Raw genomic sequence first — 87,007 nt, forward strand, 5'->3', positions numbered from 1 at the left:
TAACTAATGCGCCGCAGACCCCTCCTTAACCGATAAATCTTTAAACATATCAAGATGCCTCAATATGTCCTATCCAGTATTAGCTCCAGTTTCCCAGAGTTATCCTCGAGTTAAGGGTAGGTTATCTACGTGTTACTCACCCGTTCGCCACTCTCTATATTGCTATAGAGCGTTCGACTTGCATGTATTAGGCACGCCGCCAGCGTTCATCCTGAGCCAGGATCAAACTCTCCAAAAAATTTTTGTAAAGTTTAATTTAAGCTCTAAAATTAATTAGTTTTTTGTTTCATTGTTCATCATCATTCAGTTTTCAAAGACTCTTTTAAATCGCTTGTTTTTCAAGCGCTTCTTTATTCTAACACTATCAAATTATATTGTCAACTACTTTTTTTACTTTATTTATTTTCGTTAACTTATAAGTTAATATGTTAGATTTTTTTAAGCGTCTTGGTCAGCGACCTCTAATATTCTAACTCATACCATTTTTAATGTCAACACCTTTTTTTACTTTTTAATAAAAAGATGATTTTCATAGAAAACCATCTATTTAAACAGCCTGATGATGTCATTTGATGTGACAAATAACATTAATGCAAGTAATAAAATGAAACTAATATTATTAACCCACATTTCAACTTTAGCAGGAACTTTCTTTTTAGTGATTGCTTCATATCCTAAGAATAAGATGCGCCCACCATCTAAAGCTGGAATTGGTAATAAATTCATTAATCCAATATTTACAGATAAGAAAGCAACTAAACTCCAAAATCCAATACCTAATCCACTTCGACTTGCACTTGAGACGATTGAAAAAATACCAACTGGACCTGATAGATCACCAATGCCAATTCCACTTCTTGGATTAAATAGTAATCCTAATGTTGAAATCATTTGTGTAACTGAATCACCAAATGCTTGAAATGGATATATAAATGTATATCCTAAGTCAAATGCATAGCCTGTATTAAATCCTAACTGGACAATTACTGGTCTTTCACCAATTGCTTCGATTGTACTATTACTAAAAACTTCAAATTCAACTTCAAATTCTTCATTATCTCTTCTTGCAGTTATTTTAATACTTAAATCATTATAGTTTCTAGCAATATTTAATACATCACCCCAAGAATGAACTAATGTACCATTAATACTAATAATTTCATCACCTAAATTTAATCCAGCTGCTTTAGCTTTTTGACCAATGCCACCAATAATGACTTTCCCTACATGTTCATCTTGTTTGCTACTTGCTAATCCAAAGTTTTGAAGAACAATTGTTACATAAGTTGATACAGTAACCTCATTATTATTTCTTAAAATTTTTAATTCAACTTCTTCATCAGCGATTTGTAATAAGGCATTTTGTATATCTTTAGAATCTTTAGTCTCAATACCATCAATTGATAAGATAACATCCCCTGCAAGTAGATCACTGTTAAATGATTCTGCAATTTTATTATCATTTAACGGCTTACCTTGAATAATACCAATTAAGAAAAATATAACAAATGCCATAATAAAGTTCATTAATGGACCAAAAAATAAAACTAAGAATCTTTGCCATATGGTTTTAGATGCAAAACTTGATTCATGTGGTGTAATTTGAATTTCTTTTTTATAGTTATATAAATATCTTGCTGTGCGTTCAACTTGAAATCTTTGTATTGTTCCATCTTCAAGTTTCATTTCAATAAATAAAGGTTTTAAATTTTCACCAAATAAATCAAAATCTAATACTTCACCTGTAAAACTTGTATTCGAGATTGTTCTATCTAAAGTGATTTCTTTAACTAACCCAATTTCATTTAAGTTAATACCAATTTTCGATCCTTTTTTAATATACGCAAAATCACCATTTTCTCCACTCATTGATACATAACCACCAAGTGGAATAACTCTTAATGCATAATATGTGTCCCCTTTTTTCTTTTTAATAATATGTGGACCCATACCAATTGAAAACTCATGTACTAAAATATGTGCTTTTTTCGCAAGTAAAAAATGGCCTAACTCATGAATTGATATAATTGCAGTTAATACTAATAAAAATATAATTATTTCATAAATTAAAGTCATTTCGGATAATACTCCTTTTAAATGTAAGTCATTAATATAAAGATACTTAGGAATAAAATACCAATAAACATAATTGAATCAAAACGGTCTAATATACCGCCATGTCCTGGCATAATATTACCAAAATCTTTAATATGATAGGTGCGTTTAAATTTACTTGCAACCAAGTCACCAATTTGCCCAGCAATTGTTCCAAAGAATGTAATAGGAACAATCACTAAGGCTTGAAGCCATAAGTCTCTGTGTCCAATATCTGTAAAATTATCAAATATTGTAATTAAATAAACCCCCTCTGAATCAGCTGGGTTAAATATGCTTCCTAAAAATCCATTTGGTGTAAAAATATATCCATAAAACATTGCAAACGCTGATGCAATTAATGTTGCAATAACAGATCCTGCAATTGCACCTTCCCAACTTTTTTTAGGAGAAATATTTGGCGCCATCTTATGCTTCCCAAATTTAATACCAAAAATATATGCAAATATATCTGTAACAAATGAAATTAGTGCCACGTAAACAATAAATCGAATACCTAAATAACGTAATAACGTAATTGAAGCAGCACCTAATCCTACATAATAAATAATTGTAAATGCCTTCCCAATGTCAGCACCTGTAAATTCATCAACAAATACCATACAAGCTAATAAAACAAGTGTGACTAATGAAATAACAACAATCGGGTCAATATTTAGTGTAATCAATTGTAATTCATGAGAAATTGTTGGATTAATAGGTTTTAATAATGTTCCTAAATTAATATAAGTTAGCAAGGTTAAGATTAAAATTACAATTTTAATACTTAATTTGATTGGTTTTTCATGTTCATACATAGCTAACATTTCCATTGTTGCAATTACAACCATAGATACTACTAATAATTGAAATATATTAAATACCCAAGGTACGTTAATAATTGTAACTGGTGTTAGTATGAGTGCTAATATTAAAGCAGTAATTACTCTTTGCTTCATTGTTTTAAGCCTCCAAAGCGTCTGTTGCGTTTAGCATAAGATTTCATAGCCTTATTAAATTCTTTTTTTGTAAATTCAGGCCAATGTTTTTTTGTAAAATAGAATTCTGCATAAGCAATTTGCCAAAGTAGAAAATTTGAAATTCTTAATTCACCACTTGTTCTAATAAGTAAATCAACTGGTTCTTTAACCATTAAATTTTTATAAACTTCTTCAACTGTAAATTCTTTAACCGCTTTAAAGGCTGTTAGTAATTCATCATATGACCCATAATCAAAACAGATATTAAGTACCATACCTTGATGATCCTTTGTCACATCTTCGAGTAATCGTATAGCATTTAATAGTTTTTCTGGAATTCTATCTTTTCTACCTTGAATAAGAATTTTGATATCTGATTTTTTAAACTTTTCAATGTTTTCCATAATCATTTGAGCTGGTTTTGTCATTAAATAATCGACTTCTTCTTTAGGACGTTTCCAGTTTTCTGTAGAAAATGCATAAACTGTAAGCATCTTTATACCAACTTGATTGGCATATTGAGCAATTGTAACAAGATTTTGGCCACCTTGATAATGTCCAGCCTGTCTTGGTAGTAATCGTTTTTTGGCCCAACGACCATTACCATCAAGAATTATTGCTACATGTCTGGGTAATTTTTCTTTTTCCACGATAAAATCTCCTCTTGCTACTTATTATAACAAAATTATAAAGAATAAACCCATCCGTATGGTTCTTTTATATCACCATATTGTATACTTTGTAATAAATTATATAATTTGTGTAAAATTACGTAAGAATCAAATTGATACGTATGACCATCATGATAAACTTCTTTAATTGGTGTGATGACAGCTGCTGTACCACATGCACCAAGTTCATCAAATAATTCTAATTCGTTTATCTTAATTGAACGCTTTTTAACCTTTAGATTTAAATAGTCTTTTGCTAAAATTTGAAGGGATTGATTTGTTATCGATGGTAATATAGAGTTAGATTGCGGTGTGATCATTTCATTTCCTTTTATACCAATGATATTAGTCGCACCAGTTTCATCAATTTTTGAATGCGTTTTAGGATCTAAATATAAACAATCATCAAATCCATCTTTAGTAGCTAACTTTTTAGGATATAAACTTGCTGCATAATTCGCACCAACTTTTACATGACCCAATCCATTAGGTGCTGCTCTATCATAACTTGTTGTTGTTAATCTAATTGGTTGAAACCCATCCTTAAAATAACTTCCAACAGGTGTTGCAACAATACCAAATAAAAAAGTTTCACTTGAACGGACACCTAACACACTTTCTGTTCCAATAATAAATGGTCGAATATATAAAGCTCCTTTAGATTCGTATGATGGTACTAAGTCTCTATTAGCATCTACCACTTTTAAAATAGCATCTAAAAAATATGATTTTGTCATTCTTGGTATGAGTAATCGCTCTGATGAAGTCATAAATCTTTCATAGTTTGCATCAGGTCTAAATAAAAGAATTCGATTATCTTTTGAGCGATAAGCCTTTAATCCTTCGAATATTGATTGACCGTATTGAATTGCACTTGATAAAACACTAAGTTCGATTGAGATTGAATTACTTAAAATACCTTCTTGCCAACTTCCATTTTCATATTTTGAATAAAAAACTTTGTTTGTACCGTGATACTTAAATCCTTGAACCATAATAATCACCTCTTTAATTTAGGTCATTATATCATGATTCATAAAAAAACCTGGGTTGTAAACCCAGGTATATAATTTATAGTTCGTCAGTTAAAACTGGATGACCATAAATTGCTATAGTAATAAGATCAACTAAAAATAACCCTACTTTTTCAAAAATAATCCAAACAATACCAAGAATAATTAATCCAGAATTATTTTTTTCAATACCTTTAATAAGTCGATAAATACCCCAAACCATATCTAAAAACGGTAATGCAAAAATAATCTAACCCATAATGGAAGATTATCCATCCATTTGATAAATTCCATAATTTTTCACCCTTATCTAAATTGAAAACCATCATTTGATGGTTTTCTTTTCTTACGCTAAAATGCTAATTCTATTAGTTAAAATGATTGTAATGATATCAATTATCCAAAAGATTGGTATTAATGCAATGATACCAAAAATAATTAACATTGCATCGCCTTTTTCAATACCTTTTATAATTCTATATGCTGGTGAAATAATATATCCAAAGAAAATTTGGAGGATTAATTTCACAAGCATTGTCAATTTATCATACCCTTTTGTCATTCGAATTTTTCTCCTTTTTCTTTATTATAACAAAAAAGAACATCAATGTAAAAATTGATGTCCTTTATCTTATATTGTTAATAATTCGTCTGATTTTTCTTTAGTTAATTCTTCAACTTTTTTAACATATTTATCAGTTAAAACTTGAATATCATCTAAATATCCTTTTTCGATATCTTCAGCTAATCCAAGTTTTTTCATTTGGTCATTAGCATCACGACGAATATTACGAATAGCAACTTTTCCGTTTTCAGAGAATTTTTCAACTTCTTTAACGAGTTGTCTTCTTCTTTCTTCAGTTAATGCAGGTAACATTAAGCGAATACCTACACCATCATTACGTGGTGGTAAGCCTAAGTCTGATGCATTAATTGCTTGTTCAATGTCCTTTAAAATAGATTTATCAAAAGGTTTGATGTAAAGTTGTTGAGCCTCAGGAACTGAAATGCTAGCAACTTGTTTTAATGGTGTTGGAGTTCCATAATATTCAACCACAATTCGATCTAAAAGATTTGGGTTTGCACGACCTGTACGAATAGTTGCAAACTCACGTTGTAAAGATTGAACTGACTTCTCCATCTTTTCTTCAAACTCTAACATTAGCATATCTGCTTGTTCGATCATAATTCACACTCCATTGGTTACAATCGTTCCGATTGCTTCTTTTTTTACTGCTTTAATCATGTTTCCTTCTTTATTCATATCAAATACTAAGATATCAATGTTGTTGTCTTTACATAATGAAGCAGCTGTAGAATCCATGATTTGAAGATTCTTTTCTAAAACTTGTTGATGAGATAATGTGTCATATTTAACAGCATCTTTATAGATGTTTGGATCTTTATCATAAACACCATCTACACCATTTTTAGCCATTAATATTACGTCACAATTTAATTCGGCAGCTCTTAATGCTGCAGTTGTGTCAGTTGAGAAATAAGGAGAACCTGTTCCACCAGCTAAAATAATAACTCTACCTTTTTCAAAGTGTCTTAAAGCTCTTCTACGTATATAAGGTTCTGCAACAGCTGAGGTTGGTAATGCTGACATTACACGTGTGGCAACATTATGTCCTTCTAATGCATCTTGTAATGCTAAAGAGTTCATAATTGTACCAAGCATCCCCATATAGTCTGCTTGAGCTCTATCCATGCCTAGTTCTTCACCAGTTTTACCACGCCAGAGATTTCCAGCACCTACAACAACAGCAACTTCAACACCTAAATCTCTCATTTTTTTAATTTCAAGCGCTATGCCTTTAACGGTTTGTGGATCAATTCCATAAACACCATGACCTTTAAGAGCTTCACCTGAAAGTTTGAGTATAACGCGCTGATACATCACGAATTCCCCCAATTTTGGTTAAATTTTAGCTTGCGCTCTTACTTCTTCTGCGAAATCTACGACTTGTTTTTCGATACCTTCTCCAACTTCTAAACGAACGAAGTTAACGATTTCATTATTATGTTGTTTTAAGTAATCTTGAACTTTTAATGCTGGGTCTTTAACAAAACCTTGTTCTAATAATACGAATTCTTGTAATGTTTTGTTTAAGCGACCATTTATAATACCTTCTAATACTTTTTCAGGTTTGCTTGATAATGCTGGATCTTGAGCAACTTGTTCTTTAATGATACGAGTTTCAGTTTCAATTGTTTCATGGTCAACAGATGCTCTATCTAAGAATCTAGGGTTGAACATACATACATGCATTGCAAGATCTTTAGATACTTCTGCATCTTCTTTCTTAACAATTGTTAAAACTGAAATCTTACCACCCATGTGTTTGTATGAACCAAAGCTTTCGCTTGCATCTTTAGTCACTGATACAACTCTTCTTAAAGTGATTTTTTCACCAATTTTAGCTGTAGCTTGAAGTAATTGTTGTTCAATTGTGTCACCATTTGCATCTTTAATTTGAAGTGCTTCTTCAACTGATTTTGCATCTGATTTAATTAATTGTTGACCGATACTCTTTAATAAGTTTAAGAATAATTCATTTTTAGCAACAAAGTCAGTTTCTGAATTTAGTTCAAATAAAACTGCTTTATTTCCTTCAATAATTACATCTGTTAACCCTTCACTAGCAATTCTATCTGCTTTCTTAGCAGCTTTAGCAATACCTTTTTCTCTTAAGTATTCAATTGCTTTTTCGATGTTTCCATCATTTTCTTCTAGCGCTTTTTTACAATCTAACATACCTGCGCCTGTTCTGTCTCTTAGTTCTTTGACCATTGCAGCAGTAATAACCATATTTAGATACTCTCCTTTACATTTATCAATATCATTATACTATATAAAACGTCTTTTTTTCAAAATAAAGGGATGAAAACATTCATCCCCTTTTTACATTAGCGGCTTAAAGCTTCAATTAATTCTGCTTTTCTCATTGTTGAATAATTAGCAACACCTTTAGCTTTTGCTAATTCTCTTAATTCAGCAACTTTTAATGAACTTAAATCAACTGATTCTTCTTTTTTAGGTTCTTCTACTTTAACTTCTTCAGTCTTAGTTTCAGCTTTCTTTTCTTCTTTAGCTTTTTTAGGCTCTCTAGCTTCTTTTTGTGCTTTAGGGGCTTTCTTTGGTTGTTCTTCTTTTTCATCGATTGAAACTTCTTCATCTTCGAATTTTTCAACAACGCCACCTTGAGCTTCGATAGCTGCATTAGCCATAGCCCATGTAATTAATTTAACAGCACGAATTGCATCATCGTTTGCAGGGATAACATAATCAACCATTTCAGGGTCACAGTTAGTATCAACGATACCTACAACTGTAATACCTAATTTTTTAGCTTCTGCAACTGCGATTTGTTCTGTTTTAGGGTCAACAACGAAAATTGCTTGTGGTAATCTTTGCATATCTTTGATACCACCTAAGAATTTTTCAAGTCTTTCTCTAGTTTTGATTAATTTAGCAACTTCTTTTTTAGGTAATAAATCCCATTTACCTGATTCTTGATCAGCATATAAATCGTGTAATAATTTAATACGTCTTCTAATTGTCTTGAAGTTTGTTAATGTACCACCTAACCATCTGTGATCAACATAGTATTGACCTGAACGGATAGCTTCTTCTTTAACAGCATCTTGTGCTTGTTTTTTAGTACCTACAAATAAAATTTTTCCACCGTCTTTAACGATGTTGTATAAAGCATTGTATGCTTCCTCAATTTTTTGAGCTGTAATCTTCAAGTCGATGATATGAATATCTTTACGAGCTGTGAAGATGTATGGTGCCATTTTTGGATTCCATCTTCTAGTTTGGTGACCGAAATGAACACCTGATTCTAATAATTGTTTCATTGAAACTACTGCCATAATTAAATTCCTCCATTTTTTGTTTTTTTCCTCTGTGCAACTTCACTTTCACCACTAGATAACTAGCACTTGGCAAAAGAAACATTACACATGTGTTTTTTGCAGCCAATTAAATATAACATAAAGTTATATATTTTGCAACAATTATATTAATTTTTACCAGAAATATATGTTTTTACTTCATCAATGTGAATTGCAAAATTATAAAGTTGTAAGTCTGTTTCTTCATCATACATTGGGTATGAATATGCGTTAATTCCAATTAATTCACCATAGATATTAATTAATGCACCGCCTGAGTTACCCGGGTTAATTGGTGCCGTATGCATAATGACATCAGCATCAAATTGATAATCATCCCAGTCGTTTCGTTTAGCGTATGAAACAATACCAAATGTTACGATATCTTCAAACCATACTGGTGAACCAATTGCATATACCATATCACCTTTTTGAATTTTAGAACCATCTGCCATTGGTATAACAGGTAAATCATCGGTTGTTGTAAATTTTAAAATCGCTAAATCTTTTACTGCGGTTTCTGCAACCTTAGTAATACCTGTATAGCTCTTGCGATTTTCACCATCAAATACAGTGATTTTAAAGTTTGAACCTGTTGATCCATACGTTACGTGTTCATTTGTTAATACATAATATGTATTGCCTTCTTTGCGGTAAATAACACCAGATCCACCTGAACCTTCTTCAGAACCAGAAACAATATCAATCATAACTACACTTTTATTTGCTTGTTTTATTAATTCAATTTGTGCTTGATTGACTAAAGAAATAATTTCTTTTGCAGTTAATGATCCAGTATTTCCTAATAAAGATTTTATAAAATCTATATTTTCAGTAAACCACGTTTCTAAATCTTCGCTTGATAAATCTGTATCATTTTTAATCCATTTTGCATATAATGTTAGATTTGTTGCAGCACCTGAATTAAATCCCATTGGATATTTATATTCTTTATCTAAATACCATCCACCAAAAATAAATCCTTCTTTTGTTGGATCTTCTGATGGTAAGAAATATTCAAATGCATTAACTTCTTGTGTAAATAAAAATTCATTTTCAGATACATACGTAATTTGTACTTTTTTTAAATTTGAGTCTTGGCAAGCCACTAAAAATAAACTTAAGCTTGCAAATAATGTTAATAATATCTTTTTCATTTTTTTATCCCCTTAATTGGAACTTCCAAATCCACCTTTTCTTAATTTTTTTGCACTATCATTATCAGTTAAACCATATTTTTGGAAAATACCTTGTGCAATACGTTCACCTTTTTTAATCACTTGCACTTCAGTTCCAAAATTATAAATTGGAATCATTATATGTCCTTCATTCTCAGCATTATTATAATAATCTTTATCAACAACACCTACATTATTTGACATTGTTAATCTTCTTTTAATTCCTAAACTTGATCTTGGATATACAAATAAAGCCTCATCTTCGGGCATATCTGCCTTTAACCCCGTTGGAACTAGCTTTATTTCACCTGGATTAATTGTGATATCTTCAGCAGACGCCAAATCATATCCAGCACTATATTTTGTAGCTCGTTCTGGTATTTTTATATCTTTATCCAAATAACTTTGAATCACTTCAAATTTTCTCATCTTCTAAACCTCTTAATAAATATTTTAATACCGCATTTTCTCTTGGTAAAACAGTTTTCATACCTTTATTTCTTGGTGCTTCTTTGATTGTTTTTTCATTAACTAAAATGGCTTCTTTAATTTCAATCCAAGTTGGTATGACACCGTGTTCATATTCTCGTGATTCTAATTTTTGCTCACCTAATTGGTCAATTTTACATGTGAAATAAAATGATGTTTGATGGTAAACATGATTTGAACCACTCACACCATATCGTTTTTCTTCAACAAACCCAATAGGTGAAATATTATAAACTTTTTTAGCACCTAATTCTTCTTCTAATTCTCTTTTTAGAGCATCTTCTAAAGTTTCATTATCTTTAACACCACCACCTGGAAATGTATAATCTTTAAAAAGCGGTGAATATACCATTAGAACTTTATTACCTTGTTGGATAACCCCTCGAACAGTTACTCTTTTTTTATGTATTTCTTGGTTTTCTAAACCTTCTTCAATAATCATATCACTTATTTTTTTCATGTTGAATCATCCTTGGATGTGTTTTTGAATATTTCTCTTTAACAACTTCACTTGAAACATGTGTATATATTTGAGTTGATTTTAGATGTGCATGCCCTAATAACTCTTGAACAACTCTTAAATCTGCACCATGATTTAAAAGTGTTGTTGCAAAGGCGTGTCTTAACATATGTGGATGAATTTTAAATGTTTCTCCACTTTTTGTAATAATATCATTTAAAATCACTCTTAATCCACGTTCTGTTAAAGGCGTCCCTTTATAATTAATAAATAATTTTTTCTCATTTGTATTCGTGCCTTTTGCTAGTAATGTTGCACGTGTATATGTTAGATAAAATTTTAACTGTTCAACTAAATTTTGATGTAAAGGTACATATCGATCTTTGCCACCTTTACCATGTATTTTTAATTGTTCATTCGATATATATACATCAGATATCGTTAATCCAATTAATTCAGATGCACGTAATCCACAGCTATACAACAAATCTAATATTAAATAATTCCTTACACCTAGTGGTTTTGTGCGATCAATTGATTCAAATAAATAATTAATTTCTTCATCTTGAATCACTTGAGGTAATCGTTTTGGTACTTTCGGTGTTTTTACAAACTGAAAAATATTGATATCTATCAAATTTTTAGATTGTAAATATGAATAAAAGTTTTTTAATGCTGAAATTTTTCTTGCAATTGAAGTTTTTGTAAAGTTTTGGTTATCCAAATATGAAATATAGTTACGTGCTAAACGTTCACGCGTAGCACCTAATAAACTATCTGCTAAACCTTCTGTTTTTAAAAACTGTTCAAATTGCTCAACATCATTTAGATAACTTATGACCGTATCTTCACTATAATTCATTTCAATCATTAAATAATCTTTATATAACACCAAAACATCCATTATAGATTTTCCTTTATATAATTTTGAATCGCTTCAATGGCTCTATCGTGATATATTTTTTTACGTTCTTGTTTTTTAGCTTTAACTTCTTCTAATAGTCCGAAATTTGCATTCATTGGGACAAATTGATGATGATAATGAGATATATATTGACTCATAGCGCCCATCATTGAATGAACTGGTAAAGGTTTAACTGCGTTTGTTTTAATATAGTGATACATGTTAATTGCAGCATTAATACCCGAAGCTGCACTTTCAACGTAACCTTCAACACCTGAGATTTGGCCTGCGAAAAACCAATTTGGTATATTTTTCACTTGAAATGCTTGATTAAGATAATCAGGACTGTTTAAATATGTGTTACGATGTATCACTCCGTATCTTAAAATCTCGGCATTTTCTAATCCCGGAATCATTTGTATAACGCGTTTTTGATCGCCCCATTTTAAACTTGTTTGAAAACCTACAATGTTGTACATTGTTTTATTCAAATCATCTTGACGAAGTTGAACAACAGCATATGGTAATGTACCGTCTGCTTTTTCCAACCCAACCGGTTTTAATGGTCCAAATCTTAATGTTTCATAACCTCTTGCAGCCATCACTTCAACAGGCATACATCCTTCAAACACATTATTTTCAAAATCTTTTGGAACAACTTTTTCAGCAGTCATTAATGCCTCATAAAATCTATCATATTCTTCTTTGTTCATAGGACAGTTAATATATGAAGCTTCACCTTTATCATAGCGACTCTTTAAGTAACATATATCCATGTTAATTGACTCTGCACTAAGTATTGGTGCAACCGCATCAAAAAAATGTAATGATTCACTATGTAATTTATTTCTAATAAATTCACTTAAAGGTTCACTGGCAAGTGGACCTGCAGCAATAATTGTTAATTCATCTTCATTAAGTTCTTTGACTTCTTCACGAATAACTTCAATATTTGGATGATTCATAATTTTTTCTGTTATATAGCCTGAAAAACGGTCTCTATCAACCGCTAAACTGCTCCCTGCCGGAACTTCAGCTTGGATTGCACTTTCCATAACAAGTGAACCAAACATCCTCATCTCTTCTTTTAATAATCCAACAGCATTATATGGATCATTTGATCTTAAAGAATTTGAACATACTAACTCTGCAAATTGTTCTGTAACATGTGCAGGTGTTTTTTTAATTGGTCTCATTTCATATAATTTGACCTTTATACCGCGGTTAGCTAGAAACCATGCTGCCTCACTACCAGCTAAACCGCCTCCAATAATTTTTACCATTCTCTTCACCAGTTTTTATTATACCATGTATAACGAAGCTTCCTGCTAAAATAAAATTCAAAATACTCATGTTATAATGATGGTGTAAAAGGGGGATAGATAAACTTGAAAAAGTTATATTTTGGGGAAATTCTTGGTACATTCGCATTGATATTTATTGGATGTACAGTTGCAGTACTAAGCGGTAATTTATTAACAACCGCATTAGCATTTGGTACTACAGTTGTTGTAATGAGTTATACGATTGGTCATTTATCAGGAAGTCATTTTAATCCTGTAGTTAGTTTAGCAATGGCTGTAAAGAAAAAAATAACATGGAATGAGTTTTTACATTACATCCTTGCTCAATTTGTTGGGGGAATTTTTGGTATATTAGCTGTATATGTCATAACCCATGATCGAAATAGTCTCGGATCTAATCAAGTGAGCGCTTTGAGTTCATCAGAGTCTATCTCAATATTTATTGGTTTATTCACTGAGATTCTTGTAACATTTTTCTTTATTTTTGTAATATTAATGGTTCAAAGTAAACAGGAATTAGAAAAGTTCGCAGGATTAATTATTGGGATTACTTTATCACTTTTAATTTTAGTTGCAGGTCCAGTAACAAATGCTTCTTTAAATCCAATTCGTTCTCTTGCTCCTGCATTAATCGAATTTGGTAAACCTTTAGAACAACTTTGGATATTCATTTTAGGTCCAACAGTTGGAAGCTTACTTGCTGTATTTGTATATAATTTTGTTCCACAAGATGAGTCTTAAATGAAAGAAAAGGTTAACGTGAGTTAACCTTTTTTGTTTTGTATGTTTTAATTGTAAAATCTAAATACATCGGTTCTAATCTTAAATTAATTTGATAAACAATAAATGATAGAATAAACGTATTTACTGGAATTAATCCCACTTTAACTAATGTTGTCCAAAATAAAACTTCTCCTTCAGCAAATCCATAAGCTAAAATTGCAAGAGAATTACTAATTGTTGCAAGTAAATGAGCAATTAATACTGTGACTAACATCATATAGAATGATTTAAAATTTTTGTTGATAATACCTGGCAAAAATCCCCACCATATAGCTGCTATTACAAACAATGGTAAATAGGCATCACCAGCTGCTAATACTGCTAAAAAGTCCGCTGTTATAGCCATTAAAACGCCATAAATTGGTCCTAATAACATGCTACCTATGATTAAAGGCATTGCATAAAAAGGAAGTCCAAATATATTTTTCATATCCGCTGGGACAAATTGCTTAAATAAAACATCAATAACAACCGATAATGCTGTTAATGTTGCTGCAAGTGTTAATCTTCTTATTTGTTTATGCATTTTATCACATCCTTTTTATATTTACTTTGACCAATCAATTGGTTTAACATTGTTTCTGATTAAGTACTCGTTTGCACGACTAAATGGTTTTGAATTAAAAAAATCTACTCTTGCAGAAAATGGTGATGGATGTGAAGATTCTATGACAAAATGTTTTTCATTATTAATCAAATTTTTATAACTTTTAGCATTATTTCCCCAAAGAATGAAACAAATTGGTTGATCTAATTTATCTAAAAATGAAATTACATGTTCTGTAAATATTTCCCATCCAATACCTTTGTGTGAGTTTGGTTTATCTTTAATAACAGTAAGTTGAGTATTTAATAATAAAACCCCTTCTTTTGCCCATGAAGTTAAATTATTATTTGTTCTTATAATATCTAAATCATTTTTTAATTCAATAAAAATGTTTTGAAGTGATGGTGGACGTTTATCAACAAGCACACTAAAAGCTAATCCATGTGCTTCATTTTCGCCATGATATGGATCTTGACCTAAAATGACAACTTTGACATTTTCAATAGGCGTTAATCGAAATGCTTCAAACCATTTATCTTTTGGAGGATACACTGTTTGACTTTGCATATCATAATATATTTTATTCATCATACCTTCAAAGTATGATTGCTTACTTTCTTTTTCAATAAATTGATACCAATTCATTTTTATCATCCTTAAGGTAAAATAAACCAAAGTTTACCAATAATATCATTAATTGTTACGTGATATTCTTCATTATCATTCATCTTAAAATGATCATAAATTCTATCTTCTTTATTTTTTTCAAATTCTCGATGTGGATATGTAATGACATATCCTTCTTCAGTAATATGAGAAAAATGATGTGTAACTATCTTTCTTTGATAAGAACCATTAACATAGATATATGTTTCAAATAATATGACATCACCATCTTTTAATTCATATGGATTTAATACTTTATATGCAACGATAACATCTTCTGTCATAATCATTGGTTCCATTGAACCACTTGCAACCTTATACCAACCAAAACCTAAATATTTAGTTGTTTTTCCTGGCATAGCTAAAGATATAATTATAAATAAACTCAAATATAACACAACGACTGCATATATGGTATTCAGAATGATTTTAAATGTTTTTTTCATATTGTCTCCATTGTTTATAATCTAACTAATAGTTTACCATAAAACATGCACTTAATCGAAAAAAAATACAGGCTTTATAAAAAGCCTGTATCGATTTAATTAAATTCAGCTTACTTAATTAATTTAGCGAATTTTTCCATAGTTCTTACTAATTGTGCAGTATATGACATTTCGTTATCATACCATGACATAACTTTAACGAACTTAGGATTTGTTTTTAAGATTTGAGTTGTATTTGCATCAAAGATTGAACCATAATGTGTTCCGATTACGTCTGCTGAAACAATTGGATCTTCTGTGTATAATAATGTTTCGTTAGCAGCTTTTTTGAATGCAGCATTAACTTCTTCAACAGTAACTTCTTTTTGTAATTCTACTGTTAAGTCGATGATTGAACCTGTAATAGTTGGAACACGTAAAGCTGTACCATCTAATTTTCCTTTTAATTCAGGCAATACTAAACCGATTGCTTTAGCAGCACCAGTTGATGAAGGGATGATTGATGCAGCAGCTGCACGTCCTCTTCTTGAGTAAATACCTTTCTTATGTGGTTGGTCCATTAATGATTGATCGTTTGTGTAAGCATGAACTGTTGTCATGAACCCTTGAACGATACCGAAGTTTTCATGTAATACTTTAGCAACTGGAGCTAAAGCGTTTGTTGTACATGAAGCACCTGAAATGATTGTTTCAGAACCGTCTAAAACATTATCGTTAACATTGAAAACGATAGTCTTAATATCATCACCTGTTGCAGGAGCTGAAATAACTACTTTCTTAGCACCAGCTGTGATGTGAGCTTGAGCTTTTTCAGCTGAAGTGAATAATCCTGTTGATTCTAATACAACATCAACACCAAGTTGTCCCCATGGTAATGTTGCAGGATCTTTTTGAGCATAAATAGTAATTTCTTTACCATCAACTACTAATTTATCTCCGTTGAATGATACATCGTGACCTTTAAAACCACCTTGTGCTGTATCATACTTTAAAAGGTATGCTAATGATTCAGCATCAGTTAAGTCGTTAATTGCCACGATATCAAATGTAGGATTTCCCCACATTAATCTGAATGCGAGTCTTCCGATACGACCAAATCCGTTAATTGCTACTTTAATAGCCATATTTGTTTCCTCCTCGATTATATTTGGTTTTCTTCCATTACTATTTTATCACATCAATTATAAATTGAAAGAGAAAATGTAAGTGTAAACGTTTACGAGACAATTATTGCTCAAACAGTTTGAAATTGTGGTGTTTGTGATATAATCTTTAAAGAGGTATATGATATGAATCATAATGCAATGAATAAGAATATTGAAATTGAATTCAAAACAAGAATCTCCGAAGAAACTTACCACAAATTACTTTCTGATTTTGATTTAGAGAATAATGTTTTCAAGCAAACAAATTATTATTTTGATACTGACAACTTAGATTTAAATCAAAGAAAAACAGTATTAAGAATTCGTTCAAAAGGTCCTCATAGTTTTAAACTTACTTTAAAAAGTCAACATGAACAAGAAGCATATGAGTTTCATGTTTTCCTAACAAAAGATGAAGCAGAACATATGATTAAACATGGTTTTAACACAAAAGATTATTTTGAAGAATTCGATTACTTTGTTACATTTAAAACTTCTTTAGACAATTATCGAGCTAAAACACCTTATGAACGTGGTACATTATTCTTTGATTTATGTGAGTATTGTGGTCAAAGGGACTATGAAATTGAGTATGAAGTAGATCACTATGAAGAGGGATTAAAAGTTTGGTATGAGTTTTTACAAAAAAATCATATTACTCAAACGCCAACACTTAGAAAATCTGAACGTGCACTTATGTGTATTTTAAACAAATAGGCTCTATGCCTATTTTTTTTACAAAAAAATAGTCCATAAGGACTATTCTTCATCTTCTTCTGAAATTTCGCCATCTTCAATGGCTTTAAAATATCGATTTAATGTTTCTTGATAATGCGCAAAATCTTCTTCTGAATTCTCACGCATAATCATTTCTCTTAATTTTTTTGGAATAAACACTCGAATTTCTTCATCGTTATAACCAACTTGCATTCTCTTTGAATCCACAATAATTGGTCTTTTTAATACAGATGGGTTTTGAATAATAAAGTTTTTTAATTCGGAAACAGACATATCTTCAACATCTAATTCTTCTTCTTTGAAGACTTTTGAGCGTGTTGAAATAATGTCATCAAAACCATTTTCTGCATGTTTTAACATTAACTCAATGTCTTCTTCTGTAATACGATGATTGAAAAGATTTTTCTCTTCGTATGGGACTTTATGCTCATCTAGCCATTTTTTAGCTTTACGACATGAAGAACAGCTGGGTGTCGTATAAATTGTGATCATAACATGTCTACCCCCTCTTAAAAAACAATAACCCTTGCGGGATTTATTGTCCATTTTTATTATACCGTTTTGTCAAATGATTTACAATAGAACATTAAAAATTGCATAATTTTGATGTAATGAAAACGTATTCATTTAAAGAATATGGTATGTTTTACCCTTTTTTCTTTTCAATTTACCAATTTGTTGTTATAATAATTACAATTTATAGTAAGAGAGGGATTTAATTATGTCTAAATGGAACTTAAATGTATTTTATGAATCTGATGAGGCATGGGAAAAAGACTTCGAACTATTTAAATCACGCATTGATACTTTTGAAACTTTCAAAGGTAAATTAGGTGATTTTGATACTTTTAAAGCCTACCATGTATTCGATGAAGAGACAACCAACTTACTTTATAAACTCTATCCATATGCAAGTCTTTCTAGTGACTTAAACTTAAAAAACACTGAAAACATGAGTAGAAAACAAAAATTACTTCTTGCATTAAATGAGTTATCAAGTAAAACAAGTTACATCGCACCTGAAATTTTATCACTTGGAGAAGCTAAGGTTTTTGATTTTTTAGAAAAAGATGAACTTTTAAAACCTTATAAATTCCCATATGAAAAATTATTTAGAAATCAATCACACGTTTTATCTGAAGATAAAGAAAAATTATTATCAAATTTTGGTGTCATTCGTTCAATTCCAACAAATCTTTATCAATCATTAGCTGTTATTGATCGTCAAGATGAAAAAGTCACATTATCAGACGGTAAAGAAGTATTAGTTACACAAGCTCAATTTAGAGCTTTACTTGAGGAAGCTAAAACCGCTCAAGATCGTGAATTAATCTTTAAAACTTTATATAAACGTTATGCAGAAAATAAGAGTGCATTTGCTAATACATATAACTTAGTATTACAACAATTAAGTGCTCATTGTAAAAATAGAAATTATGAATCTGCATTAGATGCTGCATTATTTGGAAACAATATTCCAACAAGTGTTTATACAAACTTAATGGAAGTTGCATATGAAAATACAGAACCATTAAAACGTTATATTGAAATCCGCAAAAAAGCTTTAGGTCTAAAAGAATATCATACATATGATCGCTTTATTCCTTTAGCGAAAAGCGATAAAAAATATCCTTATGAAGAAGCTAAACAATTATTCTTAGAATCAATTGCTTCTTTCCCAGAAGAATTTAAGAAAAATCAATATCGTGCAGTTGAAGATGGATTTGTTGATGCATATCCACAAGATGGAAAACGTACAGGAGCATATTCATCAAGTTTTTATGGACATCATCCGTTTATCCTATTAAACCATAACGATACATTAGACTCAGTGTTTACACTTGCTCATGAAGCTGGTCATAGCGCTCATTCAATTTTCTCAGATGAAGCTCAACCAATGGCTATTTCAGATTACACAATTTTCGTAGCTGAAATTGCTTCTACTTTCAATGAACATGCATTACTCGATCATTTAGTTAAAAAAGCTAAGACTAAAGAAGAAAAAATTGTATTATTAACAACTGCAATTGATAACATTCATTCAACCTTCTACCGTCAAACATTATTTGCAACATATGAATATGAAGCAAATAAATTAGTTCAAGAAGGAAAACCAATTAATGATCAAGCATTATCTCAAATCATGATTGATTTATATCAACATTATTATGGTTTAGACATAACCAAAGAACCTGGTAAGCAATATGTATGGGCGTATATTCCACACTTATTCCAAACACCATTTTATGTTTATCAATATGCAACATCATTTAGTGCTTCATTAAAAATTTATGACAACGTTAAGAACAATCAAAAAGATGCCTTCGATAACTACATTAAGATGTTAAAATTAGGTGGTTCAATGTATCCAGTCGATCAAGCTAAAGTGGCTGGAGCCGATTTAACAAATAAGGACACATTCTTAGCTGTTGTTAAACGTATGAATGAATTACTTGATCAATTAGAAGATGTATTAAAGTAATTCCTTGCATAATTTATATGAATCCACTATAATAATGAGTGAAACGTTGATAAGGAAATAGTAACTAAAACTTCTATTAAGAGAGACTTACTGGTTGGTGAAAAGTAAGAATAGAACTTAGTGAATGGGCCCTTTGAGTTTCATAAGTTCATCAAAAGCGCTATAGAGTTTTCTATAGAATTAAGGTGGCACCGCGGATTAATTAAAATTCGTCCTTAACTTTGTTTATCAAAGTTAGGGACTTTTTATTTTCAAGAAAGGATGATTTTATGCGATTAGTTTCAGGAATTAAACCAACAGGGGATTTAACATTAGGTAATTACATTGGTGCAATTAAACAATTTGTAAATCTTCAAAATGAATTAAAGGATGCTGAGTTTTTTATTTTCGTTGCAGATCTACACGCCATAACAACCCCACAAGATAAACAACAATTAAAGAAGCGTGTTCGTGATATTGCAGCGATGTATATCGCATGCGGTCTTGATCCAAATCGTGTAAATCTTTTTATTCAATCTGAGGTTTTAGAACATCCATTATTAGGTTACATTATGGAATCTACTGCTTATATTGGTGAAATGGAACGTATGACACAATATAAAGAGAAAAAACAAAAACAACTCAAAGATGGTGTTCGTACATCGCTTTTAACTTATCCTGCATTAATGGCTGCAGATATCTTACTTTATGATGCAGATATCGTTCCTGTTGGTGATGACCAAGTTCAACACTTAGAACTTACACGTACATTAGCAGAAAGATTTAATTCACTATATGGTGAGACATTTGTTGTTCCAAAAGCTTATACTCCAAAAGTTGGTGCTCGTATTAAATCTTTACAAGAACCCACTAAGAAAATGAGTAAATCTGAAAGCGAGTCTGAAAAAGCTTATATTCTTTTATTAGATAACATCAATCAAATTAAAAATAAGATTCGAAGTGCTGTTACAGATAATGAAGCTAAAATTTATTTTGATGAAAAAAATAAACCAGGTATATCAAATCTATTAACAATTTATGCAAGTTTAACTGATTCATCTATTGAAGATATCGTCAAAAAATATGAAAATGAAACAAGTTATCAAAAATTTAAAGAGGATTTAGCAGAAATTGTTGGATCAACTATTGAAAAAATCCAAACACGTTATTATGAACTCATTAAATCAAATGAACTCGATGAAATTCTTAATCAAGGTCGTGAAAAGGCTCAATTTATTGCAAAAAGAAAAATGACTAAAGTTCTAAATCGTATAGGACTTTTACGTCAAAAATAATATTTCTTCCCTTCTTAAAAGGTACCTATTTGGAGTTAGGTACCTTTTTTTATATAAACAAATAAAAAGCACTTATTTAAAAGTGCTTTAATCAATTTTTAATTCATATGATGAAATTGGATATTGTGTTTCTCCATCAACTTGTAAGTACGAACCTTCACTTAATTCTACTTTAATACGTTTACCATTAAAGATTTTAACATATGGTTTTAAAAAGCGATGCCAACCTATATAAATTGTTGGAAACATGATAAGTAATAACCACTTCGGTATATCTTTTACAACAACTAATTGTAACATTTGATCTTCTCTTTTTTTCTTAGGGGCAATCTTCATGCCGCCACCAAAATAAGATGAATACATCGATGATACGAAATATACTTTATTGTATGTCATTTCGTTTCCATCAATTATGACTTTAACCTTTTGTGGTTTAAATTGGAAAAATGATTTCACAGAATTTTTAAAATAGTTTGATTTATTTTTTAATGCTTTAGATTCATTAACTCGATAAGCTACTAGTCCATCTAAACCAATACCAGCACCATTTAAAACTTTGCGTGTTTCATGTTCTAAAGTTAGAATTGGTAAATTCATTAAATAAGATTTTACATCGACCAACTTTGTTTTGGATTTAATACTTCTTAAAAAGTCATTACCAGATCCTGCTTTATACATGAATATTTGAGGTACAACTTCTTGAATATCAATTGAATTGATGATGCGGTGCATTGTACCATCACCACCGAGAATAATCATCCTGTCAGTTTCTTTATAGTTTGAAAGAAAGGCATGAACGTTTTCGATTTGAAGTAGGTCAACAACCTTTACTTCATGCCCTTTCTTTTCTAATTTTTTCTTTAATTTTTCTGCAACCTTAATGTTTTTTCCTCTGCTTGATAAAGGATTATATAAAAGAATGTCCATAAATTTAATCTTTAAGAATTACTAATGCGTACTTCTTTTTTCCTCTTCTTAATATAATATATTTTTCATACATTATTTTAACATCTTTTAATTGAATTTGTGTATCAGTTACGACTTCTCCATTAACAAAAACAGCATTTGCTTGCATAAATTCACGAACTTCACGGTTACTTGATGCTAATTTTGTCTCTTTTAAGGCATCCATCACTAATGTTTCTTTAGATAATTCAACAGTATCTAAAGTTTTTGAAAGCATTAAATATGCATTTTCACTTAAACTTGAAAAATCTCCATTAAAGAGTGCTTCAGTCACAGCTAAAGCTTCTTTTAACTTTTCTTCACCGTGTACAAAACGTACAACTTCTTCTGCTAAACGTTTTTGACCAATTCGTAATTCTGGTTGAGCTTTTGTCTTATCTAATAAATCAACAATTTCATCTTTTTCAAGCAATGTTAATAATTTTAGATAGTTTTCTAAATCATTATCACTTGTATTTAAGAAATATTGATACATTTCATATGGTGTCGTTAGGTTTTCATCAAGCCATAATGCACCACTTTCGCTCTTACCGAACTTTGTCCCATCTGCTTTTAATAATAATGGACTTGATAAGCCAACGGCATCATGTTCACCAACAACTTTTCTCATAAGTTCTAAACCAGATGTAATATTTCCCCATTGGTCAGAACCACCAAATTGAATTTTTACATTTTCATTTTTATAAAGATGTACCCAGTCCATTGACTGTAAAATCATATATGAGAATTCTGTATAACTAATACCTTCTGCTAAGCGCTTTTGAACTGTATCTTTAGCAATCATATATGATACATTAAAATGCTTCCCATAATCTCTTAAAAATGAAATTAAATCTACTTTTGAAATCCAATCATAGTTATTAACAAATTGTGCATCTGGTAATAATTTTCTAATTTGGTTTTCAATTTTTTGTGCGTTTCTCAATGATTCTTCTAACGTTAATAATTTTCTTTCTTGTGTTTCTTTCGGATCTCCAATTAAACCTGTTGCCCCACCAATAAGTACAACTGGTTTATGTCCATGTTTCTCTAAGTACTTCATGCGCATAATTTGAACTAAGTGTCCAACAGTTAATGATTGACCCGTTGGATCATATCCTACATAAAATTTAATTGAGTTTTCATTTAAGTGATTTTTTGCTAAGTCTTCATTGGAGACATCTTTAATCATGCCTCTCCATAATAATGATTCATATAATGTCATCGTTATCATCCTTTCTTATAATAAAAAATCCTTAAGCTTTACAAAAAGCCTAAGGACGAATAAAAATCCGTGGTACCACCTTAGTTCATAGTAAAATACTATGCACTCATTTATTGTCATTCATCTCCATTGGTGTATTTCGGTTTAACATTAACTTCTGGTTTGCACGAACCACCAGATTTCTATCTTAGTTGTTAATCCCTACTTAAGACAACTTCATCGATGGATTAAATTGATTCTCTCTTGAAAATATGATGTGGAAGAATAATTCTTGTATTTTCAACATCTTTTGATTGCATGAGTTTTGTTAGAAGTCTCATTGAAACCGCACCTATATCATACACGGGAATATCAATAGATGTCAAGCCCGGACGAGATAATGCGGCATATCGTGTGTTTTGGAAACCTGCTACTTTTAAATTTTGAGGTACAACTTTACCATTATTGATTGCAATATTTAAGAAAGATACCGCAATAGAATCTCTGACTGCAATTGCACCATCAACGTTAACATTCGCAAAGAATGTTTCAAAGTGTGGTTTATTAATCGCAGTATCACCACTTGTTCTAAATATTTTAGGTTCTAAACCTGCATCAAGCATTGCTTTGGTATAGCCTTCTTCTTTTTTATCATTTACACTATATCGACGTGCTGTTGATAATAAGTAAATATCTTTACAACCTTGATCAATTAATAATTTTGTAATCTCATATCCAGCTTTGACATAATCAATAGATACTGTGGGAACAATTGGATCTGATGTTGCAACGTTAGCAAAAACAAACGGGATATTGTTATCTGTAAACATTTTTTTAACTAATTCAACATCTCTATCGCTTAATTCATCATTGAGATATAAGACCCCATCAACTTGTTCTGCGACAATATTTTGAAGTGCATCTAATACATCAGCACCTTCTGGAATAGAAAATAATTTAATTGAATAATTATATTTATTAGCAATATCTAAAATACCACTTAACATTTGAGCAACGCTCGCGCGAGTAACATCCGAAATAACAACACCAACTGTTGTTGTTTTTCTTGAAGCGAGCCCTCGAGCGATAACGTTTGGACGGTACCCTAACTCTTTGATAACTTTTAATACACGTTGACGTGTTTCTTCTTTAACTTTTTCTGGTGAGTTTAAAACTCTTGAGACTGTAGCTAAGGATACCCCAGCTGCACCAGCAACATCATAAATTGTTGCATTACTCATAATATCACCCCTTATTTGAGGTTATTATAACATAGTTTGAAAGTGCTTACAATACTAAATGAAAAAATATGAAAATTTTTCATAATTTGAATGCATTTATTAAAAATAAAAAAAGAAAACCAGAAATGAATCTGGTTTTCATCATTAAACGTCTTGACGTTCTTTAATTCTTGATGCTTTTGCTGAAAGGTTACGGATGTAGTTAAGTTTAGCACGACGTACTTGACCTTGACGTGAAACTTCAATTCGATCAATTGTTGGTGCATGTAATGGGAATGTTCTTTCAACACCTACACCATTTGAAATTTTACGAACTGTAAATGTTTCTGAAATTCCGCCACCTTGACGTTTGATAACTAAACCTTCGAATAATTGGATTCTTTGTTTGTTACCTTCAACAATTTTAACGTATACTTTAACAGTATCCCCAGGTCTGAAATCTGGGCGTTCTTGTAAGAATTTAGATGTAATATCAGCAATTAATGCTTGACCTTTTAATTTTGACATAAACGACTCTCCTTATCTTCAACTGTTCATACCTTATAGATAGTGGACCAGTTTGTAATTTATTTGGTTTCTAATTCTTTTTTAATTTGATCTAAAATCTTTTGTTCTTCTTGATTAAGAACCTTTTTTTCTATTAAATCAGGTCTTTTGATATATGTTTTTTTAAGGCTCATGTATAATCGCCATTTACGAATATTTTCATGATGGCCTGATAATAAAACCTCTGGTACACGATACCCTTCATATTCCATAGGTTTGGTATATTGTGGGTACTTTAATAAACCCTGTTGATGTGTATCCTCTATGTAAGATGCCTCATTGATTACACCCGGTAATAATCTTGTAATACTATCAGCAATAATCATTGCGGGTATTTCACCACCAGTTAACACATAATCACCTATGGAAATTTCTTCGTCAATAAAGTGGTGAACTCTTTCATCTATACCTTCATAATGTCCACAAATTAAAATCAAATGCTTGATTTCTCTTGACCATTGTGTAGCAATTTGTTGATTATAAACACGGCCTTGTGGAGATAATAAAACTGTATAAGAATCTTTTGTTCTTAACTTATTAAGGATGTTGTAAAATGGTTGAAATATCATTAACATTCCTGCACCACCACCATACGGTGTGTCATCGATTTTACCACCTTTAAGTGGTGTATAATCTCTTAAATCATGAATATTAATTTCAACTCTTCCATCCTCAATTGCGTGCTTTATCTTGGATGTTGTTAAAAATTCATTGAAGAAGTTTGGAAAAATGGTGATAATATCAATTTTCATTCGATTAACCCCTCAATTGGATCAATATAAATGGCATCATCAACACTTTTTACAAACACCTTCAAAAATGGTATTAAGATGGTTCGATGTTGATTAAGTTTTTTAATTCTTAAGTAATATCCTTGGGGCAAAGCTTCTACGCTTTCAACAACACCGATAAGTGTTCCATCTAACAATTTAACATCAAGCCCAATTAGCTTAGGTAAATGAAATTCGTCTTCATTAAGCTTAGGTTCTTGATCTGTATAAATTTCTTTACCCTTTAAAAACAATACATCGTTGAGTGTATTCAAAGTTTCAAAACTTATAATATAAATTTCTTTTTGCTTTCTTACAGTTTTAATCGTATAAGGTTGATTATCTACATAAACAACTTCTTGCTTCTTGAAGCGATTAAAATCTGTAGAGGATGTGACTTTGAGTTCCCCTTTGATGCCATGTGTATTCATAATTTTACCAATTAAATAAAGCATGATGATCCTTAATATGAGTCAATATCTAAATGTATTTTTTTGCCTTCTTTAGATGCTCCAGCATACATAATGGTACGAATTGCAGATGCAATTTTACCGCCTTTTCCAATGACACGACCAAGATCGTTTTCAGAAACAAGCAATTGAATGTGAACAAGTCCATCTTCATCAGACAATGTTTTTACATGAACATCATCAGGGGTAGTGACTAATGGCGAAACAATTTGTTTGACTAAATTTTCAAAATCTACTGCCATGTTTTTGCCCCCTTTATATCAAATTTTATTATTTGCTTAAAACATTATATTTTTTTAATAAGCTTTTAACAGTGTCTGTTGGAATTGCACCGTTGCCTAACCATTTTTCAACTTTCTCGCTGTTAACATTAACAACACCTTGTAATGGCTCATAAGTTCCTAAGATTTCTAAGAATTTACCATCTCTTGGTGCTTTTGAATCAGCAGCAACAATTCTGTAAAATGGTCTTTTGTGGTTACCGAAACGTTGTAAACGTAATTTTACTGCCATAATGATTTCTCCTTTACTATTTTAAGTCCTCATTTATTGTATCATATTTTTCTTCGGTGTCAAGTATTTTTTCTTGACACTTGACAATATTTGCTTCATCGTTAAAAAATTTAGATGCTTCAACACCAATAAATCCCTTAATATTCTTTAATTCTTTTAATAATAATTTTTCTCCCTTATGTTTATCGTAATATACGATAGAATATCCCATACGTTTTGAAACATAAGCTAAATTTACATCCATTTGTTCTAACTTTTTAGGAACTTCTTTTCCTTTGTATGTCACAATAAATGCCATTCTTTCAATTGTCATAAAAAATCACCCGAGTACATCTGCTTTATCAATCTCTTGATAAGCTCCTTCTTTTAAATTTAACTTTAGATTGCCAATTTGTATGCGTTTAAGATTTAATACTTCATACCCTACAGATTTCATCATCTTTTTAACTTGATGAAATTTTCCTTCATCGATTGTCATTTTAACGATATTTTCATCAAATATTAGATCAAGTGCTTTCGTAAAGTGTATTGAACTATCAGGCAATGTAATTTCAACACCTTCTAAAAGTTTATTTTTATCACTTAATTTAAATGCTTTATCAATAAGTATTTCATATGTTTTTTGAACATGTCGATTTGGACTTACAATTTCATGAATAAATGAACCATCGTTTGTTAAAATCATTAAACCTTCAGCATCATGATCTAATCTTCCTGCTATCTTTAAATCATATCGATTATAAGGTTCTTTAATGAATTTAAATAGCGATGGATGTATTTCATCTTTATGACTTGATAAAAATCCTTTCGGCTTATAAAATGCTAAATATACATGCTCTTTTAGGTATATTTCTTTACCATTAAGAGTTATTTTATCACAGTTTATATCAATCTTATAATCAGCATCAAAAATGGCTTTTCCGTTTACTAAAACAGCACCATTTTTTATCATATTTTTCACATCTTTACGTGATCCATATTTTAAGTTTGATAATACTTTATCTAATCTCATATATTTTTACTTCCATGTTATAATATTTACGAGGTGTTAACTATGATTTTAATGAGACATATCATTAGAGAAGGCCATCCTTCATTAACAAAAGTATCAGAACCAATTCAATTTCCAATGACTAAAGCGGAAATAAATTTAGCACATGATCTTATGGAATATGTCAAAAACTCACAAGATGAAGCGATGGTAAGAAAATATAAATTAAGACCATCTGTTGGATTAGCTGCTGTACAAGTTAATGTATTAAAACGTATGTTTGCAATACATGTCCATGATTTTGATGACAAACTATATTCTTATGTTTTCATTAATCCCGTGATTGTTAAGCATTCAGCTGAAACAACTTATTTACCTGGTGGAGAAGGCTGTTTATCTGTTGATAGAGAAACTAACGGACTTACACCAAGATATTTCCAAATTGAAGTTAAAGGGTTCATCCTTAATTTAGAAACAGATCAAGTTGAACCAATTCACACAACTTTAAAAGGATATCCTGCTATTGTATTCCAACATGAATACGATCATTTAGATGGTATAATGTTTACAACAAAACTTTATCCAACTTTACCAAAAGCATTTCCTTTATTCGAGTTAGAGGAAGAATAATTATACATTAACATTTACTGAAACAATCGGTTTATAACGATATTCAATAATATTTTTAATCTTTTGATGTTCTAATCCTTTACCATAATAATCAAGTAGATGAATTTCTAATTCATCTATTTTTTTATTTTTGGTGATATAATCATTTACCTTTTGAATTGTAAGTTGAATTCTTTGAATAATGCCACCAATTCTTAAATCTTGAATTTCAAATCCAAACACTTTAGACTCATGATGCCATTGAGTTTTAAATGCTTCATAGAATAGATTTATCTTCTTTAATATAAGTTTTAATGTCTTTAAATCTTCTTTAAGTTTATCAATTTGTTGATTTTGATAATGTGTTCTTAGTTTTACACCAATATCAACTTTAAATTGAATTAAATCTACCAAACAATATTGTGTTAAAAATAAACATTTAAATCGTTTCATTTTTGGAGTAATTTTCTTTAAAACATTTGTATGCTTTTCATAAATTAAAGCATATGAATCATCAACGATTGTATCCATTAAACCAAGCAATGGATCATTATATAAAAAGTTTTTATTAAATGAATTTTTATCAAGTGGATTATCATTAACTTGATTAGCTAAATCAATTTTCATAAAATCATCGAAATTGACATCAAATGCCGCTTTAAAGGCTTTTTTAATATCTTCTATGTCGAAGTATCCATATTTAGCCATACCAGTAAATGTTAAAGATGGTAAGATTGAGAATAATGAACTTTCAGCACCATTATCTCCCCAAGCAGTCATGATAACTTCTTTAATGTTTTTATTGATGCATGCTTTTAATTGTGCTACATTTGAAAGCAATGAAAAACGATTATCTGGTGTAAACCCAATCCACTTCCAAAAACCACCTGCAAATATTAATTTTTTATTAAATTGAAGATGTTTATCAATCATTTTCTCATAATGAGATTGGTTTGTATTATAGTAGTCCCAATAAATTAATGAAACACCTTCTGGTATTTTTTGAATAAGTTCTTCTGGTAATGTTAAATCATCATAATATTGTGTTCTCGCCATTCTAAAGAACATATCTGACCACATCATCGGATTAAAGTTATATTGTTTACAAATATCGATAACTTTCTTTAAATGACTCATCATCACACTAAATCGGTCTTTGTAACCGTGTTGATCTAGATATTTTCCACGCCCAAGCATATATGCTTCATCCATACCAATGTTGATGATATCAACTTCAAAAATATCCCTCATGGTTTTAATCATTTTTTCAATGAATACATAAGTTTTTGGTTCATCAACTAACAAAATATCTTGTGTATCAATGATATTTTGATACATTGGATATCGAGTAATACCATTTAAATGTGCCAGTGTTTGAATACAAGGTACAACCTTAATACCAAACATTTTGGCAAACCCTACAATAGACTTTAATTCCTCTTTAGAATATGCTCCTCTTAAATAACCAAAATATGGTTCATCTTCCATTAAAAAGGTATCTTCTGTATAAAGTTGTAATGAATCATAACCAAGTAAAGCCATATCCATGATAAGTTCTTGAATAGTTTCTACCTTATAAACAGCATTTCTTGAACAATCAACCATCAATGTTAAATCATCAATTTTTTTATTTATTTCAATAGAAAAACTTTTTCTTTTTATATGCTCTTTGATAATTCTTAACCCTACAAATAAATCATTGTGTTTAGAATATGTTAAGTAATATTCGTCTTCTTTTTTTTCGATTTTAAAAAAAGTATCTTCTTTTAAATGTAAATGGTTGATAATATCCTGATTTAAATTCAGTCTTTGAATCATCATTTTTAAAGCTAAATTTTCTTGATTGAACATGGATATACCTCTATTTTTTCATAAATTCGATATTTAATAGTTTGAGTTGTTCTTTAATTATATGGATTGTATCAACAATTTCATATTCAATTAAATAGCTATTTAAAATTTTAACTTCATGACGTTTTTTCTTGCTTAGCATTAATTCTAATTTTTTATAATTTTTTGCTTGATACAACATATCCATTAATGAACTATTTAAACATATAATTCCATCAAATTTATTGGTTTTAAATCTCTTGAATAAATCTTTTAATGGAATAAATCCACTTGTTGTAATAAAACGAGGTGCGATAGGATCTTTATCATCAACTATAAAAATACCAATATAATTTCTAAGTATTCTAATATAAGCAATTGCAGCTTCTTCTTTTTGATATAAATATAACGGATCAAAAATAATTTTTAATTTGTCATCATGAATAGTTTCTAAAATGTCTCGATAATCATGTGTTTGATAATTATCTTGTGGACGAATAACTAACGTTACTTTAGATTTTTTAGCTAGTTTTAAATGATTTTTAATTTGTTCTATGATAAGTGTTTTATCGGTCTCATATGATTTTGTTGTAGGTAAATCATAAACTAAAACATTTGTCTTTAGTTTTTTTGCTATTTCCAATACTTTTTGGAATTTTGAATCAAAATCATCAACTTCTGTTTGAACTGATAAATTATAATTTGGTAATAAAGGGTCATATAATACTACATTAAACTGACTTACTTTTTTATAAAACTCATTTAATGTATCTAAGTCTAATTCAAAAAGCGGTTTTTGATTTAATCTTCTAACCGCTATTTTTTCTAGTTTTAATGTTTCAGGTATCTTAAATTGATCTTTGATTTCATTTTCATAGTCAATGAAAGTTGTAATGGTTAATGCCATTTCTTACTCCATTCATACATTAATATACTTCCTGCAATAGATACATTAAGACTTTCTGTACCTTGCATAGGAATATGTACAAAATCATCAACAATTGTTTTCGTCAAATGAGATAATCCTTGTCCCTCATTACCAAGTATTAAGACGATTTTTTCTACAGATTTATTATTCACTTTAGACTCATGAGCGTCTGCACCAAGTAATCGATATCCTTTATTTTTTAAATCAATTAATTTTTCATAAAGAGATGTTCTTATTACATTTAATTTAAAATGTGCTCCTTGAGCTGCTCTAAGTGTTTTATCATTATATAAATCTGCTGTTTTATGACTTAAAATCACTTCATGAAATCCAAATGCTAAAGCGCTTCTTAACAATGCACCCAAGTTATCCGGATTTTGAATATCATCTAATGCAAGAATATAATTGGATGTAATTTCTGGTTGAATTTTTTTACATATCCCCATCACATCAAAAGGGGTTTCAGTAAAATTTAACTCTTTCATTAATTTTTCTGAAATCAAAATACCTTCTTTGTTTGGGTTTGATGTTACAACTTCATCTAAAACGTTTGTTTCTTTAGCCATTTGGATAAACTTATCACCAAAGACTAAGTAAAGACCTTGTTCATCTCTATATTTTTTTTGTTTTAGTTTCATCCAATTTTTGAATCTTAAATTATCTTTTGATTCAATCATATACTTACACCCTATTTTTGACTATTCTTATAATTTTCAATTGCATCCTTCACTTCAAATCCAAAGTCAGCAATTATTAACTCTGTATCTGGTTTTATATAAAGAGTTTCAATGCCCTCTAATGCTTCTTTTAATAATGGTTCAAAATCAAACTTTTGTTCTTCTTCTAAACATTTTTCAAGTTTTGGATGTGTGATAGGATTTTTTGGTACATAAACCGCACAACAATCACTAAAAGGACGTATTGAAATATCAAATGTATCTATTTTTTTAGATATATCGATGATTCTATTTTTATCATCAGTAATTACAGGTCTTAAAATTGGAATATTTGTCACATTTTCAACAACACGAATTGAATCTAATGTCTGGCTTGCTACTTGTCCAACAGATTCACCATTAACGAGTGCTAAAATATTATGACTTAAAGCATAGCGTTCTGCCAATCGATACATCATGCGGCGCATGATTGTAATAATATATGGATCACTTACTTTAGAAAGAATCGTTTCATGAATATGAATGAATGGTACAAGATGTAATTTGATTGTATTCTTCGGCATAAAATGTGCTAATTTTTTAGATATATCAATAACTTTTTGAACAGATTCCAATGGTGTTAATGGTGTTGATTCAAAATGGAATAATTCAACTTCAACCCCTTGTTTCATCATTAAATATGCCGCTACAGGTGAATCAATACCACCAGACAACATAACTAATCCTTTACCATTTAATCCAATTGGAAATCCACCAAGTAAAGGTACTTTACTCATAAAAATATAAGCACCATCATGACGTACTTCAATTTCTAATTTGTATTCTGGATTTTTAACATCTACTGTAAATCCTTGTAATTCGGGTAAAATGATTTTACTTACAGCTTGAGATATTTCTAATGAGGTCATCGGAAATCTTTTATCTGCACGCTTGGTTTCAATTTTCATTGAACCAGGTTTTTTAGATTCGCTTAAAATAACTTCTTTAGCAAGCTTTGCAATTTCATCTATTTGGTTTGTTGTTCGATAAATCATTGAATATGAGTGTAATCCACTGACATAGTTTAATGATTTTATAACTTTATCTCTTTCATCTTTTTCTGTATGAATAATAATACGATCATGTTGAAATTCATATTCAACATTTAAACCTTTTAATTTTTCTTTTAATATACGTCGGACTTGATTGATAAAGGTTGGTTTATTTTTACCTTTTAATACTAAATCTCCAAAACGTAATAAAAACATGTCTTTCATGATATCACCGAGTTTATTATATCATTATAGGCCGAATTCTAAATGAAAATCTTACATAATTTGTTTCTTTTATGAATATACATATATATTTATATATATTTTTAGCTAATTATGTATAATTATATTGACATTTATATATGTTTCATATAAAATAAATAAGCGGTCAAAAGCAGGCTATTTTTTATATTATAAATATCCCTTCATCTTTAGGATGATCTAAGTAGCTTTATCTGCTTTAAAGTGAAAGGATTTCAAGTGGATTATATAGTACAAAAGATGGTGATTTTGCCCCAAAATATTAAAAGGAGGAAAATCAAATGTCACGTTATACAGGACCAACTTGGAAAATTGCTAGACGTTTAGGCTATTCAATTTCAGAAAGTGGTAAAGAATTAAAGAAAAGACCTTATGCACCAGGACAACACGGTCAACGCCGTGCAAAATTATCTGACTACGGTAGCCAATTACAAGAAAAGCAAAAGGTTCGCTTTACTTACGGTGTTTCTGAAAAACAATTAGTTAAAACATTTAAAGAAGCTGGCAAACTTCAAGGTAAACACGGTGAAAACTTCTTAAAGTTACTCGAAGCAAGACTTGATAACATCGTTTATCGTTTAGGTTTCGCAAGTACTCGTGCTCAAGCTAGACAATTAGTTAACCACGGTCATATCTTAGTTGATGGTAAAAAAGTTGATATTCCATCATACAGATTAGTTCCAGGTCAAAAAATTGAATTAAGAGAAAAGAGCAAGAACTTAGTTATCGTTAAAGCTGCTAAAGAAGCTCAATTCGCTCGTGTTGACTATGTATCTGTTGATGAAAATGGTGTTGGCGTATTCGCTAGATATCCAGAAAGAAATGAATTCTTAACAGATATTAACGAACAATTAATCGTTGAATTCTACAACCGTTAATTAAAACAAAAGGACTTTTTGAAATAGTCCTTTTTTTCTTGTCTTAATTATTAGCTACTTATCTAAATTAAGTAAAAATATTGTTTCGTCTTTATTTAATACAAATGTGACATCACTGTTCATTAAGTTTAATGTATCTTTTTTAGTAAAATATGCTTCTGTTTTATAAATTTTATCTTTATATGAAACAACCAATTTATAATATCCACCAAAAGCACTTTCTTTATCTTTAATGTAACCTTTTAATATAGAATTATCTTTTGATATTTCAAAAAATTTTGATTTTTTATTTTTAGTCAGCAAAATCATAATAATTGAAACACCCAATAACACAACGCTTAAAATTATAAGTATTAATCTTAAAATACCAGATAATACAACTAAAGAAATTACACCAATCAATATAAATATACCACCATATAACATCCATAAATTCATGAATTTTTTATATTGTTTTGTTGTAATAGATTGATACATACTAAAATCCCCCTTTTGAGTCGTTCTGTAATATTATCTTAATATAATATTTTAAAAAACAATTACTTTTTGATTATATACATAAAAAAATAGGCTTGTTTTAAGCCTATTTTTATTTAAAATTCTAATGCTGCTTTTGTAAATTCTAAGAAGTTGTTTGGATCTAATGATGCACCACCAATTAATGCACCATCAATATCTGATTGAGCTAATAAACTTCTGATGTTATCAGTTTTAACTGATCCACCATAAAGAATTCTAACAGCTTCTGATACTTCTGCTCCATATAATGCTTTAACTTTTTCACGTACATCTTTGATTGTGTCATTAGCCATTTCAGGAGTTGCAGTTTTACCAGTACCGATAGCCCAAACTGGTTCATATGCAATAATAACTTTAGCTGCATCAGCAGGATGAATATCCTTGAATGCTATTTCTAATTGATGATCTAAAACTGCTTTTGTACGTCCAGATTCACGTTCATCTAATTGTTCACCAATGCAAAGAATTGGTGTAATTTCGTGTTTAATAGCTGCATGTAATTTCTTGTTGACTGTTTCATCTGTTTCGTTAAAATAACTTCTTCTTTCGCTGTGACCAATTAAAACGTATTCTGCACCAGCAGTTTTCACTTGTAATGGTGAATTTTCACCAGTGAATGCACCTTCATCCATGTAATGCATATTTTGAGCACCAATACGGATGTTTTCACCTTCTCTTTTAACTAATAAGTTTAAAAGAATTGAAGGTGCACAAATAATAGATTCTACTTTTGAGCGTGCAGGTACTAATTCATTTACTTGGAAAATAAATGCTAAAGCCTCATCTTTAGTTTTATACATTTTCCAGTTAGCTGCAATAACAGGTATTCTTTTGTTCATGTTAATTACCCTAAAATTGAAGAGATTTCTTTAATTGCTTCTTCAGCATGAGGTCCTGAAGCAACGATTTTTACGTTTTCACCCTTAGGTACAGCTAAGCTCATTAAACCTAAGATTGATTTTAAGTCAACAACTTTGTCTTTATAATGAAGTCTAATATCAACAGCATATTTTGAAGCAGTTTGAACGACTTTAGCAGCTAATGTCGCATGAAGTCCTGCAGTTGAACCAATGATAATTTCTTTTTCCATGTTCTTCTCCTTTACTAAAACATTGGTGGGGTTGAAATCCAAAGTACTCTAGCTACACTATGACCATGATTTAGTAAATAGTGTTCTTTGTTTGCCATATAGTAGAAGGTTTCACCCTTTTTCACAATATATCTTTTTTTATTAAGTACGAGTGTGATTTGTCCTTCAAGGACATAACCAAATTCTTCACCAGGATGTGGATCATCAATTTCAGATTGTCCACCTGGTTTAATTTCTATGATGATTGGTTCCATTTCATATTTTTGTGCATTAGGTACAATCCATGAAATGACTGAACCAATATCATCAAACGCTTTTTCATAAAAGTCATCTTTTGTAAATACGATGTTTGCATCTTCATCTTCTGGTTTAGAGAAAAATTCATGAACTTCAACACCTAATACTTCAAGAATCGCAAATAGCGTTTGAATCGATGGGGATGTTAGGTTATTTTCAAGTTGTGAGATGTAGCCTTTGGTAAGTTCTAAGCGATTCGCTAATTCTTCTTGGGTTAAGTTATTTCCTAACCTTAAAGCTCGAATTTTTTTACCAATGTCTATCATTATTTATCTTGTACGCAAGCAATACCTGGCAATACTTTTCCTTCTAAATATTCAAGTGAAGCTCCGCCACCTGTTGAGATGTGTGAGAATTTATCTTCAAGATTGAATTTAGCAACTGCTGCTGCTGAATCACCACCACCAACGATTGTAACTGCTTTACCTTGAAGGTCAGCTAATGCTAATGCAACTTGTTTAGTACCGTTAGCGAATGCATCCATTTCGAATACACCTTGAGGTCCGTTCCATACAACAGTCTTAGCATCTTTAAGAATTTCTTTGAATCTTTCAACTGTCTTAGGTCCGATATCTAATCCCATTTCATCTTCTGGAATTTCATTGAATTGACGAACGTTAACTTCAGTATTTGCATCAAATGCTTTACCTGTTAATACGTCAAATCCTAATTCAATCTTGCCATTTGCTTTCTCAAGTAATTCTTTAGCTAAATCAACTTTATCCAACTCAACTAATGACTTACCAACTTCATAGCCTAAAGCTTTTAAGAATGTAAATGCCATACCGCCGCCAATTAATACTTTATCAGCAACTTTTAAAAGGTTAGTAATAACTTCTATCTTATCACTTACTTTAGCACCACCTAAAATTGCTACGAAAGGTCTTTCAGGATTTTCTAAAGCACCACCGATGAAGTTAATTTCTTTTTCAAGTAATAAACCTGCAACCGCTTCTTTGATATTGGATGAAATACCAACGTTAGAAGCATGTGCTCTATGTGCTGTACCGAAAGCATCGTTAATGAATACATCCCCTAATGAAGCCCAGTATTTACCTAATTCAGGATCATTACCAGATTCTTTTTTACCTTCTAAGTCTTCGAATCTAGTATTTTCAAACATTAAAACATCCCCAGGTTTTAATGCGTTAATTGCATCTTCTAATTCTTTTCCGCGAGTTTGTCCAACAAAGATAACATCTTTATTGATTAATTCGCCTAATCTTTTAGCAACCGGTCTCATTGAGTTAGTTGCTTTATCAGCTTCAGTCTTAATACGACCTAAATGTGAGAATAAAATTGCTTTCCCACCTGCTTTGATAACATATTCAATTGTTGGTAAAGCCGCAACAATTCTTGTGTCATCAGTAATATTTCCTTCTTTGTCTAGTGGTACGTTAAAGTCAACACGCACTAAGACTTTTTTATCTTTTAATTCGATATCTCTTAATGTTTTTTTCGCCATGTCGAATCTCCTTTTTATGTATAGTTTTTGGTCATTTCCTATTATACCACGAATGATTTTCAGTTTACATATGAATTAATAGTGAAAGTGTATTCATAGTAAACTTTTTTTATATTTATCGATTAAAGATATACTCATAACTAATCTTTCATAGATATTTAGACTTAAATTTACCATGATTACATCATCATTATGAAAATGGATGCATATGCTTTCATTCATTTTTTTGATATATCTAATCTCTTTATAATTGATAAATATTGTCTCATAATCTTTGTAACTTTTATCATAAATAAAAATATAAAAATCATTTATAAAAAAAGGTATTTTATATTTAAGATTCAACATTTTTCTTACACTTTTTATATAACCTTCAAGACTTGATAAATTTTTATGATAAAGTTCTTTAATAATACCTAATGCACTTCTTCCCATTTTTATTTTTCCAGGATAAATATAGCCACCGTCGATTTCATTTTTAATATAATTGATTGTTTTCATACTCTTATTTTATAGTGTTATAATAAATAAGAGAATACAACAAAGAAGGTATTGCATATGTTCCTTAAAAATGAATATTTAGAATCTATTAAAGATAAAAAAATAAAAATTTTATATGAAATAGTTTCAAATCATTTAAATTATGTTAGAAAATTAGATACTGTTGATAGCTTAAATATATATATAAAAGATATTTTAAGTTTCATTAATGGCTATACGCCTAAGGATAAAAAATTTAAACAACTTAGAAAATATTTTTTATATGCACCTTTGAACTTAGATTTTTTATATCAATATACAAAAATAAAAATTGAATATTTAGAAAATCCCAAACTAAGACGTTTAGATGATTTAATGATTTATTTTGAAAAACAATCTTTATTTGGTATGCTACTTTTTATCACAGATCCAAAAGCACAAATCCATTTAGAACCTATCTTATTGCTATCTAAAATTGATAAAATCTATGAAACACTTTTACATTTAAATGAGCTTAAACAAACTAACCAAATCCATTTACCTATCCAATTGATTGAAGATTATGGATTAGAGATTGTATTAGATAAAAATGTTTATTTGATGAATGATCGTTTCTTTGGTGTTTGGAATTTATTTTATATTAAACTTAATCAACTCTTAGAGTCTTTAAAACCAAAAATGATTTTATTTGATGATTTACATCAAGAATTAATATTTAATTATTTATCCATTCGAAAAGATGATCTTAACCATTTTCAAAAGACATTAAAAAAATGATGCATAATGCATCATTTTATTTTTTTATCCTAATGAACCTTCCATTTCAAGTTTAATGAGTTGGTTTAATTCGACTGCATATTCCATTGGTAACTCTTTAGCAAATGGTTCAATGAATCCCATAACAATCATTTCTGTTGCTTCTTCTTCAGTTAAACCACGGCTCATTAAATAGAATAGTTGTTCTTCTGAAATTTTTGAAACTGTTGCTTCATGTTGTAAGAAGACATCACTATTTTTAATCACGTTTGTAGGGATTGTATCTGATGTTGAAATACCGTCAAGTAAAATTGTATCACATTCAATATTTGCTCTTGAACCTTTAGCATTTTTACCAAAGACAACTTTACCACGATAATTGACCTTTCCACCACCACGAGCAATCGACTTAGATACAATGCTTGAAGTTGTATTAGGTGCAACGTGAATCATTCTAGCACCTGCGTCTTGCCATTGATTTTTACCAGCAAATGCAATACTAATTGTTGTACCTTTTGCATGTTCTCCTAATAAAATACATGATGGATATTTCATATTGACATTAGAACCAATGTTACCATCAATCCATTCCATATGTCCGTTTTCATAAACATGTGCACGTTTGGTTACTAAGTTTAAAACATTATTACTCCAGTTTTGAATTGTGGTATAACGACATGTTGCATCCTTTTTAACAATAACTTCAACGATTGCAGCATGTAATGAATCTTTTGAATAAACTGGTGCTGTACATCCTTCAACATAATTCACATACGCACCTTCATCAACAATGATTAATGTTCTTTCAAATTGTCCTGCTTGTTCTGAGTTAATTCTAAAATAACTTTGAAGTGGTTTTGTAACTTTAACACCTTTTGGAACATAAATAAATGATCCACCACTCCATACAGCACTATTTAATGCAGCATATTTGTTGTCATTCATTGGAACGACAGTTCCAAAATACTCTTTAAATAACTCTGGATATTTTTTTAATGCTGTATCTGTGTCACAATAAATAACACCTAATTTTTCTAATTCTTCGCTGTTTGCATGATAAACAACTTCTGATTCAAATTGGCTTGAAACACCTGCTAAATATTTGCGTTCTGCTTCAGGAATACCTAAACGTTCAAAAGTTTTTTTAATTTCAACAGGTACTTCATCCCATGAGTTTGTTGTTCTTTCACTGGATTTAATATAATAAGTGATTTCATCAAAATTAATAAAACTTAAGTCTGGTCCCCATGATGGATTTGGAATGTTCATGAAATTTTCATAAGCCTTAACTCTAAATTCAGTCATCCATGATGGTTCATTTTTAATTTTTGAGATTTCTCTAACAATATTTTCATTAATACCTTTACCTGTATCATAAACAGGTTTTGAAGGTGTGATAAATCCATATTGATACTCACCAACAATCTCATTTACTTTTTTCTTTGTATCATCCATGGGTAATCTCCTTTTTCTTTTCTAGTAAACCTTGTTCATAAGCTTTCCATGCTAATGTTGCGCATTTAACACGTGCAGGAAAATCATGAACGGTTTCATATGCTTTAGCATCCATAACTAATTTTTTATCATCATAAGGTTCTCCCTTAATTAATTCATAAAACTGATGGATTGCCTCTAATCCTTCTTCAATGGTTTTTCCAACAAGTGTAATTGATGCAACACTTGCTGATGAACAGCATATACTACAACCTACACCCTCATGACGTACATCTTTAATCATGCCATCTTCAATGTAAAGTTGTACAACCATTTCATCACCACAAGTTGGGTTATTTAAATGGACTATCAAGTACTGATCATTTTTTACTAATCCACGATATTTAGGATTTTTATAATGATCCATAATTACTTGTCTGTATAAATTCTTTAAGTCCATAGTTTTTCCTTTCAAAAATTCATAAAGAAATTTCTTGTTTCAATTAATGCATGAACCAACTTATCACAATCTTCTTTTGTATTATATATACCAACAGATGCGCGGATTGTTGAATTGACATTTAAATATTTCATTGTCAGTTGGTTACAATGATGTCCAGCACGTACTGCGATACTATGTTGATCTAAGAAACTTGCAACATCATGTGGATGAACACCATCAATATTTAAAGTAACTAATGTTGATGGGTATTTTTTATTATAAATCGTAATACCTTCAACATTTTCTAATTTTTCTAAAATATAATTTCTTAATTCTAATTCATGTTGATAAGATTTTTTTTGTCCAATTTTTTCAATAAACTCAATTGCACCAACTAATCCGATTGCCTCTGCAATAGGTGGTGTTCCTGCTTCAAATTTATATGGCGGACGTTTATATGTATTTTTTGATTCTAAACTAACTTTATCAATCATTTCCCCACCATATTCAGCAGGATTTAATTTTTCTAATAATTCATATTTACCATATAACACACCAATACCATTAGGTCCATACATTTTATGACCTGAAAAAGCTAGGAAATCGACATCTAACTTTTTAACATCGATTTTAACGTGTGCAATACTTTGAGCTGCATCAACAATGATATATGCTCCAACACGATGAGCTAGTTTAGCCATTTCTTTAATTGGTGCCATATAACCTAATACGTTTGATATATGATTTGTTATAACCAATTTTGTTTTGTTTGATAAAACTTTCTTAAAATTAGGTAAGGTAATTAAGCCATCTTCAAGTGGAATAAACTTTACTTTTAAGTTCTTTTTTAGAGCTAATCTAAGCCAAGGTAAAAGGTTTGAATGATGTTCTAATTCAGAAACAATAATTTCATCACCTTCAGAAACTAAATCTTCAATACCATAGCTTAGCATGTTTAATGCATGTGTTGTTGATTTGGTAAAAATGATTTCGCTTTGATCTGCTTTAATAAACTCTGCAACTTTTAATCTTGCATTTTCATAAAGTTCAGTCGATTCATGTGCTAATTGATAGACACCACGATGCACATTTGAACCATTATAAAGTAAATAATCGCTCATTAATTTGACTGATTTTTTATGTTTTAAACTTGATGCTGCAGAATCAAAAAAACTTAACTTAGGATTTTTTTTAAATACTGGAAATTGGCTTTTAATTTTACTTACGTCCATCTTATCAAATTCTTTCGTCTATTATTTTTTCTACGTGTTCTTTAATTAACGCATCATCAATTTCATCTAATACCGGTCTTAAGAAACCATAAATAATGAGTTTTTGAGCTTCAACTTCTGGTAACCCACGACTCATTAAATAATATAAAACTTCTTCTTCAATTTTACCTACAGTTGCAGCATGTCCAGCTGTTACATCAAACTCATCAATAATTAAAATTGGATTAACATCAATTTGAGCTTTATCCGAAGTAATAATACCTCTTAATGTTTGGAATGCACTTGAACCCTTCATGCCTTGATTAATTTCACCAACACCATTGAGTTTAACAATGCCTTCACCTGATGCAATACCAATATTTGTCATATCAGCAAATGTATTCGGTGCATGATGAATCATATGAACATCTAAAACTTGGTTGTTGTTTAAAGCTGAGACAGTAATTGTTCTAACTTTTAAATTTGCACCACGACCGAGTAGATCTAAATGTACTTTAGCCGTTAATTTGTTACTTATAAAGCTTCCGATAAATTCAATATTTGAATCATTATAAGCATTCCCTTTAAAGTTTAATACACCTTCATGTGCAACATCAGCAATAAATAAAAACTTAACGTTTGTATTGTTAAATGTATTCAATACGATGTTGTAGTTAGCCTCTGTTTTAAGAGCATCTTGAATTTCAAATATAATTTTTACAATTGCGTTGTTTTCAACATTAATTGTAAGATTTTCAGTGGATCGATCGATGAGTTTTATGGTTAAAGTATCATCTAATACTGTATTTTTTAAAACTGTAATGGTTGATGCATCAATCTTTACCCCATCAATATTTGAGGTTTTTTGATTAACTACAATTTGATTCATTCTAAACTACCATCTTCAAAATCGATACCTAACTCATCTTTAATCCATTCATAACCATTTTGATCGATTTTCTTAATTAATTCTTCGCCACCTGTTAATACGATACGTCCATCAATCATAATATGAACGTGTGTTGGCTTAATATAATCTAAAATTCTTTGATAGTGTGTAATAAGTATGCAACCAAAATCAGGAGAAACCATATCACTAACGTTTTCTCCGACAATTCTTAATGCATCGATATCTAATCCTGAGTCAATTTCATCTAATATAGCAAATTTAGGTTTTAATGTTTTAAGTTGTAAAATTTCATTACGTTTACGTTCACCACCAGAAAAGCCTTCATTTAAATAGCGATGTGGCAAATCTTCTCTCATTTTTAAATCTTGTGCATTTTTTTCATATTGCATAATAAATTCAATTAAAGGAATTTCTTCACCACGAACTGCACGTAAAGCACTACGCATAAAATCTGAGTTTGTTACACCTGAAACTTCTTGTGGATATTGCATCGCTAAGAATAATCCCGCTCTTGCACGTTCATCGACCTCTAACTCTAATAGGTTTTCATCATCTAACATTGCAGAACCATCAGTTACTTCATACTTAGGATGTCCCATCAATGCAGAAGCCAAAGTTGATTTACCTGTACCATTTGGACCCATAATTGCGTGTACTTCTCCTGATTTAACTACAAGATTCACACCTTTTAAGATCTCTTTATTCTCGATTGATACATGTAAATTCTCAATTTTCAATGTTGACATATATAATCTCCTTCTACAAAAATAATTATTTCCTAATGTATTATAACACTTATTAATATTTAATTCTAAATATTAGGTTTGAAGGCTTAAAAAATGTTATATAAAAGATATTTCATTTCTAAAAAAATAAAAAACCCTTAGAAAAGGGTTTAATTATTCGTTTTGAAAAATAATTGGTCGATTATCAGGATTAAAGTCTTCATTCCAACCTTCTGGAATTTTTTCACCAATAATATAAATTGTTAATTTAGGTGTATTTAAAAAGACTTGAAGTCCCATTCGATTAACTGATTCATAAAGTGTGATTTTTTCTAAATGTTCATTAAGTCCAAATGCAAAATTACCAATATTAAGAACCGTTTTAGGAAGATAAACTTCTTTTAATGCTGATCCACTAAATGCGTAATCGCCAATAACTGTTACTGTATCTTTAAAGTCAAATGCTTTTAATTGACTTGTTCCATAAAAAGCATAATTACCAATTGATTGAAGATTTCCTTCATAATATATGCTTTCTAAACTTGATGCAAATCTAAAAGCGTCATATTCAATTTTTGTAATTTCACCCAAAATATGAACTTCTTTTAAATCTCTCGCTTGATTAAACAATCCTACGTTAATTGATGTAATTAAGCTTGGAATTGTAATAGATTCTAAGTTTTTAACATCTTGGAAAACACGTGCACCAAGATAATTTAATGTTTCTGGTAATTCAATTCCCATTAAGCTTGTATTTTCAAATGCACTTGTTTCTATCGATTCTAATCCTAAAGGTAATTGAATATATTTTAAGTTTGTCATTCCTTTAAAAGCACTATGACCGATTTTTTTAACCTGTTCTGGAATTATAATTTTTTCTATGGATGATGAATTAAAAAGTAAATATGGGCTTATTTCAGTTAAATTTTGTGGCAATTGAATTTCTTTTAACTTAATTAAATTGCGAAATGCACTTTCACCTATCGTATTGATGTCATCATGTAAAGTTAAACTTTCTAAGCTTCTTGAATCAAAAAACGCATTTGCACCAATGGATTTAATATGTTCCGGTATAGTGAATGACACCAAACCCGTTCTCTCAAATGTTTGATTTGGAATATAATCGATATTTTTTGAAAATTTCACACTTTGAAGTTTTGAATTTTCAAAAAATACACCACGACCTAAATAAGTCACGGAATCTGGCATCTCAAAATGTGTTATTGCATGATTTTGACCAAATGCAAATGCTCCAATATATTTCAATGTATTTGGTAATGTAAAATCTTTTAAGTTTCTTGCACCATAAAAAGCATAACTATCAATACCTTCCAAAGTATCTGGTAGATCAATTGATTTTAATGATACGTTATATGCAAAAGTATATTGGGGCAAAACATCTAATTTAGGCAGAATGATTTTTTCTAGTGATTCTGCTTGATAAAATACCCCTTGGCCTAATTTAACATGTTCTGTTAAAATGACTTCTTTTAAATTTTTACTGTAAGAAAACGCATAATCTCCAATATATTCAATATGATCTCCAACAACTACCTTTTCAACACTAGAACTACGAAAGGCATAAGGTGCTATACCTTTAACATTTTTATTATTTAAAACTTTGGGGATTTCAACGTATGATTCGTTACTTCGATAATCAACAATCCATACACCATCTAAATAATCTTCTACACGATATTTTACATCTTCAACTGGAATAAAATATACCATGATGGATGCAAGTGTTAAAAATAACCCTGAAAATACCATTTTTAAATGACTTTTATTTCTGTTAATTATTAAGAATATAATTCCTGCACCAAAGATGAAAAATCCTATGACCATTAACGCATTTAAAGGTAAATATGTCACACCTCTTAAATAAGGAATGACTGCAGATAAGGGTAAAAAGATAAATATCGAACCAAAAAACATCATTAAATTAATTATATTTGCATAACCAATTTTGTACCAATATTTATTAAGTTTAAAGCTTGATGTAATTAAAAGAATTATACCTGCAACAAATAATCCTACCCATGATAAGTTTTTTAAACTTGTGTATATTAATACAATCAAACTAAAAAGGATGGTTGGAACCACCACCTTGAAATCAAGGTGTGTTTCTCTCACCTTAATTTTAGATTGTAAATGTCCTTCTTCCATCCCTTTTTTATAGCATTCTAAAGCTTTTTTATAATCTCGTTTGACACCTATTCCAACTTCATAGATGACACCATTTGAGTAATGAATATTATCGCCATATAAGATTTTTTGATCCATCACGTCACCTCAATTATTTTTTTAATAGAATAAGTGTTATTAACGCAACAATAAATATAATTAGTGTTGTGATCCAACAAACGATAAGATAATACTTTGGAATTTGATTTTGTTTAACCTTTTGTGTGTACGTATAATAATCTTCTTTTGGTCTTTTACCAACGATCATTAACGCAAACGTCTTTGTTCCATGTATTAATGGCGATAAAATATTTAAATTATAAACACTTAACATCCAAGCTAATGCCAACCACAACGCAAATACTAACCATAATGCATCTCCTATTGCCATTAAAGATGTAAAATCGTCTTGCCATGCTAATCCAAAAAAGAATAACATTAAAGAAATTGATGTGCAAACCAATACACTAATCAATACTTTCTTAATAAATCTTTTACGCTTTATTTTTTTAGGATCGATAACCTTTGAATCATCTTTTTTAATTGGGCTTGAATTAACGCTATCATCAATTAAAAAATCTTCTGGTTTCGGTTGTTGATTAATATCTTTCATAGTACCTCGATTATCTTGATGTTAGTTCATAAATTAATTTTGAACCATAGTAATAAAATTTATTTGGATAAACTTTTTTAGGTCTTAAAAAATAAATTTGGTTCGTATCTAACATAATACCACATGTTAAGTGAATTAAAACAAATCCTCCATCAACTAAGTTAATGACTTGATCCATTTCTTCTTTGTTCACTTGATTAAATGATGAATATTTTTTAAATTGTAAGACAATTTGGCGTTTAATTGGCTTTTTTTGAGCAGATACGATTTGTTCGATTGCTGTATCAAGCTCTTCGGAATAAAACTTTGCTTGGTCGTTTTTGGCCATTACAGCAAACACTATCGCTTTACCCTTGGAACGAATGTCTTTTAATTTATCATAAATTTTATAATGAATAATAAAATTATTTGTTTGAAAATTTGAATCAAAGCCCATTTCATTCAAATTCTTAATGAATGTCTTCGTAAATGGTTTAACATTTACAGTCAATGGGCCTTGATTATCTGCTAACATTTTATAATATTTATAATACATTGAATATGTCAATATTTTTGGTCTCATGATTAGTATTGCTACTGTTAAACCAATAATAAGTAACATCATGATAGGAGCAATCACACTAAAATCAACACCTAATAAACGAAATACAAGATATACGATAACTGAAAAAACTACCCCTACTAATAGGAAAAAGAGATTTAAATCTCTCTTTTTCTTATATTTTTTCAGTTGTTCTAAAATAATGTTTAGATTTCTTTCCATATACCGTATAGTGTGATTGGATTTGTTCTACCGAACATTGAGCCGTCTAGAACAAATTCACCTGTTCCATCACTCTTAGTATTCCATCCTAAGAATTCGTATCCTGCAACAGTACCAAATGTAGGGAAGTTATCACCATAGACAACAACGTCTGTATAAGCTATAACTTTAGATTGAGGATTTGGTGCCACAGATATACCATTTGGATGGTTTGATCTAAATTGAACAGTTACTTTAATTAATTCCCAGTGAGCATATAATACTAAATCATCAGTTTGAGTTCTTGGAATAGAAGACATTGCCAAATCACCAGGTTTTGTTCCATCTGTATTTGGATATTTTACAAAATCTGGTTCATATGTATACCAACCTTTAAACTTATAACCAGTTTTCTTAGCTGCAGGTAATACAAATGTATCACCAGGTTTAAATTCTACTGGATAATTTGAGGTAGCCATCTCACCACCATTTAAATGATATTGAATGGTTAAGATGCGATCTTCCCATTTTGCATAAAGAATAATTGATGTATTACCAATAGTATCAGTATCAAAATCCCAAATTTTTTCACCTTTTAAATCTGTTGTCCATCCTAAGAAAGCAAATCCAGGACGAACAGGATCTTTTGGTTTAGGAATTTTTGAACCCGGCTCAATATTAAAAATTGTATCAACACGTTCTGCACCAGTATTTGCAGTAAAGAAATACACATTTACAGTATTATCTACAATTTTCTTATCTTCACATGATGTCATTGTTAATGCAATGATACCAACAAATAAAAGCATTAAGATCTTCTTCATTGTGTACCTCCTTTACTTTTTACTATCTGATTTAACATATCGTTTTTTCATTTCTTCAAACTCTTTATCATTTGCATATACTAAATGATTCGGAGCAATTTCACGAAGACTTGGTTTATCAATACGATAATCATGCATACTTGGATTATAGTGAATTCTTTGTCTACCCTTTTCATAATCTGGGTCTGGTTGAGGAATTGCTGATAATAATGAAATAGTATATGCATGCATTGGATTAGCGAACAATTCTTCACTAGATGCCATTTCAACAATTCGACCATTATACATAACTGCGATACGATCACAGAAGAAACGTACAACAGATAAGTCGTGGGCAATGAAAAGGATTGTTAAACCTAATTGTTCTTTAAGATTTGTTAAAAGGTTTAATACTTGAGCACGAATTGAAACGTCTAATGCTGAAATTGGTTCGTCAGCAATTATAAAGTTTGGTTCCATAATTAATGCTCTTGCAATACCAATTCTTTGACGTTGTCCACCTGAGAATTCGTGTGGATAACGTGTAGCATATTCAGGTGCTAAACCAACTAAGTTTAAAACTTCTTCAACTTTAGCGTTAATTTGCTCATTAGTTAAATTTCCTTGAATAACCAATCCTTCACCAATAATTTCACGTACAGTCATACGTGGGTTTAATGATGAGATTGGGTCTTGGAAAATCATTTGCATCTTTCGTGATGCTTTTAATGTTTCACTTGAATGATTAACGCGTTTTGCTTCTTCAATATGTTGTTTTTCAACTAAAATAGCAGCTTTAGCTTTTTCATTGATTGCTTTAGCCTTTTCTTTAACTATTCTTTTTTCTTCTTCTGATAATTGAGTTTCAACAACGGAAGCTAAATCTTTTTTCAATTGAGCTTTAACAGCTGCAATTTTATCAAAGATTTCTTTTCTTAAGTTTTTATACTTTTCTTTAACACTTTGAATATTTGATTTAACTAAATTCATATCAGGAGCAACAACATTGTTTCTTGCTTCTTGATATTTTTCTTTAACTTTTTGAATTTTTTGTTTTTTATCTAAAGTTAATGCTTGAATCTTAGCTTTTGCATCTTCTTTAGACATAACTTCTGCTGAAGCTTCTATGATTTGATGAGAAAATTCTTTTTTAATTCTTTCAATATCTGCTTCATAATTTGATTTTAGTTCTTGAAGTCTTTCATTAATTACTTCTTTACTTAAAGCAGCACTATCTTTTAAACCTTCAACTTTACGTTCATAATTCACACGTAAAATTTCAAGTTCTTTATTCATTTCTGTTTCTGCTTTATTTAAAGTTGCTTGATGAATTTTTTCAACTTCGATATTGTAGTCATATTCAATTGTTTCAATATCAAGTTTCATTTGATTTTTTAATTCATAAAGTTTTGTTTTATACTCATCTAAAGGAAGATTTGCTTTTGCTAATTCTTCTTTTTCTTTTGGAATTAAGAATGTTAATTCATGACGAATATATTCAATATCTTTTTCTGCTTTTTCTTTTAATTGAAGTTTTTGTAGTTCACTTGCTTTAAGTGATAGAATATCAATCTTAGCTTGTTTTTTGATATTTTTGATATTTTCAATATGATCTGCATAACCTGCAGAAATTGTAATACCATTAAGTTTTACAGAACCTTCAGTTGGGTTATAAAGTTTAATAATTGTACGACCAGTTGTTGTTTTACCACTACCTGATTCACCAACTAAACCAAAAACTTCACGTTTATATACATCAAATGTTACATCATCAACAGCTGGAACAACTAATTTATTTTTACCAACACCAACTTTGAAATACTTCTTTAAGTTTTTGACTTCTAAGACTTTTTCGGAGTAGTCAACAATTTTATTTTTGTCCATTACTTCTTCACTCTCCCTCTTTGTCTTTGTAAAATCTTAACTGCTTCAGGTACTTCAACTTTTGGTGCATCTGGATGTAATAACCAAGTTGCAGCGTAATGTGTATCTGAAACTTTATATAATGGCGGCTCTTGCTCAAAATCAATTGCTAAAGCATATTTGTTTCTTGGAGCAAATGCATCACCTTTAGGTGGATAAATCATATTAGGCGGTGTACCAGGAATAGCATCTAAATGTTTAGAAGATGCTAAGTTTGGCATGGATGATAATAATGCCCATGTATAAGGATGTTTTGGATCATAGAAGATTTCTTCTGATGTTCCAATTTCAACAATTTTACCTGCATACATAACAGCAATTCTATCAGCCATGTTAGCAACAACACCTAAATCGTGTGTAATAAAGATAATTGAAAGATTTCTTTCTTTTTTAAGACGATTAATTAATTCTAAAATTTGTCCTTGAATTGTAACATCAAGTGCAGTTGTTGGTTCATCACAAATTAATATTTCAGCATCGTTAGCTAATGCAATAGCGATAACAATTCTTTGTCTCATCCCACCTGAAAATTGGAAAGGATATTGACTATAACGCTTATCTGCATTTGTAATACCAACTGATTCCATTAATTCGATGGCACGTTTTTTAGCCATTTCTTTAGGCATGCCCATTTTAAAAATTAATGCTTCAGCAATTTGCTTACCAACAGGAATAATTGGATTCAATGAACTCATTGGATCTTGGAAAATCATTGAGATTTTTGATCCACGAATTTCATGGAATAATTCTTCAGGAAGTTGTGTTAGATCACGTCCTTGGTACATGATTGAACCACCTTCATAAATTGAGTTTCCTGCTAATAATCCCATAATGGCACGAGATGTAACACTCTTACCACTACCTGATTCACCAACAATAGCTAGTGTTTCGCCACGATGTAAATCAAATGATACACCACGAATCGCTTGTAAAATACCATATTGAGTTTTAAAAGATACAGCCAAATCTTTGACTTCTAAAATTTTATCAGCCATTATTCTACACCTCTCAATGATGGGTTGAATGCATCACGTAAACCATTACCAAATAGGTTAAATGCAATCATTAAAATAGCGATATAAAGTGATGGGAATAATAATAAGTATGGATAGCTATGCATCGCTGCACGACCTTGTTCAATTAACATACCTACGCTTAATGCATTATCGTAGTTAATAATACCTAAGAATGAGTATGATGCTTCACTGAACACGAATGCAGGAATAGCAAGCGCATATGAAGTAACAATTAATCCCAATGTGTTAGGTAAGATATGTTTAAACATAATACGTGCATCAGATGCGCCTAATGTTCGGGCAGCTAAAACATATTCACGATTCTTGAATCGATAGAATTGCATACGACCTGTACCATATGAACCAATCCAACCTTGTGCAGTAAACGCTAAGACAACAACCCATAATGCTGTTCCATATCGTAATGTTAATAATACAAGTACAGATAAGAACGGAATAGATGAAATAATTTCAACTAAACGGTCAAATAATAAGTCTAACACGCCTCCATAGTAACCAACAATCGCACCGATTGTTAAACCAATCAACGTATTGATAACAACAACAGTTAAAGCCATGAAGATTGAAATTTGAGCACCTTGCCAAATCTCAGTAAATAAATCTAAACCGTCTTTATTTGTACCAAACCAAAAATATGTGTCTTCTGGATTTTGATTTAATGACATTTTAAAACGATTCACTCTTACCTTATATTGATAGAATGGAGCACTTGGATCTTCAGGGTTTGGTAATTCAGTAATACTATAAACATCAATAATATAATTTTTTGCAAGATATTCTTCAAATTGTTTTTGATCAAGTTGTTCTAATACAGAATCTAATGATCCACCACCATCTGATGAGAAATATGTAATAGGCATATATGATTCAACATAATTTGCAAACTTATATGAATCAACAACGACTGTAATTTCTGTAATACCTGCGTATGCTGGATGATCAACATTATCAATTAATTCTTCTGGGAAACCAGAAAGAATAATACCTTTCCCAAATTCAGAATGATACATATGATGTAAGAATCTTTTACCAGCGGTTACTTCTCTTTTACCATCAAAAATACCAATTTTTTCTAAAAAAGGAATTTTTGGTTCTAAATATCTAAAACGACGTGCAGCATTTGGATCTTCATCTGGTAATTTATATGGTTTTAATAAAGGTCCAAAAACAACGAATACCATGATGATACATATGATAATAAACGCAACAAAAGAAGCTTTGTTTTTCTTGAAGCGGTTCCATGAATCGCGATAATATCCAATTTCTTTAGTTTCTAACGGAAGATCTTTTATTAAATCATTCGCGTTATGAACTAATACCAATTTACTTTTATCAATATTCATCATGATATTTTCCCACTCCCAATTCTTACTCTAGGGTCAATGAAGGTGTATGAAATATCGCCAACAATTGAAGATAATAATCCAACAAATTGTCCAAATGCAGTAATTAACATAAGCATTGGATAATCTGGTGGAATTGATTGAAAGGCATCAAGATAAATACGACCTGTACCATCGACTCTAAATAGTTTTTCAGTGATTAAACCACCGTTAATAACACCAATAATACCAATAAAGATACCTGGTAAATAAGGAACTAAAGCATTCTTTAATGCATGACGATATGTCGCTTGACGTTTGGTTAATCCTTTTGAACGCGCCAATAACATATAATCTTGTGTTAATTGTTCAGTTAATTCAGCACGTATTGAACGAGCTAATCCAGGAACACCAACAATCGTTAATACAGTTACTGGCATAATAAATGTTGATAACGCCCACCAGAAATTATTTGAAAAATCGGTGGATGTGGCAACAACATAATCTGGTACCCAATGTAATTTGAAATAAAATACGTATTGAACTATAACGACAACAACAAAGTATGGAATTGAAATAAATATCATAATTCCAACAGATATGACGTTATCTATCCATGTGTTTTTATTTAGGGCTGCCAATACACCCAATCCAATCGCAATCGGAACTGATAAGATATAAGGAATTAAGTTAATTTGAACAGATGCTGGAATTTTAGAGAAATAATATGCACCAACATCTTCTTTCTTATTAATTGAAAATCCAAATGATCCTTCAGTAAAAATATTTTTGACCCATAGACCAAACTGAACAATGATTGGTTCATTCCAACCCTCACGTTCAGCCAAACGTTCATATAGAATTGGGTCATCTAGCGATGGTTTATTATTTGGCATTAATTTGATAAAAACAAAGAATAAGAATACCGTGATAATGAAAGTTATAATCATTAATCCTATTCTTTTTAATAGATATGAAGCCATTAAAACACTCCCTTTTTTGAATAATGAATTCTTGTTGCAAAATTGTTTATATAATATTATACATGAATTTGTATATTATACACTAAGTTTTTTTAAAAAATGAAAATATCGTATTTTTTACACTTTACTTTCATTTTCTAAAAAATCACATTTTACGATATATTTACATAGAGAATGCGCCTGAAATGAGTAACCCCATATCAGGCGCTTTTTTATATCTCTATGTGAACTTGATTCAAATCAAATATTATTTAGATGATTCAAATGCTACTTTATAGCTGTTATATAAACCATCAGCAAACATTGGATCTGATGATAAGTAACGATATCTATTAGCGCCCCATCCAAATGCTGATGAGTAATCCGGCCATAAGATCTTAACGTTATCTGCATATAATGTAGCTGATGAACGTGTTACAGTTGGAATTACTGGAGCATATTGGAAGAATGCCATTTCGAATGCTTCAACAACGTTCCAAACTTCTTGAGTTGCACCTGGGAATGGTTCTTGAGCAGTTGCATCCCATGGTGTGTCGTAAGCATATACTAACATAGCTAATTCATATAAAGTTGTTCTGTAGATACCTTCTGGTTTATCTTCGGTAGCTTGTAATCCTTCATATAACATGATATGACCTTCACGTAAGAGTGAATCATCTTCAGGATTTTCTTCATAGATATATTCTTCGCCTAAACTTACTAAGTAGTCGTATGTTACTGATAAATCTATTTCGATTTCTTCTAATAAGAATTCTTCTACTGATTCACCATCTTTTGCAAATGGCCATTGTAAACCTGCCCATGAAGCTAACATACCACCAAGGTAACCAATACCACCATATTGCCATTGAACACCATATGAAGCACCGAAACCAACTGATTGTAATGCGATATCAAAATCCCATTCTTCAATAGCTAAGTCAGCAGCTTGTGAAGTTGTAGATGCAATATTAATAATTAATTTTTGACCATTAACATTGAATACTGTTTCAAGATTGTTCTTGACCCAACGAGCTAATGATAAGCTGAAATCTGAGTTATCGATTACAAATTTTAATGTAACTGGTCCAGTTAATCCTAAATCATTGTATGCAGCATCAAATAATTGTCTAGCACGGTCTGGTAAGTAACCATCGGTACCTTCAACGATATCAAATGCTTCTAATACGCGTTTGTGGTTAGGAGATTCTGAATAGTATAATGGGTCTTGAATGTATGCTTTAGTATCTAATGGAATTGGTAATAGTGATGGTGTATTTGGAGCATACACTGTATTACCATATTCACGTCTGTTAAATGCAAAGAGTAACGCTTGACGGAATCTTGGATCAGCTGTAATTTCTGGTTTTTCGTAAGCACCTTCAGCTTTAGAAGATGGAGCATAGTTAACTATTAAGTATTGTGGATAACCATCCCAACTTCTATAAACGTTAGGGTTTTCAGCGAATTCTTCATAGTATTCACCTAATAGACCTACACCTGATAATCCACCGTTTCTGTATAATGCCATACGTGCAGCAACGTCTGCAACAACTTCATAAACGATTGATTTATAAGTAATAGTATCTTTTCTTACATAATCATAGTTCTTGTTGAACACTAATCTTTGGTTTTCATCCCAAGATTTAATTACATATGGACCATATGAAACATATGGGTTTCTTGGAGTACCGTATGTTGAGTTAGCACCGTTTGTTAATGATGCAGCATATTTTTCAGGATGAACTAATCTGATGTTACCAAAGCTTACTGCAGATGATTGAGAAATAGCTTCAAATGTTTCAATCATGAATGTATATTTATCAATAACTTTGAAACCAACTGTATCCCATGAAACTGGATTATCAGCAGTTTGTTTGAAGTATTCAGAAGCACCTTTAATTGGAGTACCTTGTTTGTTATCAGCATCTTTATAATATGAGTTAGCACGTAAGTTATTTTGAACTGGGTCTAAATATTGTTTTAATGTGTACTCATAAGTATAAGCATCAATTGGAGTTCCGTCTTCAAAGAATAAATCTTCGCGTAATTGGAAATACCATTTAGTTCTTTGAACTTGGTTAGCACCTGTACGATCGAATTTTCCATCAACAGTGAAGTCATCACCATTTTCATCATATGGATAACGAGCTGCACCAACTAAGATGTAACGATAGTCTAATGCTTCAATTGAGTATTCTTTTGCTTCAATTTTGGAGAAATCTCCTACATAATCAGCAACGCCATCAGCAATCGCTTTATCCCAGTCTACTTCTGTAGTATATAGTGATGTAGCTAGGTTAGAGATCATATCATTTTCATGACTGTATTGATATGTCAATGGGTTTAAGATTAATGAAGTATCAGCTGTTAAGCTTGAATAATAAGTTTCTCCCTTAGAATAGTTGACTGCTTTTGAGTCAAGTGGTTCAAAGTAAGCATATAATGTTTCAGCACCTTTAGAAACATATGGGAATTTAACTGGTTCTGGTTCTAACCAAGTTAAACCTGACTTTCCTCTAAACCAACCAGCAAATCTGTAACCTGGACGAGTTGGAGTTTCTGGTTCAGTTACGATACCACTTGCTGGAGTAGTATATGATACAATTTCAAATGCTTGTTCTTGTGGTTGGCAGGCTACTAAAGCTAAACCAGCGACTAAAACAAAAGCAAGTGCAAATAGTTTTTTAATCATAAGAATTTTCTTCCCTCTCTTTTCTTTATAATTATTTTGTATGCTATTATATCATGTAATTTTTGTTTGTGAACTAAGAAAATGCAATTGAAAACGTTTTCATCATAAAAAGTTTAAAAAAGGGGGTTTTTTTAATAAAAATATATCTAAATTGATTAATTTTTATAATCATTTTTTATATAATTTCATCTATATTTCATATGTTTTCATCATTTTCATTAGTTTTATAACTAAATATAAAATTTAAAAAAGATACATTTTTTAGTCTCATTAATATAATTATTCACGCGCGCGGTAATAAAAAAGCCTTCAAATTATTGAAGGCTTTCGTATCTTAATTAGGGTAATATTCGTTTAAAATATCCATTAATACTTGATTATTGTATAAATTTCCCATTGTTAATTCATAATCTGGTTCGATACCAAATTCACTTGATGCTAAAACGTATGGATTTTCTTCAGTACCATCACCACTTACGATATATGCACGAATGTTATTAGATGACATTGTAAATGCGGTACCGTTTGGTAAAAGAATAGGTGTAATTGAAGATGCTCCACCACCTGTTTTTCTTCCAATGAGTGGTCCTAAATTATTGTCTCTAAACACAATAGCAAGCGAGTTTGCAGCTGAGAATGTTGTAGGTGTTGTAAGTAATGCCCAATTGTACATTGAATAATCATGTTCATGAGTAATCTGAACGTAACTTACTGTTTTTGAATTTGTATCTCTATCAATATGGCTTACTTTAAACGGATCTTTTGTCACAAATCCAACAACACGGTATAACGCACCAACGTTACCACCTGTATTCCAGGTCACATCTAAAATGATATTTTTTAAATCTGGTGCTTCTTTTGTTATTTTTTCTAACATGAATTCCATGTAGACAGCTGAATCACTTTCTAAAACACTTCTCATTGTTTTTCTTAAAACAGGTATGATTTCACCCGCATTATATTTTCTCATATATAAGAATGCAGCATTATAACTAATATCATATTTTACTTGAATGACTAATGTATAATCATTGTCTTCTAAAATATATGATTGTTGACGCGTATTGTATACAAAGCCTAATGATTCTAAGACTTCGATATAATCTTCTTCAAATGTTGAATCAGTGTTCTTAATTAATACTAATGCTTCTTTAGTTGATGTTGAAGATAAATTATAAATAAAATATTTATCATGACCATTAATACTTGGTAAGAAACTTGTATCTAAATCTAGTATATTGTCTAATACTGTCTTATCATATGTAAATTGTTCCACAATATCTTCTGTACTAAATGAATCCAATGATAATACAACAGATGTTTTAGCTAAATCAATAAACCAATAATACGGGCGATTCGCTGAACTCGCATTCCATCCACTTGATGATGCACCCCATTTAGCACCAATAGCATTGTCGGTTGCAACTAATCCCTCGTTATACCACTCAACAAATCTAGGTCCATAACTATTTAATGAGCTATAACTTGGACCTGTGTAACTTGTACGGTTATAAAATCCTGCAAAATTATAAGATGTATGAGGTTCATCTAATTTTTTAACTAAAATATCACCAATTGTTTGATCAACTAAGTTTGCACTCGGTCTTAATAATGCACTCTTATGTTCAAATAGTAAATCATAATATGTATCAACTTCCATAATATCTTTTAGTCCATAGAAATAATCTAATGCAAATGCGAAATAATTAAATGTATGCACTAATAAATCTGATGGAATATCTTTTTGATTTTGACTTGATGTACGAATTAAATTATACGTCTCGGTTCCTGAATCAGGGAATGAATAAATACCATATAATGCATCGTAATTATAGTAAACATTATAATAACTTGATCCTGCAAATAATTGATTGACAATATAATACGGTAATAATACTTTTTCATCGTGGAAAACAATATCCATATTATATGCTCTTAAATCGTACTCTAAATCATGTCCATATTCATAATACTGATTCGGATGATCTACATATTCAATATTTCTTCCATAATTCGTTGCAGTTGAATGAATATATGCCCAATAGAATGCAGGGTCGTTTGTTGTGATTGTATCGTTTTCTGAATCAATTTGTAAAATTAAATGATAAAGTTCATCTTCTTCAGCATCATAGTAGTCATATTGGATTTCTAACACTTTACCATTTAATGTTTCAGTAAATTGATATTTAGGATCAATAAATCCCTCTAAAAGGTCAAAGAAATCTAAAATAGATACATATGGCACTGAACCATTTTCTTCAAAGTATAGTGTTAACTCACCATCTTCAATATTATATTCTGTTGTTAAGTTTTTAAATGGAACCGTTCTTTCAGTTTCAATTTCTACACCTTCAAAATAAAATAGATCTACTTCAAAATAGTATATTTTTTCAACAGGTCCATTTACAAACTTAGCCTCTAATACTACAGTATCTGCATTATCGTTTGTTAAAACCGGTAAAACAACACCTGATGCACTAATATATTTAGAATCATAACTCCATGAAATGTTTGAGTTATTCACTGATCCTTTTGTTGACATGTTTAATTGATATTTATTTACAACAAAATTATTTTTTAGTGCTTCATAATCAGCTTCAATTTTTGAAAGATATAAATCCATATCAATTTCTTTCCATAAAGCATTTAAGGTTAAATTTGAATGGACTTCTAAGTCAAAGTTATAAGCCTCTGATTCATTATCTAAATACCAGTATTCAAAAGTAAAGCCCTCTTTTGTTGGATTTATAGATGGTTTTGTTACTTTGTCTCCAGCTTCTACGATTTGACTATCAATAGGTGTTCCACCATTTGAATTGAATATCACGGTATAAGGTCCTTGATTGTTATCCATACAAGCTGTAACAATCAAAATAGAAACAATAGTAACAATTATTCTCACTATTCTTTTCATATTTTCTCTCCTCTATCTAAAAATTAAATATATCTTACCATAATCAAAAATTGATGTAAATGATTTATGTATTAGAGATTAAGTATCTTTTATTTGACAACTTTTATAAATCATATAAAATAAAAACATAACAATGTTAGGAGGAAGCTATGACTACAAAAGAATTAATCTATCATAATGCGTTAAAACTATTTGCACAATATGGTTATACGAACGTTGGTATGAGAGAGCTTGCTAAAAGTGTTGGTATTAAAGCCTCTTCAATCTATAATCACTATAAGTCTAAAGAAGACATTTTAATGGATATAGCTCAAACTTTAGTAAACCGTATGAAAGAAGAGGTTTATCCATTATTTAAACAAACGCATTTAGAACCTCGCGCTTTCTTCACAAATATTTCTCTTTCAACCAATCATTTTTTTGAAAAAGATGATATTCATGAACTAACCAGTTTACTCATACCGTTAGAATTTCTTTCTGAACCTTTAAAAGAATTATTGCATCAAGAGTTTATCATTAAACCTCGTGCTGCTTATACTTACTATTTTAATGACTTAATGAAAAAAGGAAAAATGAAAGAGACAAACCCCGATCTTGCTGCCAAACTATACCACTCATTCTTTGTATATCACTTCTATGAAAAATATTTATCTAAAGAATCAAAAGGGTTTATGGAAAAATACGAAATTTTATTTAAAGAACATATCGATTTATTCATGACATATTTTAATATTCAATAATAAAAAATGGGACTTAATCTAATAAGTCCCATTTTATTTAATTTAAAAACTTGGGTTTACAACAATATTAAATTTTATTTAGTCCAATATATAGGGTTCACTACAATACACATCCCATTTTTTATATTGATTAACAATTAACTTAAAGTATTAGGTATAAATGATGGATATTCAACAACTTTAAAGTTTGCTAAGTCGTTTGTAGAAGGCATATTTGGTGCTGTAGGATTTAGATCTAAAATAAACCCTAAACGTTCTATATTTACATTAAGTGTCAGTGGATATGTATTATCTTTCTCAAATTGAAAATGTCCACTAATACCAAATAATATACGTGTTATTTTATGATTTACAACTTCAACTCTAAAATCTAAATCAAATGATTTAATTGAATCCTTAATTTTATCAAATAAAGTAAGTATTTCTTGATCAATATCTGATTCAAAACCATCATAGAATTCAATTAGTACTTTTTTCATTTCATCTATACCGTCTCGTATAATTGATGCATCAGCTAAAATTCTAATTGTATATGTGTCATTTGTTTTATATATTTCAATATGTTTACTAATCGTTTCAAACGCTTCAAATAATTCATTTAAATCTAAATCATTTGTATCCGGTAATTCAAAGAATGATAATTGTTCAATTAACTCTTGATAATCACTTTCAGTAAATATTGGTGTTGATACTTTTTCTTGAAGATTATCAAATGAATCTTTTTCATCTAGTAAAACTTCACCATTTTGTTCTAAATTATAATCATATAAACCATTTAATTGATAGTAAGCGTGCGTTTGATGGATTAAGAAAAATGAATTAGAAAAATCAACTGTTATGTTTGTATGGCTACTAATATCATCTTCCATAAATTTTATTGATGCTTTTTGTTCAACACTTAAAAATGCACGTTTTAAATTAGCGTAAACAATCGATGAACTAGCAGAATCACCAAGTTTTCCATATAGTTCTACATCTAAATCTGCATTAAATTTTGCTTGTTGATCCACATTGCTTCTTATGTCTAGTGTAAGATTTTGTTCAGTTGAAACAGCAAAATCAACATTCATTTTGCTAAATAAATTTAGCATTAATGCATTAGAAGATAAATCAGGTGCTTCCAATTTAGATAAAAAGTCAATTTTTTGAGCTAACGTTAACTCCATACGATCATTGTCATTCATATCTGGTAAGACTTTAGGTTTTGTTTCAGTACATGCAACTAAGAGTAATCCTAGAAACATAACGAATACTATTAATATTTTTTTCATATTCTAATAATCCCCTTTTCTTTTTTTATACTTTCATTTTACATGATATTTATAAATTTTTATATTAATTCATTTATAATAGTTATTTTTGTATTAAAAACTCTTCATAAGAGCGTTCTAAAATTTGTTTAAATATATAAATATCTTGAGCTCCAGAAATCGCATATTTTTTATTAAATATGAAAAACGGAACACTTTTGATACCTAATTTTTGAGCCTCATTTAAATCAAATTCAACCAAATTAATATATCTTTTATCTTTTAATATCACTTCTATATCATCAATTGATACATTTATCAGTTTTAACGCATCTTTAATGATATTTATATCTGCAATATTTTGACCTAACCTGAAATATTTATCCATCATGATTTCTAAAAATTCCTTATCTTTATTAAACTGAACTAAATATTTTAGAATAATATGCGGGTTAAATGTTGATACAAATTGAATTTTATCCATATGATATTCTAAACCATCAATTTTTACTCGTTCTTGAACTTGATTAAGCATTGTTTTTGCTTCATTTAAACTCACATTTTTTGATTTCATAAATCCTTCATAACCAATACCGATAGGTTTATCTGTTAAATATGGATTTAATTGGTAACTTTTAAATACAATTTCAATATTCTCTTTATACTTAAATTCATTAAGTGCTTTTTCAAATTTTCTTTTCCCCCAGTAACAAAAAGGACAACTGAAATCACTCCAAATTTCTACTTTCATTGATTCACCTCAAACCCATTATATAAACTAATTTCTTTTACTTCATACAATATGCAAGTTACAAAATACAAAAACTTAAATAAAAAAGGAGCATTTCGCTCCTTAAATTTCTTCAACACCATCCAATTTTGTATTTAAATAAATATGTCCTTCGACTTTATTAATTCGTATTGAATCAAATTGAATTTCAACTTTACTCAAGTCTGAATTGTTTTTAATAATTTTTCGCTCTTGAATAATAGTTCTGTCTTTATATTCAACACCGGCACCGAACTTATACTCATCTTCAATATAATACGTTTCTCCATCTATTTCATATGAAAATATTAGATCAATATCAATATCAAAAATAATCATGACTAAGTTAGAGGGTTCTCCTTCACCATCGTCAATGTTAATATCTAATCTTAATTCATAAGAAATATAATGCCCAAATTCAACTTTTATATCATGAATTGTAAGTTCAATATATTCAAATACATTATATTCAGTTAACTCATAATGATATACTTTTGGAAGTTCTTTATCACAAGCATTTAATATAAGCGAAAACAATCCAATGTATAAGATATAAAATAGTTTTTTCATGAAACACCTCATATATTATATCTTATCATTCTTTAATCTTTTTTGCTAAGTAGCTTATAAAAATATATATAAATACACTTATTAATACCCCACTAAAATCAATGATTACATCAATGAAGTTACCATCTCTACCAGGTATAAAAGTTTGAATGCTTTCGTCAATAAAAGCTACTACAAAACCATAAAGAAGTGTCATATATATCCACATTTTGTTGTGTAACTTATGATAAATTGCACTCCATAAAATACCCAATATAAAAAACTCAGTAAAGTGAGCCAATTTTCTTAATATAAAATGTAAATTATCTGGATTTACATTTATATTTAAATAAGTGAGTATTTTATAAATATTTTGACTCAAAAAACCACTTAATTCACTGGAATTGTTTGATGGTAAAAGCGATTGAGTAAATATAAAAATATTCCATAAAATACCAATGATAAGTAATACGATATATCTTTTTTTCATACAAACACCAATATAAACTATACATATATTATATACTTTTTTCTTCCCTTTTATGAAAGAAAAAACCCTAAGAACACTTAGGGTTTTATAAATTAGTATTCAGGCATCATTGGTGTTTCTTTTTCTTCTTTAATTTCAACGATTGCAGCCTCACTTGTAATAAGTAATGCTGCAATTGATGAAGCGTTTAAGATTGCATTACGAGTAACTCTTGTTGGATCAATAATTCCTGATTCTAAAAGATTTACCCATTTACCTTCTTTAGCATTAAAACCAAAGTTAGGTTGTTGAAGTTTTTGTTGTTCAAGAATTGCTAAACCATCAAAACCAGCATTTTCTGCAATTTGGTAAATTGGTAATAATATAGAATCTAGAACAACACGGATACCTTTATCAATATCTTGATCCGGATCTGTTAATTTGTCTTTTAATTCTTTATAAATTTCAACTAATGCTGCACCACCACCAACAACAATACCTTCTTTAACTGCTGCTTTGGTGGCATTTAATGCATCTTCTAATCTTAATTTCTTTTCTTTTAATTCTGATTCAGTTAATGCACCTACTCGAATAATTGCAACCCCACCAACAAGTTTAGCTAATCTTTCTTCATATTGTTTTTTATCATAATTACTTGTTGAGTTTTCAATTAAGTTTCTTAATTCTTCAATTCGCTTATTGATTTCTTCTTTATTACCTTTTCCACCAATTAATGTTGTTGAATCTTTCTTAACGATTGCTTTTGAAATTAAGCCTAAATCAGTTAATTTCATTTCAGCTAATTTCATGTTTAAATCTTTTGTATAAAGGTTAGCACCAGTTAAAATAGCAATATCCTTTAATAATTCTTTTTGGTTGTCACCAAATCCTGGAGCTTTAGTTGCAACAACATTAAATGTACCTCTTAATTTATTCACGATTAATGTTGAAGTAACTTCATTATCAATTTCGTCAGCGATAATTAATAATGGGCGGTTTGCTTTTACGACTTGTTCTAAGATTGGTAAGATATCTTGAATTGTTGAAATTTTTTGATCTGTAATTAAAACATAAGCATCTTCTAATTCGGCAGTCATGTTTTCTCTATTTGTTACAAAGTATGGTGATACATAACCTTTATCATATTGTAACCCTTCAACAACTTCTAATTCAGTTTCAAAACCTTTAGATTCATCAACTGTAATTACACCATCTTTAGATACTTTTTCCATTGCATCTGCAATAATTTCACCAATAAATTTATCTCCTGATGAAATAGTTGCAACATTAGCGATTTCTTCTTTTGTATTAATAGGGCGAGATTTCTCTAATAATTTATTAGCTACCTCTTTACCAGCTTTTAAAATACCTTCTCTTAATTTCATCGGATTAGCACCGTGATCAACAGCTCTAAATCCTCTTTGAATCATACCTTGTGCAAGAACAGTTGCAGTTGTTGTACCATCACCTGCTTCATCATTTGTACGATTGGCAACTTCATATACTAATTTAGCACCCATATTCTCATATGGATCTTTTAATTCAATTTCACGTGCAATTGTTACACCATCGTTTGTAATAAGTGGTGAACCATATGATTTTTCTAATATAACATTTCTTCCGTTCGGACCAAGTGTGATTTTAACTGTGTCAGCTAATTTATTGACACCGTTTAAAATCTTATCTTTAGCTAAAGAACCATATTTGATCTCTTTCATCGAAAATCACTCCTTCTAATTACTCAATGATAGCTAAAATATGTTCCGCCTTAATAATAAGGTATTCTTCTCCGTCTACTTTTGTTTTAGTTCCGGAATAAGTTTGATAGATGACTTTATCATCTACCTTTAGATCTGTCGCTTTTGGACCAATCGCCTTGACAATACCAATAGATGGTTTATCCTTACTTTCAGTAGTAAGGATGATGCCAGAATCGGTTTTGGTCTCTTCTTTTAAAAATGAAAGAACAACATATTCATTCAATGGTTTAATCATGAATAACACCTCACCTTTTCTATTTTATTTTGGCACTCTTGCCTTTTGAGTGCCATCAATTATTATTATATTCATCTTTTTCACCTTGTCAATACCTATTATTTGAATTGTGTTAAAAATAAAAGGCGCTAAAGTTGCGCCTAATTTATACTTGATTTTTGCAATAATCCCATTTCGCTTACCAATGATACATTATTTATAACTCTTACTAAATTGAATAATTCTTTCGCTTTTTCTATATTTAGTCTAAAAAATTCTCTTTTTTTTGCTTCAGTATTTTTTCTCAAATCGGGATTAATTGTATCAAGAATCATATGTATACTTTTTTCTAATTTTTTTGAATCCTCATGTGTATTAGTTTTTATCACATCTTCCAGTTTAAATGGCAACGGAACCGAAGTATTATATAAATCTTTTAATCTACTATCTATTGAACTAGTTCTTCCAATTTTGACCCATCCAGGGATAGAATCATTTGATAAAAGATAAACAACTTCATCTGTTTCTTTTTTCTTTTCTATTTTCGTCTATATCTTTTGAGACTCTTTATTGATAAGTTCATATTTACCCTTATTTCCTATAAATCTAACTAATCCTTTATCCCTTAAATTCTGAAGAATCTGCCTAATTTTATCCTCAATATGATTGTTTTCAGGATATACTTTTTTAAACTCAGGAACATACTTATAAATATCCGAAAGAGAAAATACCCTATTATTAAATTGTTTTTTAATTAATTCATATACTATATAATTCCAACCTTTTAATTCTATTCCTTTCATACTTTCCCCCTAAAAATAGTATTCTTTAATATAATTAGATCACAAGTAGATCAAACTGTCAAATTATTGCATTCTGACAAAATAAAAAGAGGAATTTCCTCTTTATAGTTTTCTAAATTTCATTTCAATGATTTCATCAATTAAATCATTTTCATTATTTAATAAATATTCATCGTAAATTTCATGAACTATTTTTTCAATTAAATCATTTTTTTGAGTATTTAGTGGTCCAACATTATTTTCATAATACAATATCACCTTATATGTGATAAAAAGATGTGTTAAATATAAATTTTCTTTTTCTAATTCAGTCATTACATTTTTAGTATAGTCAACGATGTTTAGTTTCATAATATGTACACTCCTCATACATATTATACATAAAAGTTCTTCTTTTACTTTTTATTAAAAATATTTTTTAAGATACCATTTTCTAAATCGCTAATGTTATATAAATATTCTATAGAATTATATGCACTCTTAAGATCATTTTTAACGCTTAACCATCCTTTACCGTCTGTAATCCACATGAATTTTGCTTTATTACTTTTATTAATTTCTTGATTTAATAATATATAGCTTTTAGCTGTCTCATTAAGTTTTGAGCCTGAAGCCTTGTAATAATTTGTTTCAATTAAAAATATATGATTCGATGAATCTTTTACCACAAAATCGAAAACTTTATTTCTTATATTTAAAGTTATCCCCCATTGATTAAACACTTTGGTTGGATTTGTTTCTTTTAATATCTCTATTTCTGGGACGCTTTTTAAGAATCCATATACAATATTATTCATTGCGACCCCACTACGATTTTTTCTAGAGTTTGAGTCTAATCCAACTTCAACTCCTGTAACATAATCAACTAAATTTTTAATTCGATGGTCATAAAAAATTTCAATTAATCCAGTTTTTCTTATAAAGGTTAGATAATCAACAGGATTCGTTAAGTTTTCAAAATCATAAAAGACTTTTTTATTTTCTGTAATTTCAAATTTTTTATCTCTTGTTGCAAGCAATATTGGTATAACAGAAATAACATCTGGATTTTTTGTATACATCATTCGAAATGCCTCATCAAAATTAGGGTGACCTAAAAGATGATTTAATATGTTTAAGTTATAATTAATTTCATCAACATTCTTAAATGCTTTTTTAAAATCTACAAAATAGTCATATGTAAGAATACTGTCCTTTAATGTATTTAATAATTTATCAAAATCCTTCATTATTCTAACCCCTTTAATGCTTTATAACGTCTAACAGTTATATCAAGATATGATTTATCAATGTCAATACCAATGTATCTTCTATTTAATTTAGTTGCAGCAATACCTGTTGTACCACTTCCATTAAATGGATCCAGTATTAAATCAGATTCATTAGTTGATGCTAATATAATTCTTTCTAACAACTCAATAGGCTTCTGAGTTGGGTGTTTGCCATATTTTTTCTCATTTTTTTTGGTTAAAGAAAAAGTCCATACATCTTTCATTTGTTTTCCACCGTTAATAGTCTTCATGAGATCATAATTAAACTTATATTTTTTAAAATCTATTTTTTTGGTCCAAATAATTGTTTCTGTCGAATGGGTAAATGCTTTTCTTGCAAGATGTGGGGGTGGATTCTTTTTTTGCCAAGTAATATTGTTAATAATTGAGAAACCCTCTAACTCTAAAGCAACTCCTACAACAAAAATATTATGTAATGTTCCTGATATAAATATCGTACCTTCATCTTTTAAAACTTTCTTAGATGCTTTAATCCATTTTCGGTTGTATTTTATTTTTTCTTCTATAGACATTTTGGTCTCATCCCATGAACCTTTATTAACCGAAACCATTTTTCCACTATGACAAGTAATTCCATTATTTGATAAAAAATATGGTGGATCAGCAAATATCATATCAATCGATTTTTTTAATTGATTTTAATATATCTATTGAATCACCAAAAAATAAATTAAAATCTTGATTACTTTAATATGCTTTATTCATAGTTTCTTATGATTACCTCTTCAACAGGACCACGTTGAGTTGCTTTTGAGTTGATCATACGTTTTGCCAATACAACATCGATTTTATAATCTTTATAAAGTTCTCTTATAAAGTCAGTGTTATGATTGCTTAACATAACATAGACTCCTGTTTTTGAAAGCCTATTAAATACTTCAAAGAGTCTTTTTTGATCTTCCTTACTAAATCCTTGTTTAGAATAACTTGTGAAATTCTTTTGATTTTCATATGTATCATAAGGAGGATCAAAATAAACAAAATCACCTATTTTGGCTTCTTTAACGACTTCTTCAAAGTCGCCGTTGGTAATAACAATGTTTGAATTTGTAAAATATTTATGAATATTCATTAAATTATCAAAATTATATAGTTTAACTTTTTCTTTTGAATTGTCCATAGGAACATTAAAATGTCCTTTTGAATTTACACGATACATACCGTTATAACCTGATTTATTCAAATAAATCATTCGTGCAGCAATATCTACTTTTGATAAATTTTTGAAATGATCAGTTCTATCCAAAATTCTAATTTCTTGAAAGTATGCTTTTGAGTGATTTTTTTCATGTTCATTTAATTTTTCAATGAGTTTTTTAAGTAATTTTTTATCTTTTAAACACTCATATACACAAACAAGTTCATAATTTAAATCATTTATAACTGCATCTTGAGGTTTTAATTGAAACAGTAATGCTCCCCCTCCTACAAATGGTTCAAAATATCGATTATATATTTGGGGTAGTCTTTTTATAATTTCATCTAATAATTAAGTTTTTCCTCCTGCCCACTTCACAACTGGTCTTATCATTGCAACCTCACTTTTATTTTTAAAAAGCGTTCCACAAAGGTACACCTTTAAAGAATGTCGAAAGTCAGGTATAAATATTCTTTTATTTTTGAATGCTTGAATGATATATAAAAAAATGATACGATCAAAGTAATATTTAAATTTGTTTATAAAGTGTACTTTTATAGAATGTTGTCTAAACATTCTTCTTTTTTTGTAAAATAATATTTGCGAAAAAGAGGAGGACCCTATGACTACATATGCATATTTTCGTGTATCATCTAAATCTCAATGTATTGATAGACAATTAGATGAAATTTATAAACTTAATATTCCAGAAAAAAACATTTTCATCGATATGGAAAGTGGAAAAAACTTCAATCGTATCAATTACTTAAGACTAAAAAAGAAACTAAGGAAGGGAGATCTTGTTATTGTAAAAAGTATCGATAGACTTGGACGAAATTATCAGATGATTATTGATGAATGGAGTGAAATTACAAAAGTTATCCAAGCAGATATTAAAGTGTTAGATATGCCATTACTAGATACAAGAGTTCAACCTGATAATCTTGTTGGCAAATTTATTAGTGATATTGTTTTACAGATTTTATCTTTCGTTGCAGAAAATGAAAGAGAAAACATTAGACAACGTCAAGCTGAAGGTATTCGTATAGCGAAAGAAAAAGGCGTCCATCTCGGACGCCCTAAATATGAATTACCAAATGATTTTTTCGTTGTTGCACCTAAAGTACTAACAAAACAAATGCATTATACAGAAGCTTTAAATATTCTAAAAATGAATAAGTCAACATTTTATAAATATTTAAAATCTTATCATAATCAATTACAGTAAGTTCATTAATTCTTTTATATCATTTATTTTATAAGTTGCATTTTGAAATTCTTCTTCATTTCCATAACCATATAAACATGCAACGGTATCAATTTGATTTAAATAACCCGATTCAATGTCATGTATTCTATCACCTATCATTAAAATAGGGGTATCGAATTCATTTTTTATTTTCTTTAATATTTTATGTTTTGGTATGTAATCAAACATCTCTGAAACATAAAATTGATCAAAGTATTTATCTAAATTAAATGCTTTTTTGTGTGCTTCTAAATAATAGATTTTAGAATTAGATAAGTAAATTAATTTATAACCTTTATTTTTTAAATATTCTAAAACTTCTATTGTACCTTCATAAAGTTTTGCTTCTTGGTTAAAAATTGCTTCTTCCATATATTTTCCAACCATACTTGATACCTTAGTAATTACATCATCACTTAATTTTGGTATGAATGATGCCCACATTTCTTTTGGGTTTTGACCTAAAAATTTGCTAACTTCAACTTTGGTCCAATTTCTTTTTGGTTGTAAATTTTCACTAACTAAATAATCGTATGCTTTCAAGAAGGCATTATAGTAAATATACATACTTTCATGAAGCGTACCGTCATAATCAAAAACTATTGTCTTATATTTCATCATCATTCCTTAAACTTTAACATATGTCCCATCTTATCTTTTTTAGTCTTTAAATATTCAACATTTCTTTCGTTATGATTAAGTTGAATTGGTTCTCTTGATGTAATTTCAATACCATATCCGGTTAAACCTGAAAGTTTAAGTGGATTATTGGTCATAAGCTTAATTTTCGTTACACCTAAATCAGATAACATTTGAGCACCGATACCATAATCTCTTAAATCTTCTGGTAAACCTAAGGCTAGGTTTGCTTCTACGGTATCTAAACCTTGGTCTTGAAGGTGATATGCTTTAATCTTATTGATTAAACCAATGCCTCTACCTTCTTGACGTAAATAAACTAAAACACCTTTTCCGGCTTTTTCTATTTTTTCTAATGCTGCTTCTAATTGCTCACCACAATCACATTTCATCGAACCAAATGCATCACCTGTTAAACATTCTGAATGCACTCTAACTAATACTTCATCTCCAGGTTTAATATCACCTTTAACTAATGCAACATGATGCTCACCACTTATTGCATTTTCATATCCAACAATTTTAAAATTACCAAATTTTGTTGGAAGATTCGCTTCAGCAGAACGTTTCATGAAATTTTCACTTTGTTTTCTATGATGTATTAGATTTGAAACTGATATCCATTTTAATACTAGTTCATTTTTAAGTTTTTCTAAATCATTTAATAAATACGGTTCGCCATTTTCTTTTAAAATAAGTGCCGTTAATGCAGCAGGAAATACTTTAGCTATTTTAGCTAAATCAAGAGCCGCTTCTGTTCTACCCGCTCTTTTTAATACACCACCGTCATGTGTCTGAGTTGGAAATAAAAGTCCCGGTTGAACAAATGAGTTTTCTTTTGTTTCTTGATCAACTAAAGCCATTACAGTTTGATACATTCTTAAAATTCGATCACCAAATGTATTTTTTAGTGAAAACGATAATACTTGAGCTGTTTGATAAGCCATTAATGACTGTTCAAATAGAGCATGAATACCCAATTTTTGAAATCTTTCTTTTGGGGCAACAACTTGAATAATACCTTTTGAGTATTGATCTAACATTTTTAATGTTTCGATTGATAATTTTTCTGCAAATACTAATAGGTTACCTGTATTATCTTTATCATAATCATCAACAATGATAATTGGTTTTCCTTCTTTTAAATCTTCTATGACCTCATCGATTGAGTTAAAGAAATTTTGTATCATATAATCCCCCCTTAAATATTTCCTTCTATTAATATATCTTCATCAAAATAATGATATTTTATATTTTTTAATACTTTTGCATCTTTCATTAAGGATACACCCAATCCACCAACTGGTGTTAACGCATCTTTACCACCAATTAGTTTTGGTGAAATAAATGCGTATACTTTATCAACAATATTTTCATCTAATGAACTACCATGTGTAAACGATCCACCTTCAATAAAAACAGAATCAATTTTTTCTTTACCAAGTAATTTCATAAGTTCTTTTAAATTAATTTTATCCATTTGAATTAATCGAACACCGTATTTTATATATTCTTCATTATATCTTTCAGTTACTATCCATGTTGGTTGGAGAGTTGCTGTTGTAACAACATAGGAATCAAATGGTGTTTCTAAATTAGGATCAATAATAATTCGAATAGGATTTTTTATTTTTCTATCTTTCAATCTTACATTTAATTTCGCATCATCATGAATAATTGTTCCAACGCCAACCATAATGGCCATATATTTATTTCTTAATTCATGAACATAATTTCTTGATTTTTCATTTGTAATCCATTTAGAGTCTTTTGTGTGGGTTGCAATTTTACCATCTAAAGTCATGGCATATTTAATTGCTACAAATGGCTCTTTTGTTTGAATATATTTAAAAAATATTTCATTTTGATAGTTAACTTCATCTTCTAGTAAACCATATTCAACTTCAATACCGGCTTCTTCCAATAACTTAACACCTTTAAAAGATACTAACGGGTTTGGATCAATTTTAGCAATGATAACTTTTTTAATTTTCTTTTCAATAATCTTTAATGCACAAGGTGGCGTCTTACCATAATGGCTACAAGGTTCTAATGTAACAAACATGGTAGCAGCTTCAACAGATTCACTTGCATTGTTAAATGCATTCACTTCTGCATGAGGTCCACCATAATGTTCATGATATCCTTCTCCAATAATTTTTCCATCTTTAACAATTAAAGCACCTACTAATGGGTTTGGATTAACAAACCCTTCGCCTAAAGAAGCTAATTCAATAGCTCTTTTCATATATTTAATCTTTTCTTCTTTATTCATCTATATCCCCTAATCAATCGTATCTTATACATTAATTTTAACAAATTAATGTGTTTTCTCACATCTAAGTGCATTAAATAAAAAATGAGTTCTGTATATAATTGATACATAACTCTTAAATATTTATATATTCAAATACACATACTATTCTTTTACCTTCAATATACATTTCATTATGTTTCGGCAAGTCTAATATGCCAATAAGTTTTAATCCTAAATTTTCTAATGTTTTTCTTGAAGGAATATTGTTTGGAGCACATGTTATAAATAGTTTATTTAAGCCGTGTTGTAAGCCTACATTAAAAATAAGTTCACATGATCTTTGAGCATATTTATGACCTCTAAAATCTTCTAAAATTGTATAACCTATATGCCCACCATATAATAATCCCAGTGTATTTCCTATACGTATATCAATATATCCAATTAAAATTTCAGTGTTATGAAGATATATATGATATTTATATGCTGGGACATATAATTTATCTTTAATACCTAAAACTTTTTGATGTACTTTTAAATCGATAACTTGATCTGTTAAAAAGTTAAAATCTAAAAATTTAAAATCTTCTGGATACCAATATATATCTTTGATTCTTAATATGACGATACCTAATTCATCAATTTCTTCTTTTGAATATTCATTTATATCAATTTTAATAGAATTTCTTTCTATATAACTTATTAAATCATCGTAGCAGGTCAAAATAATCTTATTTGTGACTTCACATATAATCTCTTTTGATGAATCGTTAATGTTCGTATATAAAATGTAGTCACCAATTTCAATATATTTACCTTTTCTATTATTAATCCATATATCAAAAGTATTTTTATTTAATTGAATACCATCAAACTTATCATTTGATATGTTTTTTTGATATATCATATCATCCTCAGTAAATTAGTTTATTTTCATTTCTAAAATGATTTCATCTTCATCTTTGATGTTAGTTTCTTTAAAACCTAATGATTTATAAAACTTCATTGCAACCTCATTTGTTTCTACACAGCTTAAAGTAATGATGTCAAACTTGTTTGTTGATTTAATCATATCTAAAACTTGTAAAATAGCTTGTTTACCAAATCCATTTTTTTGATAATTTTTATCAATCATAAAACGCCATATGCTACATTCTTTTTCTGCTTCTTGCCATTCTAACATGATGAATCCTACCGGTGTTTCATCATTCATAATAACAAATGGTCTAGCTTTATCTTGATATAACCAAGCTTCTGCTAATGAATAAACATTGGGTGCAATATAGTTTTCTTGTTCAGGTAATGGTTTTAATCTTAATACTTTATAAAATGTTTTTTCTGTAATTTGTTCTAAACGTATCATTAAAACACCTCAATATTTTATATCTTTTAAATATATTAAATCATATTTTAAAGAAGATTGATACTAAAGAAAAAGTCATTCTGTGATAAGAATGACTTTTAAAAACATATGAATTAATTTTATTCTATAGGTATCCAACGAGCATAAAGTGTAATATTGTTCGCTGGCATGATTGTGAAAACATATTTATTGGTAAATAGTCTACCCGTATACCACCCATCAAACAGAAACCCTTCCTTGTTGATTATATAAGCCTCTATATTTTCATTATACATATATGTTTTTTGATAAAATGAATCAACTTTCACATAAACATAAGATATATCTTCGGGACTTTTTTGATTTTCGGTCGTACCATCGCTTAATTCGCCATTAAGGTTGTATCCCCATGTAAAGAGTCTTCCTTTGGATGTTAATGCTACTGAATAACCATTACTTAAAACAACATCAATAATTATTTCATTATCATCAAGAATTACTTGATTTAATGTGTCAACATGACTGTATGTATTATATGTAATCGTATATGTGGTAAAACAGTTACAGGGATACCATTTAGCACCCCTGTGTGATTTTTAGCATCCTTTTAAACAATTATATTAGTTTTATATTTTTACTTCTAAGCATCCAAATAAACATGCCATAAGTTAACAAACTATCAAATGCAATACCTGCAGCAAACATGATTGCTATTAACATTAATGTTGGTTGATAAACACCAGTGACATACAGCACAAACAAAGTACCATAGAAAACAGAATTTATGATGACTGACTGAAACAACATATATTTCGTCTTACCAATACCATAAAAGATACTATCGATTACGTTGTTATAAGCAAATAAAACATAGAATCCAATACTCACCAAAGCTATATTAAAAACATCAGTATAATTATTTAATTGTAATACGTCTCTTAAAAATGGTTTCCATAACGGAATAGATATTGCCCAGAGGATTACAATGATCGTTGTTATGCCAAAGTATCCCAATGTCTTATCTTTTATTGCCGAATCACTTTCACCACAATCACGTTTTACTAATTCACCAAGTTGGAGTACTGGAAGTAATAGCCAACCCCATATAAAATTGTTAGCAACCCAAAATGTGCCTTGCTCTCCAACAACATTGACCATTCTAATTACCATAAACATAAAAGCAATATTTCTAACAAAGCTTTCTAATCCGGATATCCCACCAATTTTAAAAAGATCTTTGATCCACCCAAAGTTTAATTTTTGTTTAGAAAAAACATTGATATCTTCTTTTCTCAATATAAAATAAACCAAAACCATCAAGAACAGATTCACAATGATGTTGGAAAATGCAATACCATTCACACCAAGATTTAAAGAAAAACTCAAGCTTGAAACGAAGAAAACATCGACTAAAACTGTTAATATCATTTGCAGGCCTAGCAAATAATAAATATATTTATCCTTATTAATGACCACCAAGGTTACAAGTGAAAACTTAACTAGCGTCATAAAAATTGCTGCAACAGTTTCTAATCTAATGTATGTAGCTGTTTCATTAATAAGTGCTGTGTCTTGTGCCATTATATTTATTAAAGGTACTGCAAACACAACGATTAGCATTGATAATATGGAGTATATTGCACCTGTAAAAATGATTCCCGTTCTAATTTTATTCTCAAGGTCAAGTCTATTTTTAATAGCCATGCCTATGAAATAAAATAGCGGCAATATGAGTGCTTCTTGTAGTATCTCATATAATAAATTCACCCATGATAACTGACTGGCAATATTGAATCCCCAATCACCGGGTAATTGCCCTATTAAAAATATTCTTACTGTCGTATATACAGTAGGAATTAAACCAAGTAAAAGTAATGCAAGAAGTAATCGAAAATTAATCTTTTTCATTGAATCAAAAATTCTGTTCATTAATTCCCCTCCTAAAAAATAGGTAATCCAAGATGATTGTTGTAGTCCTCTATTTTTTCCGAAACTAACTTTTCAAAATACTGATCATAATTCCATCTTGATGTTTCTATGTTCTCTTTAAATACACATTCGCATAGTTTTTCGAAGAATTTAGTTAAGTCTGAAAACATGCTTTCAACAAAATCGAGATCTATATTGAGAATGTTCATTGCCATATCACCATTCTTAAATTCGTGATCTTCAATAAGCATTTCAGGATATTTTTGAATTTTATTGTACAAGTCAAGGGAGTTATGTTTTAAAAAATGCCATATGTTATATAGACGATCATACTTCTCATTATAATCATTTTCAGAAAGTTGAACATTCGCTTTACCTTGAATAAATGCATCTAGTTCATTTCTTGAAAACCTTATATTTTGATATCCATTCAGTGTCATAACTTTTAGTGTTATAGCTTCTATAGATGAAACGTATTGATGAATAAATTGAATCACAAGCGAGTAAATAACTTTACTGTACTGATGTTCTCGTTTCAAGCCATCTATTCTACCGTATACCTGAAGTTCATCATATTCCATAATTCCAGTTTGCATAAAGTATCCTATACGAGCATCATCTTCAGCCTCACGGGGTGTTCTTATTTTTTGATAACTGGCATCAATTCTTCATTCCATGCTTTTCTTTGTTTCTCTATTGCATCTCTAAAAATATTCACCATATAATCATGTCTTTTAACTCTTTCAGGTAAATAATATACTGTTTTCCGTGGTTTATTTATTACATTGTATATGTCTTCATCTAGGTAGCAAGTAACCATCATACGCTTAACATCAATTCTTGTTCTACCATTTTTAACCAACAGCCCATAATACTCTTTGTTGTACATGGCATATTTTTCTTAATTTCTAATTTGTCGTTTACTGTTTTTTTTCATATTTCCCCCTAAGAAAAAAGAAAGGCAAGGTTTTATCCTTGCCTGTCCAACACTTTAAATTTGGACTTTTAAAGTATTAGTTGCAAGGTACTGACACCACTCTGTGAGGCTTCATCTATGATTCTGAATCGCACTATAGGTATTGTCAAGAATACGTTTCTTAGACATTGCTTTCTATCCGAAGACTTTGTGCCTTGCATAGAAATATACAACCAAGTTTAATTATTGTCAAAATCGCTTGGTTATTTTGATTATAAATGAAGCTTTTTAATTTTACAATGTACTGTTGGTTCAAAAAAATAAAAGATGCCTCAAATAACGAGGACATCTTCTATTTTAAAGGGCCTTTATATATAACCTTAAATTTATATTTTTGTTCTTAAATTATACCTCTACTATATGAATCTTATGAATTCAATATATCAAAACAATATTTTATTTTAAGTGTCTATTTTTTAAAAAAACAACTCAATCTCAACTCATTTTTTACATTCAAATATTATTTACTGTTTTTATTATCATTTAAGAAATTACTTTGAACATTTCCTAGTTTACCTAAAACTTTATTGATGAGTTTATTATTTGTTTTAACTTCATTAATCAACTCATCATATTTACTTACAATTTCAGCACTATTAGCTATTTTACCAAAACGTTCTATACGACTATTTAATGTTTTTTGATCATTTTCTAATCTATTCATGATTTCTCTTACCGTTCTATTGAGTCTTTCGGTTGTTTCAGTTTCTTTTTTAACCATATTTTCAAATGATTGAAATCTTTGTTCATAGGTTTCAATCATTTCAACAAATAAATTTCTTTGATTTAAGATTTTTATGATATCATTATTAATTTTTTCAATGGTTGATTTTAATTCTTTAGCGGTTTGCTGATTTTTTTCTTCAAATTCTAATAGTTTTTTATTCGAAAGAACTTCTTTAAATTTACTTTCAACATCTACCGCTGCTATAGATAGATTTTTAGTTACTTCTTTAAGTTTTCCAATTTCACCAATAGCTTCTTCCAACTTTGTGTATGCATCTTCTATCGATTTAACAATTAAATCTAATTCATCGTTCTTCATTTAATTTCCCTCTTTTAATGTTATATATTTGAGTTTTAATCTTATAACCATTAAGTGCTGACATAATTTTTATAACTTCTAGCATGATTTTTTTATACTTGTATTCAAGTACTGCCGAATTATTTCTTTTTAGTTTTTGGACTAAATCCATGAATTTAACATCTCCAAGTAATTCTTTAATTTCCTCTAATGATAATTTTTTCAATCGATACCCATAAATAATTCTAAATAGTAAAAATCTATTTGTGTTGGTGAATCGATATGCATCTTCTTCATAATCTTTTTCACCAACTAAATTAATTAAACCTTGTTCAATTAAGTCACTATTACCTGAATTTAATCTAGAAAATGCGGTGGATATTTGCATCATTCTGCGATTATTAATTTTTGTATAAAATTCAAAGGCACGCTTATAATCACCTTGATTAAAGTAAGTTTCTGCTTGTTTACGACGATTTTCTTCTGTATCATATCCTGTAATGTTCATAACATCAATCGCATTTTCTTTTATTTCTTCAAACAAGCGTGATAACTGTTTAATAATCTTTAAATTTGGATTATCTTCATATAAATAAAGATTTATTCGTCCTCGCGTAATTGCGACATATAATGTATTAAAGTAAAAACGATATTGAAGAGCTTCTTCGCTACCTTTATCAATCTCTTGATTCATAATTTTTTCCCAAGCTTCGGCATAATCAGACGCTATATTATAAGCAATTATCTTTTCAAATTCTTGACCTTTAATCTCTTGTACAGTGTAAAGGTTTGTTTCCCCTTTAATACCAAGACTATGTTTAATTGATTTTTTTGCATTATCATTAGAAACTATAATCGCAACATTCGGGACATCAATCCATTGACTCATGATTTCTAACATTTCATCTTTATCAACTTTAACAATTACAGGTAACCCTTCTCGTTTTTCTAATTCGGTAACTTCTTCTTCAATATCATATGAATATTTACCTATTGTTTTCCTTCTAATTGCTAAGAGTTCATCTAAAACATTTATAATATTTTCGCTATTTCGATAATTTTCTCTTAAAGTTACTGAATCATTTAATGATTGATTAAAATGATGCTTAAATATAACGCCCATTCTTCCATCATGGAAAAAAGTTGGATTAATTACCTGTGACACATCACCTGACATAAAAACTTCTGATGAATTTTTTACAAGTTTAACTAAAGATAATATTTGGATTTCTGTTAAATCTTGAATCTCATCTATTAACAAATAATCAAACTTTTGGTCGAAACTTCCATCATATATTTTTTTTATTAATAATCTTGCAAGATCATTGTCATCAAATAAGTCGTTATCCTTTAAATATTTTTGGTATTCTTCTAATACAAAATCATAAATAACCGCTCGTTCTTCTTCATTGAATCTTGTATATTTTGATTTCATTTGATAGACATATGAATATCTATCAAGTAGTGGTTCGTCAATATCTTGATTAATCAAATATTGATGAAATTTAGGATTATCACTCTCACAATAACTTGCTAATCCTATGCTGTTTTTAATGTAAAATCTTGAATTAGAACCCGGTATTCGTTCAATGTATTTTTCTTCTAATAATAATTCAATTTCGGCAGGTGATAGTAATTTATAATTATTAGAAAACTCAAGGATTCTATATCGATCATGACCACTATAACCCTTGATTAATCCTCTTATTTCACTCCATAAATCAATAGGATCAATTTTATAAATTAATTTATATTTGTTTGAAGTGTATTTTGATTTCATCCATGATAAAAATATATCTAAACTCATATATTGAGATTCAGATATTCCTAGTGTATCCATCATAAAATTTTTGATAATATAAAAGGAAGTTTTTCCAACAATGCCTGATAGTGATGAATATTTCTTATATAATTTTTCAGCACTTTCTTTCAACATTTTGGTATATGTAAAGTATGCTTGATGGATATTTGAGTGTGCATTTTTTAAAGCTTTACTAATTTCTACTAACGTTTTTCCCGATCCAGCACTTCCCATTAAAAATACAGGGCCTGGTATATTAATACTTTCTAATTGATTATTTGATAATTTATAAATCGCTTTATGATCAATTTTTGACATTTCTTCTAATAACTGTTCATCAGAAATGTTATTCTGAATAACATATGTTCTTAAGAATTGGCGTCCTAATTGATTATTAAAATCTGAATCATTTCCAATATATGCATCATCTTTATCATCTTCAACTGTTAAAAACTGCATATAATTGGTAAATTTAGAGTCAAAAAACTTCCCTAATTCTCCTTGAGATTCATGGGAAGTTACCTGTAAAAGGATTAAACCTTTTTCATTTTCAAATATTTGATCATCTTTTTCTTCGTATTTGCATAAACATCGGGCGCCATCTTGATTATCTATATAAAATTTAAATATACTTTCGGTACCCTTCATTTTTTTAAATTTGTATTGATTAATAATTTCTTGTGTAATTGTTTTTTCTTTTTCAATTGCTTTCACAAGTTGTAATATCTTTTTATAGTACCTCTCGTGTTTTTCATTTGGTATCCCCTTAAAGAGTAACTCAGGATTATAGTATAACCTCATTCATATCCCCTTATTAATGTGCTATTCTCATCTTTATTATACCCTTTGAGTCTTTCTATCTCATCATAAATAGCCTCTTTGATTTTATTAACTTCTTTTAAAGTGTAAAATCTTTTTAAAAAATATATTTTTCCATTATCTTGCTTATTTTTTATTATTCTTTTAGTATCTAACAAATAATTGATACTTTCTTCATATTCTTCATTTGTTAATTCTGGATATTTCCCATATACTCTAGAATCCTTAAAAAAATTCGCATTGGGGCCTTCGTTTCCTCGTAATACTGTTCTCATCGTGATATAATAAGCATCTCTTCTTTTTATCATAAACTCGCCGAATAAAAATAATATATCTTTTGATAATTGATTCATATTTTACCCCTATTTATAATATTAAAAAATAATGCTTATTAATGCCTAGAAAAATTAAATTAGGGACATTTCTTTCAATTTATTCTTAATAACGTAAATAGCTTTAGCTTCATATTTAATAATTGAATTTCTGCTCTTATTTAACATTTCTGCTAATTCTGAAAATGTCTTTTTTTCATCACTAATTACTCTATTAAACAAAACAGTTTGTTCATTTTGAGATAATTTATCCCATATCAACTGTTTTAATTGTTCATCATGATAAACCTTTAATATCATTTGTTCTGCTGTCATTTCAAGATGATTTGTTAATTTTTTTACATTATTCCCCACTTTAAATCCCACCTTTCTAATTAATAATATTATATCATGAATTTTATTAGTGAAATCATCATTAAAGAAGGTATTAATCATATCACATAAACCTATTAAAACTATTATTTATTCTAAAGGTTACATAATTACTTAAAAAGATCACAATATTGAATATATAATTTATGAATAGTAATCTTTTAGGAAAGTATTCGTTTAAAACGTATATAAAAAGAAAAAGAGCAGAGTTATATGTAAAATAAACATTTAACTCTGTTTTTTGTTTAAGTTGTTTTTTAAAGAAGGAAAAGTGAAAGAAAAACAATTAAGCATTAAGCTATGTTCAAAACTTTTCCTACTTATTTTAGAACATCTAATAGTATCTCTTTTATGTACATATATCGTCTTGAATAGTCATTGTGTATTCTAATAAGTGTGATGTTGTTATCCTTGCAAATTTTTTCTTTTAATTCATCTCTTCTTCTAACATCAGAATCTATATAATGTTCCTCACCATCCAATTCAACGACTACTAATGGTATTAATAAATTATTAATTTTTTTGAATATGACTAAATCAAATTCTGATTTTAATCCATAATCATATTTAACCGGATCAGTAAAATTATCTAATATTGATGCAACTCTAACTTTATGTTTAAGTACAAATTTATAATTTAATGTCAAAATATGATTTATTGTATCAATGAATTCTTGCTCTTTTTTAGTGTTATAATTTCTAAAATTTGCTCCATTAATGTATTGCGTTGTATTAGACTCTGTTAATTCAACATTTTTTCCATTGTTCATAACATATGTAGTTAATTCATATAAGTCATTAGTAATCGATGATCTTTTCTTAATTTCCTTTGTATCAGCAACTAATATAAACTTCTTTTTAGCTCTTGTGGTTGCCACATTCAATAATTCTTGATTATTTTTTACCCAGTCAAATGTTTTATCATGTGAATGTTTTGTAATCGCGCAACTTAAAAAGATAACATCTTTTTCATCACCTTGAAATGTATGTATTGTACCAACATCAATATGACCATAACCTTCATTTGATAACATATCTTTTAATAATGCTGCTTGATTTCTAAATGGTGTGATAACACCAACACTTTTATAATTATTAGTTTTTAGACTTGATAATATAGCTTCGCCTTCAGCTATAGAAATGTTTCTTTCTGCTTGTTTTGGAGTCTTGCTTGAGTCAATATGAATAAATTCTAATGCTGCTTGAGTAAATATATCTTTAGGTGTAAGAACTTTCAATTGATTTTTGTAGTATTTTTTATTACTAAATTCTATAATTTCTCTTCTAGAACGATAATGATATCTTAATAAAACAAATTTTGATATTGTGTCTTGTTTCTGCATAGTTAAAAGAATTGAATTCTTTAAATAATCATAAGCTGAAGGTATTTGATATTTGCTCATTAATACGCGGTTTGTCTCAGGTGCAATTGAAATAACGGGACTTAATTGGTTTTGATCACCAACAAGAAGTAGTCTCTTTCCTCTTGAGATAGCAAATAGTGATGGCCCAATTGAACATTGTCCTGCTTCATCTATTATAACTAAATCAAAATATAGCTTTTGTGGCCCTAATTTATAAGCTGATTGATTCGTCGTTAGAATAATTGGGAAAATTCTTATTAAATTATGAAAATTTTCTTCTTTTGCTGTATAACTATTAAATGCTTTAACTTTTTCATCATCATTATCGCTTTGAATAATATCTAACAATTCTTTGTTTTTGGGTTCAAAAATACGTTTTATATTTTTTATCGAAGTAAAAAACAGCCACGTTAAAAAGTTATTATCTACTTTTGTTAAAAGTGGTTCGATATCCTCATTATTTACCGGTTTTAGTTTAGATAATTCATTTTCCTTTGAATTAAGGATTGCACTAATTGTAACTTTTTTTAAATTATCGTTAAGTTTTTCTTGAAGTAATTTAAGAGCATCTATCTCTTCTTCTAGTTCGATGATGTGTTCATACCTATCTAATAACATATTTATTTCTTTAAGTTTCTTTTTTTTATTTTGAGCTCGTAATTCTAATTTTGACTCATCACTTTGGTATTTTTGATATCTATTTATAATTTCTTTTAACCCATTTAATGATTTTAAAGTTTCATCACTATTTCCTAGTCTTAAAAATGGTAAAGGAATTGGTATATCCTTGCTTTTTAAGTTTTGAAACTTTAAAAAAATATCTGATATTGGTTTATTATTGTTTGATGAAACTAAGACTGTTTGACCATTAAAAAATGCAGATATTAATACATTGATAATGGTTGCTGTTTTACCCGTCCCAGGAGGACCTTGTACATATGTGATTGGTTGAATTAAAGCATTATATATAACACGTAATTGATCGATATTAGCTTTATTATCCAATACTACTACGTCAACACCACTTCTTCGATTGAGTTTATCTTTACTCATGTTTCCAAAGAATGCTTCTAATGGCGTTGATAATTTATTAACTAATTTATATGATTTTATTTGACTAATTTCTTTTTCTATATGAGCATAGTAAGATCTTCTTAATTCCACGATATACGGTCTATCATCGATAGATTCACCTTTATATCTTTTCACTTCTTTCATAAGTAAGTCTTTAGCAAGCTCTTTGTTTTCAATAAATAGTTTAGTGAAATCATCAGTTTCGATATCTAAATAGTTTTTTAAATTATGTTTATATTCTTTCATCTGGTCACTATAAAAATCATAATTGAATAAAGTATTTGGAGATAAAACGAGTGCCTTTTCAATTGGATTGAAACTTAACTCTTTATATGCAATAACAAATAACCCTTTATTCGTATTAATAGAGAGTAAATTAAGGGCTAGTGTGACTATTTCAAATATATTTTGCTGATCGTTTTTTGAAAGTCTTTCAAGTTTTGGTACTAAATCACTGATTTGTTCGATACTCAATTTATATTTCTTATTTAGAGGAAGATTTTCTAAAGAATCACTATCAATTCCCCGAACTAGAGTGAATTCTCTTTGATATGCAACTTCTTCATGTTGCATACATTCTTGGATATAATCAAGAATTTCATCATTATAGGAATCATACCCTAACCAGTCTAAAGATTTAATGTTTCGATTAATATCTTGTATTAATTCTTTTGGTTGTTCATAGGTGGTATTGTTTACAACAAAAGCATCTTGAATTCTATCAAAACTAATCCATGTCTCGATTAAACCTTGATATTCATTTGAAATTTTAGAAATATTAAAAGCATCAACAAGAAATGATTTTCTTTCTATGTTGATTTTCTTAATAGCAATCCAATATTTAGTTATTTCCCCATTAATATTTTCGTATTCAATTGAAAGCCAACGAGAGGCTTTAATAGCTTGCGAAATATATTTATTAATCAAAATTTAATTACCCCTTTATCGACTATTTACTAATAATATTATACCATCTTAGACAAAATAATATTAATACACGAAAATATTCACTTCACTCAATATTACTTGATTAAAAAATCATAAGCTATTTAAACATTAAAACCTACTTATAAATAATTTACGTTGAAATTAATTTATATTTTAAATTTAATTTCATAATAAAAAACCCTTTAGTCTTTCCAATCTTACTTGGTCCAACTATTGGGGTTCATATCATCTCTGTATCTTTATTTTGTGTTAGGCTATCTATTTTAATACATTTACTCACCCCAATTAAAATTTGTGCATCTCCACTGATTTTTACGCACCTTTAAATTAATTATTTTGGTGACATTCATTCAATATCTTTTAAAACTACAATATATCCTATTGAAAATGAAAAAAGGTCAGCAGATTGCTCACTCATATTATTGATTTCTTCAAGTAATATATTTGCTTGTTCTGTAGTGTTAGATGCACATATAATATCGACACCACCTTTTGATAAAAAAAACTCGGAATTGTAAAAACTGCTAATAAATTTATGTTGTTTTTGATTTTTTCAATGATATATTTAGGGCTACATAAGATGTTTAAAAGATATGTTGATATTATTGAAGGAAAAGAATTTACTATGACATTTGAAAGTGATGTTTATTTAGAAATAGATGGATAAGAACATAAAAAACATTAAAAAGATAATTGTTAGAAAGTAAGTAGATTACTAAAAATATTAATAAATTTATGTTATACTACGAGATAATCTTAAATAAAAGGAGAGATTATTTATGAAAATAGGAACAATAAAAGAAATAATGGAAGGCGAATATCGAGTAGGACTAGATGAAAGTAGTGTTGCTGACTTAGTTTCAAGCGGACATGAAGTATATGTACAAAAAGGTGCTGGAGTTAACTCTGGTATTAGTGATGAAGATTATTTAGAAGCAGGAGCTAGATTAGTAGATACTGCAGATGAAGTATGGAATATAGTTGAATTATTAGTTAAAGTTAAAGAACCACTTGGGCCAGAGTATAAATACTTTAGACCAAGTCTAACAGTATTTAGTTTTATGCATTTATCTGCTCATAAAGATTTAACATTAGAATTAATGAAAAATAAAACAACAGCAATAGCTTATGAAACAATTGAAACTGATACAAAAGATTTACCATGTTTAAAACCAATGAGTGCAATTGCTGGAAAAATGGCTGCTATTGTAGGTGCAGAGTACTTACAAAAAACAAAAGGTGGAAGTGGAGTATTAATTTCAGGTCTACCAGGAGTACCTAGAGCTAATGCAGTTATTGTAGGTGCAGGTAATGTTGGAGTTAATGCACTTGAAATGTTAGTAGGTTTAGGTGCTAATGTAACAATTATTGATGTTAATTTAGATAAATTAGCTGAATTAGAATATGTATATAAAAACAAAATTGAAACATTATATTCAAATAGTAAAAACTTAAGAAAATCAATTAGTGAAGCAGATTTAGTTATTGGTGCAGTAAGTTTACCAGGTGCATCAACACCACAACTTATTAAAAGAGAATATTATAAAAATATGAAAAAAGGTAGTGTTGTAGTTGATGTTGCTATTGACCAAGGTGGAGCAACAGAAGTAAGTAAACCAACTTCACATCAAAATCCTACATATTATGTAGATGGAATTTTACACTACTGTGTACCTAATATTCCAGGTGCAGTACCTCTTACTGCTACTAAATCACTTAATAATGCTACGATTAAATATGTTAAAATGATCGCAAATATGGGAGTTAAAAAAGCAGTTTATACTAATAAAGAATTAAGTCGTGGTCTAAACATATTAGAAGGAGAAATTGTTTATAAAGCAGTTGCTGAATCATTAGATTTAGAATATAAAGAATTAGATTAATAATATTTAAAACATAAGAGTTCTTCAATAATATTGAATAACTCTTTTTTATATGAATAAAAAAGGCTTTTTAAGCCTTTTGATATGATACCTCTAAAGTAGACAAGTTAAATAATAAAATATTTGGACTATCAATACTTTTGTGGACAAAAAGTTAAGAGAAATCAAGAATTCTGTAAATCGAATTCATTAGGTGTCATATATCCAAGTGATGAATGACACCTTTTTTTGTAGTATACTTCAACATAATTTAAAACATCTAACTTTGCTTCAGACTTTGTCTTATAATATCTTTTTGGTAAAACCTCACGTTTAAAAGTTTTAAAGAAGGATTCTACCAAAGCATTATCATAAGGATTACCTTTGTTACTATTGCTAGTAATAAAATTGTTATTTTTAGCCAATGTTAGAAAATCATATGATAGATAGATAGTCCCTTGATTTGTATGAATAATAAAGCCTGGTTCTGGCTTTTCATTTGTAATAGCCCTGTTTATAGTATCTATTACAAGTGATGTTCTCATATGGTTTTTAAGACTATAACCGACTATCTTAGGGTATATAGATCAATAAACACTGATAAATATAAGTTACCTTCGGCTGGTATTATATAAGTAATATCACCAAACCATACTTTATTTTTTTGTTCGGCTATAAATATTTGATTGATTAAATTAATAGTAGCCAAATTATTTCTTGTCTTTTTACACTTATATTTATAATTAGAACCTCTTGCATAAAGCCCCATTGATCTCATGAGCCTTATAATCCTTTTTCTACTTAAAACTAATCCATAGTTATTAAATAGAGCGCTCTTTATTCTACGACATCCATATCGACCATAGTGTTCATTAAAAATAAGTTTAATATAATCACTAATTACTTCATTTTCAATTGCTGACTTAGATTTGGGTCTAGAAGCATAAGCATAGTAACCTGATCTAGAAACACCTAATAATTTACACATAAAATTTATGTTGTATTTATCATTATTTTTTTTAATAAATTCAAATTTAACTATTGATTTTTCTTTTGGAAGGCTCAGAACTTTTTTAACAATTCTAATTCATCTTTTAGTTGTTCATTTTTGGTCTCTAGTTGTTTTAGTTTGTTTTGATAAATAAAATCATGACTTCCTTTCCTAGGAAAAGCTAAGTCTCCATATTTATCAAATTCACTAATCCATCTATACAAATTGTTAGGATGTACTCCTATATTAGTAGATACAGTTTTAACACTAAAGCCTTCCTTAATTACTAATTCGACAGATTGAACTTTAAACACTTCAGAAAATTTTTCTCGCATAAATAGACACCTCTTTACTATTGTTATATCTTTATTCTCTTATCTTTGTGTCTATTTTATTATAACCATTCCAATTTTGTTGTGAGTGTGAATAAAGGACAAAACTCCCTATCTTCAGTTTTAGGAGTATCTAAAAGTAATTATTACAGATGGCTTAAAAATTTACCTAACGAGAGACCTGAACACAAACTGAAAGATGAAATAACGCGTTTAT

The 87,007-nt window shown here is 29.3% G+C and carries 92 protein-coding genes, 1 rRNA gene, 3 pseudogenes and 1 other annotated feature; of the genes and pseudogenes, 10 read left to right on the forward strand and 86 right to left on the reverse strand.

Annotated elements, in window-relative coordinates; translation table 11 throughout:
• The 17 genes and pseudogenes from T434_RS0103375 to trmFO form a co-directional block, all read right to left on the reverse strand.
• A 16S ribosomal RNA gene (locus tag T434_RS0103375) occupies positions 1 to 238 on the reverse strand; the annotation flags it as partial.
• 305 nt (positions 239 to 543) lie between these two features.
• Positions 544 to 2,076, reverse strand: coding sequence for an RIP metalloprotease RseP (gene rseP / locus T434_RS0103380; RefSeq protein ID WP_026399903.1), 1,533 nt, complete (start codon positions 2,074 to 2,076; stop codon positions 544 to 546).
• Between the two features lie 17 nt (positions 2,077 to 2,093).
• Positions 2,094 to 3,053, reverse strand: a complete 960-nt coding sequence (locus T434_RS0103385) for a phosphatidate cytidylyltransferase (protein ID WP_026399904.1) — start codon at positions 3,051 to 3,053, stop codon at positions 2,094 to 2,096.
• On the reverse strand, positions 3,050 to 3,724 hold the full coding sequence (uppS, locus tag T434_RS0103390; RefSeq protein ID WP_210997116.1) for a polyprenyl diphosphate synthase: 675 nt from the start codon (positions 3,722 to 3,724) through the stop codon (positions 3,050 to 3,052). Before uppS ends, T434_RS0103385 begins: the two co-directional genes overlap by 4 nt.
• A 35-nt stretch (positions 3,725 to 3,759) precedes the next feature.
• Entirely contained in the window at positions 3,760 to 4,740 is a 981-nt protein-coding gene (locus T434_RS0103395) for a branched-chain amino acid aminotransferase (protein WP_026399906.1), read from the reverse strand.
• A gap of 76 nt (positions 4,741 to 4,816) precedes the next feature.
• Positions 4,817 to 4,981 carry a hypothetical protein gene (locus T434_RS07810; RefSeq protein ID WP_156934086.1) on the reverse strand — a complete coding sequence of 55 codons (165 nt, stop codon included), beginning with the start codon at positions 4,979 to 4,981 and terminating at the stop codon, positions 4,817 to 4,819.
• 123 nt (positions 4,982 to 5,104) lie between these two features.
• Positions 5,105 to 5,320 carry a hypothetical protein gene (locus T434_RS0103405; RefSeq protein WP_026399907.1) on the reverse strand — a complete coding sequence of 72 codons (216 nt, stop codon included), beginning with the start codon at positions 5,318 to 5,320 and terminating at the stop codon, positions 5,105 to 5,107.
• Between the two features lie 69 nt (positions 5,321 to 5,389).
• On the reverse strand, positions 5,390 to 5,944 hold the full coding sequence (gene frr, locus T434_RS07665; RefSeq protein WP_084301075.1) for a ribosome recycling factor: 555 nt from the start codon (positions 5,942 to 5,944) through the stop codon (positions 5,390 to 5,392).
• A gap of 3 nt (positions 5,945 to 5,947) precedes the next feature.
• On the reverse strand, positions 5,948 to 6,661 hold the full coding sequence (gene pyrH, locus T434_RS06790) for a UMP kinase (RefSeq protein WP_162150679.1): 714 nt from the start codon (positions 6,659 to 6,661) through the stop codon (positions 5,948 to 5,950).
• 21 nt (positions 6,662 to 6,682) lie between these two features.
• Entirely contained in the window at positions 6,683 to 7,573 is an 891-nt protein-coding gene (gene tsf, locus T434_RS0103415) for a translation elongation factor Ts (RefSeq protein WP_026399908.1), read from the reverse strand.
• A gap of 98 nt (positions 7,574 to 7,671) precedes the next feature.
• A pseudogene (locus T434_RS08105) lies at positions 7,672 to 7,770 on the reverse strand (Rho termination factor N-terminal domain-containing protein); the annotation flags it as partial.
• A gap of 120 nt (positions 7,771 to 7,890) precedes the next feature.
• Positions 7,891 to 8,640: pseudogene (rpsB, locus tag T434_RS0103420) on the reverse strand (30S ribosomal protein S2); the annotation flags it as partial.
• Positions 8,641 to 8,789: 149 nt separating this feature from the next.
• Positions 8,790 to 9,818: a trypsin-like peptidase domain-containing protein gene (locus T434_RS07455; protein ID WP_026399910.1), complete on the reverse strand. Its 1,029-nt coding sequence runs from the start codon at positions 9,816 to 9,818 to the stop codon at positions 8,790 to 8,792.
• 12 nt (positions 9,819 to 9,830) lie between these two features.
• Positions 9,831 to 10,268, reverse strand: coding sequence for a dUTP diphosphatase (gene dut / locus T434_RS0103430; protein WP_026399911.1), 438 nt, complete (start codon positions 10,266 to 10,268; stop codon positions 9,831 to 9,833).
• Entirely contained in the window at positions 10,255 to 10,788 is a 534-nt protein-coding gene (locus T434_RS06800) for an NUDIX hydrolase (protein WP_162150680.1), read from the reverse strand. The genes dut and T434_RS06800 overlap by 14 nt, the downstream gene beginning before the upstream one ends.
• Positions 10,772 to 11,692 (reverse strand): tyrosine-type recombinase/integrase, encoded by a 921-nt coding sequence (locus tag T434_RS06805; protein ID WP_162150681.1) that lies wholly within the window; start codon positions 11,690 to 11,692, stop codon positions 10,772 to 10,774. Before T434_RS06805 ends, T434_RS06800 begins: the two co-directional genes overlap by 17 nt.
• A complete protein-coding gene (trmFO, locus tag T434_RS0103445; RefSeq protein WP_026399912.1) occupies positions 11,692 to 12,984 on the reverse strand; it encodes a methylenetetrahydrofolate--tRNA-(uracil(54)-C(5))-methyltransferase (FADH(2)-oxidizing) TrmFO in 1,293 nt (430 codons plus the stop codon). The genes T434_RS06805 and trmFO overlap by 1 nt, the downstream gene beginning before the upstream one ends.
• A gap of 96 nt (positions 12,985 to 13,080) precedes the next feature.
• Between trmFO and T434_RS0103450 the strand changes: the two genes are divergently transcribed.
• Positions 13,081 to 13,737 (forward strand): MIP/aquaporin family protein, encoded by a 657-nt coding sequence (locus tag T434_RS0103450; RefSeq protein ID WP_026399913.1) that lies wholly within the window; start codon positions 13,081 to 13,083, stop codon positions 13,735 to 13,737.
• A 13-nt stretch (positions 13,738 to 13,750) separates the two neighbouring features.
• Here the strand turns inward: T434_RS0103450 and T434_RS0103455 are convergent, their stop codons facing one another.
• The 4 genes from T434_RS0103455 to gap form a co-directional block, all read right to left on the reverse strand.
• Positions 13,751 to 14,305 (reverse strand): ECF transporter S component, encoded by a 555-nt coding sequence (locus T434_RS0103455; RefSeq protein WP_026399914.1) that lies wholly within the window; start codon positions 14,303 to 14,305, stop codon positions 13,751 to 13,753.
• Positions 14,306 to 14,326: 21 nt separating this feature from the next.
• On the reverse strand, positions 14,327 to 14,971 hold the full coding sequence (locus tag T434_RS0103460; RefSeq protein WP_026399915.1) for a uracil-DNA glycosylase: 645 nt from the start codon (positions 14,969 to 14,971) through the stop codon (positions 14,327 to 14,329).
• 11 nt (positions 14,972 to 14,982) lie between these two features.
• Positions 14,983 to 15,438 (reverse strand): S24/S26 family peptidase, encoded by a 456-nt coding sequence (locus T434_RS0103465; RefSeq protein WP_026399916.1) that lies wholly within the window; start codon positions 15,436 to 15,438, stop codon positions 14,983 to 14,985.
• A 110-nt stretch (positions 15,439 to 15,548) separates the two neighbouring features.
• Positions 15,549 to 16,562 carry a type I glyceraldehyde-3-phosphate dehydrogenase gene (gap, locus tag T434_RS0103470; RefSeq protein WP_026399917.1) on the reverse strand — a complete coding sequence of 338 codons (1,014 nt, stop codon included), beginning with the start codon at positions 16,560 to 16,562 and terminating at the stop codon, positions 15,549 to 15,551.
• Positions 16,563 to 16,727: 165 nt separating this feature from the next.
• Here gap and T434_RS0103475 point away from each other — a divergent pair, with 165 nt between their 5' ends.
• Complete coding sequence (locus T434_RS0103475; RefSeq protein WP_026399918.1) at positions 16,728 to 17,300, forward strand: CYTH domain-containing protein; 573 nt, start codon at positions 16,728 to 16,730, stop codon at positions 17,298 to 17,300.
• A gap of 42 nt (positions 17,301 to 17,342) precedes the next feature.
• On the opposite strand, the gene spx is transcribed toward T434_RS0103475, so the two are convergent.
• Positions 17,343 to 17,813 (reverse strand): transcriptional regulator Spx, encoded by a 471-nt coding sequence (spx, locus tag T434_RS0103480; RefSeq protein ID WP_026399919.1) that lies wholly within the window; start codon positions 17,811 to 17,813, stop codon positions 17,343 to 17,345.
• Between the two features lie 229 nt (positions 17,814 to 18,042).
• On the opposite strand from spx, the gene pepF reads away from it, so the two are divergent.
• Both pepF and trpS read left to right on the forward strand, forming a co-directional pair.
• On the forward strand, positions 18,043 to 19,803 hold the full coding sequence (gene pepF / locus T434_RS0103485) for an oligoendopeptidase F (protein WP_035358262.1): 1,761 nt from the start codon (positions 18,043 to 18,045) through the stop codon (positions 19,801 to 19,803).
• Positions 19,804 to 19,840: 37 nt separating this feature from the next.
• Positions 19,841 to 20,023, forward strand: a binding site (T-box leader).
• A gap of 49 nt (positions 20,024 to 20,072) precedes the next feature.
• Entirely contained in the window at positions 20,073 to 21,077 is a 1,005-nt protein-coding gene (gene trpS, locus T434_RS0103490) for a tryptophan--tRNA ligase (RefSeq protein ID WP_035358266.1), read from the forward strand.
• An 87-nt stretch (positions 21,078 to 21,164) separates the two neighbouring features.
• Here trpS and T434_RS0103495 read toward each other — a convergent pair whose 3' ends face one another.
• From T434_RS0103495 to T434_RS06815, 10 genes are all read right to left on the reverse strand, one after another.
• Positions 21,165 to 22,004 carry a diacylglycerol/lipid kinase family protein gene (locus T434_RS0103495; protein WP_026399922.1) on the reverse strand — a complete coding sequence of 280 codons (840 nt, stop codon included), beginning with the start codon at positions 22,002 to 22,004 and terminating at the stop codon, positions 21,165 to 21,167.
• 4 nt (positions 22,005 to 22,008) lie between these two features.
• Positions 22,009 to 23,247: a tyrosine--tRNA ligase gene (gene tyrS, locus T434_RS0103500; RefSeq protein WP_026399923.1), complete on the reverse strand. Its 1,239-nt coding sequence runs from the start codon at positions 23,245 to 23,247 to the stop codon at positions 22,009 to 22,011.
• A 227-nt stretch (positions 23,248 to 23,474) separates the two neighbouring features.
• Positions 23,475 to 24,467, reverse strand: coding sequence for a LacI family DNA-binding transcriptional regulator (locus T434_RS0103505; protein ID WP_026399924.1), 993 nt, complete (start codon positions 24,465 to 24,467; stop codon positions 23,475 to 23,477).
• 144 nt (positions 24,468 to 24,611) lie between these two features.
• Positions 24,612 to 24,974, reverse strand: a complete 363-nt coding sequence (gene rplS / locus T434_RS0103510; protein ID WP_026399925.1) for a 50S ribosomal protein L19 — start codon at positions 24,972 to 24,974, stop codon at positions 24,612 to 24,614.
• A gap of 59 nt (positions 24,975 to 25,033) precedes the next feature.
• The gene (gene trmD / locus T434_RS0103515; protein WP_026399926.1) at positions 25,034 to 25,765 is read right to left on the reverse strand and encodes a tRNA (guanosine(37)-N1)-methyltransferase TrmD; all 732 of its coding nucleotides are present in this window, start codon (positions 25,763 to 25,765) and stop codon (positions 25,034 to 25,036) included.
• On the reverse strand, positions 25,762 to 26,238 hold the full coding sequence (gene rimM / locus T434_RS06810; RefSeq protein WP_162150682.1) for a ribosome maturation factor RimM: 477 nt from the start codon (positions 26,236 to 26,238) through the stop codon (positions 25,762 to 25,764). The genes trmD and rimM overlap by 4 nt, the downstream gene beginning before the upstream one ends.
• A gap of 8 nt (positions 26,239 to 26,246) precedes the next feature.
• Positions 26,247 to 26,495: a KH domain-containing protein gene (locus T434_RS0103525; protein WP_026399927.1), complete on the reverse strand. Its 249-nt coding sequence runs from the start codon at positions 26,493 to 26,495 to the stop codon at positions 26,247 to 26,249.
• 28 nt (positions 26,496 to 26,523) lie between these two features.
• Positions 26,524 to 26,766 carry a 30S ribosomal protein S16 gene (gene rpsP, locus T434_RS0103530; RefSeq protein ID WP_026399928.1) on the reverse strand — a complete coding sequence of 81 codons (243 nt, stop codon included), beginning with the start codon at positions 26,764 to 26,766 and terminating at the stop codon, positions 26,524 to 26,526.
• A 16-nt stretch (positions 26,767 to 26,782) separates the two neighbouring features.
• Positions 26,783 to 27,079 carry a hypothetical protein gene (locus tag T434_RS07900; protein WP_162150683.1) on the reverse strand — a complete coding sequence of 99 codons (297 nt, stop codon included), beginning with the start codon at positions 27,077 to 27,079 and terminating at the stop codon, positions 26,783 to 26,785.
• 6 nt (positions 27,080 to 27,085) lie between these two features.
• Positions 27,086 to 27,778 carry a pseudouridine synthase gene (locus tag T434_RS06815; RefSeq protein ID WP_162150684.1) on the reverse strand — a complete coding sequence of 231 codons (693 nt, stop codon included), beginning with the start codon at positions 27,776 to 27,778 and terminating at the stop codon, positions 27,086 to 27,088.
• A gap of 42 nt (positions 27,779 to 27,820) precedes the next feature.
• Between T434_RS06815 and def the strand changes: the two genes are divergently transcribed.
• Positions 27,821 to 28,387: a peptide deformylase gene (gene def, locus T434_RS0103540; RefSeq protein WP_026399929.1), complete on the forward strand. Its 567-nt coding sequence runs from the start codon at positions 27,821 to 27,823 to the stop codon at positions 28,385 to 28,387.
• Here def and T434_RS0103545 read toward each other — a convergent pair whose 3' ends face one another.
• Genes T434_RS0103545 through thiI form a run of 4 tightly spaced genes read right to left on the reverse strand, consistent with a single transcriptional unit; the run spans position 28,388 to position 33,057 of the window.
• Positions 28,388 to 30,217, reverse strand: coding sequence for a beta-N-acetylhexosaminidase (locus tag T434_RS0103545; protein WP_026399930.1), 1,830 nt, complete (start codon positions 30,215 to 30,217; stop codon positions 28,388 to 28,390). It lies immediately after the preceding gene.
• Between the two features lie 10 nt (positions 30,218 to 30,227).
• The gene (locus tag T434_RS0103550) at positions 30,228 to 31,103 is read right to left on the reverse strand and encodes a sugar phosphate isomerase/epimerase family protein (RefSeq protein ID WP_026399931.1); all 876 of its coding nucleotides are present in this window, start codon (positions 31,101 to 31,103) and stop codon (positions 30,228 to 30,230) included.
• The gene (locus tag T434_RS0103555; protein WP_026399932.1) at positions 31,094 to 31,801 is read right to left on the reverse strand and encodes a TrmH family RNA methyltransferase; all 708 of its coding nucleotides are present in this window, start codon (positions 31,799 to 31,801) and stop codon (positions 31,094 to 31,096) included. The genes T434_RS0103550 and T434_RS0103555 overlap by 10 nt, the downstream gene beginning before the upstream one ends.
• Positions 31,802 to 31,812: 11 nt before the next feature.
• Positions 31,813 to 33,057, reverse strand: coding sequence for a tRNA uracil 4-sulfurtransferase ThiI (gene thiI, locus T434_RS06820; protein WP_035358268.1), 1,245 nt, complete (start codon positions 33,055 to 33,057; stop codon positions 31,813 to 31,815).
• Positions 33,058 to 33,374: 317 nt separating this feature from the next.
• On the opposite strand from thiI, the gene rpsD reads away from it, so the two are divergent.
• Positions 33,375 to 33,971: a 30S ribosomal protein S4 gene (gene rpsD / locus T434_RS0103565; protein WP_026399933.1), complete on the forward strand. Its 597-nt coding sequence runs from the start codon at positions 33,375 to 33,377 to the stop codon at positions 33,969 to 33,971.
• Between the two features lie 54 nt (positions 33,972 to 34,025).
• Here the strand turns inward: rpsD and T434_RS0103570 are convergent, their stop codons facing one another.
• From T434_RS0103570 to T434_RS0103595, 6 genes are all read right to left on the reverse strand, one after another.
• Positions 34,026 to 34,448 (reverse strand): hypothetical protein, encoded by a 423-nt coding sequence (locus tag T434_RS0103570; RefSeq protein WP_026399934.1) that lies wholly within the window; start codon positions 34,446 to 34,448, stop codon positions 34,026 to 34,028.
• 116 nt (positions 34,449 to 34,564) lie between these two features.
• A complete protein-coding gene (gene tpiA / locus T434_RS0103575; protein WP_156934087.1) occupies positions 34,565 to 35,335 on the reverse strand; it encodes a triose-phosphate isomerase in 771 nt (256 codons plus the stop codon).
• Complete coding sequence (locus T434_RS0103580) at positions 35,335 to 35,580, reverse strand: HPr family phosphocarrier protein (protein ID WP_026399936.1); 246 nt, start codon at positions 35,578 to 35,580, stop codon at positions 35,335 to 35,337. Before T434_RS0103580 ends, tpiA begins: the two co-directional genes overlap by 1 nt.
• Positions 35,581 to 35,594: 14 nt before the next feature.
• The gene (locus tag T434_RS0103585; protein WP_210997117.1) at positions 35,595 to 36,143 is read right to left on the reverse strand and encodes a helix-turn-helix domain-containing protein; all 549 of its coding nucleotides are present in this window, start codon (positions 36,141 to 36,143) and stop codon (positions 35,595 to 35,597) included.
• Positions 36,143 to 37,342, reverse strand: coding sequence for a phosphoglycerate kinase (locus T434_RS0103590; protein ID WP_026399938.1), 1,200 nt, complete (start codon positions 37,340 to 37,342; stop codon positions 36,143 to 36,145). Before T434_RS0103590 ends, T434_RS0103585 begins: the two co-directional genes overlap by 1 nt.
• 93 nt (positions 37,343 to 37,435) lie before the next feature.
• Positions 37,436 to 37,843 (reverse strand): competence protein ComK, encoded by a 408-nt coding sequence (locus T434_RS0103595; protein ID WP_162150685.1) that lies wholly within the window; start codon positions 37,841 to 37,843, stop codon positions 37,436 to 37,438.
• A 57-nt stretch (positions 37,844 to 37,900) separates the two neighbouring features.
• Here T434_RS0103595 and T434_RS0103600 point away from each other — a divergent pair, with 57 nt between their 5' ends.
• Positions 37,901 to 38,599, forward strand: coding sequence for a hypothetical protein (locus tag T434_RS0103600; RefSeq protein ID WP_162150686.1), 699 nt, complete (start codon positions 37,901 to 37,903; stop codon positions 38,597 to 38,599).
• Positions 38,600 to 38,623: 24 nt separating this feature from the next.
• Here the strand turns inward: T434_RS0103600 and sufB are convergent, their stop codons facing one another.
• From sufB to T434_RS0103675, 15 genes are all read right to left on the reverse strand, one after another.
• Complete coding sequence (gene sufB / locus T434_RS0103605) at positions 38,624 to 40,033, reverse strand: Fe-S cluster assembly protein SufB (protein ID WP_026399941.1); 1,410 nt, start codon at positions 40,031 to 40,033, stop codon at positions 38,624 to 38,626.
• On the reverse strand, positions 40,026 to 40,472 hold the full coding sequence (sufU, locus tag T434_RS06825) for a Fe-S cluster assembly sulfur transfer protein SufU (protein WP_162150687.1): 447 nt from the start codon (positions 40,470 to 40,472) through the stop codon (positions 40,026 to 40,028). The genes sufB and sufU overlap by 8 nt, the downstream gene beginning before the upstream one ends.
• Before the next feature lie 11 nt (positions 40,473 to 40,483).
• A complete protein-coding gene (locus T434_RS0103615) occupies positions 40,484 to 41,686 on the reverse strand; it encodes an aminotransferase class V-fold PLP-dependent enzyme (RefSeq protein WP_162150688.1) in 1,203 nt (400 codons plus the stop codon).
• A gap of 4 nt (positions 41,687 to 41,690) precedes the next feature.
• A complete protein-coding gene (locus T434_RS07460) occupies positions 41,691 to 42,554 on the reverse strand; it encodes a SufD family Fe-S cluster assembly protein (RefSeq protein WP_162150689.1) in 864 nt (287 codons plus the stop codon).
• Positions 42,551 to 43,321 (reverse strand): Fe-S cluster assembly ATPase SufC, encoded by a 771-nt coding sequence (gene sufC / locus T434_RS0103625; protein ID WP_162150690.1) that lies wholly within the window; start codon positions 43,319 to 43,321, stop codon positions 42,551 to 42,553. The genes T434_RS07460 and sufC overlap by 4 nt, the downstream gene beginning before the upstream one ends.
• Before the next feature lie 153 nt (positions 43,322 to 43,474).
• Positions 43,475 to 45,583, reverse strand: coding sequence for a leucine-rich repeat protein (locus tag T434_RS0103630; RefSeq protein WP_026399944.1), 2,109 nt, complete (start codon positions 45,581 to 45,583; stop codon positions 43,475 to 43,477).
• A gap of 13 nt (positions 45,584 to 45,596) precedes the next feature.
• Positions 45,597 to 46,097 (reverse strand): hypothetical protein, encoded by a 501-nt coding sequence (locus tag T434_RS0103635; RefSeq protein WP_026399945.1) that lies wholly within the window; start codon positions 46,095 to 46,097, stop codon positions 45,597 to 45,599.
• A gap of 10 nt (positions 46,098 to 46,107) precedes the next feature.
• A complete protein-coding gene (locus T434_RS0103640; protein WP_026399946.1) occupies positions 46,108 to 46,860 on the reverse strand; it encodes a hypothetical protein in 753 nt (250 codons plus the stop codon).
• Positions 46,845 to 47,663, reverse strand: coding sequence for an InlB B-repeat-containing protein (locus tag T434_RS0103645; protein ID WP_026399947.1), 819 nt, complete (start codon positions 47,661 to 47,663; stop codon positions 46,845 to 46,847). Before T434_RS0103645 ends, T434_RS0103640 begins: the two co-directional genes overlap by 16 nt.
• Positions 47,664 to 47,675: 12 nt before the next feature.
• On the reverse strand, positions 47,676 to 49,526 hold the full coding sequence (locus T434_RS07465; protein WP_051614358.1) for an ATP-binding cassette domain-containing protein: 1,851 nt from the start codon (positions 49,524 to 49,526) through the stop codon (positions 47,676 to 47,678).
• Positions 49,526 to 50,560, reverse strand: a complete 1,035-nt coding sequence (locus tag T434_RS0103655) for an ABC transporter ATP-binding protein (protein WP_026399949.1) — start codon at positions 50,558 to 50,560, stop codon at positions 49,526 to 49,528. Before T434_RS0103655 ends, T434_RS07465 begins: the two co-directional genes overlap by 1 nt.
• Entirely contained in the window at positions 50,560 to 51,945 is a 1,386-nt protein-coding gene (locus T434_RS07470) for an ABC transporter permease (protein WP_162150691.1), read from the reverse strand. Before T434_RS07470 ends, T434_RS0103655 begins: the two co-directional genes overlap by 1 nt.
• On the reverse strand, positions 51,945 to 52,907 hold the full coding sequence (locus T434_RS06850) for an ABC transporter permease (protein ID WP_162150692.1): 963 nt from the start codon (positions 52,905 to 52,907) through the stop codon (positions 51,945 to 51,947). The genes T434_RS07470 and T434_RS06850 overlap by 1 nt, the downstream gene beginning before the upstream one ends.
• A gap of 247 nt (positions 52,908 to 53,154) precedes the next feature.
• On the reverse strand, positions 53,155 to 55,581 hold the full coding sequence (locus T434_RS0103670) for an ABC transporter substrate-binding protein (protein WP_026399950.1): 2,427 nt from the start codon (positions 55,579 to 55,581) through the stop codon (positions 53,155 to 53,157).
• A 334-nt stretch (positions 55,582 to 55,915) separates the two neighbouring features.
• Positions 55,916 to 58,495, reverse strand: coding sequence for a S41 family peptidase (locus T434_RS0103675; protein WP_026399951.1), 2,580 nt, complete (start codon positions 58,493 to 58,495; stop codon positions 55,916 to 55,918).
• A 149-nt stretch (positions 58,496 to 58,644) separates the two neighbouring features.
• Between T434_RS0103675 and T434_RS0103680 the strand changes: the two genes are divergently transcribed.
• Positions 58,645 to 59,235 (forward strand): TetR/AcrR family transcriptional regulator, encoded by a 591-nt coding sequence (locus T434_RS0103680; RefSeq protein WP_026399952.1) that lies wholly within the window; start codon positions 58,645 to 58,647, stop codon positions 59,233 to 59,235.
• A gap of 137 nt (positions 59,236 to 59,372) precedes the next feature.
• On the opposite strand, the gene T434_RS0103685 is transcribed toward T434_RS0103680, so the two are convergent.
• From T434_RS0103685 to T434_RS06865, 12 genes and pseudogenes are all read right to left on the reverse strand, one after another.
• The gene (locus tag T434_RS0103685; protein ID WP_026399953.1) at positions 59,373 to 60,506 is read right to left on the reverse strand and encodes a hypothetical protein; all 1,134 of its coding nucleotides are present in this window, start codon (positions 60,504 to 60,506) and stop codon (positions 59,373 to 59,375) included.
• A gap of 82 nt (positions 60,507 to 60,588) precedes the next feature.
• A complete protein-coding gene (locus tag T434_RS0103690; protein WP_026399954.1) occupies positions 60,589 to 61,236 on the reverse strand; it encodes a DsbA family oxidoreductase in 648 nt (215 codons plus the stop codon).
• Positions 61,237 to 61,338: 102 nt separating this feature from the next.
• Positions 61,339 to 61,824: a hypothetical protein gene (locus tag T434_RS0103695; protein WP_026399955.1), complete on the reverse strand. Its 486-nt coding sequence runs from the start codon at positions 61,822 to 61,824 to the stop codon at positions 61,339 to 61,341.
• Between the two features lie 25 nt (positions 61,825 to 61,849).
• Positions 61,850 to 62,293 (reverse strand): VanZ family protein, encoded by a 444-nt coding sequence (locus tag T434_RS06855; protein WP_162150693.1) that lies wholly within the window; start codon positions 62,291 to 62,293, stop codon positions 61,850 to 61,852.
• Between the two features lie 92 nt (positions 62,294 to 62,385).
• Positions 62,386 to 63,990, reverse strand: a complete 1,605-nt coding sequence (gene groL / locus T434_RS0103705; protein WP_026399956.1) for a chaperonin GroEL — start codon at positions 63,988 to 63,990, stop codon at positions 62,386 to 62,388.
• Between the two features lie 19 nt (positions 63,991 to 64,009).
• The gene (locus T434_RS0103710; protein WP_026399957.1) at positions 64,010 to 64,267 is read right to left on the reverse strand and encodes a co-chaperone GroES; all 258 of its coding nucleotides are present in this window, start codon (positions 64,265 to 64,267) and stop codon (positions 64,010 to 64,012) included.
• Between the two features lie 140 nt (positions 64,268 to 64,407).
• On the reverse strand, positions 64,408 to 64,788 hold the full coding sequence (locus T434_RS0103715) for a GIY-YIG nuclease family protein (RefSeq protein ID WP_084301067.1): 381 nt from the start codon (positions 64,786 to 64,788) through the stop codon (positions 64,408 to 64,410).
• Positions 64,789 to 64,794: 6 nt separating this feature from the next.
• Positions 64,795 to 65,049 carry a hypothetical protein gene (locus tag T434_RS0103720; RefSeq protein ID WP_026399959.1) on the reverse strand — a complete coding sequence of 85 codons (255 nt, stop codon included), beginning with the start codon at positions 65,047 to 65,049 and terminating at the stop codon, positions 64,795 to 64,797.
• A gap of 102 nt (positions 65,050 to 65,151) precedes the next feature.
• Complete coding sequence (locus tag T434_RS0103725; protein WP_026399960.1) at positions 65,152 to 65,400, reverse strand: hypothetical protein; 249 nt, start codon at positions 65,398 to 65,400, stop codon at positions 65,152 to 65,154.
• 44 nt (positions 65,401 to 65,444) lie between these two features.
• Positions 65,445 to 66,278 carry a type II restriction endonuclease gene (locus T434_RS0103730; protein WP_026399961.1) on the reverse strand — a complete coding sequence of 278 codons (834 nt, stop codon included), beginning with the start codon at positions 66,276 to 66,278 and terminating at the stop codon, positions 65,445 to 65,447.
• Positions 66,278 to 66,992 (reverse strand): annotated as a pseudogene (locus T434_RS06860) (DNA-methyltransferase). Before T434_RS06860 ends, T434_RS0103730 begins: the two are co-directional and overlap by 1 nt.
• Before the next feature lie 46 nt (positions 66,993 to 67,038).
• Positions 67,039 to 67,818 (reverse strand): Dam family site-specific DNA-(adenine-N6)-methyltransferase, encoded by a 780-nt coding sequence (locus T434_RS06865; RefSeq protein ID WP_162150701.1) that lies wholly within the window; start codon positions 67,816 to 67,818, stop codon positions 67,039 to 67,041.
• Between the two features lie 283 nt (positions 67,819 to 68,101).
• On the opposite strand from T434_RS06865, the gene T434_RS0103745 reads away from it, so the two are divergent.
• Positions 68,102 to 68,707, forward strand: a complete 606-nt coding sequence (locus tag T434_RS0103745; RefSeq protein WP_026399962.1) for a recombinase family protein — start codon at positions 68,102 to 68,104, stop codon at positions 68,705 to 68,707.
• On the opposite strand, the gene T434_RS0103750 is transcribed toward T434_RS0103745, so the two are convergent.
• The 14 genes from T434_RS0103750 to T434_RS0103810 all read right to left on the reverse strand — a co-directional run bounded on the left by T434_RS0103750 (position 68,699) and on the right by T434_RS0103810 (position 83,584).
• Positions 68,699 to 69,346 carry an HAD family hydrolase gene (locus T434_RS0103750; RefSeq protein WP_051614365.1) on the reverse strand — a complete coding sequence of 216 codons (648 nt, stop codon included), beginning with the start codon at positions 69,344 to 69,346 and terminating at the stop codon, positions 68,699 to 68,701. The genes T434_RS0103745 and T434_RS0103750 overlap by 9 nt on opposite strands.
• Before the next feature lie 2 nt (positions 69,347 to 69,348).
• Positions 69,349 to 70,557 carry a GTP cyclohydrolase II gene (gene ribA / locus T434_RS0103755; protein ID WP_162150694.1) on the reverse strand — a complete coding sequence of 403 codons (1,209 nt, stop codon included), beginning with the start codon at positions 70,555 to 70,557 and terminating at the stop codon, positions 69,349 to 69,351.
• 11 nt (positions 70,558 to 70,568) lie between these two features.
• Positions 70,569 to 71,642, reverse strand: coding sequence for a bifunctional diaminohydroxyphosphoribosylaminopyrimidine deaminase/5-amino-6-(5-phosphoribosylamino)uracil reductase RibD (gene ribD / locus T434_RS0103760; RefSeq protein ID WP_026399965.1), 1,074 nt, complete (start codon positions 71,640 to 71,642; stop codon positions 70,569 to 70,571).
• A 115-nt stretch (positions 71,643 to 71,757) separates the two neighbouring features.
• Positions 71,758 to 72,531: a GNAT family N-acetyltransferase gene (locus T434_RS07670; RefSeq protein WP_084301071.1), complete on the reverse strand. Its 774-nt coding sequence runs from the start codon at positions 72,529 to 72,531 to the stop codon at positions 71,758 to 71,760.
• Positions 72,532 to 72,546: 15 nt separating this feature from the next.
• Positions 72,547 to 72,987 carry a GNAT family N-acetyltransferase gene (locus T434_RS0103770; RefSeq protein WP_026399967.1) on the reverse strand — a complete coding sequence of 147 codons (441 nt, stop codon included), beginning with the start codon at positions 72,985 to 72,987 and terminating at the stop codon, positions 72,547 to 72,549.
• A gap of 119 nt (positions 72,988 to 73,106) precedes the next feature.
• The gene (locus T434_RS08110; RefSeq protein WP_425393897.1) at positions 73,107 to 73,508 is read right to left on the reverse strand and encodes an InlB B-repeat-containing protein; all 402 of its coding nucleotides are present in this window, start codon (positions 73,506 to 73,508) and stop codon (positions 73,107 to 73,109) included.
• A gap of 73 nt (positions 73,509 to 73,581) precedes the next feature.
• Entirely contained in the window at positions 73,582 to 74,895 is a 1,314-nt protein-coding gene (locus tag T434_RS0103775) for an MATE family Na+-driven efflux transporter (protein WP_026399968.1), read from the reverse strand.
• A gap of 11 nt (positions 74,896 to 74,906) precedes the next feature.
• Positions 74,907 to 75,491: a hypothetical protein gene (locus tag T434_RS0103780; protein ID WP_162150695.1), complete on the reverse strand. Its 585-nt coding sequence runs from the start codon at positions 75,489 to 75,491 to the stop codon at positions 74,907 to 74,909.
• A gap of 44 nt (positions 75,492 to 75,535) precedes the next feature.
• On the reverse strand, positions 75,536 to 75,784 hold the full coding sequence (locus tag T434_RS0103785; RefSeq protein ID WP_026399970.1) for a hypothetical protein: 249 nt from the start codon (positions 75,782 to 75,784) through the stop codon (positions 75,536 to 75,538).
• A 547-nt stretch (positions 75,785 to 76,331) separates the two neighbouring features.
• On the reverse strand, positions 76,332 to 76,916 hold the full coding sequence (locus T434_RS0103790; protein WP_026399971.1) for a hypothetical protein: 585 nt from the start codon (positions 76,914 to 76,916) through the stop codon (positions 76,332 to 76,334).
• On the reverse strand, positions 76,903 to 79,497 hold the full coding sequence (locus T434_RS0103795) for a UvrD-helicase domain-containing protein (protein ID WP_162150696.1): 2,595 nt from the start codon (positions 79,495 to 79,497) through the stop codon (positions 76,903 to 76,905). Before T434_RS0103795 ends, T434_RS0103790 begins: the two co-directional genes overlap by 14 nt.
• The gene (locus T434_RS07905) at positions 79,494 to 79,868 is read right to left on the reverse strand and encodes a hypothetical protein (RefSeq protein ID WP_162150697.1); all 375 of its coding nucleotides are present in this window, start codon (positions 79,866 to 79,868) and stop codon (positions 79,494 to 79,496) included. Before T434_RS07905 ends, T434_RS0103795 begins: the two co-directional genes overlap by 4 nt.
• A 54-nt stretch (positions 79,869 to 79,922) precedes the next feature.
• Positions 79,923 to 80,201, reverse strand: coding sequence for a sigma-70 RNA polymerase sigma factor region 4 domain-containing protein (locus T434_RS0103805; RefSeq protein ID WP_156934089.1), 279 nt, complete (start codon positions 80,199 to 80,201; stop codon positions 79,923 to 79,925).
• 338 nt (positions 80,202 to 80,539) lie between these two features.
• Positions 80,540 to 83,584 (reverse strand): AAA domain-containing protein, encoded by a 3,045-nt coding sequence (locus tag T434_RS0103810; RefSeq protein ID WP_026399975.1) that lies wholly within the window; start codon positions 83,582 to 83,584, stop codon positions 80,540 to 80,542.
• 800 nt (positions 83,585 to 84,384) lie between these two features.
• Between T434_RS0103810 and ald the strand changes: the two genes are divergently transcribed.
• Complete coding sequence (gene ald, locus T434_RS0103820) at positions 84,385 to 85,488, forward strand: alanine dehydrogenase (RefSeq protein ID WP_026399976.1); 1,104 nt, start codon at positions 84,385 to 84,387, stop codon at positions 85,486 to 85,488.
• A gap of 164 nt (positions 85,489 to 85,652) precedes the next feature.
• Here ald and T434_RS06870 read toward each other — a convergent pair whose 3' ends face one another.
• From T434_RS06870 to T434_RS0103835, 3 genes are all read right to left on the reverse strand, one after another.
• Positions 85,653 to 86,012 carry an integrase core domain-containing protein gene (locus T434_RS06870; RefSeq protein ID WP_162150698.1) on the reverse strand — a complete coding sequence of 120 codons (360 nt, stop codon included), beginning with the start codon at positions 86,010 to 86,012 and terminating at the stop codon, positions 85,653 to 85,655.
• A gap of 23 nt (positions 86,013 to 86,035) precedes the next feature.
• On the reverse strand, positions 86,036 to 86,455 hold the full coding sequence (locus tag T434_RS07680; RefSeq protein WP_084301074.1) for an IS3 family transposase: 420 nt from the start codon (positions 86,453 to 86,455) through the stop codon (positions 86,036 to 86,038).
• 74 nt (positions 86,456 to 86,529) lie between these two features.
• Positions 86,530 to 86,793, reverse strand: a complete 264-nt coding sequence (locus T434_RS0103835; RefSeq protein ID WP_162150699.1) for a transposase — start codon at positions 86,791 to 86,793, stop codon at positions 86,530 to 86,532.
• Between the last annotated feature and the right edge of the window lie 214 nt (positions 86,794 to 87,007).

Source organism: Acholeplasma equifetale ATCC 29724 (genome assembly GCF_000687735.1).
GTDB classification, from domain to species: domain Bacteria; phylum Bacillota_I; class Bacilli_A; order Acholeplasmatales; family Acholeplasmataceae; genus Acholeplasma; species Acholeplasma equifetale.

What these genes read in the sequence shown, in the direction of transcription:
- rplS (WP_026399925.1), bottom strand. Translation starts at nt 24,974, where the DNA reads ATGTCAAAATTAAAAGGTCAAGCATTAATTGCTGATATTACATCTAAA.
- T434_RS07465 (WP_051614358.1), bottom strand. Translation starts at nt 49,526, where the DNA reads ATGGACAAAAATAAAATTGTTGACTACTCCGAAAAAGTCTTAGAAGTC.
- T434_RS0103695 (WP_026399955.1), bottom strand. Translation starts at nt 61,824, where the DNA reads ATGAAAAAACTATTTTATATCTTATACATTGGATTGTTTTCGCTTATA.
- T434_RS0103550 (WP_026399931.1), bottom strand. Translation starts at nt 31,103, where the DNA reads ATGGCATTAACCATTACAACTTTCATTGACTATGAAAATGAAATCAAA.
- T434_RS06870 (WP_162150698.1), bottom strand. Translation starts at nt 86,012, where the DNA reads ATGAGAACATCACTTGTAATAGATACTATAAACAGGGCTATTACAAAT.
- T434_RS0103405 (WP_026399907.1), bottom strand. Translation starts at nt 5,320, where the DNA reads ATGACAAAAGGGTATGATAAATTGACAATGCTTGTGAAATTAATCCTC.
- thiI (WP_035358268.1), bottom strand. Translation starts at nt 33,057, where the DNA reads ATGAAAGACATGTTTTTATTACGTTTTGGAGATTTAGTATTAAAAGGT.
- T434_RS0103795 (WP_162150696.1), bottom strand. Translation starts at nt 79,497, where the DNA reads ATGAGGTTATACTATAATCCTGAGTTACTCTTTAAGGGGATACCAAAT.
- T434_RS0103730 (WP_026399961.1), bottom strand. Translation starts at nt 66,278, where the DNA reads ATGAAGGATTTTGATAAATTATTAAATACATTAAAGGACAGTATTCTT.
- T434_RS0103525 (WP_026399927.1), bottom strand. Translation starts at nt 26,495, where the DNA reads ATGGCAGTAGATTTTGAAAATTTAGTCAAACAAATTGTTTCGCCATTA.
- rpsP (WP_026399928.1), bottom strand. Translation starts at nt 26,766, where the DNA reads ATGGCAGTAAAATTACGTTTACAACGTTTCGGTAACCACAAAAGACCA.
- T434_RS0103640 (WP_026399946.1), bottom strand. Translation starts at nt 46,860, where the DNA reads ATGGAAAGAAATCTAAACATTATTTTAGAACAACTGAAAAAATATAAG.
- T434_RS0103460 (WP_026399915.1), bottom strand. Translation starts at nt 14,971, where the DNA reads ATGAATTGGTATCAATTTATTGAAAAAGAAAGTAAGCAATCATACTTT.
- T434_RS0103615 (WP_162150688.1), bottom strand. Translation starts at nt 41,686, where the DNA reads ATGGACGTAAGTAAAATTAAAAGCCAATTTCCAGTATTTAAAAAAAAT.
- trmD (WP_026399926.1), bottom strand. Translation starts at nt 25,765, where the DNA reads ATGAAAATTGATATTATCACCATTTTTCCAAACTTCTTCAATGAATTT.
- tsf (WP_026399908.1), bottom strand. Translation starts at nt 7,573, where the DNA reads ATGGTTATTACTGCTGCAATGGTCAAAGAACTAAGAGACAGAACAGGC.
- T434_RS0103725 (WP_026399960.1), bottom strand. Translation starts at nt 65,400, where the DNA reads ATGAAACTAAACATCGTTGACTATACTAAAAATGTAATGACTGAATTA.
- T434_RS0103495 (WP_026399922.1), bottom strand. Translation starts at nt 22,004, where the DNA reads ATGGACATTCTTTTATATAATCCTTTATCAAGCAGAGGAAAAAACATT.
- T434_RS0103785 (WP_026399970.1), bottom strand. Translation starts at nt 75,784, where the DNA reads ATGTACAACAAAGAGTATTATGGGCTGTTGGTTAAAAATGGTAGAACA.
- T434_RS0103775 (WP_026399968.1), bottom strand. Translation starts at nt 74,895, where the DNA reads ATGAACAGAATTTTTGATTCAATGAAAAAGATTAATTTTCGATTACTT.
- spx (WP_026399919.1), bottom strand. Translation starts at nt 17,813, where the DNA reads ATGATCACAATTTATACGACACCCAGCTGTTCTTCATGTCGTAAAGCT.
- T434_RS0103670 (WP_026399950.1), bottom strand. Translation starts at nt 55,581, where the DNA reads ATGATTAAAAAACTATTTGCACTTGCTTTTGTTTTAGTCGCTGGTTTA.
- T434_RS0103690 (WP_026399954.1), bottom strand. Translation starts at nt 61,236, where the DNA reads ATGAAAGTAGAAATTTGGAGTGATTTCAGTTGTCCTTTTTGTTACTGG.
- T434_RS0103600 (WP_162150686.1), top strand. Translation starts at nt 37,901, where the DNA reads ATGTTCCTTAAAAATGAATATTTAGAATCTATTAAAGATAAAAAAATA.
- ribD (WP_026399965.1), bottom strand. Translation starts at nt 71,642, where the DNA reads ATGAATAAAGAAGAAAAGATTAAATATATGAAAAGAGCTATTGAATTA.
- T434_RS0103750 (WP_051614365.1), bottom strand. Translation starts at nt 69,346, where the DNA reads ATGAAATATAAGACAATAGTTTTTGATTATGACGGTACGCTTCATGAA.
- T434_RS07905 (WP_162150697.1), bottom strand. Translation starts at nt 79,868, where the DNA reads ATGAATCAATTATCAAAAGATATATTATTTTTATTCGGCGAGTTTATG.
- T434_RS0103570 (WP_026399934.1), bottom strand. Translation starts at nt 34,448, where the DNA reads ATGTATCAATCTATTACAACAAAACAATATAAAAAATTCATGAATTTA.
- T434_RS06800 (WP_162150680.1), bottom strand. Translation starts at nt 10,788, where the DNA reads ATGAAAAAAATAAGTGATATGATTATTGAAGAAGGTTTAGAAAACCAA.
- T434_RS07460 (WP_162150689.1), bottom strand. Translation starts at nt 42,554, where the DNA reads ATGAATCAAATTGTAGTTAATCAAAAAACCTCAAATATTGATGGGGTA.
- T434_RS07900 (WP_162150683.1), bottom strand. Translation starts at nt 27,079, where the DNA reads ATGACAATTGAAAGAATGGCATTTATTGTGACATACAAAGGAAAAGAA.
- pyrH (WP_162150679.1), bottom strand. Translation starts at nt 6,661, where the DNA reads ATGTATCAGCGCGTTATACTCAAACTTTCAGGTGAAGCTCTTAAAGGT.
- rpsD (WP_026399933.1), top strand. Translation starts at nt 33,375, where the DNA reads ATGTCACGTTATACAGGACCAACTTGGAAAATTGCTAGACGTTTAGGC.
- def (WP_026399929.1), top strand. Translation starts at nt 27,821, where the DNA reads ATGATTTTAATGAGACATATCATTAGAGAAGGCCATCCTTCATTAACA.
- dut (WP_026399911.1), bottom strand. Translation starts at nt 10,268, where the DNA reads ATGAGAAAATTTGAAGTGATTCAAAGTTATTTGGATAAAGATATAAAA.
- T434_RS0103630 (WP_026399944.1), bottom strand. Translation starts at nt 45,583, where the DNA reads ATGGATCAAAAAATCTTATATGGCGATAATATTCATTACTCAAATGGT.
- T434_RS0103780 (WP_162150695.1), bottom strand. Translation starts at nt 75,491, where the DNA reads ATGCAAACTGGAATTATGGAATATGATGAACTTCAGGTATACGGTAGA.
- T434_RS07680 (WP_084301074.1), bottom strand. Translation starts at nt 86,455, where the DNA reads ATGTGTAAATTATTAGGTGTTTCTAGATCAGGTTACTATGCTTATGCT.
- T434_RS07670 (WP_084301071.1), bottom strand. Translation starts at nt 72,531, where the DNA reads ATGATATATCAAAAAAACATATCAAATGATAAGTTTGATGGTATTCAA.
- T434_RS0103385 (WP_026399904.1), bottom strand. Translation starts at nt 3,053, where the DNA reads ATGAAGCAAAGAGTAATTACTGCTTTAATATTAGCACTCATACTAACA.
- T434_RS0103720 (WP_026399959.1), bottom strand. Translation starts at nt 65,049, where the DNA reads ATGAAAGGAATAGAATTAAAAGGTTGGAATTATATAGTATATGAATTA.
- T434_RS07810 (WP_156934086.1), bottom strand. Translation starts at nt 4,981, where the DNA reads ATGGTTTGGGGTATTTATCGACTTATTAAAGGTATTGAAAAAAATAAT.
- T434_RS0103645 (WP_026399947.1), bottom strand. Translation starts at nt 47,663, where the DNA reads ATGAAGAAGATCTTAATGCTTTTATTTGTTGGTATCATTGCATTAACA.
- T434_RS0103545 (WP_026399930.1), bottom strand. Translation starts at nt 30,217, where the DNA reads ATGTTCAATCAAGAAAATTTAGCTTTAAAAATGATGATTCAAAGACTG.
- groL (WP_026399956.1), bottom strand. Translation starts at nt 63,990, where the DNA reads ATGAAAGAGATCAAATATGGTTCTTTAGCTAAAGATAAGATTTTAAAC.
- T434_RS06850 (WP_162150692.1), bottom strand. Translation starts at nt 52,907, where the DNA reads ATGGCTTCATATCTATTAAAAAGAATAGGATTAATGATTATAACTTTC.
- T434_RS0103655 (WP_026399949.1), bottom strand. Translation starts at nt 50,560, where the DNA reads ATGGCTGATAAAATTTTAGAAGTCAAAGATTTGGCTGTATCTTTTAAA.
- T434_RS0103685 (WP_026399953.1), bottom strand. Translation starts at nt 60,506, where the DNA reads ATGAAAAAAATATTAATAGTATTCGTTATGTTTCTAGGATTACTCTTA.
- T434_RS0103710 (WP_026399957.1), bottom strand. Translation starts at nt 64,267, where the DNA reads ATGATTAAACCATTGAATGAATATGTTGTTCTTTCATTTTTAAAAGAA.
- T434_RS06815 (WP_162150684.1), bottom strand. Translation starts at nt 27,778, where the DNA reads ATGAGATTAGATAAAGTATTATCAAACTTAAAATATGGATCACGTAAA.
- sufC (WP_162150690.1), bottom strand. Translation starts at nt 43,321, where the DNA reads ATGTCAACATTGAAAATTGAGAATTTACATGTATCAATCGAGAATAAA.
- pepF (WP_035358262.1), top strand. Translation starts at nt 18,043, where the DNA reads ATGTCTAAATGGAACTTAAATGTATTTTATGAATCTGATGAGGCATGG.
- T434_RS0103745 (WP_026399962.1), top strand. Translation starts at nt 68,102, where the DNA reads ATGACTACATATGCATATTTTCGTGTATCATCTAAATCTCAATGTATT.
- sufB (WP_026399941.1), bottom strand. Translation starts at nt 40,033, where the DNA reads ATGGATGATACAAAGAAAAAAGTAAATGAGATTGTTGGTGAGTATCAA.
- ald (WP_026399976.1), top strand. Translation starts at nt 84,385, where the DNA reads ATGAAAATAGGAACAATAAAAGAAATAATGGAAGGCGAATATCGAGTA.
- T434_RS0103465 (WP_026399916.1), bottom strand. Translation starts at nt 15,438, where the DNA reads ATGAAAAAAACATTTAAAATCATTCTGAATACCATATATGCAGTCGTT.
- T434_RS0103595 (WP_162150685.1), bottom strand. Translation starts at nt 37,843, where the DNA reads ATGAAAACAATCAATTATATTAAAAATGAAATCGACGGTGGCTATATT.
- T434_RS0103585 (WP_210997117.1), bottom strand. Translation starts at nt 36,143, where the DNA reads ATGATAGACATTGGTAAAAAAATTCGAGCTTTAAGGTTAGGAAATAAC.
- trpS (WP_035358266.1), top strand. Translation starts at nt 20,073, where the DNA reads ATGCGATTAGTTTCAGGAATTAAACCAACAGGGGATTTAACATTAGGT.
- T434_RS0103680 (WP_026399952.1), top strand. Translation starts at nt 58,645, where the DNA reads ATGACTACAAAAGAATTAATCTATCATAATGCGTTAAAACTATTTGCA.
- ribA (WP_162150694.1), bottom strand. Translation starts at nt 70,557, where the DNA reads ATGATACAAAATTTCTTTAACTCAATCGATGAGGTCATAGAAGATTTA.
- T434_RS0103555 (WP_026399932.1), bottom strand. Translation starts at nt 31,801, where the DNA reads ATGATTGAATCAAAAGATAATTTAAGATTCAAAAATTGGATGAAACTA.
- T434_RS0103770 (WP_026399967.1), bottom strand. Translation starts at nt 72,987, where the DNA reads ATGATACGTTTAGAACAAATTACAGAAAAAACATTTTATAAAGTATTA.
- T434_RS0103590 (WP_026399938.1), bottom strand. Translation starts at nt 37,342, where the DNA reads ATGGCGAAAAAAACATTAAGAGATATCGAATTAAAAGATAAAAAAGTC.
- T434_RS0103835 (WP_162150699.1), bottom strand. Translation starts at nt 86,793, where the DNA reads ATGCGAGAAAAATTTTCTGAAGTGTTTAAAGTTCAATCTGTCGAATTA.
- T434_RS07470 (WP_162150691.1), bottom strand. Translation starts at nt 51,945, where the DNA reads ATGAATATTGATAAAAGTAAATTGGTATTAGTTCATAACGCGAATGAT.
- T434_RS0103455 (WP_026399914.1), bottom strand. Translation starts at nt 14,305, where the DNA reads ATGCATAAACAAATAAGAAGATTAACACTTGCAGCAACATTAACAGCA.
- T434_RS0103475 (WP_026399918.1), top strand. Translation starts at nt 16,728, where the DNA reads ATGAATCATAATGCAATGAATAAGAATATTGAAATTGAATTCAAAACA.
- T434_RS0103675 (WP_026399951.1), bottom strand. Translation starts at nt 58,495, where the DNA reads ATGAAAAGAATAGTGAGAATAATTGTTACTATTGTTTCTATTTTGATT.
- frr (WP_084301075.1), bottom strand. Translation starts at nt 5,944, where the DNA reads ATGATCGAACAAGCAGATATGCTAATGTTAGAGTTTGAAGAAAAGATG.
- T434_RS0103790 (WP_026399971.1), bottom strand. Translation starts at nt 76,916, where the DNA reads ATGAAGAACGATGAATTAGATTTAATTGTTAAATCGATAGAAGATGCA.
- rseP (WP_026399903.1), bottom strand. Translation starts at nt 2,076, where the DNA reads ATGACTTTAATTTATGAAATAATTATATTTTTATTAGTATTAACTGCA.
- T434_RS0103635 (WP_026399945.1), bottom strand. Translation starts at nt 46,097, where the DNA reads ATGAAAGATATTAATCAACAACCGAAACCAGAAGATTTTTTAATTGAT.
- T434_RS0103505 (WP_026399924.1), bottom strand. Translation starts at nt 24,467, where the DNA reads ATGAGTAATGCAACAATTTATGATGTTGCTGGTGCAGCTGGGGTATCC.
- T434_RS0103395 (WP_026399906.1), bottom strand. Translation starts at nt 4,740, where the DNA reads ATGGTTCAAGGATTTAAGTATCACGGTACAAACAAAGTTTTTTATTCA.
- T434_RS07455 (WP_026399910.1), bottom strand. Translation starts at nt 9,818, where the DNA reads ATGAAAAAGATATTATTAACATTATTTGCAAGCTTAAGTTTATTTTTA.
- sufU (WP_162150687.1), bottom strand. Translation starts at nt 40,472, where the DNA reads ATGGACTTAAAGAATTTATACAGACAAGTAATTATGGATCATTATAAA.
- tyrS (WP_026399923.1), bottom strand. Translation starts at nt 23,247, where the DNA reads ATGACATTATATGAATCATTATTATGGAGAGGCATGATTAAAGATGTC.
- T434_RS0103580 (WP_026399936.1), bottom strand. Translation starts at nt 35,580, where the DNA reads ATGGAAAAAGAAATTATCATTGGTTCAACTGCAGGACTTCATGCGACA.
- T434_RS06805 (WP_162150681.1), bottom strand. Translation starts at nt 11,692, where the DNA reads ATGGATGTTTTGGTGTTATATAAAGATTATTTAATGATTGAAATGAAT.
- rimM (WP_162150682.1), bottom strand. Translation starts at nt 26,238, where the DNA reads ATGCTTTATTTAATTGGTAAAATTATGAATACACATGGCATCAAAGGG.
- T434_RS06855 (WP_162150693.1), bottom strand. Translation starts at nt 62,293, where the DNA reads ATGAAAAAAAGATATATCGTATTACTTATCATTGGTATTTTATGGAAT.
- gap (WP_026399917.1), bottom strand. Translation starts at nt 16,562, where the DNA reads ATGGCTATTAAAGTAGCAATTAACGGATTTGGTCGTATCGGAAGACTC.